This window comes from Nonomuraea sp. NPDC049624 (assembly GCF_040675255.1).
GTDB lineage: Bacteria > Actinomycetota > Actinomycetes > Streptosporangiales > Streptosporangiaceae > Nonomuraea.
Genome location: NZ_JBFAOR010000017.1, coordinates 1 through 110,946 on the forward strand (window position 1 = coordinate 1; position 110,946 = coordinate 110,946).

General features: G+C 72.3%; 109 protein-coding genes and 1 pseudogene (1 of these 110 only partly in view). 55 read left to right on the forward strand and 55 right to left on the reverse strand.

Annotated elements, in window-relative coordinates; genetic code table 11:
- Positions 1-837: cation diffusion facilitator family transporter (locus tag AB0J76_RS44295; protein WP_364393390.1), on the forward strand; the 837-nt coding region annotated here is incomplete at its 5' end.
- A gap of 49 nt (positions 838-886) precedes the next feature.
- Here the strand turns inward: AB0J76_RS44295 and AB0J76_RS44300 are convergent.
- On the reverse strand, positions 887-1,201 hold the full coding sequence (locus tag AB0J76_RS44300) for a DUF305 domain-containing protein (protein ID WP_352327539.1): 315 nt from the start codon (positions 1,199-1,201) through the stop codon (positions 887-889).
- A 441-nt stretch (positions 1,202-1,642) separates the two neighbouring features.
- Here AB0J76_RS44300 and AB0J76_RS44305 point away from each other — a divergent pair, with 441 nt between their 5' ends.
- The 4 genes from AB0J76_RS44305 (at position 1,643) to AB0J76_RS44320 (ending at position 5,352) form a co-directional block, all read left to right on the forward strand.
- The gene (locus tag AB0J76_RS44305; RefSeq protein ID WP_352327538.1) at positions 1,643-1,927 is read left to right on the forward strand and encodes a hypothetical protein; all 285 of its coding nucleotides are present in this window, start codon (positions 1,643-1,645) and stop codon (positions 1,925-1,927) included.
- Positions 1,928-2,122: 195 nt separating this feature from the next.
- The gene (locus AB0J76_RS44310) at positions 2,123-3,376 is read left to right on the forward strand and encodes a trypsin-like peptidase domain-containing protein (RefSeq protein WP_352327537.1); all 1,254 of its coding nucleotides are present in this window, start codon (positions 2,123-2,125) and stop codon (positions 3,374-3,376) included.
- Positions 3,377-3,554: 178 nt separating this feature from the next.
- Positions 3,555-3,971 (forward strand): RNA-binding S4 domain-containing protein, encoded by a 417-nt coding sequence (locus AB0J76_RS44315; RefSeq protein WP_352327536.1) that lies wholly within the window; start codon positions 3,555-3,557, stop codon positions 3,969-3,971.
- Positions 3,972-4,182: 211 nt separating this feature from the next.
- Positions 4,183-5,352: an RNA ligase RtcB family protein gene (locus AB0J76_RS44320; RefSeq protein ID WP_352327535.1), complete on the forward strand. Its 1,170-nt coding sequence runs from the start codon at positions 4,183-4,185 to the stop codon at positions 5,350-5,352.
- Between the two features lie 87 nt (positions 5,353-5,439).
- Here AB0J76_RS44320 and AB0J76_RS44325 read toward each other — a convergent pair whose 3' ends face one another.
- Positions 5,440-5,907 (reverse strand): hypothetical protein, encoded by a 468-nt coding sequence (locus tag AB0J76_RS44325; protein WP_352327534.1) that lies wholly within the window; start codon positions 5,905-5,907, stop codon positions 5,440-5,442.
- A 134-nt stretch (positions 5,908-6,041) separates the two neighbouring features.
- On the reverse strand, positions 6,042-6,584 hold the full coding sequence (locus AB0J76_RS44330) for a hypothetical protein (protein ID WP_352327533.1): 543 nt from the start codon (positions 6,582-6,584) through the stop codon (positions 6,042-6,044).
- A 136-nt stretch (positions 6,585-6,720) separates the two neighbouring features.
- Between AB0J76_RS44330 and AB0J76_RS44335 the strand changes: the two genes are divergently transcribed.
- Positions 6,721-7,458 carry a DUF305 domain-containing protein gene (locus AB0J76_RS44335; protein WP_352327532.1) on the forward strand — a complete coding sequence of 246 codons (738 nt, stop codon included), beginning with the start codon at positions 6,721-6,723 and terminating at the stop codon, positions 7,456-7,458.
- A 115-nt stretch (positions 7,459-7,573) separates the two neighbouring features.
- On the opposite strand, the gene AB0J76_RS44340 is transcribed toward AB0J76_RS44335, so the two are convergent.
- Positions 7,574-7,912, reverse strand: coding sequence for a sterol carrier protein domain-containing protein (locus tag AB0J76_RS44340; protein WP_352327531.1), 339 nt, complete (start codon positions 7,910-7,912; stop codon positions 7,574-7,576).
- On the opposite strand from AB0J76_RS44340, the gene AB0J76_RS44345 reads away from it, so the two are divergent.
- Complete coding sequence (locus tag AB0J76_RS44345; RefSeq protein WP_352327530.1) at positions 7,885-8,685, forward strand: response regulator transcription factor; 801 nt, start codon at positions 7,885-7,887, stop codon at positions 8,683-8,685. The two genes, AB0J76_RS44340 and AB0J76_RS44345, sit on opposite strands and share 28 nt — an antisense overlap.
- 19 nt (positions 8,686-8,704) lie before the next feature.
- On the opposite strand, the gene AB0J76_RS44350 is transcribed toward AB0J76_RS44345, so the two are convergent.
- Positions 8,705-9,217, reverse strand: a complete 513-nt coding sequence (locus tag AB0J76_RS44350; protein WP_352327529.1) for an RICIN domain-containing protein — start codon at positions 9,215-9,217, stop codon at positions 8,705-8,707.
- Between the two features lie 163 nt (positions 9,218-9,380).
- Entirely contained in the window at positions 9,381-10,559 is a 1,179-nt protein-coding gene (locus tag AB0J76_RS44355; protein WP_352327528.1) for an ROK family transcriptional regulator, read from the reverse strand.
- A 141-nt stretch (positions 10,560-10,700) separates the two neighbouring features.
- Here AB0J76_RS44355 and AB0J76_RS44360 point away from each other — a divergent pair, with 141 nt between their 5' ends.
- From AB0J76_RS44360 to AB0J76_RS44370, 3 genes are all read left to right on the forward strand, one after another.
- Positions 10,701-11,945, forward strand: a complete 1,245-nt coding sequence (locus AB0J76_RS44360; RefSeq protein WP_364393401.1) for a Gfo/Idh/MocA family oxidoreductase — start codon at positions 10,701-10,703, stop codon at positions 11,943-11,945.
- Complete coding sequence (locus AB0J76_RS44365; protein WP_352323109.1) at positions 11,942-13,549, forward strand: beta-N-acetylhexosaminidase; 1,608 nt, start codon at positions 11,942-11,944, stop codon at positions 13,547-13,549. The genes AB0J76_RS44360 and AB0J76_RS44365 overlap by 4 nt, the downstream gene beginning before the upstream one ends.
- A gap of 215 nt (positions 13,550-13,764) precedes the next feature.
- Positions 13,765-16,140 carry a hypothetical protein gene (locus tag AB0J76_RS44370; protein ID WP_352323110.1) on the forward strand — a complete coding sequence of 792 codons (2,376 nt, stop codon included), beginning with the start codon at positions 13,765-13,767 and terminating at the stop codon, positions 16,138-16,140.
- An 80-nt stretch (positions 16,141-16,220) separates the two neighbouring features.
- Here the strand turns inward: AB0J76_RS44370 and AB0J76_RS44375 are convergent, their stop codons facing one another.
- Positions 16,221-17,387, reverse strand: coding sequence for an erythromycin esterase family protein (locus tag AB0J76_RS44375; protein ID WP_352323111.1), 1,167 nt, complete (start codon positions 17,385-17,387; stop codon positions 16,221-16,223).
- A gap of 154 nt (positions 17,388-17,541) precedes the next feature.
- Here AB0J76_RS44375 and AB0J76_RS44380 point away from each other — a divergent pair, with 154 nt between their 5' ends.
- Complete coding sequence (locus AB0J76_RS44380) at positions 17,542-17,961, forward strand: DNA-binding protein (protein ID WP_352323112.1); 420 nt, start codon at positions 17,542-17,544, stop codon at positions 17,959-17,961.
- Positions 17,962-17,976: 15 nt separating this feature from the next.
- Here the strand turns inward: AB0J76_RS44380 and AB0J76_RS44385 are convergent, their stop codons facing one another.
- The 7 genes from AB0J76_RS44385 to AB0J76_RS44415 form a co-directional block, all read right to left on the reverse strand.
- Complete coding sequence (locus AB0J76_RS44385; protein ID WP_352323113.1) at positions 17,977-19,023, reverse strand: VWA domain-containing protein; 1,047 nt, start codon at positions 19,021-19,023, stop codon at positions 17,977-17,979.
- Positions 19,024-19,974 (reverse strand): VWA domain-containing protein, encoded by a 951-nt coding sequence (locus tag AB0J76_RS44390; protein ID WP_352323114.1) that lies wholly within the window; start codon positions 19,972-19,974, stop codon positions 19,024-19,026.
- Positions 19,971-20,855, reverse strand: a complete 885-nt coding sequence (locus AB0J76_RS44395; RefSeq protein ID WP_352323115.1) for a DUF58 domain-containing protein — start codon at positions 20,853-20,855, stop codon at positions 19,971-19,973. The genes AB0J76_RS44390 and AB0J76_RS44395 overlap by 4 nt, the downstream gene beginning before the upstream one ends.
- 6 nt (positions 20,856-20,861) lie before the next feature.
- Complete coding sequence (locus AB0J76_RS44400) at positions 20,862-21,839, reverse strand: MoxR family ATPase (protein WP_352323116.1); 978 nt, start codon at positions 21,837-21,839, stop codon at positions 20,862-20,864.
- Positions 21,840-21,874: 35 nt separating this feature from the next.
- Positions 21,875-22,690, reverse strand: coding sequence for a trypsin-like peptidase domain-containing protein (locus tag AB0J76_RS44405; protein ID WP_352323117.1), 816 nt, complete (start codon positions 22,688-22,690; stop codon positions 21,875-21,877).
- Between the two features lie 289 nt (positions 22,691-22,979).
- Complete coding sequence (locus tag AB0J76_RS44410) at positions 22,980-23,288, reverse strand: putative quinol monooxygenase (RefSeq protein ID WP_352323118.1); 309 nt, start codon at positions 23,286-23,288, stop codon at positions 22,980-22,982.
- A gap of 14 nt (positions 23,289-23,302) precedes the next feature.
- Complete coding sequence (locus AB0J76_RS44415; protein ID WP_352323119.1) at positions 23,303-24,364, reverse strand: aldo/keto reductase; 1,062 nt, start codon at positions 24,362-24,364, stop codon at positions 23,303-23,305.
- A gap of 152 nt (positions 24,365-24,516) precedes the next feature.
- On the opposite strand from AB0J76_RS44415, the gene AB0J76_RS44420 reads away from it, so the two are divergent.
- Positions 24,517-25,380 carry a helix-turn-helix transcriptional regulator gene (locus tag AB0J76_RS44420; protein ID WP_352323120.1) on the forward strand — a complete coding sequence of 288 codons (864 nt, stop codon included), beginning with the start codon at positions 24,517-24,519 and terminating at the stop codon, positions 25,378-25,380.
- 19 nt (positions 25,381-25,399) lie between these two features.
- Here the strand turns inward: AB0J76_RS44420 and AB0J76_RS44425 are convergent, their stop codons facing one another.
- Both AB0J76_RS44425 and AB0J76_RS44430 read right to left on the reverse strand, forming a co-directional pair.
- Positions 25,400-25,714 (reverse strand): hypothetical protein, encoded by a 315-nt coding sequence (locus tag AB0J76_RS44425; protein ID WP_352323121.1) that lies wholly within the window; start codon positions 25,712-25,714, stop codon positions 25,400-25,402.
- 192 nt (positions 25,715-25,906) lie between these two features.
- Entirely contained in the window at positions 25,907-26,203 is a 297-nt protein-coding gene (locus tag AB0J76_RS44430) for a hypothetical protein (protein ID WP_352323122.1), read from the reverse strand.
- A 454-nt stretch (positions 26,204-26,657) separates the two neighbouring features.
- On the opposite strand from AB0J76_RS44430, the gene AB0J76_RS44435 reads away from it, so the two are divergent.
- The 4 genes from AB0J76_RS44435 (at position 26,658) to AB0J76_RS44450 (ending at position 29,964) form a co-directional block, all read left to right on the forward strand.
- A complete protein-coding gene (locus tag AB0J76_RS44435; RefSeq protein ID WP_352323123.1) occupies positions 26,658-27,782 on the forward strand; it encodes a hypothetical protein in 1,125 nt (374 codons plus the stop codon).
- 53 nt (positions 27,783-27,835) lie between these two features.
- Positions 27,836-28,444: a hypothetical protein gene (locus AB0J76_RS44440; RefSeq protein WP_352323124.1), complete on the forward strand. Its 609-nt coding sequence runs from the start codon at positions 27,836-27,838 to the stop codon at positions 28,442-28,444.
- On the forward strand, positions 28,441-28,650 hold the full coding sequence (locus AB0J76_RS44445) for a hypothetical protein (RefSeq protein ID WP_352323125.1): 210 nt from the start codon (positions 28,441-28,443) through the stop codon (positions 28,648-28,650). The genes AB0J76_RS44440 and AB0J76_RS44445 overlap by 4 nt, the downstream gene beginning before the upstream one ends.
- 102 nt (positions 28,651-28,752) lie before the next feature.
- On the forward strand, positions 28,753-29,964 hold the full coding sequence (locus tag AB0J76_RS44450) for a PP2C family protein-serine/threonine phosphatase (protein ID WP_352323126.1): 1,212 nt from the start codon (positions 28,753-28,755) through the stop codon (positions 29,962-29,964).
- A gap of 5 nt (positions 29,965-29,969) precedes the next feature.
- Here the strand turns inward: AB0J76_RS44450 and AB0J76_RS44455 are convergent, their stop codons facing one another.
- The 3 genes from AB0J76_RS44455 to AB0J76_RS44465 are packed head-to-tail and all read right to left on the reverse strand — an operon-like array spanning position 29,970 to position 33,596.
- Positions 29,970-30,695, reverse strand: a complete 726-nt coding sequence (locus AB0J76_RS44455) for an ATP-binding cassette domain-containing protein (RefSeq protein ID WP_352323142.1) — start codon at positions 30,693-30,695, stop codon at positions 29,970-29,972.
- The gene (locus AB0J76_RS44460) at positions 30,658-31,782 is read right to left on the reverse strand and encodes an ABC transporter ATP-binding protein (RefSeq protein ID WP_352323127.1); all 1,125 of its coding nucleotides are present in this window, start codon (positions 31,780-31,782) and stop codon (positions 30,658-30,660) included. Before AB0J76_RS44460 ends, AB0J76_RS44455 begins: the two co-directional genes overlap by 38 nt.
- A complete protein-coding gene (locus AB0J76_RS44465; RefSeq protein WP_352323128.1) occupies positions 31,782-33,596 on the reverse strand; it encodes an ABC transporter ATP-binding protein in 1,815 nt (604 codons plus the stop codon). The genes AB0J76_RS44460 and AB0J76_RS44465 overlap by 1 nt, the downstream gene beginning before the upstream one ends.
- A gap of 143 nt (positions 33,597-33,739) precedes the next feature.
- Between AB0J76_RS44465 and AB0J76_RS44470 the strand changes: the two genes are divergently transcribed.
- Positions 33,740-34,939: a hypothetical protein gene (locus AB0J76_RS44470; protein WP_352323129.1), complete on the forward strand. Its 1,200-nt coding sequence runs from the start codon at positions 33,740-33,742 to the stop codon at positions 34,937-34,939.
- 22 nt (positions 34,940-34,961) lie between these two features.
- On the opposite strand, the gene AB0J76_RS44475 is transcribed toward AB0J76_RS44470, so the two are convergent.
- Positions 34,962-35,768 carry a hypothetical protein gene (locus tag AB0J76_RS44475; protein ID WP_352323130.1) on the reverse strand — a complete coding sequence of 269 codons (807 nt, stop codon included), beginning with the start codon at positions 35,766-35,768 and terminating at the stop codon, positions 34,962-34,964.
- A gap of 115 nt (positions 35,769-35,883) precedes the next feature.
- Positions 35,884-37,986 carry a sensor histidine kinase gene (locus tag AB0J76_RS44480; protein ID WP_352323131.1) on the reverse strand — a complete coding sequence of 701 codons (2,103 nt, stop codon included), beginning with the start codon at positions 37,984-37,986 and terminating at the stop codon, positions 35,884-35,886.
- A gap of 163 nt (positions 37,987-38,149) precedes the next feature.
- Here AB0J76_RS44480 and AB0J76_RS44485 point away from each other — a divergent pair, with 163 nt between their 5' ends.
- Positions 38,150-38,425 (forward strand): sulfurtransferase TusA family protein, encoded by a 276-nt coding sequence (locus AB0J76_RS44485; RefSeq protein ID WP_352323132.1) that lies wholly within the window; start codon positions 38,150-38,152, stop codon positions 38,423-38,425.
- A 16-nt stretch (positions 38,426-38,441) separates the two neighbouring features.
- Here AB0J76_RS44485 and AB0J76_RS44490 read toward each other — a convergent pair whose 3' ends face one another.
- Positions 38,442-39,413, reverse strand: a complete 972-nt coding sequence (locus AB0J76_RS44490) for a helix-turn-helix domain-containing protein (RefSeq protein WP_352323133.1) — start codon at positions 39,411-39,413, stop codon at positions 38,442-38,444.
- Between the two features lie 72 nt (positions 39,414-39,485).
- Here AB0J76_RS44490 and AB0J76_RS44495 point away from each other — a divergent pair, with 72 nt between their 5' ends.
- Positions 39,486-40,682, forward strand: coding sequence for an MFS transporter (locus AB0J76_RS44495; protein WP_352323134.1), 1,197 nt, complete (start codon positions 39,486-39,488; stop codon positions 40,680-40,682).
- A gap of 271 nt (positions 40,683-40,953) precedes the next feature.
- Positions 40,954-41,742, forward strand: coding sequence for an alpha/beta hydrolase (locus AB0J76_RS44500; protein WP_352323135.1), 789 nt, complete (start codon positions 40,954-40,956; stop codon positions 41,740-41,742).
- Positions 41,743-41,793: 51 nt separating this feature from the next.
- On the opposite strand, the gene AB0J76_RS44505 is transcribed toward AB0J76_RS44500, so the two are convergent.
- A complete protein-coding gene (locus tag AB0J76_RS44505; RefSeq protein WP_352323136.1) occupies positions 41,794-42,540 on the reverse strand; it encodes an SRPBCC domain-containing protein in 747 nt (248 codons plus the stop codon).
- 330 nt (positions 42,541-42,870) lie between these two features.
- On the opposite strand from AB0J76_RS44505, the gene AB0J76_RS44510 reads away from it, so the two are divergent.
- The 6 genes from AB0J76_RS44510 to AB0J76_RS44535 all read left to right on the forward strand — a co-directional run bounded on the left by AB0J76_RS44510 (position 42,871) and on the right by AB0J76_RS44535 (position 49,538).
- Positions 42,871-44,040: a histidine kinase gene (locus AB0J76_RS44510; protein ID WP_352323137.1), complete on the forward strand. Its 1,170-nt coding sequence runs from the start codon at positions 42,871-42,873 to the stop codon at positions 44,038-44,040.
- Complete coding sequence (locus tag AB0J76_RS44515; RefSeq protein WP_352323138.1) at positions 44,037-44,693, forward strand: response regulator transcription factor; 657 nt, start codon at positions 44,037-44,039, stop codon at positions 44,691-44,693. Before AB0J76_RS44510 ends, AB0J76_RS44515 begins: the two co-directional genes overlap by 4 nt.
- 29 nt (positions 44,694-44,722) lie before the next feature.
- The gene (locus AB0J76_RS44520; RefSeq protein ID WP_352323139.1) at positions 44,723-45,040 is read left to right on the forward strand and encodes a DUF3140 domain-containing protein; all 318 of its coding nucleotides are present in this window, start codon (positions 44,723-44,725) and stop codon (positions 45,038-45,040) included.
- Positions 45,041-45,122: 82 nt separating this feature from the next.
- Positions 45,123-45,335: a hypothetical protein gene (locus tag AB0J76_RS44525; protein ID WP_352323140.1), complete on the forward strand. Its 213-nt coding sequence runs from the start codon at positions 45,123-45,125 to the stop codon at positions 45,333-45,335.
- Between the two features lie 86 nt (positions 45,336-45,421).
- A complete protein-coding gene (locus AB0J76_RS44530; RefSeq protein ID WP_364393420.1) occupies positions 45,422-48,349 on the forward strand; it encodes a BTAD domain-containing putative transcriptional regulator in 2,928 nt (975 codons plus the stop codon).
- 172 nt (positions 48,350-48,521) lie between these two features.
- Positions 48,522-49,538, forward strand: a complete 1,017-nt coding sequence (locus AB0J76_RS44535) for an acyl-CoA desaturase (protein ID WP_352328125.1) — start codon at positions 48,522-48,524, stop codon at positions 49,536-49,538.
- A gap of 3 nt (positions 49,539-49,541) precedes the next feature.
- Here AB0J76_RS44535 and AB0J76_RS44540 read toward each other — a convergent pair whose 3' ends face one another.
- The gene (locus AB0J76_RS44540) at positions 49,542-49,757 is read right to left on the reverse strand and encodes a hypothetical protein (protein WP_352328126.1); all 216 of its coding nucleotides are present in this window, start codon (positions 49,755-49,757) and stop codon (positions 49,542-49,544) included.
- Between the two features lie 47 nt (positions 49,758-49,804).
- Between AB0J76_RS44540 and AB0J76_RS44545 the strand changes: the two genes are divergently transcribed.
- The 4 genes from AB0J76_RS44545 (at position 49,805) to AB0J76_RS44560 (ending at position 53,691) form a co-directional block, all read left to right on the forward strand.
- A complete protein-coding gene (locus tag AB0J76_RS44545; protein WP_352328127.1) occupies positions 49,805-50,926 on the forward strand; it encodes a sensor histidine kinase in 1,122 nt (373 codons plus the stop codon).
- On the forward strand, positions 50,923-51,591 hold the full coding sequence (locus AB0J76_RS44550; protein ID WP_352328128.1) for a response regulator transcription factor: 669 nt from the start codon (positions 50,923-50,925) through the stop codon (positions 51,589-51,591). The genes AB0J76_RS44545 and AB0J76_RS44550 overlap by 4 nt, the downstream gene beginning before the upstream one ends.
- A 97-nt stretch (positions 51,592-51,688) precedes the next feature.
- Positions 51,689-52,939: a cytochrome ubiquinol oxidase subunit I gene (locus AB0J76_RS44555; RefSeq protein WP_352328129.1), complete on the forward strand. Its 1,251-nt coding sequence runs from the start codon at positions 51,689-51,691 to the stop codon at positions 52,937-52,939.
- 11 nt (positions 52,940-52,950) lie between these two features.
- On the forward strand, positions 52,951-53,691 hold the full coding sequence (locus AB0J76_RS44560; RefSeq protein WP_352328130.1) for a cytochrome d ubiquinol oxidase subunit II: 741 nt from the start codon (positions 52,951-52,953) through the stop codon (positions 53,689-53,691).
- A 68-nt stretch (positions 53,692-53,759) separates the two neighbouring features.
- On the opposite strand, the gene AB0J76_RS44565 is transcribed toward AB0J76_RS44560, so the two are convergent.
- Genes AB0J76_RS44565 through AB0J76_RS44575 form a run of 3 tightly spaced genes read right to left on the reverse strand, consistent with a single transcriptional unit; the run spans position 53,760 to position 57,042 of the window.
- Positions 53,760-55,511 carry a 5'-nucleotidase C-terminal domain-containing protein gene (locus AB0J76_RS44565; protein WP_352328131.1) on the reverse strand — a complete coding sequence of 584 codons (1,752 nt, stop codon included), beginning with the start codon at positions 55,509-55,511 and terminating at the stop codon, positions 53,760-53,762.
- Positions 55,512-55,536: 25 nt separating this feature from the next.
- Positions 55,537-56,310 (reverse strand): alpha/beta hydrolase, encoded by a 774-nt coding sequence (locus tag AB0J76_RS44570; protein ID WP_352328132.1) that lies wholly within the window; start codon positions 56,308-56,310, stop codon positions 55,537-55,539.
- A 9-nt stretch (positions 56,311-56,319) separates the two neighbouring features.
- On the reverse strand, positions 56,320-57,042 hold the full coding sequence (locus AB0J76_RS44575; protein WP_352328133.1) for an SDR family oxidoreductase: 723 nt from the start codon (positions 57,040-57,042) through the stop codon (positions 56,320-56,322).
- A 67-nt stretch (positions 57,043-57,109) separates the two neighbouring features.
- Here AB0J76_RS44575 and AB0J76_RS44580 point away from each other — a divergent pair, with 67 nt between their 5' ends.
- A complete protein-coding gene (locus AB0J76_RS44580) occupies positions 57,110-57,739 on the forward strand; it encodes a TetR/AcrR family transcriptional regulator (RefSeq protein ID WP_364393427.1) in 630 nt (209 codons plus the stop codon).
- A gap of 29 nt (positions 57,740-57,768) precedes the next feature.
- Here the strand turns inward: AB0J76_RS44580 and AB0J76_RS44585 are convergent, their stop codons facing one another.
- Complete coding sequence (locus AB0J76_RS44585) at positions 57,769-59,433, reverse strand: alpha-amylase family protein (protein ID WP_352324950.1); 1,665 nt, start codon at positions 59,431-59,433, stop codon at positions 57,769-57,771.
- Positions 59,434-59,595: 162 nt separating this feature from the next.
- On the opposite strand from AB0J76_RS44585, the gene AB0J76_RS44590 reads away from it, so the two are divergent.
- Positions 59,596-60,057, forward strand: a complete 462-nt coding sequence (locus AB0J76_RS44590) for a MarR family transcriptional regulator (protein ID WP_352324951.1) — start codon at positions 59,596-59,598, stop codon at positions 60,055-60,057.
- Between the two features lie 13 nt (positions 60,058-60,070).
- Here AB0J76_RS44590 and AB0J76_RS44595 read toward each other — a convergent pair whose 3' ends face one another.
- Positions 60,071-61,183: an FAD-dependent oxidoreductase gene (locus AB0J76_RS44595; protein ID WP_352324953.1), complete on the reverse strand. Its 1,113-nt coding sequence runs from the start codon at positions 61,181-61,183 to the stop codon at positions 60,071-60,073.
- Between the two features lie 166 nt (positions 61,184-61,349).
- Between AB0J76_RS44595 and AB0J76_RS44600 the strand changes: the two genes are divergently transcribed.
- The 3 genes from AB0J76_RS44600 (at position 61,350) to AB0J76_RS44610 (ending at position 64,250) form a co-directional block, all read left to right on the forward strand.
- Complete coding sequence (locus AB0J76_RS44600; protein WP_352324954.1) at positions 61,350-61,757, forward strand: SgcJ/EcaC family oxidoreductase; 408 nt, start codon at positions 61,350-61,352, stop codon at positions 61,755-61,757.
- Positions 61,758-61,792: 35 nt separating this feature from the next.
- Complete coding sequence (locus tag AB0J76_RS44605; RefSeq protein WP_352324955.1) at positions 61,793-62,770, forward strand: sigma-70 family RNA polymerase sigma factor; 978 nt, start codon at positions 61,793-61,795, stop codon at positions 62,768-62,770.
- A 61-nt stretch (positions 62,771-62,831) separates the two neighbouring features.
- Positions 62,832-64,250 (forward strand): MFS transporter, encoded by a 1,419-nt coding sequence (locus AB0J76_RS44610; protein ID WP_352324956.1) that lies wholly within the window; start codon positions 62,832-62,834, stop codon positions 64,248-64,250.
- Here the strand turns inward: AB0J76_RS44610 and AB0J76_RS44615 are convergent.
- Positions 64,216-65,199: an aldo/keto reductase gene (locus AB0J76_RS44615; RefSeq protein ID WP_352324958.1), complete on the reverse strand. Its 984-nt coding sequence runs from the start codon at positions 65,197-65,199 to the stop codon at positions 64,216-64,218. The genes AB0J76_RS44610 and AB0J76_RS44615 overlap by 35 nt on opposite strands.
- A 62-nt stretch (positions 65,200-65,261) precedes the next feature.
- Here AB0J76_RS44615 and AB0J76_RS44620 point away from each other — a divergent pair, with 62 nt between their 5' ends.
- Complete coding sequence (locus AB0J76_RS44620; RefSeq protein ID WP_352324959.1) at positions 65,262-66,140, forward strand: LysR family transcriptional regulator; 879 nt, start codon at positions 65,262-65,264, stop codon at positions 66,138-66,140.
- Here the strand turns inward: AB0J76_RS44620 and AB0J76_RS44625 are convergent.
- Positions 66,094-66,333 carry a hypothetical protein gene (locus AB0J76_RS44625; protein ID WP_352324960.1) on the reverse strand — a complete coding sequence of 80 codons (240 nt, stop codon included), beginning with the start codon at positions 66,331-66,333 and terminating at the stop codon, positions 66,094-66,096. The genes AB0J76_RS44620 and AB0J76_RS44625 overlap by 47 nt on opposite strands.
- 142 nt (positions 66,334-66,475) lie before the next feature.
- On the opposite strand from AB0J76_RS44625, the gene AB0J76_RS44630 reads away from it, so the two are divergent.
- Positions 66,476-66,676, forward strand: a complete 201-nt coding sequence (locus tag AB0J76_RS44630) for an EF-hand domain-containing protein (protein ID WP_352324961.1) — start codon at positions 66,476-66,478, stop codon at positions 66,674-66,676.
- A gap of 63 nt (positions 66,677-66,739) precedes the next feature.
- Positions 66,740-67,924, forward strand: a complete 1,185-nt coding sequence (locus tag AB0J76_RS44635) for a helix-turn-helix domain-containing protein (protein WP_352324962.1) — start codon at positions 66,740-66,742, stop codon at positions 67,922-67,924.
- Positions 67,925-67,960: 36 nt separating this feature from the next.
- Here the strand turns inward: AB0J76_RS44635 and AB0J76_RS44640 are convergent, their stop codons facing one another.
- Both AB0J76_RS44640 and AB0J76_RS44645 read right to left on the reverse strand, forming a co-directional pair.
- A complete protein-coding gene (locus AB0J76_RS44640) occupies positions 67,961-69,247 on the reverse strand; it encodes a hypothetical protein (protein ID WP_352324963.1) in 1,287 nt (428 codons plus the stop codon).
- Between the two features lie 140 nt (positions 69,248-69,387).
- Complete coding sequence (locus tag AB0J76_RS44645; protein ID WP_352324964.1) at positions 69,388-69,531, reverse strand: hypothetical protein; 144 nt, start codon at positions 69,529-69,531, stop codon at positions 69,388-69,390.
- A 158-nt stretch (positions 69,532-69,689) separates the two neighbouring features.
- Here AB0J76_RS44645 and AB0J76_RS44650 point away from each other — a divergent pair, with 158 nt between their 5' ends.
- Positions 69,690-70,940, forward strand: coding sequence for an MFS transporter (locus AB0J76_RS44650; RefSeq protein ID WP_352324965.1), 1,251 nt, complete (start codon positions 69,690-69,692; stop codon positions 70,938-70,940).
- On the opposite strand, the gene AB0J76_RS44655 is transcribed toward AB0J76_RS44650, so the two are convergent.
- The 3 genes from AB0J76_RS44655 to AB0J76_RS44665 are packed head-to-tail and all read right to left on the reverse strand — an operon-like array spanning position 70,932 to position 73,301.
- The gene (locus AB0J76_RS44655) at positions 70,932-71,411 is read right to left on the reverse strand and encodes a hypothetical protein (RefSeq protein WP_352324967.1); all 480 of its coding nucleotides are present in this window, start codon (positions 71,409-71,411) and stop codon (positions 70,932-70,934) included. The two genes, AB0J76_RS44650 and AB0J76_RS44655, sit on opposite strands and share 9 nt — an antisense overlap.
- A 57-nt stretch (positions 71,412-71,468) precedes the next feature.
- Positions 71,469-72,623 carry an FAD-dependent oxidoreductase gene (locus AB0J76_RS44660; protein ID WP_352324968.1) on the reverse strand — a complete coding sequence of 385 codons (1,155 nt, stop codon included), beginning with the start codon at positions 72,621-72,623 and terminating at the stop codon, positions 71,469-71,471.
- A gap of 39 nt (positions 72,624-72,662) precedes the next feature.
- Positions 72,663-73,301: a hypothetical protein gene (locus AB0J76_RS44665; RefSeq protein WP_352324969.1), complete on the reverse strand. Its 639-nt coding sequence runs from the start codon at positions 73,299-73,301 to the stop codon at positions 72,663-72,665.
- Between the two features lie 84 nt (positions 73,302-73,385).
- On the opposite strand from AB0J76_RS44665, the gene AB0J76_RS44670 reads away from it, so the two are divergent.
- The 7 genes from AB0J76_RS44670 (at position 73,386) to AB0J76_RS44700 (ending at position 79,959) form a co-directional block, all read left to right on the forward strand.
- Positions 73,386-74,015: a helix-turn-helix domain-containing protein gene (locus AB0J76_RS44670; protein WP_352324970.1), complete on the forward strand. Its 630-nt coding sequence runs from the start codon at positions 73,386-73,388 to the stop codon at positions 74,013-74,015.
- Between the two features lie 77 nt (positions 74,016-74,092).
- Positions 74,093-75,262 carry a homogentisate 1,2-dioxygenase domain-containing protein gene (locus AB0J76_RS44675; protein WP_352324972.1) on the forward strand — a complete coding sequence of 390 codons (1,170 nt, stop codon included), beginning with the start codon at positions 74,093-74,095 and terminating at the stop codon, positions 75,260-75,262.
- Entirely contained in the window at positions 75,244-76,017 is a 774-nt protein-coding gene (locus AB0J76_RS44680) for a hypothetical protein (RefSeq protein WP_352324973.1), read from the forward strand. Before AB0J76_RS44675 ends, AB0J76_RS44680 begins: the two co-directional genes overlap by 19 nt.
- Positions 76,014-77,117, forward strand: coding sequence for a fumarylacetoacetase (gene fahA / locus AB0J76_RS44685; protein ID WP_352324974.1), 1,104 nt, complete (start codon positions 76,014-76,016; stop codon positions 77,115-77,117). The genes AB0J76_RS44680 and fahA overlap by 4 nt, the downstream gene beginning before the upstream one ends.
- A 78-nt stretch (positions 77,118-77,195) precedes the next feature.
- Entirely contained in the window at positions 77,196-78,347 is a 1,152-nt protein-coding gene (locus AB0J76_RS44690; RefSeq protein WP_352324975.1) for an Ig-like domain-containing protein, read from the forward strand.
- A gap of 90 nt (positions 78,348-78,437) precedes the next feature.
- On the forward strand, positions 78,438-78,869 hold the full coding sequence (locus AB0J76_RS44695) for an NfeD family protein (RefSeq protein WP_352324976.1): 432 nt from the start codon (positions 78,438-78,440) through the stop codon (positions 78,867-78,869).
- Between the two features lie 4 nt (positions 78,870-78,873).
- Complete coding sequence (locus AB0J76_RS44700; protein WP_352324977.1) at positions 78,874-79,959, forward strand: SPFH domain-containing protein; 1,086 nt, start codon at positions 78,874-78,876, stop codon at positions 79,957-79,959.
- A gap of 46 nt (positions 79,960-80,005) precedes the next feature.
- On the opposite strand, the gene AB0J76_RS44705 is transcribed toward AB0J76_RS44700, so the two are convergent.
- The 5 genes from AB0J76_RS44705 to AB0J76_RS44725 form a co-directional block, all read right to left on the reverse strand.
- Positions 80,006-81,175: a Gfo/Idh/MocA family oxidoreductase gene (locus tag AB0J76_RS44705; RefSeq protein ID WP_352325037.1), complete on the reverse strand. Its 1,170-nt coding sequence runs from the start codon at positions 81,173-81,175 to the stop codon at positions 80,006-80,008.
- 26 nt (positions 81,176-81,201) lie between these two features.
- The gene (locus AB0J76_RS44710; protein WP_352325036.1) at positions 81,202-82,824 is read right to left on the reverse strand and encodes a hypothetical protein; all 1,623 of its coding nucleotides are present in this window, start codon (positions 82,822-82,824) and stop codon (positions 81,202-81,204) included.
- 16 nt (positions 82,825-82,840) lie between these two features.
- Positions 82,841-83,707: a carbohydrate ABC transporter permease gene (locus AB0J76_RS44715; RefSeq protein WP_352325035.1), complete on the reverse strand. Its 867-nt coding sequence runs from the start codon at positions 83,705-83,707 to the stop codon at positions 82,841-82,843.
- 11 nt (positions 83,708-83,718) lie between these two features.
- A complete protein-coding gene (locus tag AB0J76_RS44720) occupies positions 83,719-84,630 on the reverse strand; it encodes an ABC transporter permease subunit (RefSeq protein ID WP_352325034.1) in 912 nt (303 codons plus the stop codon).
- Between the two features lie 151 nt (positions 84,631-84,781).
- Entirely contained in the window at positions 84,782-85,915 is a 1,134-nt protein-coding gene (locus AB0J76_RS44725) for an ROK family protein (RefSeq protein WP_352325033.1), read from the reverse strand.
- A 170-nt stretch (positions 85,916-86,085) separates the two neighbouring features.
- Between AB0J76_RS44725 and tdh the strand changes: the two genes are divergently transcribed.
- From tdh to AB0J76_RS44750, 5 genes and pseudogenes are all read left to right on the forward strand, one after another.
- Positions 86,086-87,114, forward strand: coding sequence for an L-threonine 3-dehydrogenase (gene tdh, locus AB0J76_RS44730; protein WP_352325032.1), 1,029 nt, complete (start codon positions 86,086-86,088; stop codon positions 87,112-87,114).
- Entirely contained in the window at positions 87,114-88,286 is a 1,173-nt protein-coding gene (locus tag AB0J76_RS44735; RefSeq protein WP_352325031.1) for a glycine C-acetyltransferase, read from the forward strand. The genes tdh and AB0J76_RS44735 overlap by 1 nt, the downstream gene beginning before the upstream one ends.
- Before the next feature lie 13 nt (positions 88,287-88,299).
- Positions 88,300-89,202 carry a LysR family transcriptional regulator gene (locus tag AB0J76_RS44740; RefSeq protein WP_352325030.1) on the forward strand — a complete coding sequence of 301 codons (903 nt, stop codon included), beginning with the start codon at positions 88,300-88,302 and terminating at the stop codon, positions 89,200-89,202.
- A gap of 165 nt (positions 89,203-89,367) precedes the next feature.
- Positions 89,368-89,877, forward strand: a pseudogene (locus tag AB0J76_RS44745) (MFS transporter); the annotation flags it as partial.
- 82 nt (positions 89,878-89,959) lie between these two features.
- Positions 89,960-90,430 (forward strand): hypothetical protein, encoded by a 471-nt coding sequence (locus AB0J76_RS44750; protein WP_352325039.1) that lies wholly within the window; start codon positions 89,960-89,962, stop codon positions 90,428-90,430.
- 36 nt (positions 90,431-90,466) lie between these two features.
- Here the strand turns inward: AB0J76_RS44750 and AB0J76_RS44755 are convergent, their stop codons facing one another.
- The 6 genes from AB0J76_RS44755 to lhgO form a co-directional block, all read right to left on the reverse strand.
- Entirely contained in the window at positions 90,467-92,074 is a 1,608-nt protein-coding gene (locus AB0J76_RS44755; RefSeq protein ID WP_352325029.1) for a YfjP family GTPase, read from the reverse strand.
- Entirely contained in the window at positions 92,071-93,861 is a 1,791-nt protein-coding gene (locus AB0J76_RS44760) for an ABC transporter (RefSeq protein ID WP_352325028.1), read from the reverse strand. Before AB0J76_RS44760 ends, AB0J76_RS44755 begins: the two co-directional genes overlap by 4 nt.
- A 109-nt stretch (positions 93,862-93,970) precedes the next feature.
- Positions 93,971-94,630: a response regulator transcription factor gene (locus AB0J76_RS44765; RefSeq protein ID WP_352325038.1), complete on the reverse strand. Its 660-nt coding sequence runs from the start codon at positions 94,628-94,630 to the stop codon at positions 93,971-93,973.
- A gap of 83 nt (positions 94,631-94,713) precedes the next feature.
- Positions 94,714-96,126 (reverse strand): HAMP domain-containing sensor histidine kinase, encoded by a 1,413-nt coding sequence (locus tag AB0J76_RS44770; protein WP_352325027.1) that lies wholly within the window; start codon positions 96,124-96,126, stop codon positions 94,714-94,716.
- The gene (locus AB0J76_RS44775) at positions 96,126-96,821 is read right to left on the reverse strand and encodes a response regulator transcription factor (RefSeq protein ID WP_364393449.1); all 696 of its coding nucleotides are present in this window, start codon (positions 96,819-96,821) and stop codon (positions 96,126-96,128) included. Before AB0J76_RS44775 ends, AB0J76_RS44770 begins: the two co-directional genes overlap by 1 nt.
- 14 nt (positions 96,822-96,835) lie before the next feature.
- Positions 96,836-98,026, reverse strand: a complete 1,191-nt coding sequence (lhgO, locus tag AB0J76_RS44780; RefSeq protein WP_352325025.1) for an L-2-hydroxyglutarate oxidase — start codon at positions 98,024-98,026, stop codon at positions 96,836-96,838.
- A gap of 73 nt (positions 98,027-98,099) precedes the next feature.
- Here lhgO and AB0J76_RS44785 point away from each other — a divergent pair, with 73 nt between their 5' ends.
- On the forward strand, positions 98,100-98,471 hold the full coding sequence (locus AB0J76_RS44785) for a hypothetical protein (protein WP_352325024.1): 372 nt from the start codon (positions 98,100-98,102) through the stop codon (positions 98,469-98,471).
- 4 nt (positions 98,472-98,475) lie between these two features.
- Here AB0J76_RS44785 and AB0J76_RS44790 read toward each other — a convergent pair whose 3' ends face one another.
- Positions 98,476-99,474 (reverse strand): hypothetical protein, encoded by a 999-nt coding sequence (locus AB0J76_RS44790; RefSeq protein ID WP_352325023.1) that lies wholly within the window; start codon positions 99,472-99,474, stop codon positions 98,476-98,478.
- Positions 99,475-99,509: 35 nt separating this feature from the next.
- Positions 99,510-100,781: an MATE family efflux transporter gene (locus tag AB0J76_RS44795; RefSeq protein WP_352325022.1), complete on the reverse strand. Its 1,272-nt coding sequence runs from the start codon at positions 100,779-100,781 to the stop codon at positions 99,510-99,512.
- Positions 100,782-100,851: 70 nt separating this feature from the next.
- Here AB0J76_RS44795 and AB0J76_RS44800 point away from each other — a divergent pair, with 70 nt between their 5' ends.
- Positions 100,852-101,820: an aldo/keto reductase gene (locus AB0J76_RS44800; protein WP_352325021.1), complete on the forward strand. Its 969-nt coding sequence runs from the start codon at positions 100,852-100,854 to the stop codon at positions 101,818-101,820.
- A gap of 164 nt (positions 101,821-101,984) precedes the next feature.
- On the opposite strand, the gene thpR is transcribed toward AB0J76_RS44800, so the two are convergent.
- The 4 genes from thpR to AB0J76_RS44820 all read right to left on the reverse strand — a co-directional run bounded on the left by thpR (position 101,985) and on the right by AB0J76_RS44820 (position 105,807).
- Positions 101,985-102,542 carry an RNA 2',3'-cyclic phosphodiesterase gene (thpR, locus tag AB0J76_RS44805; protein ID WP_364393456.1) on the reverse strand — a complete coding sequence of 186 codons (558 nt, stop codon included), beginning with the start codon at positions 102,540-102,542 and terminating at the stop codon, positions 101,985-101,987.
- Between the two features lie 55 nt (positions 102,543-102,597).
- Positions 102,598-103,839 (reverse strand): MFS transporter, encoded by a 1,242-nt coding sequence (locus AB0J76_RS44810; RefSeq protein WP_352320924.1) that lies wholly within the window; start codon positions 103,837-103,839, stop codon positions 102,598-102,600.
- A gap of 23 nt (positions 103,840-103,862) precedes the next feature.
- Positions 103,863-104,309, reverse strand: a complete 447-nt coding sequence (locus AB0J76_RS44815; protein ID WP_352320922.1) for a MarR family transcriptional regulator — start codon at positions 104,307-104,309, stop codon at positions 103,863-103,865.
- Between the two features lie 124 nt (positions 104,310-104,433).
- Positions 104,434-105,807, reverse strand: coding sequence for an NCS2 family permease (locus AB0J76_RS44820; RefSeq protein ID WP_352320920.1), 1,374 nt, complete (start codon positions 105,805-105,807; stop codon positions 104,434-104,436).
- A 154-nt stretch (positions 105,808-105,961) separates the two neighbouring features.
- Here AB0J76_RS44820 and AB0J76_RS44825 point away from each other — a divergent pair, with 154 nt between their 5' ends.
- Both AB0J76_RS44825 and AB0J76_RS44830 read left to right on the forward strand, forming a co-directional pair.
- Positions 105,962-106,174 (forward strand): DUF2530 domain-containing protein, encoded by a 213-nt coding sequence (locus tag AB0J76_RS44825; protein WP_352320918.1) that lies wholly within the window; start codon positions 105,962-105,964, stop codon positions 106,172-106,174.
- A gap of 92 nt (positions 106,175-106,266) precedes the next feature.
- The gene (locus tag AB0J76_RS44830; protein ID WP_352320916.1) at positions 106,267-107,727 is read left to right on the forward strand and encodes an alpha/beta fold hydrolase; all 1,461 of its coding nucleotides are present in this window, start codon (positions 106,267-106,269) and stop codon (positions 107,725-107,727) included.
- Between the two features lie 48 nt (positions 107,728-107,775).
- On the opposite strand, the gene AB0J76_RS44835 is transcribed toward AB0J76_RS44830, so the two are convergent.
- Positions 107,776-110,808, reverse strand: coding sequence for a hypothetical protein (locus AB0J76_RS44835; protein ID WP_352320915.1), 3,033 nt, complete (start codon positions 110,806-110,808; stop codon positions 107,776-107,778).
- A gap of 88 nt (positions 110,809-110,896) precedes the next feature.
- A protein-coding gene (locus AB0J76_RS44840; RefSeq protein WP_352320914.1) for a DUF3027 domain-containing protein crosses the window boundary here: on the reverse strand, positions 110,897-110,946 show its final stretch. Its footprint extends 751 nt past the window's final position; 50 of the gene's 801 nt are visible here — the last part of the coding sequence; its start codon lies off the right edge, out of view; its stop codon occupies positions 110,897-110,899.

Below are 110,946 nucleotides of genomic sequence, written 5' to 3' on the forward strand. Positions count from 1 at the left end.
TTCGTCCTGATCGGTGGGTTCTTCCTGGTCGAGCTGGTCTACGGGCTGATCTCGGGGTCGCTGGCCCTGATGTCGGACGCCGGGCACATGGCCGCGGACGTGGTCACGCTCGGCGCGGCGCTGGTCGCCACCAGGATCGCCGCCCGCCCCGACACCACCGGCCGGCGCAGCTACGGCTCCTACCGGGCCGAGGTGTTCGCCTCGCTGCTGGCCGTGATCCTCATGCTGGGCGTCGCCGTCTACGTGGTCGCCGAGGCGATCGGCAGGATCGGCGGGCCAGCCGAGGTGTCCTCCGGGCCGATGCTCGTGGTGGGCGCGCTCGGGCTGGTGGTCAACCTGATCGCCCTGGTCCTGCTGCGGTCCGGAGCCAGTGAGAGCCTGAACGTCAAGGGCGCGTACCTGGAGGTGGTGGCCGACACGGCGGGGTCGGTCGGCGTCATCGCGGCGGGGTGGCTGATCACGGCGACCGGCCAGACGTTCTGGGACACGGTCATCGCGCTGGCCATCGGGGTGTTCGTCGCCGTGCGTGCGATCTCGCTCGGCCGGCAGGTGTTCGCGGTGCTCGGCCAGCACGTGCCCGAGGGCATGGACGCCTCCGTCGTGGCGGCCGACCTGGCGGCCATCGAGGGCGTGCGCGACGTGCACGACCTGCACCTGTGGACGCTGACCTCCGGCATGCACGTCGCCACCGCCCACCTCGTCACGGGCGACCAGAGCGACAACCACGCCGTCCTCGATCAGGCCCGGGACCTGCTGCGCACCCGTCACGGCGTCGCGCACGCGACCCTGCAGGTGGAGCCGGACGGACACACCGGCTGCGACGAGGTCGGCTGGTAGCCGGCGGTTCAGGGCGAAACCGCTCGCAAGGACGGCGACGGCGACCGGTCTAGGGCGACGTGGTCCCGGCCGCGCCGCGGGCGGCGAGCATGCCGCGCATCAGCTCGATCTCCGCCTTCTGGGCGGCGAGTATCGAGCTCGCCATGCGCCTCACCTGCGGCTGGCCGCTTCCCTGCGCCGCCTGAGCCATCTGCACGCCGCCCTGGTGATGCGGGATCATCAGGCGCAGGAAGAGGGTCTCCGCCTCCTTGCCGCTCGCCTGTTCCAGCTGCTTGAGCTGCTCGCGGGTGGCCATGCCGGGCATCTGGGCGGACTGCGGTCCCATGCCGGGCATGTTCTGGTGGCCCTGCCGCATCCAGGCCATGCGGGGTTCCAGCGACGCCTGGGGCAGGCCCCACAGGTCCGGCGTCGGACGAGGCGAGAACGGCGAGTCCTTCGGGTTCGCGGGGGACGAGGTTCCTGGCCGTGCGGTCCAGGATCTGCTGCTCGACCTTTCCGCTGGGCAGGTGGATGCGGTAAAGGCGAATGTTCCCCGGCGAGGAGGCGGGGTTGGCGGGGCCGTAAGCGCTGCCGAGCAGCTGGTAGGCGTGGTCGGCGTGCGGGGCCACCCCCTGGAACGGCAGCCCGAGGGCGTAGCCGGATGCCGGGCTCGCGGCCCACTCGGTCCACACCATGGTGTCGCCGCCCGCGGTGTGTTGCACGCCCAGGGCGCCGCCGTGCCCGAAGCCCAGCAGGTTCATCGCTCCGGTGAGGGCGCCGTCCAGGGACAGGCGGTTCAGGCACAGATCGCCGCGACGCGTCGGCGGTGGCGCGCCCGCTCGCACTCGCCGCGGCCCTCGCGGTGGCCGTCCCGCCCACCGCCAGACGGCTCACCCTCGAACAACTCCTGGCGCGCCGGGACGCCACCACCATCACCGCCGACGCCACCGCCCTCCTGCGCGCCCTGCCCGAGCACACCCCCGACCAGATCACGCGGACCCTGCGCCAGGCCAGGATCGATCCCGGCACCAGTGTCGGCGAGCTCACCCTGCTGCAGCGCCACCTCCTGCTCACCTCCCTCGGCGACGCGCTCCCGACCCCGCGCCCTTGAGACGACCTCTCGTACGCCGGTTCGGGCGGCGTGGTTCGACAGCGCGTAAAAAATGGTTTTCTGGGAGCCACACCCGCCCCGACCTGGATCGATAAGGCCGCCATGAGGAGCGGGCCCGGTTCCGGATCAAGGGCTTAGCCGGGTCTTACGCCGGAGTTGGCACCGTGAGGCAGCAGAACTTGAGGGAGATGACAGATGAACGCGCACGAGCCTCACGAGCAGGACCCTGGAACACAGGGAAACGGCGGGTGGAGCCAGTTCGGCACCACGCCGCCGACCGCCGGAGGCTTCCCCCGCCGCGACCCGATCGTCACGGAGCAGCCGCCGCCCCCGCCTCCGCCGGCGCCGACCTTGAAGGCGCGTTTCACCGCCGGCCAGAAGGCGGTGGCCGGGCTCGCGCTGGCGGCGATGGCGATCGTCGGTGGGGTGGCCGGCGCCGTCGCGGCGACCTCCTTCCGGCCCGCGCCCGTCGCCACCACCAGCCACGTGCCCAGCCCCGTCCTCAAGCCGGCCTCCGGATCGCTCACCGTGTCGGACGTGGCGGCCAGGGTTCAGCCGACCGTCGTGATGATCCAGGGGCAGAGCGGCGAGGGCTCGGGCGTCGTGCTGTCGGCGGACGGCCTCATCCTCACCAACAACCACGTGGTCGAGGGCGCGAGCCAGGGCGGCGGGCAGATGAGCGTGAAGTTCAGCGACGGCAAGACGGCCAAGGCGAGCATCGTCGGCACCGATCCGGCCACCGACCTGGCCGTCATCAGGGCCGCGGGCGTGTCCGGGCTGACCAAGGCGACGCTCGGCGACAGCGACGCGCTCAAGGTCGGCGAAGCCGTACTGGCCATCGGCAGCCCCCTCGGCCTGGACGGATCCGTGACGGCGGGGATCGTCAGCGCGCTTGACCGTACCCTCACCACCGGCCCTGACCAGCGGCAGCAGCTCCCGCCCGGCTGGGGACAGGAGCAGAGCCCCCAAAGCGCCGGCACGACGATCGGCGGCGCCATCCAGACCGACGCCTCGATCAACCCCGGCAACTCCGGCGGCGCGCTGGTCAACGCGAAGGGCGAGCTGGTCGGCATCAACACCGCCATCGCCTCGAACGCCGCCGGCGGCGGTGTGGGCTTCGCCATCCCGGTCAACACCGCCAAGCACGTCTCCGACCAGCTCATCGCCACCGGCAAGGTCCGTCACGCGGTCCTCGGGGTGAGCGTCACCGACGCGACCGGCGACGTGCCCGGCGCCCTGATCAGCCAGGTCATAGCAGGAAGCCCGGCGGAGAAGGCCGGACTGAAGCAGGGCGACCTGATCACGAAGATCGGCGACACCCCGGTCGACGCGGGCGAGACCGTCGTCGGACAGGTCAGAGGCTCCAAGCCGGGCCAGCAGCTCAGAATCACCTACCTGAGGGACGGCCAGGCGCGCGAGGTCAACGTCACCCTCCAGGAGAAGACCTGACCCGACGTCCACGCCGGGGCCTCTCCCCCAAGGCAGGAAAGGCGGATCCTCATGGCAGTCCTCCGCGGGAGCGCTCACGACAGCCTGCGCATTCATCAGGGCTCCGACTTTCTCGTCACCGAGGTGGAGGACGGATGGCGGACGACAGCCGGTGCGGGGTTCTCAGTACAGTGTCGGGGTGGTGGGTGAGCAGCTGAGTGTGCGGGTGGACAGCTGGATCTGGTCGGTACGGCTCACCAAGACCCGTTCGGTCGCGGCCGACGCCTGCCGGGGCGGGCACGTCCGGGTCAACGGGGTGCGGGTCAAGCCTGCGCACGCCGTACGGGTCGGAGACGAGATCCGGCTGCGGCACGACGGCCGCGAACGCATCGTGGTGGTCTCCCGTGTCATCACCAAGCGCGTCGGCGCCGCCGTGGCCGCCGAGTGCTACGTCGACAAGAGCCCTCCGCCACCTCCCCGCGAGGAGACCGTGACGGTGGCCGTCCGGGCTCGTGGCGCGGGGCGTCCCACCAAACGCGAGCGCCGCAGCATCGACAGGCTGCTCGCGCGCCCGGTGGTGGAGGAGCGGCGGGGCGGCCGGGCTCGCCCGGACTGACCGGGCACGTCCCGCCGCACCCGACGCGCGGAGGCGGCGCCGGGCCGAAAATCGGTTGCCTGGGGCGGCGGGGGTTCGAGAACGTGGTCCCCATGAGGCTCTGACGGAAGACACCCCGCCCTTCGAGATGCCGCGACGCCGGTTCGCGTCGTGCTGCCGCCTGTCCATGCCCTCTCCAGGGAACAGCCCTTCTGCAGGGAAGAGAACGTCTTTGTCTCAGCAGCACCCGGCCCCGTCCGCTCCGGTCACCGGGGCCACCGTCACCGTGTTCGCCTCCCCCACCAGCTGGATCGAGTCCGACGCCGTCGCGCAGTGCCGTCAGGTGGCCGCCCTCGACGGCATGACGCACGTCGCCGCCATGCCTGACCTGCACCCCGGCAAGGGCGCGCCCGTCGGGGCCGCCATGGCGTCGGCCGTCCTTTACCCGTTCCTGGTGGGCTCCGACATCGGGTGCGGCATCGCCGTGTTCCCGGTCAGGCTGAAGCGCGCCGTGCCCGAGAAGCTCGCCGCCCGCTTCCCCGACCTCGATCGTGCGCTGGATCCCGTACGTGATGCCGACGATCCCGCCTGGGCCGTCATGAAGGGCGACATCCCCGCCGGTCACGTCGAGGGCCTCGGGACGGTCGGCCGCGGCAATCACTTCGTCGAGCTGGCCCGGATCGGGACGGTCTTCGAACCGGGCCACGCCGCTCGGCTCGGCCTCGACGCCGGTGACCTGGTTCTCGTCGTCCACAGCGGTTCACGGGGGCTGGGCGAGCGGATCCTGCGTGAGCACACCGAGGTCCACGGCGCGGGCCCGGCCCCCGATCCCTGCGCCTACCTGGCCAGGCACGACGAGGCCGTACGGTGGGGATCGCTCAACCGGCGGCTGCTGGCCGCCCGGGTTGCCCACGCGCTGGGGTTCGAGCCTGCCGAGCCGATCCTCGACCAGTGCCACAACTCGGTCGAACTCCGCGACGGCGGCTACCTGCACCGCAAGGGTGCGGCGCCGGGCGACGGCCGCGACGTGCTCATCGCCGGCACCCGCGGCACCCCGTCCTACCTCGTGGCCGCGCACGCCGGTCCGGACGCCGGCCACTCCGTGGCGCACGGCGCGGGCCGCAAGATGTCGCGCGCGGACGCCCTGCGCCGCGGCCGGGCCAAGCACACCGTCGAGGAACTGCGCCGCACGCCGGTGGGGTCGGTGGTGGTGTGCGGCGACCGCCAGCTCCTCTTCGAGGAGGCGCCCACGGCCTACAAGCGCATCGAGCAGGTGATCAACGACCTCGTCGACCACGGTCTGGCCACGCCCGTGGCCACCACGATCCCCCTGGTCACCTACAAGACCCCCGATCTCGGGCCGGCCTCCCGAAAGGACCGCCGCAGGCGGGGGCGGCCGTGACCGTCGTCCACCCGCCGGCTGCCGCACCGCCTGGAAGGCGGCGCCCCTGTGAGCAGGTCCGGCTGCGGGAGTGGCGTTCAGGAGGCGTCAGACGCCGGATGTGCGTCCCGTGCAGCGCAGCGTTTCGCCCTTCTTCACGAACGTGGCGTCCACGGCCAGGTAGAGCTTCTTCTTGGCCGGGACCTTGAGGTCGACGACGATGTCGTAGGAGACGTCGTCGAATGCCTTCTTCTCGTGAAGTGTCTCCTCGTGGACCTTTCCGTCCTTGCCGCGGCGTTCGACCATCAGGTTGAGGTGTGCGGTCTTCAGGCGGACCGGCGCCTCGGTGTTCCAGCGGTAGATGATGTCGGAAACGCGGTGGTAGCCGCCGGTCGTCCGGTACTTGATCTCGAATCGCGCCTTCTCGCCATCGCTCATCGTGCAGCTCGACCTGACGCTGTGCGCCGGAGCGGCCGTGGTGGCCGGGGTGGTGGCGTGCGCGGTGGAGGTCAGCAGGGCGAGGCTCAGGCCGGCCCCGGCGAGCGAGGCCGCGGCGTTTCCGAGGATGTGCGTCATGTGCGCGACTCCCTTCAGGTGGCTCGGATCTCTGGTCGAGGGTGACGGCGGCGGTGTTGAGGATCGGTTGAGCATCGGTTCAGGCGAGCGGACAGAAAGGGATCGGTCCCGCGGCGACCTGATGAAATGCGGGGCTAGCGGCCGATCAGGGTCGCGCCGGGGAGTGACTGCTTGACCGCCTCCGGCGTGCCCACCACGACCGTCAGTTTTTCCTTGGTCTTCTTTGCCGCCGCGTTTCCGTAAAGCTGCACCTTTCCGAGGTTTTTTGCCTGGACGGTGACGAACATCCGGGTGGGGGTGCACCACAGGGTCACGGTGCTCTCCGAACTGGTGCCGACCATGGGTTCCTTCGGCCCGGCGAAGCCCTCTTCCGCGGTGACGACGTTGCCCTCGGACTTCGTCAGATCCTGGCTCATGTTGAAGAGCACGCTGGAGGACCCCTGGTCGGCGAGCCCGCACACGCCCTTGTCGTTGATCCAGGGGACCATGTCGTACTCCGCGACCTGGATCCGCGCCAGCACCTTGTCCGCCCCCTCCGGCACGCCTGATTTGGCGGCCGCGGCCGGCAATGACGCCAGCGGCCAGTGGCTCGGATCCTTGAGCACCCAGTCCTTCGGCTCGTTCGTCGAACAGCCCGTCAGCAATAAGAACGCGACTATCACGATTTTTCCGCGCATAGGTGGATCATCCTAAAGGTCGAAAATCCTCCACGTACGGGCGTACGCGGTGACATTTCAGGGGCGGGTTACCGTTGGAGTAGGTGTCGAATCGGCGTTGGGGGTACGCATGAAGCGACGCTCCGCAATGACAGCGATGGCCGCCGGGGCATTCCTGGCCGCCGTCACCACCGCGTCGGGGGCCGCCACGGCTGCCATGGCATCTTCGCCGATGCCGTCCCCGAGCCCGAGCCCGGCGGGCACCCAGCCCACGTGCCTCGGCATGGGGCAGATGCACGCCGTGACCAGCGAGTACGACTACCTGTCGCAGATGGTCCCGCATCACGAGGAGGCCATCGCCGCAGCCCGTCAGCTGCAGCGGTCCAGCAGGCCGGAGATGCGGCGGCTCGGGCAGTCGATCGTCACGACGCAGACCGCCGAGGTCGGCACGATGAAGGGCTGGCTGCGGCAGTGGTACCCGCAGAGCCCGGCGCCGAGCCCGGGCGCGACCACGATGCCCGACCTGTCGGGGCTTTCGGGGAATCAGCTCGACAAGGCGTTCCTGCAGCACATGATCCCGCACCACATGATGGCGATCATGACGTCGGAGCAGCTCCTCGTGCACGGCGAGGCGGTGCATCCCGAGGTCGCCGCCTTCGCCCGCAAGGTGCGCGACGACCAGCGGGCCGAGGTCGCCACGATGCGGCGGTACCTGGTCCAGTGGTTCGGGGAGCAGAGCATGCCCTGCATCCCAAACATGCCCGACATGACGCCAGGGCCACACATGTCCGAGACACCAGAGCCGCCCCCGTCCGAGCCACCAGAGCCACCCACGTCCGAGATGACACCAGAGCCGCACATGTCCGACATGACACCCACCACCGAAACGTCCTGACGACATCCCGGCCGCTCGGCCGGTGCGGGGAAGGAACGGCGCGGGCCGCGAAGAAGGCGAGGATCGCCCAGCCCGAGGGGATCGCCCAGCCCGAGGGTTGAAAGGGCACGGGCCGTCAGAAGGCCGGGAACGCCCAGCCCGACGGGTGGAAGGGCGCGCGTTCGCCGCGGAAGGCGAGCGAGGCTGCGGTGACCGCGCCCGGCCGCAGTTCCTCGACCCGGCCCGCCGCGGCCAGCGACGCCAGCGTGGTGCCGCCCAGATAGGCCGCCCCCAGCTCGGCGGAGGTGAGCCGCAGGTCGGGCTGGGCCCGGGTGCGTTCGCAGGTGACGGAGTCGCCGTCGGCCAGCAGGCGGTGGCGCCCGGCGTTCCAGGGGCAGAACGTGTCCTGAACCTCCAGCACCAGGTCCAGGGGGGTCGAGTAGCGGCGTGCCGCCAGCGCCCGGTCGACGTCCACCAGGCGGACCCGCCGCGGCGGCCGGGCACGCCGCGAGCGGCGACCTGTTCTCCCGCCACCAGTTGCTCTGCCTGCTCGCCGTCGCGCAGGGCGACCCGGAGCGGGCCGACCTGCTGCTGGAGCGGGCGCTGGCCGATCCGGCGCTCACCCGGATCTACAGCAGCGACGCCCGGCCGGTCCTGGTCGCCGGCGCCCTGGTGCAGCGGATGCGGCTGGCCCGGGGCGCGCCCCGCGAGCGGGTCGCGGCGCGGCAGGCCGAGCTCGCCGCGGTCGATGCGACGCTCGGCGTGGACGGGCCGTTCGACCGGGCCTGGCAGATCATGCTGCGCGCGCTGGTCGAGGACGCCGGCTGGGACGAGGTGGCGGCTGCCTGGCGGGACCTCGGGCAGCCGTACGAGCTGGCGCTGAGCCTGTTCCACGGCGCGCGGGCCGCGCTGGCGGCGGGCGACCGGCCCGGCGGAACGGCCCGCCTCGGGGAGGCCGCGCGGCTGGCCGACGAGCTGGGCGCCGCGCCGCTCGCCAGGGAGATCGCCCTGCTCGGACGGCCCCGACCGGCGCAGGACGGGCTCACCGAGCGCGAGCGCGACGTGCTCGTCCTGATCGCCGACGGGTTGAGCAACCGGCAGATCGCCGCCCGGCTGCACATCTCGCCCAGCACGACGGGCGTGCACGTCTCCCACATCCTGGCGAAACTGGGCGCGGCCACCCGTACCGAGGCGGCGGCCATCGCGTTCCGCGAGGGGCTGGCGAGATCCTCCACGACCCGCCCGTGACCCGAGCGCGGCCCGGGGGTCAGGTCAGGGTGTCCTCGACCTTGATCTGGCCGCCCTGGATCACCCACTTCTGGTTGGGGTGGTTCAGGCACGTCCACAACCGCACCACGGTGTTGTTGGCGCGGCTGTTGGTGGCGTCCAGGCAGACCTCGCGACCGGTGCCGACGGTGTCCTCGACCTTGATCTGGCCGCCTCGGATCACCCACTTCTGGTTGGGATGGTTCAGGCACGTCCACAGGCGCACGTTGGTGTTGTCGGCGCGGCTGTTGGTGGCGTCCAGGCAGACCTCCCGGCCGGTGCCGACGGTGTCCTCGACCTTGATCTGACCGCCCTGGATCACCCACTTCTGGTTCGGGTGGTTCAGGCACGTCCACAGACGCACCACAGTGTTGTCGGCGCGGCTGTTGGTGGCGTCCAGGCACACCGGCGGGCCGGCCTGGGCGGCGTGGGCCGTCGAGGCGGGGGCGACGGCGGCGGCCACCAGGGCGACGGCGGAAACGGCCATCAGACGGGCGACGGGGCTGGCGGGCATGGATTACCTCCACTGATGCGGTGACGACCATGAACAACGCATACAGAAAGTAATCCTATGACTGCGTAAAGTGATCTGGCGGAAAGGTGACGCATCACTGGCCGGTGTCGAAGGCCTCCGAACTGCCCGGGAGGTCAGAGGTCCACCGCCGAGGCGGTCGCCGTCAGCTCGGCCGCGTCCGCTGCGGAGCGGCGGGGCTGGAGATGGAACCCTCCGGGGAGAAGAACCGGTCGTCCACGTGGTCCAGCGCCAGGCAGGCTCCGCCCAGGGCGACGCACTCCTCGCCGAGCGTCGAGGGCCGGATGTCGGGGACGCGTACACAGTGAGGTTCGAGCGCCCGGCGCAGCGCGGGCAGCAGGACGTCGGCCGAGCGGGAGAAGCCGCCGCCGAGCACGACCAGTTCGGGGTCGAGCGTCAGCACCATCGCGGCGGTGCCGAGCGCGAGATGGCGGGCGTACGCCTCGACCGCGGCCCGCGCCTCCGGGTCGCCGGTTCGGGCCGCGCCGAAGACCTGGCGGGCGGCCTCCTCGGGCGCGGCCCCCTTGGCCGCCGGGCCGCTCTCCAGCCGGCCGGCCATGGTGCTCCAGCCCGTGATCTCCATGAGCCCGACCTCGCCGGTGGCCCCGCTGAACCCGTGGTGCAGGCGCCCGTCGATGATCAGCGCAGCGCCGGTCCGGCGGCCGACGTGCAGGTAGACGAGGTGCTGGACGCCCGCGGCCACCCCGAGCCGCTGCTCGGCGAGGGCGGCCAGCTTGCTGTCGTTCTCGATGGTGATCGGGCAGGCCAGCCGCTGCCCGAGGTGACCGACGAGGTCGACGCCGGGCCAGTCGGGCAGGTCGTTGACCCTGGTGACGAGCCCTTCGCGGTTGACGACGCCGGTGCTGCCCGCGGTGACGCCCCACAGGTCGGACGCGCTCAGCCCGGCGGCGACGAGCGCGGCGTCCACGGCCCGCCACACCGCCTCCAGCCGATCCCGCTGGGCGGTGTGCCGATCGACGGCGACCCGCCCGCTGGCCACGATCCGGCCGGCCAGATCGGTGATCACCGCCAGCACCTTGTGCACGCCCACGTCGATGCCGAGCACGTGACCCGCGTCGGTGCGGAACCGGTAGCGCTTGGCGGGCCGGCCCATGGCGCCCGGCGCGGGCGGCACCTCGGCGATCCAGCCGCGCTGCTCCAGATCCGTGACGACGTCCCCGACGGAGGCCCGCGACAATCCGGTGCGGGCGGACAGCTCGGTGAGCGTCAGTGGCTCGCGCGCCTCACGCAGGGCACGGATGCTGCTCAGGGAGTTCAGCTGGCGTAGCCGCTGAAGGTCGCCACCACTGACCTGCACGGTCACACTCCTCACTATCGCTGGTCTCTGAACTATATCCCTCTGGCCCATCCCCACTTCCAGCTGCATGTGCTGCGCGAGAAGAGGGTTGACGGCAAGGTCATTTCCGTGACTATCTATGGAGACCTTCATAAAGGAGTTTGCGAAATGACAGTGACCATCGCCATCGTCGGGGCCGGATCCCGCGGCCAGATCTACGCCAGGGCCGCCGCCGCGGACGGCCGGGCACGCATCGTGGCAGTGGCCGACCCGGACCCGGCCCGCCGGGCCAAGGTGGCCGCCGAACACGGCCTGCCGGACAGCGCCTGCTTCACCGGATGGGACGAACTGGCCGCCGTGCCGAAGCTCGCGGACGCCGTGGTCATCGCGACCCAGGACCGGCTGCACGTCGAGCCGGCCGTGGCCTTCGCCGACCTCGGCTACGCCATCTTGCTGGAGAAGCCGATGGCGCCGACGGAGCCGGAAGCCCGCCGCATCGTCGAGGCGGTCGAGCGCAACGGCGTGGTGTTCGCGGTCTGTCACGTGCTCCGCTACACGGCCTACACCAGGGCGTTCAAGGAGCTCCTGGACAGCGGCCGGCTGGGCACGATCTCCAGCGTGCAGCACCTGGAGCCGGTGGGCTGGTGGCACATGGCCCACTCCTTCGTGCGGGGCGCCTGGCGGAACGCGGCCGAATCGGGGCCGATGCTGCTGACCAAGTCCTGTCATGACATCGACTGGTTGCTCCACATCCTCGGCGAGCAGCCGGTCGCGGTGTCGTCCTTCGGCTCGCTGACCCACTTCCGGCCGGAGAACCGGCCCGCGGGCGCGAGCACGCGGTGCGTGAGCTGCGCCGTCGAGCCGGACTGCGCCTACTCCGCCAAGCGTCTCTACCTGAGCTGCCTCGGCGACGCGCGCCGGGAGTTCTGGCCGCTCGGCGCCGTCACGTCCGACGCCACCGTGGCGGGCGTCACGCACGCGCTGGAGACCGGCCCGTACGGCCGCTGCGTCTACGACTGCGACAACGACGTGGTCGACCAGCAGGTCGTCACGCTGGAGTTCGCGAAGGGCACGACCGTGTCGTTCACCATGACGGCGTTCACGCCGCTGGAGCACCGCAGGACCCGGATCTTCGGCACCCGCGGGTACGCCGAGGGCGACGGGCGCGAGATCAGGGTCGTCGACTTCGTGACCGGCGCCGAGGAGCGGATCGACACCGAGACGACGGCGGGCGCGTCGCTCGCCGACGGCCACGGCGGCGGCGACGGGGGCCTGACCAAAGCGTTCATCGACGCCGTCGCCGCCGGTGACCAGGCGCCGCTGGGCGCCGGCCCGGCCGAGGCCCTGGCCGGGCACCTGGTGGTCTGGGCCGCCGAGCGCGCTCGCGAGACCCGGACCGTGCAGGCCCTGTGAACGCGACGATCCCGGCGCCCGCCCGCCGCACGCCCGGCGAAGGCCGGTTCGCCTTCACCGCCACGACCCCGCTGTCGGCCGACCCGGCGCTGGCCAGGGCCGCCGAATGGCTTCGCGGAGCCCTCACCCCGGCCACCGGCCTGCCGCTCCCGGAGGGGCCCGGCGGGGTGGAGATCCGGCTCGTCGCGGGCCTCGGGCCCGAGGAGTACCGGCTCACCGCCACGACCGAGTCGGTGCTGATCGAGGCGAGCAGCCCGGCCGGCGCCTTCTACGGGGCGCAGACGCTGCGCCAGCTGCTCGACCCCGCCGCCTTCCGGGCCGGACGCACCAGCGACAGGGCGTGGAGCATCCCCGCGACGGAGATCGCCGACGCTCCGGAACACGGCTGGCGCGGCTGCCTCATCGACGTGGCCAGGCACTTCCTGCCGAAGAACGACCTGCTGCGGTACATCGACCTGCTGGCCGCGCACAAGCTCAACGTCCTGCACCTGCACCTGACCGACGACCAGGGCTGGCGGCTGGAGATCAGGAAGTACCCCAGGCTCACGGAGGTCGGCGCCTGGCGGCGCGAGTCGCCGGTGGGCGCCGCGCGGCACCGGCGGTTCGACGGCCGCCCGCACGGCGGCTTCTACAGCCAGGACGACATCCGCGAGATCGTTTCCTACGCCGCCGACCGGTTCGTCACGGTCGTGCCGGAGATCGACCTGCCCGGCCACACACAGGCCGCCATCGCCGCCTACCCCGAGCTCGGCAACCTCGACGACCGCCTGCCGGTCCGCACCGAGTGGGGGGTCGGCGAGAACGTGCTCAACGTCGCCGACGGCACGATCGCCTTCTTCACCGACGTCCTGGACGAGGTCCTGGAGCTCTTCCCCGGCCAGTACGTCTGCGTCGGCGGCGACGAGGTGCCGAAGACCCAGTGGAACGAGAGCGTCCCGGCCAAGGAGCGCATCCGGGAGCTCGGCCTGCACGACGCCGACGAGCTGCAGACCTGGCTCATGCGCCACTTCACCGACTACCTGCTGGCCCGCGGGCGCAAGCCGCTCGGCTGGGACGAGCTGCTGGAGGGCGGCCTGCCGCCCGGCGTCACCGTCGCGGCCTGGCGCGGTGACAAGTGCGCGGTGCTGGCCGTGCGGGCCGGTCACGACGTGGTCGTCTCGCCGTTCAGCGAGACCTACCTGGACTTCCGCCAGTCCGACGGCGACCAGGAGCCGGTGCCGATCGGCAGCGTGACGTCCCTGCGCGCGGTCCACGCCTTCGACCCCGTCCCCGGCGGCCTGGGCGAAGGGGAGCGCGGCAGGATCCTCGGCGCGCAGGCCGCCCTGTGGACCGAGCACATCGACTCCCCCAGGCTGCTCGACTACATGGCCTTCCCGCGGCTGGCCGCCTTCGCCGAGGCGATGTGGAGCGGCGAGCGCGACTTCGAGGACTTCCTGGCGCGGCTCGCCGTGCACGAAAGACGTCTCGACGCGCTGGGTGTGGAGTACCGGCCGGCGGCCGGCCCGCACCCCTGGCAACGACGTCCCGACGCCCCCGGTCATCCCCGGACCAGGGCGGAGATCGACGCCCAGCTCGCCCGCTGGACGTCGAACCTGCGTCTCTGAACTGGCCGCCGACCGGCGGGCCGGGCCGGGACCAGGCCGGACGTGCTGCCACCGCGTCCCGGAATCCCTGTAGTCATTCCTGGTTGATCATTTGCTATGTCGATCGAGCTGTTCACAAGTGCGCATGGTTACCTTCGGTATTCGTGAAGATACGATCTGGCCCTGCGGGGCCGGGAAACAGCTCATGTGGCCCTAAACGTGCGGCCATCTCCACCATGCTCCTTCTGAGCGCGGTGTCTGTCGCGCTGCAACCTGCCCGTCCGGCAGCCGCGCAACCGGTTCCGCTGGTCGAGGAGGACTTCACCGGGGCCACCGCGATCCCGCAGTTCATCGGCGTGGGATCGGCCTGCCTGACCGGCGCGCCGGCGGCTCCGCCCGCCGGGCCCGGCGACCATCCGCTCGGGGGCTGCCCCGCCAACGCGGCGGGTCCCGTCCCGCCGACCGGAGCAGCCCCGTACGGCTACCTCCAGCTCACCAGCGCCGACCTCGACCAGACGGCGGCCGCCCTCTACAACGAGCCGATCCCGGCCGAAGAGGGCCTGGACGTGACGTTCGAGCAGTGGCAGTACGGCAACACCACGGCGGTGCCCGCAGACGGCATCTCCTTCTTCCTGATCAACGGGGAAGCCTCGCTGGACCGTCCGGGCGCGTTCGGCGGCAGCCTCGGCTACGCCCAGAAGCTGCCCGACGACGACCCGGCGAACCCGTTCGAACCGGGCGTCAACCAGGGGTACATCGGCGTCGGCCTGGACGTCCTCGGCAACTACTTCGGGGACTGGGAGCAGCGCGGCCGCACCTGCGCCGAGCGCTCACCGGCCGGCACCGGGTTCCGCGTCCCGGCTCCCGGGCCGAACATGGTGACGGTGCGCGGGCCCGGCAACGGCACCGCGGGCTACTGCTTCCTGACCGCCACCACCAGCAACTTCACCACGACCGGGCCGTGGCCCTCGACGCTGCCGGGCGACCTGCAGGGGCCCACGCGGACCGTGCCCAACGACCCGCGGGCGGCCCAGGCCGTGCTGGAGGAGTCGAAGCGCACGGTCAACGTCCGGATCACGCCGGCGCCGAACCCCGAGGTCACCGTCTCGATCGACTTCAACGACGGCAACGGGATGCAGGAGGTGCTGTCCCTGCCCGCGCCGCAGCCGGTCCCGGAGACCTACAAGTTCGGGTTCGGTGCGTCCACCGGTCTGTTCAGCGATGTGCACCTGATCCGGAACGTGGTCGTCCGTCCGGTGGCCGAGCGGCCCGAGCTGTCGCTCAGGAAGCGCGTCGCCGAGGACGCCGACCTGCCCGACCCGGTGCCGGTGGGCACGGAGGTGCCCTACGAGTACGTGGTCACCAACACCGGCAACATGAACATCACGGACCTGATGGTGGACGACGACGTCGTCGATGAGGTCGTCTGCCCGCAGACCACCTTGAACGTGGGCGAGCGGGTCATCTGCCGCGGCTCGTACACGGTCACGGAGGAGGACGCCGAGCGCGGCTCGGTCACCAACACCGCCACCGCGATGGGCCGGGCCGACGGTGAGGAGGTCAGCTCGCCGCCGTCCGAGGTCACCATCGGCGTCACGGACGAGCGCGGGATGCTGGAGCTCGACAAGCGCGTGGACGACTCCCGCACGTACCGTCCCGGCGACCGGGTCACCTACCGCTACGTCGTGCGGAACACGTTCGACGAGATCGTGACCGACCTGCGGATCGACGACAACCGGGTGTCGGACATCGTCTGCGAGACCACCACGCTGGAGCCCGGGGAGTCCACGCTCTGCACGGGCACCTACACGGTCACCGAGGAGGACGCCGCGCACGGCTCGGTCACCAACACCGCCACCGCGGTGGGCCTGATCGACGACACGGAGGTGAGCTCGCCGCCGTCGGAGGCCACCATCGACGTCATGGGTGAGCGCGGGACGCTCCTGCTGGAGAAGACCGTGGACGACACCCGCACGTACCGGCCGGGCGAGCGGGTCACCTACCGCTACGAGGTCAGGAACAACTCCGCCGAGACGGTGGAGAACCTCCGGATCGACGACAACCGGGTGACGAACATCGTCTGCCGGACCACCACTCTGGAGCCGGGCGAGACCACCACGTGCACGGGGGTCTTCGTCGTGCCGAACCGTCCTTCCGGCAAGGACTGCCGGAAGGGCTGCCGCTTCACCATCGCCAACACCGCCGTGGCGCGGGCGGACGGCCTGACCTCCGCTCCGGCGACGGCGACCATCCGGGTCGTGCAGAAGTCGCAGCACCCGCGGCCGCCGTGCCGGCCGGGCAAGAAGAACCACCACTGCCGTCCGGGCAAGAAGCCGCACCACCACCACGGCCACGGCCGTCACCACGGTCACGACCACGGGTACGACCACGGCTACGACCACCAGTGCCCGCCCGGCAAGATGCCGTACGACGGCAGGACCGCCGAATCGGGATGCGTCCCGGAGCACGCGGACAAGGACGAGCGGGACATGGGCCGCTCCATGGACGAGTCCTACGAGCCTCGGCCTGAGGACATGATGGACGACCCGTACATGGAACGTTCCTACCGGGAAATGGGCGACATGCCGATGCCCTGGGAGACCTCCGAGTAGGTCACCCGTCTTCCCATCCGCGTCAACCTGATGGTCCCTCCCCGCGGGGAGGGACCATCGTGCTGTCCGCCCTCGGACGGTCACCCCCAGGCGCCGACCTCCTTGAGGAAGACGACGCCGTCGATCCTGCCGAGATGGGACGGGTCCAGCGGGAAGTAGGCGAAATCCGGCGACACGCGCCGCGCCGGGTCGGCGACCGCCTGGGCCAGGCGGCGGGCGTCGATCACCGAGCGGTGCCACGGGAGCCCGGACAACACGCCCTCGACGGTGTCCGGGGGCGGGGTGTCGTCGCCGGTCGTGCCGAAGGCGGAGGCCAGGTAGGCGTACCGGTCGCCCAGGTGGGCGGCGGCGATCGCGCCCGCGCTCCACCACTCCAGCCGCTGGTCGCCGAACGGCATGAACGTCTTGTCGCGCTGGAGGTGCAGGTTGGAGGAGAAGACCAGGGCCGGGCCGTGCTCGGCGACGGCACGCAGGTTGGCGGCCATCATCGCGTCCCGCAGGGCCGACAGGCGGGTCCAGCGCGCCGGGGAGGCGTCGGCCATCCAGTGGTGGTAGCGCAGCAGGCCGGTGGCGGTGCGCGCGTACAGGTGCGCGCGTTCCCTGTCCCGGGCGCCGAGTTGCGGCGACTGCGTGTCGAGCAGCGCCGCCAGGTCGTCGGCGATCACCCGGAGCCGCTGGGCGTCGGCCGACTGGCCGATCGACTTCGCCGGGTCCATGGCCGTGGCCTCGTCGGACCACCGGTCGTCCTGGCCCAGCAGCGTGTCGAGGGTCTCCCTGGTCGCCACCGCGGCGGGGAGCGGGCCGTCGAGCAGGTCGTACAGGCCGGTGAGCGCCTCGCGCGGGCTCGCCGCCCAGTACTCCAGCGGGCCGTCGATGCCGAAGAAGCGCAGCTTCTCGTCGTGCTCCTCGTTGTGGGCGCGCATCCAGCGGACGAGCTCGCGGTTGGCCGGCAGGGCGCCGAAACCGTGACTGAAGCCGCGGTCCATGACGTCGTCGAGGGTGCCGGCGCCGGTCGTGACGTAGTCGTCCACCAGGAGGCCCTTGAGGCAGTCGCTCTCGATGGCGAACGACCGGTAGCCCTCGTTCTCGACGAGGTGCCGGAAGATCTCGTTGCGCAGCTCGCCCAGTTCCCCCACGAAGTGCCGGGCCTCGCCGAGGCCGAGCAGCAGCGGCCTGGCGGGGAGCGTCCCCAGGAACGCCGAGACACCCGCGCCGTCGACCGGCCAGGCGATTTCCTTGATGTCCATGCCTTCAACGCTATCGTTGAACTTTCGATGGAAGTTTTTCTCTTCGTTACCTGCATATCACCCTTGTAACCTTCAATCGGCACATCACGTCTTGAACGAACTGTTCAAAACGAACTGTTGACACCGATTGGTTCAGTGCGGCATCGTTGCCTCCATGTCGATCGATCACCCCTTCTCCCCGCCGGACCCCGAGCAGGCGCGCGCCCAGCGGGTGCACGCGTCCCTGTTCCGGATCGCCGAGCGGCACGCCGCCACCGGCGAGCAGCGGCTCAGGCAGGCGCACCCGTCCGTCATCGGGCCGCACGAGGCCGTCAGGCTGGTGTCGTTCCTGCTCAGCGGGGCCGCACAGCTCGACGACGGCGAGCCGGAGGTCGACCAGGCCGACATCACCGCGGCGTTGAGCCTCGTCCCGCTGGTCCGCGGCGAGCTGGACGCGCTGGAGGCCGGGCTGCTGGCGATGGCCCGTGGGCGCGGCATGACCTGGCAGGAGATCGCCTTCGGCCTCGGCCTCGGCACCGCGCAGGCCGCCCGGCAACGCCACGAACGGCTCGCCGAACGGACGGCTCTCGACTAGGCCGCCCGCCAGGGGTCAGGCGCGGCGCGGGCGGTTCCACCAGAGGGAGAGCGACAGCGCCGCGACCACGAGCAGGCCGCCGGCCCCGGCGAAGGCGGCGGCCGTGTCCACCCGCTCGCGGACGACCGTGAAGGTGCCCGGCAGGGCGTCGAGGGCGGTCGCGAGCTGGCCGGCGTTCTCGGCCCGGTGGTAGGAGCCGCCGGTCGTACGGGCGATCTGCCGGAGTGCGGGCTCGTCGATGACCCGGGGGTTGCGGCTCCGGTCGAAGCCGCCGCCGAACCCGCCGCCCCAGTCGCCGAAGCCGCGGCCGTCGAACTGCGAGTTGTCGCACACCATCGGCACCACCTTCGTGGTGCCGAAGCCGATGGTGAACACGCGTACGCGGCGCAACGCCGCCTCCTGGGCGGCGCGCTGCGGGTCGACGCCCTGGGTGTTGGCGCCGTCGGTGAGCACGACGATCGCGGCGCCGGCGTACCCGGAGGCCGCGGCGGGCGGCGTGGCGGCGGTGGCGGCGACGGAGGGGTCCACCTCGGCGATCGCGTCGATCGAGGTCAGCATGGCCTGGCCGATCGCGGTGCCGCGGGCGACGGTTAGCCCGTCCAGGGCCTTGATCAGGGCGTCGGTGTCGTCGGTGGGCGGGATGAGCAGGCCCGCGGTGCCGGCGAAGGTGACCAGGCCGATGCGCGGCCCGCCACGCTGCGACTCGATGAAGCCGGCTGCGGCCTTCCTGGCGGCGGTGAGGCGGTTGGGATCGACGTCGGTGGAGCACATGGAGCCGGAGGTGTCGAGCGCGAGCAGGATCGTCGCCGACCGCATCGGCACCGGCACCGACGCCTGCGGCCGCGCCGCCCCGGCCGCGAGCAGCGCCAGCCCGGCGACGAAGAGCGCCACGGGGATGCGCCGCGTCCAGCGCGTACGCCCGGGAAGCGCGGCCCGTACGAGCGCGATCGAGGTGACGCGCACGACGGCCCGCCGCCGCCGGCGGCCCGCCCACCAGCGGAACGCGAAGATCAACGGGATGACCAGCGCCGACAGCAGCGCCCACGGCCAGGACAACGACATTCAGATCACCCGCCCGGACCGGAACACGGTGACCGCCGCGCCCGCGGCGAGCAGCACGAGGGCGAGCCCGATCAGCCCGCCGGCGAGCGGCAGCGGCTCGTCGGAGACGGTGAGCCGCAGGTCGATCGTGTCGGCGATGCCGTCGAGCCGGGCGGCGTCGGCGGCCGGGTGGTAGGCGCCGCCGGTGGTCCGCGCGATCGTGGTGAGGGTGTCCTCGTCGAGCGAGGTCTGCAGGTGGTAGCCGTCGACCTGCACCGCCGCCCCGGCCGCGGTGCCGACCCCCACGGTGTGGACGCGCACGCCCGCCTTCTGGGCCGCGGCGGCGGCCCGTTCGACGTCGCCGCCCCGGTTCTGGCCGTCGGAGAACATCACGATCGTGGCCGACGGCCAGTAGCCGAGGTCGGGCGGCGTCCCGTCGCGGCCGATCACCACCGGCCGGCCGGTGATGGCCGTCAGGGAGGCCGTGATGGCCGCGCCGAGCGAGGTGCCGCCGGTGATCCTCAGGCGGTCGATGGCCCTGAGCGCGACGGAATGGTCCGCGTCGGGCCGCGCGGTGGTGAGCGCGCCGCGTTCGAACGCGACGACCCCGACGTCCACGCTGTCGGGCTGCGCCGCCACGAACGCGCGGGCCGCCCGCTGCGCGGCGGCCAGCCTGGTCGGCGCGACGTCGCCGGCGCCCATGCTGTTGGAGACGTCGACGGCGAGGATCACGGTGCCCGCGGTCCGCGGCACCGGCACCATCGCCGCCGGTCCCGCGGCGGCGACCGCGAGCACGCCGACGGCCGCGATCGTCAGGCCGGTCCCGAGGTACGCGCCGCGCCCGCCCGGCCCGGCGACCCCGGCCGCGGCCAGCGCCGACCTCCGGCGGCGCGCCGAGACGACGGCCGCCCAGGCCAGCGCCACCGTGACGAGCAGCCCGGCGACCAGCGACAACGGGGACGACAGTGTCATGGCCGCCGCTCCCCCGTGCGGGCGGCGATCTCGACGAGCGCGTCGGTCAGGTCACGGTCGGTGCCGACGCGATGGACCGGCACCCCCGCCCGGCGCATGCCCGCCGCGAGCCGGGCGTCGCGGGCGTCCACGGCCTCGCGGAAGCGGACCCGCAGCAGCGGGTCGGCGGAGTCGACGACGAGCTGCTCGCCGGTCTCGGCGTCCTCGACGACGATCAGCCCGGCCTCGGGCAGCACGTCGTCGGCCGCGTCCACGATGCGCAGGGCGACGACCTCGTGCCGCCGGGCCAGGCGCTGGAGCGAGCGTTCCCAGTCGCCCTCGCCGATGAAGTCCGACACGACGACGACGAGCGCGCGGCGGCGGGCCAGCCGTCCGGCCGCGTCGAGCATGAGGGCCAGGTCGGTGGTGGCGCCGGCGCGCGGGGCTGCGGTGCGCTCCAGCTCGGCGCCGATCCGCAGCGCGTGCCGCCGGGACGTGCCCGGCGGCACGACCCGCGCCATCCCGGTGTCGAACAGCAGCGCGCCGACCCGGTCGCCGCCCCGCCCGAACAGCCGGGCCAGGACGAGCGCCAGCTCGGCCAGGACGTCGTGCTTGCCGCGGCCCGGCCGCCCGGCCGTCATCGAGGCCGACCGGTCGAGCACCAGCCACACCGTCAGCTCACGGTCCTCGGTGAACACGCGCAGGTGGGGTTCGTCCAGGCGGGCGGTGACGTTCCAGTCGATGTGCCGGGCGTCGTCGCCGTCGGCGTAGCGGCGCAGGCCGGTGAAGTCGACGCCGGAGCCGCGGTGCGCGGTGCGGTGGGCGCCCTGGAGGCGGCCGTCCAGCCGGCGGACGACCTTCCACTCCAGGCGCAGCAGGAGTCTCTCGGGGGCGGTGGCCATGACGGCTCAGCGGTTCCGCAGGACGACGTCGGGCGTCCGGACGGCCCCGAGCACCCTGCTGATGATCGTGTCGGCGTCGACGTCGTCCGCCAGGGCCTCGTAGGACAGCACGAGCCGGTGGCGCAGCACGTCGAGCGCGAGCTCGGACAGGTCGTCCGGCAGGACGTAGTCGCGGCCGCGCAGGAACGCCAGCGCGCGGGCGCCCGTGACGAGCGCGATGGACGCACGCGGGCTGGCCCCGTACGTGACGTACCGCTCCAGCTCCCCCAGCCCGGCCGTGCCCGGCGAACGGGTCACGGCGACCAGGCGCACGGCGTAGTCGACGATCGACGGATCGACGTACACCTGCCGGGCGCGGGCCCGCATCTCCATCAGCTCGGCGGTCGTGACCGTCGGCTGCGGTGGGTCCGGCGGACGCAGCGCGCGTTCGACGATCGCCTGCTCCTCGTTCTGGGCCGGATAGCCGACGACCACCTTCATCATGAACCGGTCCACCTGCGCCTCGGGCAGCGGGTACGTGCCCTCCGACTCGATCGGGTTCTCCGTCGCCATCACCAGGAACGGCTCCGGCACCCGGAACGTCTCGCGGCCGATCGTCACCTGGTGCTCCTGCATCACCTCCAGCAGGGCGCTCTGCACCTTGGCGGGGGCGCGGTTGATCTCGTCGGCGAGCAGCAGGTTCGTGAACACCGGGCCGAGCTCCGTCCTGAACTCGCCGGAGTGCTGGTGGTAGACCCGCGTGCCGACGAGGTCGGCGGGGACCAGGTCAGGGGTGAACTGCACGCGCTGGAAGCCGCCGCTGATCGCCGCGGCCAGCGACCGGACGGCCAGGGTCTTGGCCAGGCCCGGCACGCCTTCCACCAGCAGGTGGCCGTCGGCGATCAGGGCGACGGCCATGCGTTCGAGCAGGACGTCCTGGCCGACGATGGTGCGTTTGACCTCGAAGAGAACCTGTTCGAGCGGATGAGCCTGGGCCGGGGGCATGATGTCCCTTCTGTAGGCGCTGTGGGCGGTGCCGGTCAGATCTGGGGTCCGTCGCCTGGTGGGCCGTCGCCGTCGTCGCCGCCCAGGGCCGCGCCGATCGGCACCGCGAACGCGATGCCCGCGAACGCGTCGTCGCCGCCGGGGTCGGCGATCGAGACGACGATCCCGACGACCAGCCCGCGGGCGTCCAGCAGGGGGCCGCCGGAGCTGCCCGGGTTGACGGAGGCGTCGAACTGGATCAGCCCGTTCAGGCCGGCGTCCTTGCCGGTCCGGCCGGTGGTCCGGTCGAGGCCCGACACCACCCCGGTGGAGACGCTGTAGGTCAGGCCCAGCGGGTTGCCGATCGCCACGACCGGCGCCCCCACGGCCACGGCGCCGCCGAGCGTGGCGGGCACGACGATCTCCGGCAGCTTCACCGGCTTGAGCACGGCGACGTCCCGCTTGCGGTTCGCGGCGGCGACGACGGCCTTCGCCCTGGTCCCGTCCGCGAACGTGAGGTTGATGTCCTTCGCGGCCTTGACCACGTGGTGGGCCGTCAGGACCGTCCCGTCCTCGGCCGCGATGACCCCCGTGCCGAGCGACTCGCCCGCCTGGATGACCACGACCGACGGCCCGACCCTGCGGAAGACGTCCGGCACCGTGAGCGTCGCGGCGGGCGTCGGCGTGGCGGCCGGCCGTCCTGCCGCCCTCTCCCCGCTGCCGCTGCCGCCCAGCCAGTACGCCAGCACCGCCACGACGACCAGCACCCCGCCCCCGACGGCGACCCGCCGAACCCTCCCGGCCCTGGCCCGACCGGCTTCCCGAGCCCCGGCCGCACCGTCCTCCTGCGGCACGCGCTCCATACCGCTCATACTCAGCAATCGCACCGAAAACTGCCATAAAGACGGACGCACCACTTGCCGCCCCCGGACGGGACGGGGCCGAGCCGCACCCCATACGGCAGGACCGATTCCTCACCGCGGGGCCCCCGCATTGGCCTCTTGCGGACACCCCCGGCCTGATCGGGTACGTCATCGTCGCCGGCGGCTGCACCGGATCGGGCAGCGGCACCTACGGCACGATCACCATCCCGTCCGGCAGCTACTTCTGCCAGACGGTGACGCACAGCCCGGGGATCGACCACGTCAACGGGCAGCGCTGCTAGACCTCTCCGCCCGCGCCGGCGGCGGCCACGAGCGTGCGCACCACCATCGGCTCGGCCAGGACGAGGGCCAGCACCTGCGCCGCATGGCGGTGATGCGGCGTGGTCAGGTGCCGCGCCCGCGCCCCGGCGCCGGCCCACTCCTCGACCACGACCATGCTCGCCGGATGGTTCGGGTCGCCGTAGGCGCGGTAGGCCAGGCAGCCGGGCTCGTCCAGGGACGGTTCGATCATCGCTTCCAGCGCGGTCCGCAGCCGGTCCTCCTGCCCGGCCGCGGCCACGTACTGGGCCAGCACGATGAGGGACATCTCCGGCGCCGTCCTCACGCGAGGGGCTGGGCGGGGCCTGCGCCGGCGCCGGAGGCGGTGATCGCGGCGGCGATCTCCGCCAGGTCGGCCGGCGTCAGGTCCACCGCGCCGGCGCCGATCCAGCCGTCCACCTGCTCCGGCCGGCGGGCGCCGACGATGGCTCCGGTGACGCCCGGCCAGGCCAGGACCCACGCGATGGCCACCTCGGCGACGCCGACGCCGTGCCGGGCGGCGACCGGGCGCAGCGCCTCCGCCAGCCGCAGGTTGGCCGCGAGGCCCGTGGTGAAGTCGTGGTGGGCGGTGCGCCAGTCGCCGGCGGGCAGGCTCGCGACGCGCTCGGCCGAGAACGTCCCGGTGAGCAGGCCCGACTGCAGCGGCGAGTACGCGATCACGCCGGTGCCGTGGGCGTGCGCCCACGCGATCTCGGCCGCCGCCGACCGGTTGATCGCCGAGAACGGCGGCTGGACGACGTCCACGTGGGCGATGCGCTCCGCGGCCGCCAGCTCCTGCGGCGAGTGGTTGGACAGGCCGATCGCGCGGACCTTGCCCTCGGCCTTCAGGTCGGCCATGACCTGCCAGTACTCCTCCAGCGGCGTGGCGTTGGGCGACACCGCGCCGAAGCCGCCGCCGGCGTACTCCAGCGACTCGCCGGTGTCGGGGTAGTGCACCTGGTAAAGGTCGATGCGCTCGACGTTCAGGCGGCGCAGCGAGTCCTCCAGCTCGCGCCGGACGCTGGCCGGTTTCATGATCCGGCGCGGGGCGGCCTGCGGGTCCTCGGGGTCCCAGACCAGGCCCACCTTGGTGAAGACGTACGGGCGGTCGGCCTCGGACAGGTCGGCGATGGCCTTGCCGACCAGTTCCTCGGAGTGGCCGAGCCCGTACACGGCCGCGGTGTCGATCCAGTTGACGCCGCCGGCGACGGCGTGCCGGATCGCGGCGATCGACTCGGCGTCGTCGGTCGTGCCCCAGCCGAACTTCCAGCCGGCCCCCGACACCGCCCAGGAGCCGAAGCCCAGGCGGGTGATGTCCATGCCGGTGCTGCCCAGAGGGCGGGTGGGCAGGTGGGTGGTGCTCATGTCGCGTTGCTCCCTGTGGGTGACCGGGCATCCCCTGTGGACGTCCGGTGCAGCTCACTCTGGCGCGCCGTCCGCGGCCCACCCAGTGCCCGCCGCTGCCTAGGCACGGCATGACCAGGCTGGCGACGACGCCGGGCGGCGATACTGGTCCCATGGCACTGGACAGACGCGCAGAACTGGGCGAATTCCTCCGATCCCGCCGGGCCCGGCTGCGTCCCGAGGAGCTCGGCCTGCCCGAGTACGGCAGCCGCAGACGCGTCCCCGGCCTGCGCAGGGAGGAGCTGGCCCAGCTCGCCGGGGTGAGCGTGGACCACTACGTCCGGCTGGAGCAGGGCCGTACCCTGCACTTCTCCGAAGCGGTGCTGGACGCCGTCGCCCGCGCCCTGCGCCTGGACGACGTCGAGCGCGCGCACCTCCACCGCCTGGCCCGCCCCTGGAACGACAGCGACCACGCGCAGGCCGCGCCCCCGCTGCAACGCGTCCGGCCCGGCCTCCAGCGCCTGCTGGACGCGTCGGCCGACGTGCCGGCCTACGTCGTCGGGCGCAACACCGACGTCCTGGCCTGGAACCACCTGGCGGCGGCGCTGATCACCGACTTCGGCGCGCTGCCGCCCGAGCAGCGCAACCTGGCCCGCCTGGTGTTCCTGGACGAAGGCATGCGCGACCTGTACGCCGACTGGCCCGCCAAGGCCGCCGACGTGGCCGCCTACCTGCGCCTGGACGCCGGCCGCCACCCCGCCGACACCCGGACGTCGGCCCTGGTCGACGAGCTGTCGGCGGCCAGTCCGGAGTTCCGTGAGCTCTGGGCCGAACACCGGCTCAAGGACAAGACCCACGGACGCTACGTCTACCTGCACCCGGTGGTCGGCAGGCTGGACCTCGGCTTCGAGACCCTCCGCCTGCCCGACGACCCCGACCAGGCGCTGATCGCCCACACCACCGAGGAGGGCTCCCCCTCCCAGACCGCTCTGCGCCTGCTGTCCGCCTGGACCCGCCGGGCCCACGCCGCCCCCTGACCCACGGCGGGTGCGCCCGCTAGGAGCCGTCCTGCTCCAGCAGGCGGTCGAGCCTGATGGCCAGATCGAGGGTCTCGCAGCGCAGCAGGTCGAGCCGCCGTCGGATCTTCGACCGGATCGCCTGGAAGTGCTCGTCGCTCTGCCCGCGCAGGCCGAGCAGTTCGTCGGTCAGGGCCGTGACGTCGTGGCCCGACTCGCTGCGGGTCTCGGCGAGGTCGGCCCGCATCTCGGCGATGCCGAGCACCGCCTCGGAGCAGTCGGCCTCGGCGCACAGTGTCGCCTCCAGCGCCTGGACCCGAAGCCTGATGTCCAGGATCTCCGCCTCTACATCCACTTACTCCTACCTTTGCCGGTAGTCGGTAGGGAACCGGCCCGGTGGTGGAGGGCGGCCGGGTCCCACTTGCTGTAAGCACATGGTGGCAACCCGTGTATACCCGACACGACCGCCGGCAAGCAACGGGTGCGGGTCCGCGGAGGGCTCAGCCCGGGCCGGGTGGCGGCCTCAGGCCGGGCCTGGCGTGGCAGGTCAGTTGTTTCTCGGGTCCGGGCCGTAGGCCGGCATCCCCTGCGGGCAGCCGGGCACCGGGCCCTTGCAGCAGCGCGGCCGGCCGGCGGTGAAGTGGTCGTTCATGTGGCGGCGCAGGGCCGCCAGCTCGTCGCCGAGCGCGGCGAAGTCCTGGCGCATCTCCGTCCGGATGTCGGCGATGTCGGCCTGCATCCGGGTGATGCCGGTCATGGTCGCCGTGCTGTCGCCGCCGGGCCTGCCCGCCTTGAGCTTCCGCAGGCGCAGCAACAACTTGAGTATCTGTGTCTCTAGGTCCACACGTTCCCGCCTTCGCGCAGCTGGACAGGGGCCTGCGCCGGACGAGCGGGCGGGCGCCCCGGAGTACGAAAACGGTGACACATCGGCCGCCCGCGTGGGGATGATCTTGATTTCGCCGGGTGGGTTTCCATTACACCGGCGCCCAAGTTTCTTTTCTGCCGGCGGATATTGGCCGCCGAAAGTGACGGACCGAAACAGGCCAGGCCGGAGGAAGGAGGACAGTGACGGCGGCCCGCCACGACGGGGCCGAACCGGCCCGCGGCACCGGCCCGCGCCCGCCCCGGCCACGGGCGCGGGCGGCGGCCCGTCCGCTGGAAAAATCTTCTGGCGCATATCACGGCAAATCCGCAGATCAGGGACCGGCAACCCTGCGAATTTCCCTCCGCGGCCACGCCGGATCAAGCATCCTGAGCATGTCATCACGCTCCCCCACCCCCCGTTGTAAGGAGCCTCCGTGACCCGGTTCGCCGTCGACCACTCACGCCACGCGCTCATCGCCACCTGGGGTACGGGGATCGGCGACATCGCCACCACCGTGGCGGAACAGGTGCCTTCGAGCCCCGACGTGCTCCGCCTGGCCACCAGCCTCACGGAGCTGTCCTACGCCTGCTGGCGCTGCTACACCCACCCGTCCAGCGCCGCCGACCAGCACGGTCCCAACAGCGTCGGCTGGCAGCGGCAGGCCGAGCGCGACGCGTTCGCCTCGGTCATCCCGGCCCTGCTGGCGCCCGTCCGGCCGGCCAACGGCGCGCTGACCCTCTACTCCACGCGGGTGGAGGAGGTCGCCCACCGCGTCGGCCGTACGCTGCACACGATCAACCACGCCCCGCTGGCCGGCAGCGTGGCCACCGACGTCACCGCCGAGCTGGCCGCCATCGAGAACGCCGAGCTCGGCGACCTGACCGCGCGCGCCCAGCAGGCCGTCATGCTCAGCCGCGAGGACGCCTCGCCCCTCCAGGTCGCCCAGGCCGACAGCCTGCTGCACCAGCATCCGTTCGGCACGGAGGCGCTGTTCACCAAGATCGACCCCACCGCGGCCGCGATCGCGGCGGCCCACTGGCTCTACGCCGCCGCCACCATCAGCGCCCGGCACACCGGCCTGCATCCGATGCAGACCATCTCCGAGGTCGACAACATCAAGGCCCCGGCCCAGGAGAGCCTCACCGAGGTGATCTCCGCGATGAGCGGCGGCGGCTCGCCCAGGGCCGCGGTCATGCCGATGATCCGCAACGCGCTGCACGTCGCCGAGGGCCACCTCTACGGCGTGACCGAGGCCAAGCACCGCATCGGCGCGGCCGAGGAGCTGATCGCCCAGGCCCGCACCGACCATCCCGAGCTCGGCCTCGGCCCCAGCACGGTCTACCTGCCCATCACCCCGCTCAACCCCGCCCGCCCGGCCCTCGACCTGCTGGAGAACCTCCTCTACGGCATCCGCAGCTGCTGGCTGACCTTCTCCCAGCACGCCGACACCCCGACCGGCCGGGAGCCCGGCCGGCCGCGCCGCCACCACCGCCACACGGAGGTCTTCCTGGCCGAGGTGCGGAAGAGGGCGGCGTCGGACCGTTCCCGGCTGCTGTAGCCGGTCCGTGCCGCCCAGTGGGCCGGGGCCACATGATCACGGTACGCTCGGGCATGTCGGAAAACGCCGTCGAGCGGCCTCCCTTACCGGCGCTCACCCGGGCCCTGGTCGGCCCGCCCGGCAAGGTGCTGCTTCCGCTGGTCGCCGTGGTGGGGCTGATCGTGCTCAACTACACGAGCGTGCCGGGCGGAGGTTCGTTCACGCTGCTGCTGGCGGGGCTCGCGCTCTTCGTCGGCACCGCGGTCGTCTGGGTCGCCCGGTTCGCGGTGGGCCTGCTGCGCTCCGACGGACGTCCCGGGCTGCGCCGCCACTGGGTCCGCTGGACGGCCGCGCCGCTGATGGGCGTGATCGTGACCGCGCTGGTGCTCACCGGGGCGCCGTTCAACGCCCGGTTCGCGCTGTCGGAGCCGGGGCTGGAGCAGTTCGCCCGGACGGTCGCCGCGGACACCGGGGCCGTCAGGCGCGAAGAGCAGTGGGTGGGCCTCTTCCCGCTGACGTCGATCGAACGGGTGCCGGGCGGCGCGCGGTTCCTGGCGAGTGACACCGGCTTCATCGACCGGTACGGCTTCGCGTGGCTCCCCGGCGGCGCGCCGGCGGAGGAGTCCCACTCGGAGTACACGCACCTCGAAGGCCCCTGGTACGTATGGGAGAGCCGGTTTTGAAGATCCCTGGACCGGTCGGCGGATGGGTGTCCGCGGTCGCCGCGCTGCTGGTGTTCCCCCTCTTCGTAGGCGGGAGCATGTTCTGGTTGTCGCTGGTCGGCGCGCAGGCGGCCATGATCGTCGCGGTGGTGAAGGCGTACCAGGACGCGGCGCGGTGGCGGGCGCCTGAGGCGGAGCGCGCGGAAGGACCGCCTGCCGCCGGGTGAGGCCGTCCCGGCCCGCACGGAGGTGTCGGCGGCGGTGGACGGGGCAGGAACCGCCCCTCGAATGGGTAGGTCCCCGGGCAGACCTCCAGGAAGGGTGTGCCGATGCGGCGGAGTGGCGGAGAGCTGATGCTGGGCGGCATGCTGTCCGCCAACCATCTGACCGCGATGGAGGACCTGCCGCACGTCGTCGCCGGGCACGCCGCGCTGGTGGGTTTCACCGAGACCGCGATCTACGTCACCGACCTGCAGCAGCAGGAGCTCATCCCGCTCCCTGAGCAGCGGGACGCGTCCGGCGAGCCGCTGGCGGTCCTGCGCATCGACGGCACGCTGGCCGGGGTCGCGTTCCGCAACGCCGAGGTCGTGCACGTGCCGGGCGGACCCGACGGCACGGCCAGGCGGTTGTGGCTGCCGCTCCTCGACGGCACCGAGCGGGTCGGCGTGCTCGGGGTGACGGTGCCGCAGGACGACGAGGTCGCCGAGTGGCGGGCCCAGCAGCTCGCGTCGCTGGTCGCGCTGCTGGTGATCAGCAAGCGGCCGCACAGCGACTCCTACTCGCGGCTGATCCGCGCCCGGCCGATGACGCTGTCGGCCGAGGTGCTGGTGCCGCTGCTGCCCCCGGGGACGTTCGCCAACGACGACGTGGTGGTCAGCGCCGGGCTCGAACCGGCCTACGAGGTGGGCGGGGACGCCTTCGACTACGCCATCGACGGCGAGGCGCTGCACGTGTCGATCTTCGACTCGATGGGCCACGACACCTCCGCCGGGCTGACGGCGACCATCGCGGTCGGGGCCAGCCGGAACAACCGGCGGCAGGGCGCCGATCTCGTCAGCACGGGCGAGGCGATCGACGCGGCCATCGCCGAGCAGTTCACCGGCCGCTTCGCCACCGGCATCCTGGCCTGCCTCGACCTGCACACCGGCTGGCTGACCTGGGTGAACCGGGGGCACCATCCGCCGCTGGTGATCCGCGAGGGCCAGCAGGAGGCCACGCTGTCCAGCGAGCCCGACCCGCCGATGGGCTTCCTGCTGCGGCCGTACACCGGGGAGCTGCGCTACCAGCTCCAGCCCGGCGACCGGCTGCTGTTCTACACCGACGGGATCATCGAGGCGCAGAGCCCGGACGGCGAGCTGTTCGGCCTGGAGCGCTTCATCGACTTCATCCTCCGGCACGAGGCCGACGGCCTGTCGGCGCCCGAGACGCTGCGCCGGCTGGTGCAGGCCATCCTGGAGCACCAGCACGGCCGGCTCCAGGACGACGCGACCGTGCTGATGGTGGAGTGGCGCAGCAGCAGGCAGCAGCGGCTCGTCATGTGAGCCCGTCAGGTCTCGCCGACGGCGACGAACCCGGTGTCGGGCCGGTAGTCGGGCGACTGGTGGCGGAAGTAGGTGTTGTAGACCTGGCAGTAGCGGCCGCCGCGGGCCAGCAGCGAGGCGTGGTCGCCCTCCTCCACGATCCGGCCGTGGTCGAGCACGATGATGCGGTCGACGTGCTCGATCGTGGACAGCCGGTGGGCGATCACGATCGAGGTGCGGCCGGCCAGCACCACGTCGAGCCCCTCCTGGATCTGGGCCTCGGTCAGCGGGTCGACGCTGGCCGTGGCCTCGTCGAGGACGACGATCGCCGGGTCCTGGATGAGCAGGCGGGCCAGCGCGACGAGCTGCCGCTGGCCCATGGACAGGGCCCGCCCGTGCTCGCCCACGTCAGTGGCCAGGCCGTGGGGCAGCGCCTCGATCCAGTCGCCGCCGCCGACCGCGGCCGCCGCGGCCAGCACCTCGTCGTCGCCCGCGTCGGGCCGCGGGTAGCGGATGTTGTCGGCGACCGTGCCGCTGAACAGGAACGGCGCCTGCGGCACCGCGCCGATCTGCCGCCGGTACGCGCCGAGGTCGAGCGAGCGGATGTCGTGGCCGTCGATCAGCAGGCGGCCTTCCTGGAACTCGTAGAAGCGGGTGATCAGCTTGCCCAGCGTGGACTTGCCGGCGCCGGTGTGGCCGACCAGCGCGACGGTCTCACCCGCCTCGACGACCAGGTCGAAGCGGCGGAGCACGGGGTGGGCCGCGTCGTAGCCGAAGGTGACGTCGTCGAACTCGATGCGCCCGGCCAGCCTGCCCGGGTCGGCCGAGCCGGTCTGCACGACCCGGGGCGGGGCGTCGATCAGGGCGAAGACCCGCTCGGAGGCCGACAGGCCCTGCTGGAACTGCGACCAGAAGGCGGCGATGGAGGTCAGCGGCATCCAGAACAGCGACACGCCCTGCAGGAACAGGTACCAGTCGCCCGCCGACCAGCACCGCGGTGCCGCCAAGCTGGACCAGCGCGACCGTCGCGAGCCCCGCCACGAGGAACAGCAGGGGGAAGATGGCCGAGAAGACGAAGCCCTGCCGCAGCGTCACCCGGTAGCTCTGCTCGTTGACCGGCCGGAACTCGTCGTAGACCTGCTGCTCCTGACGGAAGTTCTTGGCCACGGCGATGCCGCCCATGGTCTCCTGCAGGTTGGCGTTGACCCGGCTCAGCGACCGCTGGGCCCGCCGCGTGCTGGACCGGGCCAGCCGCCGGAACAGCAGCGCCATGCCCATCACGACCGGCGCCACCAGCAGGGTCAGCAGCGCCAGCTCGACGCTGCGCAGGAACAGCAGGACGGTGACGAACCCCACCATCAGCACCTGGCTGATCAGATCCATCGTCAGGGTGGAGACCGTGGCGAAGTCGTCGGTGTCGGAGGTGACGCGGCTGACGATGCGGCCCGACGGGGTCTCGTCGTAGAACGACAGGTCGCGTTCGAGCACGGCGTCGAAGGCGTCTTCGCGCAGGCGCAGCACGACGTCGCCGGTGACCCGCGCGCTGTACCACTGGCGGACGAAGTTGAAGGCCCAGCTCAGCGCGCCGGCGAGCAGGATGCCGACGACGAGCAGCGGGCCGACGCCGGCGATCGTGCCGTCCTGGATGGCGTCGACGCCCTTGCTGGCCAGCAGCGGCAGGGCCGCCTGCGCCGCCGAGACCAGCACGATCATGGCCGCCACCAGGAACATCGCGCCCAGCTTGGGGCGGAAGTAGGCGAGGATCCGGCGCGTCAGGTCACGGTCGGAGTAGGTGCGGTCGTAGTCCTCGGCGTCGAGGCCGTCCATGATGAAGCCCATCAGTGGACCCTTTCCTGCTCGTCGAGCGCGCCCTGATCGACCGGGACCTCGTCGTAGTGGGAGAAGATGCGGCGGTAGAGGGGGCTGCCGGCGATCAGCTCGTCGTGGGTGCCGAAGCCGGCCACCTGGCCGCGCCGCAGCAGCAGGACCTTGTCGGCCCAGCGGATCTGGGAGAGCCGGTGGGTGATCAGCAGGGTCGTGCGCCCTTCCTGGATGCGCTCGATGGCCTGCTGGATGCGGTCTTCGGTGGCGGAGTCGATGGCGCTGGTGGAGTCGTCGAGGACGAGGATCGCCGGGTCGGTCAGCAGCGCCCGCGCGATGGCCAGCCGCTGGCGCTGGCCGCCGGACAGCGTGAGGCCGCGCTCGCCGATGACGGTGTCGTAGCCGTCGTCGAGCTCGGCCACGAACTCGGCCGCCTGCGCGTCCTCGGCCGCCCTGACCACGGCCGCGCGGTCGGCCCGCTGGCCAAGGCCGAAGGCGATGTTCTCGGCCACGGACCGCGAGAACAGCACGACGTCCTGCTCGATGGTGGAGATCTGGGAGCGCAGCGAGTCGAGGTCCCAGTCGCGGACGTCGACCCCGTCGACCAGGATCCGGCCCGAGGTGACGTCGTAGATGCGGGGCACCAGCTTCGTCAGCGAGCTCTTGCCCGCCCCGGTCTCGCCGACGATCGCCACCGTCTCGCCCGGCCGCACGGTGAACGTCACCCCCCGCAGGACGGGCTCGCCCTCGCCGTAGCCGAACGTGACGTCGTCGAAGACGATCTCGCCTCCGATCGGCGCGACGTGGCCGGCGGCCGGCTGCGCCAGCTCGGTCTCGGCGTTGACGATGTCGAGGATCCGGCGGGAGGACACGATGCCGATCTGCACCAGCGAGAACGTGAAGATCGAGATCTGGGTCGGGAAGCCGAGCATGCCCATCAGCCCCATGAAGGCCACCAGGTCGCCGATCGTGATGGCGCCGGCGGCGTGGAGGAGGAGCGCGTGCCACAACGCCCCCGCCATGGCGCACGCGAACAGCAACGTGGGCAGGTAGCGAGCCTGGACGAGGCCGTTGCGCACGAACGAGTCGCGGTAGCGCCGGGCGTTGGCACGGAAGCGCAGCCGCTCCTGCGCCTCCTGCGCGGTCACCTTGATCACCTCGATGCCGCGCACCGCCTGGCTCAGCCCGGCGTTGAGGTCGCCGAACTCGTCGCGCATGCGGGTGGCCACCGGGTTGAGCTGCCCCATGTAGTGGCGCAGCGCGAACCCGAACGCCACCGCGAACACCACGGGCACCAGCAGCAGCCGCGGGTCGATCGCGGCGATGAAGACCAGGGGCACCAGGCCGGTGAGCCCGGAGTCGACGATCAGGTCGACGCCCGGACTGATCATGATGGAGAGCTGGCGGATGTCGTTGGCCGCCCGCGCCATCAGGTCGCCCACCCGCTGCCGGTTGTGGAAGGTCTGGCTCTTGCCGAGCAGGCCGGCGTAGAGCTCGTCGCGGGCGTCGCGTTCGAGCCGCTTGGCCAGGGTCTCGCTGCTCAGCCGGGCGACGAGGTCGAACGCACCGCGGGCCGACACCACCGCCAGCAGCGCCAGGGCGACCAGCCCGAGTGCGGCGGCGGGCGTGCCCCGGCCGCCCAGCACCGCGTCGAAGGCCGAGCCGGTGAGCTGGGGGACCAGCGCGTTGAGCACCACCATCACCAGCGAGCCGCCGAGGAAGCCCGTCAGGGGGAGCGGATGGCGGCGCAGGTGGGACCAGAGCCAGCGGACCGGCCCGCGCCGGTCGTAGCGCGGGCCTTCGACGGAGAACTCCGAACTGCCGCTGGTCACGGTGAAACCCCTTGGCCGAGAGCGGGCGGACATCGGACCTGTTTGTATCACCGGCCACCGACAGAATCCGAAGGGGTTTTCCGGCCGCCCGTGAAGGCAAAGAGCGGGCAGCGTCACGCAACGAGACAGTAATCTTACCCACCGTGGACTCTTTCCTCCATCAAGCGGACCTGCTGCCGCTCGTGACCCTCCAGCCGCCGGTGCGCCTCCTCCCGGCCGACGACCTCGCGGCCGTGGTCCGGGCGACGCCGGTCGTCCACGAGCTGCTGCGCCTGGCCCGCGCCGCCGGTGAGCCGGGGGCGGCGGGGCCGGGGCAGGGGCGGCTGTGGGGCGTGGCCGAGGACAGCCGGCTCGTCGACGTGCGCGACGGGGCCGCCACGACCGGCCCGGCGGTCGAGACCCTGACGTCGGGGCCGGCCGACGACGTGCTGGACACGTGGGGCGACATCCTCTACTCGCTGTTCTCCCCCGAGGCCGACGCCGCGGCGCTCGACGCGGGCACGAGCACCCTGCTGATGCTGCTCAGCCACCGCGACGCCCTGCCGGTGGCGCAGATCCCCGAGCTGACCGACGAGGCGGCCGACGAGCTGGCCTGGTTGGGGCTGATCCGGCGCGACGGCTCGTCGGTGTCGCTGACCCCGCTCGGCACCTGGAGCGCGCTCGACCTCTTCAAGACCCTCATCGGCCAGGACATCCCGGTCCACGGCGGCACGGCCGGCGCCGACGCCCCCACGCTGCTGCGGGCCCTGCGCACCTACGACGACGACGAACGCGCCGAGGAGGTGCGCGTCTGGCTGGGCGGGCGGGATCCGGCGCGGGCCGCCGAGGAGATCGCCGACGTCCTGCTCGACGTCAGCCCGCTGAGCCGGGCCGTCGGCCTGACCGTGTTGCTGGAGGACCTCGGCCGGCCGGGCCGGGAGATCGCCGACGCGTTGCGCGCGGTGCCCCGGCTGGGGGCGCTCATCCGGGCCCGGGAGAAGGAGGACCACGACGTGCCGCCCGCGCCCGTCGACGTGGCCTGGGTGTACGCCGACATGACCGTGGCCGCGATGGAGATCGGCGGGCCGGCCGAGTCGATACTCCAGCTCTCCGGCAACCTCGACGTCGACGACGTGCTCAGCATGCTCGGCATGATGACGTGCAGCGACCACCCCTACACGACGCCGATGTTGCGCTTCCTCATCGAGCACCATCCGACGCCCCGGGTGGCCTCGGCCGCGCGCGTGGCGTTGCAGCGGTGGCGCGGGGTGCACGTACGGCCGCCGGGCGAGCGCGGACGCCTGCCCAGGAAGCCCCGCAAACCGGGCAAGACGGCAGGCGCCCAGAAGCGCCGGCGGCGCTGACCGCGCCCGTCCCGGGCGGGGCTCAGGGCCTGCGGGTCAGCCTGAGGGCGGCGCCGACGCGCTCGGCCCACTGCCAGGGGGCGTCCGTGCCGCCGGGCAGGGCGTTGTAGTACTCCCAGCCGCTCACCCCGCCCATCCCGGGATGCCGGTGCAGCAGTTCGGCGACGGTGGCGGCCAGGCGGTCGATCTCGACGTGGCCGACGCCACCGTTGTCGGGGCTGGTGACCGCCCCGGCCACCAGCTTGCCCGCCGGCACCACTCCCCCGGCGAGCACGGCGTCGTAGTCGCACGGGTCGGCCAGGCTGCGCGGGCCGCCGTACATCGGCAGGTTGAGCCAGGCGAGGTCGGCGCCCTGCTCGCGGAAGACCTGGTCGTGGTCCACGGCGGCGGACGGGGTGAGCGCGAGCAGGAAGGCCGGGCCGAAGTCGGCGCGCAGCCGGTCGATCAGGCGTCCGAGGGCGGGCGGCGGCACGGGCTCGGTCAGGTGGAGGTCCACGCCGTCGAGGCGGCGGCGGGTGAGCAGGCGGCGCAGCGGCGGGTAGCAGGTCTCGAAGTCGTGGTCGAGGCGGTCGAGACCGTCGATCATGGCCAGGGCGCGGGCGCCGTACACCTGGGTGACCTGGACGTCGTCCCACATCTGGGCCAGGTCGGGGCAGTCGGGCGGGGCGCCGTTGAGCCGGACGTCGCCGTCCGCGCCGATCTCCACGGTGGCGACGACCAGGTGGGTCAGGCCGGTACGCCGTTCGATCAGGGGCAGCGGGGAGACGTAGAGGCCGCCGTCGCAGTGGGTCCGGTAGTACATCACCAGGCGGGGTGTGTGCTGGGGCAAGGCACGTCCTCCGTGAGGAATGAGGTGACACTTCACCATGTTCCACACCAAGGGTGAGATCAAAACTACTCTCGGTTGATTTTGCCTGGCGCGCCCCAGCACCGGGCAGGGGCGCTCAGCGGCCCGCGCGCGGCGGCCTGACCGGCTCCTTCGCGGCCGAGCCCAGGGGCAGCATGACCTCGACCCGCGTCCCGGCCCCCGGCCCGCTGTTGACGACGCAGATGCCGCCGAGCTCGGCCGCCCGCTCCCGCATCGAGCCGAGGCCCACCCCCGCGCTGTACGCGGCGGGCAGCCCGCGGCCGTCGTCGGCGACCACCACGCGCAGCACCGAGTCCCGCTGGAGCACGATGCTGGCGCGGGAGGCCCTGGCGTGCCGCCGGATGTTGGTCAGCGCCTCCTGGACGATCCGGTAGACGGCCACCTCGACGGCGGCGGGCAGGTCGGTCAGGCTGCCCTCGACCTCCACCTCGATCGCGGTGTCCGGGGAGGACTGGCCGGCCAGCTCGCGGACGGCCCTGGCCAGGCCGAGGTCGTCGAGCGCGGGCGGGCGCAGGCCGTACACCAGCTCGCGGATGTCGTCGGTGACCGCGCCCATGCCGGTGTGCAGCTCGCGCAGCAGCTCGTCGGCGGCGTCGGGGGACTTCTTCAGGCTCGTCCTGGCCATGTTGATGGTCATGGCCATGGCCGAGAGGGTCTGGCCGAGGCCGTCGTGCAGGTCGCGGCGCAGGCGGCGGCGTTCCTCCTCCCTGGCCGTCAGGATGCGTTCCCTGGAACGCTGCAGGTCGGCGGCCATGCGCACGGCGTGCGCCACGTCGGCGGCGTACGGCGTGAGCGTGGTGAGCACGCGCTCGTTGTGGGCGGCGGGGAAGCGGCGCGGGCCGGGCGGCCCGACGAACAGGCGACCGACGCGCTCGCCGTGCCACACCAGCGGCACCTGGCGGGGCTCCGCGCCCACCCGGCCGCTCTCGACGTAACGCGGCTCGCCGTCGGCGACCTCCACGGCCACGCCCTCGACCGCGAGCCCGTCGCGCAGCACGCTCACCACGGAGGTCAGCGCCTTGGCCGGGTCGCCGCGCCGGACTGCCTGGGTCAGGCGCTCGGCCAGCACGGCGGGGTCGCCGACGCTGCCGTACAGCAGGTGGTCGACGGCGCGTTGCAGCACGTGCCGCAGCGGCTGGAAGAACGCGCCGGCGAACAGCGCGGCGGCGATGCCGGCGATCTCGTCGTAGCCGGAGACCACGAGGCTGGACAGCGCGCCCGCGCCGAAGTAGACCGCGCTCACCACGGCCACCAGCCCGGCCGCGACGAAGGCCCGGCTGATCACCGTGTCGATGCCGTAGAGCCGGTAGCGGGTCACCGAGAACGCGACGGCGACCGGGATGAGCGCCGCCCACACGACGCTCGGCCACAGGAGCGCCGGCACGAACGCGGCCAGGATCAGGAACACGACATAGCCGGCGAACGCGAACAGCGGCCAGCCGATCTGCCGCCTGCCCACCGGATCGGCCCGGCGCAGCCGCAGCGCCAGGGAGAGCGCCGTCAGCGCCATGGCGACGTAGATGCCGGTCCAGGCGACGGCGGAGACGGCCTCCATGTACGGCCCGAGCGCGCGGATCTGCAGCGGGTTGGGGATGACGGCGGGGTAGGGGTAGCTGCCGGGGGGCGGGTCGGGCCGGAACACCGAGCGGGCCAGGTCGAGCCCGAGCGAGAACGCGCCCAGCAGCAGCACCCACCGCCAGCGCGGCGAGGGCAGCCGCCCGTCGGGCGAGTAGAGCGGCAGCAGCATGGTGAGCGCCAGGCCGCACACCGCCCACCCGACCTGGGCGGGGAAGCGCACGAGCCCGGCCGCGACGAGCTCGCCGTCGGCGGCCAGCCGGAACATCAGCGCGCTGGACAGGTCGCTGACGGCTGCGGCGATGCCGCCCGCGACCATCAGCCACGCCATGTTCAGCCGGGGCCGGTGGAAGATCAGGAACGCGCCGACCGCGGGGAAGGTCAGGGCGGCGGCCGTCTGGGGCGAGGCGGTCCGGAGCGGGGTCCACGCCTCCGGCAGCCGGGCGTAGACGAGCAGCGCGGCGACCGTGAGAACCGGCGAGGCCACCGCCAGGACGACGGCCGTGACGCGCGCGAGCCGCACACCCCGGCCCGCGGAGCCGCGCCCGGTGCCGCGGCTCTCCGCCGGCCCGGCCTCTTCGGCGATCTCGGTGAACCCGGTCATCTCATCACCGCCTTCCCCAACACTTGAACAGGATTATGACCTTTTTACTGGGATAATCCGCCCGTTGTGTCCGGGCCGTTACCGTCCGACGCCTGCTCCGGCCCCTCACGGGGCCAGGACAGGCCTCAACCTACTCGACGGCGGCGCGTGGTTTCCTATACGCATGCCCGAACCTGATCTCGTGATCGACGGCGGCGACAAGATGTGCGTGCAACTGCTCATCGAGCTGCGCGGGCACGTGCTGCGCGCCGGTCCCGGCGCCGTGATCCACCTGATCGCCACCGACCCCGCCGCGCCCGTCGACCTGCCCGCCTGGTGCCACCTGACCGGCCACTCCTACCTCGGGCCGGTGCCCGGCGCCGGGCGCCCGACGTACGCGGTGCGCGTCGCGGACGCCGCCAAGGAGACCGAGCCCACCCGTCCCTGGCACGCGGCCTGACGGCGGTCGCCGCCCGTCAGCGGAAGGAGCGCCGGTAGGCGGCCGGAGTGGTGCGCAGCGCGGTGTGGAAACGGCGGCGGAGGTTGACGGCCGAGGAGAGGCCGACGCGGGCGGCGATGGTCTCGACCGGCAGGTCGGTCTCCTCCAGCAGCGCGCGGGTGGCGGCCAGCCGGCGTTCCAGCAGCCAGCGGGCGGGCGGCACGCCGAGCTGGTCGGCGAACTGCCGGGTCAGGGTACGCGCGGAGACCCCCGAGTAGGCGGCCATGTCCTCGACGGTGACGTGGTCGGGCAGGCGGCCGAGCAGCCATTCCAGCAGCGGGGCCAGGGAGTCCGGCATGGGCCCCGCGGTGGGCAGCGGCGGATACTGGCGCTGGCAGCCCTCGCGATGCGGCCCGGCGGCGAGCTGACGGCCGATGCGCATGGCGTGGGCCGCGCCGTGGTCCTGGAGCACCTGGTGCAGGCAGAGGTCGAGGGTGGCGGCCGAGGCTCCGGCGGTGGCGACGTCGCCGTGGTCCACGTAGATGACGGTGTCGTCGGGGATGACGCGCGGGTGACGGGCGGCCAGCTCCCCGGACAGCTCCCAGTGGACGGACGCGCGGCGGCCGTCCAGCAGGCCCAGGGCGGCGGGGATGAAGATGCCCGCGCAGACGGCGACGATCCGCGCCCCGCGGGAATGGGCCCGGGACACCGCGTCGAGCACGGCCGGCGAGGGGACCAGGGTCCAGCCCGCGACGATCACGGTGTCGGCCTCGTCCATGGCGTCCAGACCGCTGTCCACCTGCATGGGGACGCCCAGGGTGGTGGAGAGCGAGCCCGGCCGCTCGGCGCACAGGGTGAAGCTGTAGTGCTGGGGGATGTCGGGGCCCTGGTAGCCGAAGACGGCCGAGGCCGAGGTGACGGGGTAGAGCTCCTGGTTGGGGGCGACCAGGGCGACCACGCGGTGCGGGCTGACGGGGGCCGGAGGCGTCTCCGGGCAGTCCAGGGGCATGGCGCAAATGTACCCAATGATGTCATTTGGGACACCGGTGCTTTGATCTGGAGAAATCCAGAATTGGGGCTCATGTGGACGAGGAGTTTCGCCCTCTACTTCGGGGCCCGCACGATCTCGCTGCTCGGCGACGCGATGATGCCCGTCGCCTCGGCGCTGGCGATCGGCAAAGTTTACGGGATCGCCGGCGTCGGCTTCGTGCTCGCGCTCTGGACCGCGTCGGCCGTGCTGGTCATGTTGTTCGGCGGGGTCGTCGCCGACCGGATCGGGCCCCGGCGGCTGATGATCGGCGCGGACGTGGTCAGGGTGGTCACCCAGGCCGTCGTGGCCGTCGCCTTCCTCGACGGGGCCCCGCCGTTCGTCCTGCTGCTGGCGATGGCGTTCCTGTCGGGCATGGCCGCCGGGGTGTTCGAGCCGTGCGTCAACGGCATGGTCCCGCTGGTCGCCGAGGACACGCAGCGGGCCAACGCGACCTTGAAGATCGCCGAGGCGGTCACCCAGCTCGCCGGGCCCGCGCTGGCCGGGGTCCTGATCGTGGCCACCGGGCCGGTCTTCGTCTACACCGTGGACGCCGCGACGTTCCTGGTCAGCGCGGTGTGCCTGGTGCTGGTGCGGGTCGCCGTGCCCAGGCCGGAGCCGTCCGACGTGCTGAGCGACCTGCGCAGGGGCTGGGAGGAGTTCAAGGCCAGGAGCTGGATGTGGTCGGTCATCCTGGTCTGGGTGTTCTGGGGGGTGCTGGTGGTGGGGCCGTCCGTGCCGCTGTCGTCCCAGGTCATCGGGGCCGACTACGGGTGGGTGATGGCGGCGCTCGGCCTCGGGACCGTGCTGGGCGGGCTGGTGGCGATCCGGCTGAAGCCGCGCAGGCCGCTGGCGGCGGGGGCGGTGGCGCTGATCGGGTACGTGCCCGTGCCGCTGTCGGTCGCGCTCGGGGCGCCGCTGCCGCTGCTGATGGCCGGGCACCTGGCCGGGGGGTGCGCGATGGCGTTCTGGTCGGTGATGTGGTCGACGACCGTGCAGACCCAGGTCGCGCCGGACGTGCTGAACCGGGTCAACGCCTACCAGGTGGCCGGGTCGGTCGCGGGCATGGCGGTCGGGCAGGCGCTGGCCGGACCGGTGACCGCGCTGGTCGAGCCGCGCGCCTTCATGCTGGTGTCCGCCCTGGTGACGGTCGGCGTGGTGACCGCGCTGCTGGTGATCGGGCCGGTGCGGCGGCTCGGCCGCAGGTCGCAGGCGTCCGGGAGCGGGCAGGTCACGGTCCCGGCGACGTGACCGATGCCGGGGTGGTGCCCACGGCACGTGCCGCGGCCGGGGCGGGCGGCTGGCAGACCGTCCGCCCCCGTCTGCGGCACGTGCCGTCCCCTCCTCTTCGCGGCACGCGACGTGGGAGCCGCCCCAGCGTCCCCCGCGCTCAGGACGACTCCACCAGACAAGAGCGCAGAGGTACCCGTATCAGTACGTCCTCCCGCAAAGTTTTCTTGACAATTTTATTTGTCGGTAGCTACCGTGGGCACCACGAAACGGGAGGAACACCATGAGCAGCATGATCAACTCCGCGGACGGCACCCCCATCGCGTACGAACGCGCAGGCCAGGGCCCGGCGGTCATCCTCGTGGACGGCGCACTCAGCTTCCGCGGCTCCAGCATCAACGGCGGCCTGGCCGAAGCGCTCGCCCCCGACTTCACGGTCTACACCTACGACCGGCGCGGACGGGGCGAGAGCGGCGACACCGGGCCGTACGCCATCGAACGGGAGGTCGAGGACCTGGCCGCGCTCGTCAAGGAGGCCGGCGGCCCGGTCCGCCTGTACGGCACCTCGTCCGGCGCCGCCCTCGCCCTGGCGGCGGTGCAGAACGGCCTGCCGGTCGAGCGCCTGGCCCTGTACGAGCCGCCGTTCGTCGTGGACGGCACCCGCGCCCCGGTCAAGGACGACTACCCGCGACGGCTGGCGGCGCTGGTGGCCGCGGGCCGCCGGGCCGAGGCGGTCAGGATGTTCATGCGCGAGGGGGTCGGCCTGCCGGCGGTCGTGGTGGCGATGATGCGGTTCATGCCGGCGTGGGCCAGGCTCAAGGCGGTGGCGCACACCCTGCCGTACGACACCGCGCTCGTCTTCCCGTACCAGGGGGGCCTGCCGTACCCGGAGGGGGCGTGGGCGTCGGTGACCGTCCCGACGCTCGTCGCCGACGGCGGGAAGAGCCCGGCGTGGATGCGCAATTCCGTGGCCGCGCTGGCGAAGGCGCTGCCCGCGGCCGACCACCGCACGCTCGACGGGCAGACCCACATCGTCAAGCCGGAGGCCCTGGCGCCGGTGCTCCGGGAGTTCTTCGCCTGAGGGCCGCGGGTCAGACGGCCGCCGTGGAGTTCCTCGCCTCAGGGCCGGCGGTCAGGGGGAGACGGTGGCGAGCCAGTGGGTCCAGGCGGCTTCCAGGGCCTCGCCGTCCACCGGCGCGTAGGCGTGGTGCTCCACCACCGCCATGCCGCGTCCCTGGACGAACATGTACAGGCCGTCGTCCGTACGGACCGCCACGAACGTGCCCGGAGCGGTCACCCACTCCACGACGCCCGGCTCCGGCGAACGCCCCTCGATCGCGACCGTCACCTTCTCCCCCGCCACCGGACGGCCCGCGACGCCGAGCGCGGCCCCGAGCGCGGCCCAGAACCGCTCCTCCGACGCGCACGGGCCGGCCAGGAACAGGTTGTGGGCAGAGATCCTGCCGGGGAAGTGCCTGAGGTAGACGGCCAGCTTGTACAGGTACTGCAGGTCGCCGCGCTCAAGGTCGTCGTACTCCGACTCCCAGTCGTCGCCGAGGAAGCCGCTGTGGACGAAGCGGAGCACCGTGCTGCCCGAGCCGCGGGCCTCCAGCAGGTACTCGAAGGCCATGAAGGTGCCGTCGGGGTTCTCCACGCCCCGGTGGGCCAGGCGCCTGCCCGGCTCCCAGGCGGTCACCACCGACTCGGTGGCGACGTCTTCGCCGAAGGTCTGCGCGCCCCGGCCGCCCACGCGCGGTTCCAGTTCGGTGCGGCCCATGAACCACGAGTCGATGCCCGGCCCTTCCGCGATGGCCTGCCAGACGACGTCGGGGGCGGCGTCCAGCGGGATCTCGTGGCGGATCTCGAACTCGTGCGGCATGGCGGTCTCCCTGTCACGGCCCGGCGCGGTGTGCGGCCGACGATCGCACCGACAATATCGATTGTCAAGCCGACTCCTGTTGTCGGCCCGCGCGCCGTGGCAGGTGGGGCGCGGCAGCGAGGGGCATCCCTCTTGAGAGCGAGGCGCGGGATCGCCCGTCCCGGCGATCCCATCCGGAGCGGAAAACCGCAGGATGAGTGCATCGCCCCGCCCTTTGAGGAGAACCCCCGATGAACACCCGCGCCGCGTTCGTGGCCGCCCCGCTGCGCCGCCGGGGCCAGGACGGCGCCCGGCCCTCGCTCGTCCATGCGTGAGGAAGAATGGGACCCTGTGTCCGATCTGACGCTTGTCGACGTCTTCCGTCGCCGGCTTCGAGCGCTCCCCCACCTCTGGGTGGACGGGGCGCTCGCCCTGTTGATCGCCCTCGTCCAGGTCTGGCCGCTGATCTCCAGCCATGACTCGCAGGGCGGCAGATGGGACTGGTGGGGGTACGTGATCGCGATCGGCGCCTCGCTCCCCGTCGTCTGGCGGCGCCGGTGGCCGGTGACCATGCTGATCGCCAGCCTGGTCGTGGGCGCGCTCTACGACTTCGCCGACAACGTCGCCCGCCAGCCCATCTGGTACGGCGCCCTGGTCGCCTTCTACACGGTCGCCGCGTACTCACCCCGCCTGCCCAGGGTCGTCATGCTCGTCGTGACCCTCGTCGGCGGCCTGGCCTCCGTCGGCTCGTGGGAGACCGCGATGCGCGGGGTCGCCCTGTTCACCGCCGCCTACGCCATCGGCCGCGCGGCGGCCACGTCCCGCGCCCACGCCGCCGAGCTGGCCGAGCGCGCGGCCCGGCTCGAAAGGGAGCGTCAGTTGGAAGCCGAGCGCGCGGCCGAACGCGAGCGGGCCAGGATCGCCCGCGACATGCACGACATCCTGGCCCACGCGGTCAGCCTCATGGTGGTCCAGGCCGAGGCGGGGCCCGTCGTGGTGCGCAGCAACCCGGCCAGGGCCGAGGCCGCCTTCGACGCCATCGCCGCCGCCGGCCGGGACGCGATGGTGCAGCTGCGCCGCATGCTCGGCGTACTGAAGGAGGACGAGCCGCAGGCGCCGCGGGCGCCGCAGCCGACGCTCGCGGAGCTGCCCGCGCTGGCCGGCCAGGTGGCGGGCACCGGCCTGGACGTGAGCTTCGCCGAGTCCGGCGAGCCCCGCCCGATCGGCCCCGACAGCGCGCTGGCCGCCTACCGGATCACGCAGGAAGCGCTCACCAACATCGTCAAGCACTCCGGCGCCGACCGCGCCGAGATCCGGCTCACCTGGGAGGACGACCACCTGATGATCGACGTCACGGACAACGGACGCGGCGGCGGCCCCGCGCTGCCCTCGGGCGGCAACGGCCTGATCGGCATGCGCGAACGGGCCGCGGCCTGCGGCGGCAGCGCGACCGCCGGCCCGAGCGCGGACGGGCCCGGCTTCGCCGTGTCGGCGCGGCTGCCGCTGGGGGCCGGCCAGTGAGCGTGCGCGTCGTGGTGGCCGACGACCAGGAGCTGGTCAGGGGCGGGTTCGCGATGATCCTCGACGCCCAGCCCGACATCTCGGTGGTGGCCGAGGCGGGCGACGGGGTCGAGGCCGTGGCCGCCGTACGGGCCCACGAGCCGGACGTGCTGCTGCTCGACATCCGCATGCCCAGGATGGACGGCATCGAGGCGGCCAGGATCGTGTGCGCCGAGACTGCCTGCCGGGTGCTGATGCTGACCACGTTCGACCTGGACGACTACGTGTTCGACGCGCTGCGCGCGGGCGCGAGCGGGTTCCTGCTGAAGGACGTGCGACGCGACGACCTGGTGACCGCGGTGCGCGTGGTGGCCGCCGGCGAGTCGCTGCTGGCGCCCACGGTGACCAGGAGGCTGATCGCCGAGTTCACCTCCCGCCCCGCGACGACCGCCGCCCCCGCGCGCACGCTGGAGTCGCTGACCGCCAGGGAGCGCGAGACGTTGCAGCTGATCGCGCGCGGCCTGTCCAACGCGGAGATAGCCGAGGCCATGGTGGTCAGCGAGCACACCGTGAAGACGCACGTCAGCAACGTGCTGAGCAAACTGGGGCTGCGGGACCGCGTGCAGGCGGTGATCGCGGCCTACGAGTCGGGGCTGACCGTTCCCGGGGCGTAACGCGAGGGTTGGGCGGGTAGGCGGCCCATATGACTGAGGGTTTCGACACGGACACGCTCTGGAACGAGTTCCACCGGGCGGTCAACATGAACTCGGAGGAGCTGCGCGGCTACCTGCTCGCCGACGCCTCGGACGAGGAGGGCTTCCCTCCCGACCCCGACATGGGCATCGACGAGCTGGGCAGGGGCGTGCTGCACGTCCTGAGCAAGCGGAAGGGCGACCTGACCAAGGCCGACCTCGACGTGATGCGTCAGGTCGTCGAGCTGGTCGAGACCATGGGCGACCGGACGGACGACGACTCGCGCCGCGAGCTCATGTCCGTCGGGCACGACCCGCTCAGGGCATAACGCCCCGAATTCAACAAATGGTGGATGTGGGGCGACGCAAAGTGATGAAATGTGCGAAGCCGACTTCGTCCGAGGAGATCCGTTGAGAGACAACCTCGACCTCGCCGCGAGCGCCCAGCAGCTGGCCGACGCCGCCCCGACGGGATCGATCGACCGTGCCGCCGCCTCGTCCGTGGCCATCACACTGGCCACGACGCGTGACATCGCCGACGCGCGGCAGGCCCTCGACGGGTTGACCCCGGAGGAGGTGCGTCAGGCGGCGCTCACCCTCTTCGACCGGCTCTCGGAGAGCTGAGCCCACTGCGCCGGCCTGCTCGAACCGGGTGAAGGCGGGCGTCCCGCCGGGAACCCGGCATGGCTGCATGCCCGTACGGTGGGGGCATGCGGATCGGGGTCTTGGGGCCGCTCCAGGTGGCTGGGGCCGAGGTCGGCGGCGCCCGGGTGCGGGCCCTGCTCGTCCGTCTGGCGCTCGACCCGGGCCGGGTGGTGACCGCCGACCGGCTGATCGACGACCTGTGGCCCGGCGAGCCGCCCGCCCATCCGGCCGCGGCACTCCAGTCGCTGGTGTCGCGGGCCCGCAGGCAGGCGCCGGGGCTGATCTCCTCGCACCCGGCCGGCTACCTGCTCGACGTGCCGCCCGAAGAGGTGGACGCGTCGGAGTTCGAGCGGCTGGTGCGGGCCGGTGATCCGCGCGGCGCGCTGGCTCTGTGGCGCGGGCCCGCCCTGGCGGACGCGGCCGGGCTGGCGTTCGCCGCCGCGCCCGCGGCCCGGCTGGAGGAACTGCGCCTGACGGCCCTGGCCGCCGCGATCGCCGCCGACCTGGCGGCCGAGTCCGCCCTCACCCCTGAGTCCGCCCTCTCCCCCGAGTCGGTGCCCGCCGCCCTCGCCGCCGAGCAGGCGCGGGGCGGACGTGACGGCGGCCCGGGGGTCGTGGCCGAGCTGGAGGAGCTGGTCGCGGCGCACCGGCTGCGGGAGCCGTTCCACGCCCTGCTCATGCGGGCGCTGGTGGCGCGCGGGCGGCGCGGCGAGGCGCTGGAGGTCTTCGCGCGGATCAGGGCCGACCTGGCCGACGAGCTGGGCGTCGATCCCGGCCCCGAGCTGCGCGCGGCCCATATGGCGGCGTTGCGCGACCCGGCTCCCGCGCCGAGGGGCAACCTGCCCGCCCGGCTCACCGGGTTCGTCGGCCGGACCGGCGACGTCGCCCGGCTGCACGCCCTGCTGGGCGGCCGGGACGAGCGGCTGGTCACGCTGGTCGGGCCCGGCGGCGTGGGCAAGACCCGCCTGGCGCTGGAGGCGGCCCGCGGCCTCGACGTGCCCGACGGCGTGTGGCTGGTCGAGCTGGCCTCCGCCACCGGGGTGCGGGCCGCGGTCGAGAGCGTGCTGCGGACGACCGACGTGGTCCGCGCGCTGCGCGGCACGTCGCCGCTCATCGTGCTGGACAACTGCGAGCACGTCGTGGAGGAGGCCGCCACGGTCGCGCGGTGGCTGCTGTCGGAGGTCGCCGGGCTGCGTGTCCTGGCCACCAGCAGGGAGCCGCTCGACATCCCCGGCGAGGTGCTGCATCCCGTCCTGCCGCTGCCCGAGGCCGCGGAGCTGTTCCTGGCGCGGGCCGCGGCGGCCAGGCCCGGCCTGGAGGTGAGCGCGGCCGACGCCGAGCGCGTCTGCCGGGAGCTCGACGGCATCCCGCTGGCGATCGAGCTGGCCGCCGCCCGGCTGCGCACGATGCCGGTGTCCGTGCTGGTCCGGCAGCTCGGCGACCGGCTGGCCTTCCGCGGGGGGCGTACGTCCGAGCCGCGTCACCGTACGTTGCGCGACGTCGTCGACTGGAGCTGGAACCTGCTGTCGGCGTCCGAGCGCGAGCTGCTGCGCGGGCTGACGGTCTTCTCCGGCGGCGCGACGTACGATGCCGTCGCGCAGGTGTGCGGCGGCGACCCGGACGACCTCGCCTCGCTGGTGGACAAGTCGCTCGTCTCGGTCTCCGGCGACCGCTACTCGATGCTGGCCACCATCAGGCAGTACGCCGCCGCGGACCTGCCCGGCCTCCGGCAGGCCCACGCCCGCTACTACACCCGGCTGGCCGAGACCGCCGACCCCCTCCTGCGTACCGGCGAGCAGCTCGCCTGGCTGGAGGTGCTGGACGCCGAGCAGGACAACCTCGACGCCGCGCTGCGCCACTCCGACGACCCGCTCCGGCTGATCCTGCCCCGGTTCTGGCCCTGGATCATGCGCGGACGGCGGCGCGAGATGAGCGAGCGGGCGGCGGCCGTGCTGCGCCGGGTCGGGGACGTGCCGCCGCCGGGGCGCGAGCTGGCGCACGGGCTGTGCCGGGTGCTCACGGGCGGCGAGCCGACCCAGGCGGTGCTCGACTCCGACCATCCCGCCGCGCTGAACTTCTGGGCCATGAGCGGCGCGCAACGCCCGCCCGCCGACGTCGTCGAGCTCACCGAGGACGTCGTCGAGCGCCTGCGCGACTCCCCCGACCTGTGGACGCGCTCGGCCGCGCTGCTGGTCGGCGGCATCGTCCGGTTCGAGTACGGCCCGGTCGCCGGCGCGCAGGACCTGCTCGGCCCGGCGCTCGACGGCTTCCGCCGCACCGGCGACCGCTGGGGTCAGTGGGCCTGCCTCTACTGGTTGTCGCTGGTCGCCGAGAACCGCGGTGACTTCGCCGCCGCGCTCGCCCGTGCCGAGGAGCCCGGCCGCCTGGCCGCGGAGCTGTCGGGGCTGGACGCGCCGTTCGGCCCGATGACGTTCCTGCTCCGGCTCGGGCAGCTCAAGGCGCGGACGGGCGACCACGAGGGGGCCGCCGCCACGCTGGCGGAGGCGTGGCGGTCGGCGTTGCGGGCCGAGGACGCGGTGACCCAGGCCAGGGTCCTGCACGCCCGCGCCGAACTGGCCCGGCGCACCGGCGACCGGCCGGGGGCGGCCCGGCTGCTCGACCGCGCGCTGACCCTCGACAACGGGGACGGGCCCGCGCAGTTCAGGGCGTTCATGCGGGTCGAGCTGGCCCGCGTGGCGGAGCCGGGGCCGCCGCTGCGCACGGCGCTGGAGCTGATGGAGACCTGCGGCGACCGGACGGCCCGCGCGACCGTGCTGGAAGGCGTGGCCGAGCACCTGCCGCCCCGGCCGGCGGCCGAGTTGCTGGGCGCGGCCCGCGCGCTGCGCGGCGTCGCCGGCTCCGCCGATCCCGCCCTGGCGGCGCTGGACGGACGATGCCGCTCCGCCCTCGGCCCCGACGCCTTCCACGAGGCTCTGACCAGCGGAGCGGCGCTGCCGAACCCGGAGCGGCACGCACTGTCGCTGCTCGGCTGAGCCCGTCGCGTACGCGGCACCCGGCGCCGGGCCATATGGTCAGGGAAGAGGCCACGGAAACCGACGACGAACCCCTTCTCCGCCGCTCCCCGGACGACCATGGAAAACCTTCCGGTTTCGCAGCGGATACGCCAGGGTTGTGGCAACTTTCCACCACAATGTGAGGAGATCTGTGGCCAGTCCAAGTGTGGTCGACACCCGGGGCAGTGACTTCGCCCGACTAGCCCGCCGCATCTCTGACGCCGGTCTCCTCGACCGGCGTCCGGTCTATTACGCGGTGCGGCTGACCGTCGTGGTCGCCGCGTACCTCGGCTGCTGGGCGTTGTTCGCCTGGGTGGGCGACTCGTGGTGGCAACTGCTCGTCGCGGTCGCGCTGGCCGTGGTCTTCGCGCAGATCGGCTTCGTCTCCCACGACCTCGGCCACCGCCAGGTGTTCAGGACGCGGCGGCCGAGCGACGTGACCGGTCTCCTGCTGGGGAACCTCGGCATCGGCCTGGGCTGGGGATGGTGGACCAGCAAGCACAACCGCCACCACGCCAACCCCAACCACGAGGACCACGACCCGGACGTCTCACCCGCGGTCATCGTCTGGTCGGACGACCAGGTGGCGCGGAGCGCGGGCCTGCCGCGGACCGTCGCGAAGTACCAGGCGTTCCTGTTCTTCCCGCTGCTCACGCTCGAGGCCTGGCACCTGCACATCGCCAGCTTCAAGGCGCTGCTCGCGCCGGCGGCCAAGCGGCCGTGGGCCGAGCTGGCGCTGCTGACCACGCACTTCGTGCTCTACTTCGGCGCGGTCTTCGCCGTGCTGCCGTTCGGCAAGGCGCTGGTGTTCCTGGCCGTGCATCAGGGGCTGTTCGGCCTCTACCTGGGCTCCACGTTCGCGCCCAACCACAAGGGCATGCCCGTCCTGACCAAGGACGACAAGCTGGACTTCCTCCGCAAGCAGGTGCTGACCTCCCGCAACGTCAGGGGCGGCCTGTTCACCGACGTGGCGCTCGGCCAGCTCAACTACCAGATCGAGCACCACCTGTTCCCGAACATGCCCGCGCCCAACCTGCGCAAGGCGCAGCCCATCGTCGAGAGCTACTGCGCCGAGGTCGGCGTCAGCTACCTGCAGACCGGGCTCGTCGCCTCCTACGGCCAGGCCCTGCGCCACCTGCACGAGGTGGGCGCTCCGCTGCGCCGCTGAGCCTCAGCCCTCCTCCTCGACCCGCCTCTCCAGATCCGCCCGGCGTCGTTCGAGGTCGGCGATCAGCTCGGACTGCTCGTCGGCCTGGGCGATCATGGCCGAGGTCTCGATCTGGTCGGTCGCGCCCATGGTGCCCACCTGGTCGCGCAGGTCCTGGTTCTCCGCCTTCAGCCGGGCCAGGTCCTCTTCGACCTGCCGGAGCTCATCCTTGGTACTCATCTCGGTCAACTACCCCATGACTCGCACGACCATACAAAATGGAGCACATGCGTAGATTGTCGGCGAGCACCGCGGTGTCCCTCGTGGTGGTCGCCGTCGCGCTCGCCGGCACCCTGGTCGCCGGGCTCAGGAGCGAGCAGTCTCCCAGCGTGCTCGACGTGGTGCTGCCGATCGTGTCGTGCGGCGCGCTGATGTTGCGGCGGCGCCTTCCCGTCACGTCGCTGATCGTGGTCGTCGTGGCGGTGTCCGCCTACTACCCGCTCGCCCGGTTCGACGGACCGCTGGTCGTGCTGGTGTTCGTGGCCCTCTACACCGCCGCCGACCAGGGACGGCTGGCCGCCGCGATCGCCACCGGCGCCGCCGTGCTGCTGGCGATGGGGTTCGGCGAGGCCCACGGGTCCAGGCACGTGGACGACGGCACGTTCGGCGCGATCACCGGCTGGGTGGTGGCCGCCATCGCGTTCGGCGGGGTCACCAGGAACCGCCGGGCGTACCTGCTGGAGGCGCAGCGGCGCGCGCTGGACGCCGAGCACTCCAAGGAGGAGGAGGCCAGGCGGCGCGAGAGCGAGGAACGGCTGCGCATCGCCAGGGAGCTGCACGACGTGCTCGGGCACAACATCTCCATGATCAACGTGCAGGCGTCGGCCGCGCTGCACGGGCTGGCCAGGCGTCCCGAGAAGGCCGAGGCCGCGCTGCGGACCATCAAGGAGACCAGCAAGGAGACGCTGCGCGAGCTGCGCACCACGCTGGGCGTGCTGCGCCAGGTGGACGAGGACGCGCCCACCAGGCCCGCGGACAGCCTCGCGCGGCTGCCGGAGCTGGTCGCGGCGTCGGGGCTGGAGGTGGCCGTCGAGCCGTCCGGGCCGCTGGACGCCGTGCCGACCGAGGTCGACCTGGCCGCCGCCCGCATCATCAGGGAGTCGCTGACCAACGTCGCCCGCCATTCCGGCACGACGAAGGCCACCCTCTCGGTCAGCAACTCCGCAGGGAACATCCTGATCCGGGTCGAGGACGACGGCCCGGGCGCCACGTACACCGAAGGCAGCGGCTTCGGCCTGCAGGGCATGCGCGAGCGCGCCGCCGCGCTCGGCGGCGACCTGGAGGCCGGCCCGCGCCCCGAGGGCGGCTTCCGCGTCGCCGCCCGCCTGCCACTGAACGGAGACCGATGATCCGCGTCCTGCTCGCCGACGACCAGACCCTGGTCCGCGCCGGTTTCCGGTCGATTCTCTCCGACGAGGACGACATCGAGGTCGTCGGCGAGGCCGGCACCGGCGTGGCGGCCGTGGCGGGCGCCCACGAGCACCGGCCCGACGTGGTGCTCATGGACATCCGCATGCCCGAGCTCGACGGCCTGGAGGCCACCCGGCGCATCGCCGGCGACCCGCGGCTCGACGGCGTCAAGGTCATCATCCTGACCACCTTCGACCTGGACGACTACGTCTACGGCGCGCTGCGCGCGGGCGCGGGCGGCTTCCTGGTCAAGGACACCGAGCCGGCCGAGCTGATCCACGCGATCCGGGTCGTGGCCAGGGGCGACGCGCTGATCTCGCCGTCGGTGACCCGGCGGCTGATCGCGGAGTTCGCCGGCCGGGTCAAGCGGCCGGAGCCGGGCCCAGAGCTCAACGCGCTCACCGAGCGCGAGCGGGAGGTCATGGGCCTGGTGGCGGCCGGGCTGTCCAACGACGAGATCGCCGCCCGGCTCGTGCTCAGCCCTGCCACGGCGAAGACGCACGTCAGCCGCATCATGACCAAGCTGGGCGTGCGCGACAGGGCCCAGCTCGTGGTGGTCGCCTACGAGGCCGGGATGATCACGCCGGGCTGGCTTACAACCTGAGTCGTACGACTTCAGCGATCTTCGGCCCTGGGTTGTACGCCCGATTGCAGACCCGGGCATGACGCGCCGGAGCAGGCCGTGACGCCAAGCTCTCGGCATGGACACCGTCGACCTCGCCCGGCTGCAGTTCGCGTTCACCGCGGGCGCGCACTTCCTCTTCGTCGCGCTGACGCTCGGCCTGGCGACGCTGGTGGCCGTCGTCCAGACCCGGGCCACGTTCAGCGGCGACCCCGTCCACCTGCGGATGACGAGGTTCTGGGGGCAGCTCTACATCATCAACTACGCCATGGGCATCGTCACCGGGCTGGTCATGGAGTTCCAGCTCGGCCTGTCGTGGAGCGGGCTGACCGACTACGCGGGCAACGTCTTCGGCGCCTCGCTGGCGATCGAGACGCTGGTGGCCTTCTTCGTCGAGGCCACGTTCCTGGGCCTGTGGATCTTCGGCTGGAACCGGCTGAACCGCTGGGCGCACCTGGCGCTGATCTGGGTCGTCACGCTCACCGCGTACGCGTCGGCGTTCTGGATCATGATCTCCAACGGCTTCCTGCAGAACCCGGTGGGCCACGCCGTCGAGGGCGGCAGGCTGCGGCTCACCGACTTCGGGGCGCTGATCGCCAACCCGGCCGCGCAGATCGCGTTCGGGCACGTCATGGGCGGCGCGATGATCGTCGGCGGGTTCTTCATGGCCGGGGTGAGCGCCTACCACCTGCGTAGGCGCACGGCCGAGCACGACCTGTTCAGGAAGTCGCTGCGGATCGGCGTCGGCGTCGCGCTGCCGGCCTCGTTCTTCACGGTGACGTTCGGCGGGCTCGGGTTCCAGACCCTCCAGCCGTCCAAGGCGGCGGCCTGGACGGGGAAGGCCGAGCGGCTGGCCGCGGTGCAGGCGGACATGGCGGCCAGGTTCGGGCCGGGCGACTACCTGCCGCCGACCGGCTGGGTGCAGGCGGCGGGCATCACGATGATGATCCTCTGGGTGGTGATGACCGTCGTGGCGGGGCTGAGCCTGCTGCTGATGTTCTTCCGGCCGGTCGTTCGGGGCTTCCGGGCCTGGCACTGGCTGCTGACGCTGATGATCCCCGTGCCGTTCGTCACCATGCTCGCCGGGTGGACCTTCCGCGAGCTGGGGCGCCAGCCGTGGGTGGTCTACGGGCTGCTGCGCACGTCCGAGGCCATGTCGCCGGTGACTGCGGGCGAGATGCGGCTGTCGCTGACGGCGTTCGTGTCGGTGTTCACGGCGCTGATCGCGGTCAACTACTGGCTGCTGGCCCGGGCGGCCAGGCGCGGGCCGGGCGCGGTCGCGCTCGGCGCCCTTCCGGCCGAGGCCCCCGTCCCCGTCCCGGCGTTCTGAAGGAGCCGATCATGGAGATCTTCGTCCTGGCCTTCTTCGCCCTCGGCTACCTCGTGCTCGGCGGGGCCGACATCGGGGTCGGCATGGCGCTGCCCTACCTCGGGCGGTCGGCGGGCGAGCGGCGCGAGGTGATCGCCGCCATCGCGCCGTTCTTCCTCGGCAACGAGGTGTGGCTGGTGGCCTCGGCCGGCGTGCTCGCGGGGCTCTTCCCCGACCTGGAGGGCCACCTCCTGAGCGGCAACTACGCGGTGGTCGTCGCGCTGCTCGTCTCGTGGGTGGTCAGGGACATGGGCCTGTGGCTGCGCGGGCGGGTGCCCGGCGCGCGCTGGCAGGCGTTCTGGGACGGCGGCATCGTGGCCGGGAGCTGGGGGCTGGCGCTGAGCTGGGGGCTGCTGCTCGCCGAGGTGCTGCTCGGCATCCAGGGGCCGCTCGTGCTGCTGGCCGCGCTGGTGGTGGCGGCGCTGTTCGCGGTGCACGGGCTGGCGTTCGCGGCGCTGCGGCTGCGCGGATCGTTGCGGGAGCGGGCCGGGGTGTTGTCCGGCGAGGCGGGCGAGGGCCGCACGTACGCGCTGACGGCCGGCGCGCTGCTGGTGGTGGGGGTGCTGGCCGGGCTGCGGCTGCCACTGGTGGCGGGGTCGTCGGGGGCGCTGCTGACGCCGGTGATCCTCGCCCTGATCCCGCTGCTGGTCGCCTCGCAGGGGTGGGTGTGGTGGACGTTCCGGCACCGGGTGACCGGGCCGTCGTACCTGTGAGTGCCTGTGGGCCCGTCGTGCCTGTGACCAGGCGGGTGACCGTCGTGGGGCACCCGCCTGGCGCCGGGTCAGAACAGCGGAGCGCCGTCGCGGGTCAGCCGCCAGTTGGCGGAGGCGAAGTCGGCGGGGTTGATCGTGCCCTTGGCGGTGGCGTGCTCGATCAGCGCCTGGCGGATCTCCACCTGCGCGTTGTACAGCACGGGAGCGGTGGTGACGTGCGGGAAGCCGCCGCCGCCCGACTGGCGGTAGTTGTTGATCGCGACCACGAACTCCTTGCCGGCCGGGATCGGCGCGCCCTCGAAGGTGAGGTTGGCGATGCGCTGCCCGGCGGGCTTGGCCACGTCGATGTCGTAGGAGACGCCCGAGAGCTGGTCGTAGTTGTAGTCCGGGGTGTTGCCGGCGTTGGTCAGCTTGGTGACGTCCACCGGGTCGCCCGGGTTGAGCTGGTTGAAGTACCGGGCCGAGTACTCCAGGTAGTCCTTGATCTGGGCGCCGGTCAGCTTGATCGCCAGCAGCGTGTTGTCGTAGACGTAGAGCCCGGCCACGTCCCTGACCCGCACGTCACCGGCGGGGAAGACGGCGGTGCGGCTGAACGGCGCGGCGATCGACAACACCGGCAGGGTGTTGCCCGGCAGCGCGGCCTTCACGGTCTCGGTCTGCACCTGCTGGATGTAGTCGAGGATCGGCGTGTCCTTGTACGGCGACTCGGCCGCCGACAGCTCCTCGGCCGACTTGGCGACGACCTTGTTGACGTAGCCGACCGTGGTGTCGTGCTGCGGCTTGAGCAGCGAGACGATCTTCGGGTCCTCCGTCACCGTGTTGGTGTTGAGCGTGGCCGAGCTCTTGCCGGTGACGACCCACTTGCCGTGCTGCTTGGTGAGGGTGAAGTCGAGCCGCGACAGGCGCTGGCCCCACTTGCCCGGTTCGGTGAGCAGCACCTGCCGCCCGGTGGCCTTGTTGGTCACGAAGCGCTGGGCGACCTCGTTGTGCGCGTGCCCGAACAGCACCGCGTCGATGCCCGGCACCTGCTCGGCGACCATCGCCGAGGCGTTCTCCACGGGCAGGTCGGTGCCGTAGGAGGACATGCCGCTGTCGCCCGCGTGCGCGGTCACCACGACCACGTCCGCGCCGAGGCCGCGGATGACCGGCACCCACTTCCTGGCCGACTCGACCAGGTCGGTGAAGCGCAGTTTGCCCTCGACGTTCGCCTTGTCCCAGATGGCCACGCCGGGGTTGGTCAGGCCGAGCACGCCGACCTTGATCGGCTTGTCGCCCTTCACCTTCATGGTCTTGATCACGAACGGCCGGTACGCCGGCAGCCCGCTCCCGGCGTGCACGGCGTTCGCGCCCAGCACCGGCGCCCGCATCTGCCTGATCCAGGTGGCCAGCAGCGGCAGACCGTAGTTGAACTCGTGGTTCCCGAGGGTGACGGCGTCGTAGCCGATGGCGTTCATGGCCTTGGCCATCGGGTGGGTCTGCCCGGTCTCGGTGATCGGCTCGACCTTGGCGTAGTAGTAGGCCAGGGGCGTGCCCTGGATCGTGTCACCCGAGTCGAACAGCAGCGTGTGGTCCGCCCCGCGCTCGGCCCTGACCTTGTTGACCAGCGACGACACCTGGGCCAGGCCGATGGTGTTGCCCTGCTTGTCGGCGTAGGCGGCGTCCTTGAAGTAGTCCCAGTTGAGGGCGTTGCTGTGGATGTCCGACGTCCCCATCACGGTGACGGTGACGCTCTTGTCCCCGCTCGCGTGGGCGGGGAGCGCCACCAGGGCCAGCGCGGTCAGCGCGGCGGCCCCGGTGGCGGCGAGCTTCTTGGTCTGCATGTGCCTGGAGGGTAACCAGGACAAATTACTCGTTGGTTACGAAATCGCGGATCAAGGCTGTCACCTCTTCGGGACGTTCGTGTAGCACCACATGCCCGCTGTCCAGCTCGGCGTAACGGCTGCCGGGCAGCGCGGCGTGCAGGGCACGGGCGTGCCCGACCGGGACAAGGTGGTCCTGCGTGCAGCCGATCACCAGCGTGGGCGCGGTGATGCTCGGGAGCAGGTCCCTGATGTCGGTCCTGAGGTCCAGCTCGATCTGGCGTACCGTGCCGGGGGGCGGGTCGCCGGCCATCACGGCCTTCAGGCCGTCCTCGCCCAGGCCGCTCACGAAGGCCGGGCTGAAGCCGACCAGCGGGCCGTACGCCGCGAAGCTCTCGGGGTCGGTGGCCGCCAGCCGGGCCCAGGTGCGCAGGCCGAGCCGGAGCCGGGGGTCGCCGGCGTGCGTCCAGCCCGCGATCAGCACCAGCCGCCTGACCCGCTCGGGATACCGGGCGGCGACCCCCGCCGCCACCACCGCGCCCAGCGAGAAGCCGACCAGGTCGGACGGGCCGCCCTCCGGGAAGGTCGCCGCGACCTGCTCGATCAGCAGGTCGAGGGTGAGGTCGCCGCCGGGGTCGGCGGTCTGGCCGCTGCCCGCGTAGTCGGGGGTGATCACCGTGCGGATGTCGGTGAAGTTCTGGACGAGGTGGCCGTAGTTGGTGGCGGCGTCGCCGCCGGTGCCGTGCACCATGACCAGGCCGGGGCCGCTGCCCGCCCGGTCGAAGTGCACGTGTCCGCCGTCGTGGACGACTGTGGGCATGGGGGTCTCCTAGAGGTTTCCGCCGCCGGTGGCGTCGAGGGTGGTGCCGGTGATGAAGCTCGCCGCGGGCGAGGCGGCGAACGCGACCACGTCCGCGATCTCGCCGGGCTCGCCGATGCGGTTGAGCGCGTGCCTGCTCGCCGCGTACGCACGGGCCTCGGGGTCGGTCAGCCAGCCCGCGTTGACGTCGGTGTCGATGATGCCGGGCGCGACGTTGTTGACCGTGATGCCGCGCGGTCCCAGCTCCTTGGCCAGGGCCAGCGTGAACACCTGCACGGCGCCCTTGGTCATCGCGTACGCGATGCCCTCCGGATAGGCGATGCGGGCCGCGCCGGAGGTGATGTTCACGATGCGGCCGCCGTCGGGGATCAGCGGCAGCACCTGCCGGGTGAGGAAGAACAGGCCCTTGACGTTGACCGCGAACAGCCGGTCGTAGCCCTCCTCCGTCTCCTGCGCGAGCGGCTTGGACAGGCCGATGCCGGCGTTGTTGACCAGCACGTCGAGCACGTCGGTCTCCTCGGCCACCCGGCGGGCGAGCCGCTCGACCTCCTCGGGCACCCCCAGGTCGGCCCGCACGGCCACCGCGTTCGCCCCGATCAGCCCGACGACCTCCTCGGCCGCGGCGGCGTCCCTGGCGTAGTTCACGATCACGCGGAACCCGTCCTTGGCCAGGCGCAGCGCGATGGCCCGGCCGATGCCCCTTCCGGCGCCCGTCACCAGGGCAGTCCTCATCGCTCGAATCCTTTCTTTAGCGATCGATACAGAAACCATAACATAGCGATCGCTATAGAATGAGTGCATGGCGAGGCAGCGGGCATTCGACAGGGACACGGCACTGGAGAGCGCGCTGCGCGCGTTCTGGGAGCACGGTTACGAGGCGACCTCGATCGCGGCGCTGACCACCGCCATGGGCATCAGGCCCCCCAGCCTGTACGCCGCCTTCGGCGACAAGCGGCGGCTGTTCGAGGAGGCGGTGCGCCGCTACCAGCTGACCCACGGCGCGTTCACCACCAGGGCGCTCGCCGAGGAGCCCACCGGCCGCCGGGCCGTCGAACGCGTGCTGCGCGAGTCGGCCGCCGTGTACACGAACGCCGACCACCCGCCCGGCTGCCTGATCATCAGCGCCGCGGTCAACTGCGGGCCGGAGTCCGCCGACGTGAAGGAGTTGCTGCGAGGGTTCAGGGAGGCGGCGAAGGCGGCGATCAGGAAGCGCGTGGACGACGACGTGGCGGCCGGCCGACTGCCCCCCGGCACCGACGCCGAAGCCCTGGCCACCTTCTTCGCGTCGGTGATCCAGGGCATGTCCACGCAGTCCCGCGACGGCGCCTCCTACGCCGACCTGCTGAGCGTCGCTGAACTCGCCATGGCGGCCTACCCGCCGCCCCTCCCGGACGGCCGCGCGAAGGCCGCGCGGCCGCCCGGCTCATGAAGGCTCTGGGGCGTCCGCCTCATGACGGCTCATTGCGACATGACGCCCGCGTCCTCCGGGGGCAGTTCGGGGGGCGAGGCGCGCAGCCAGCGGCAGCCGTGCGGTCCCAGCGCGAGCTTGGCCGTGCCGTCGGCCGACACCTTGATCGTGCCGTCCACCAGCAGGTCGGTGAGGTCGCAGTTCTCCAGGCCGTCCAGCCGCAGCTCGACGTCCCTGGCCGTGTCGCACAGGTTGTGGGCGACCACGACCGTCGCGCCGTCGGCGTCGCAGCGGTGCGAGAAGACCGCGTCGTCGCCGGTGTCCAGCACCGTGTACTGCCCCCACGCCAGCTCGGGGCATTCGCGGTACCGCTCGATGAGGAGCTGGAACCAGCGCAGCAACGAGTCGGTGTCGCGTTTCTGGTCGGCCACGTTGACCCGGTCGGGGGCGAAGGAGCCCTCGGGGATCTCGCGGACCGTCTCCCCGTTCTGGCTGAAGCCGCCGTCCTCGGACCACTGCATGGGGATGCGGACGGCCATCCGCCCCTCCTCGTCCAGGTTCTCCCCCATGCCGATCTCCTCGCCGTAGAAGATCACGGGGGTGCCGGGAAGGGAGAACAGCAGGCTGTAGGCCATCTTGATGCGCCGCAGGTCGCCGCCGAACATCGTGGGCAGCCGCCGCCGCAGCCCGCGGCCGAAGATCTGCATGTCCTTACGGGGGCCGAACGCCTCGAAGATCTCCTGGCGTTCCTCTTCGGTGAGCTTGTCGAGGGTGAGTTCGTCGTGGTTGCGGAGGAACATCGCCCACTGACAGTCCTTGGGGGCCCGGGGGCGTTCCTGCAGGGCGTCCATCAGGGGACGGGCGCTGTTGCGGGCGAAGGAGAGCCAGCTGTTCTGCATGCCGATGAAGTCGAAGCACATGGTGATCTGGTCACCGAGCCCTTCACCGAAGTACCGCAGTAACTCCTTGTAGGGCAGGTTGACCTCGCCCAGCAGGATCGAGCCGCCCTTGCGCCTGGTCATGAAGGCCCGCAGGTCGGCTAGGAACTCGTGCGGGTTGGCCAGCTTGGGGTTGACGTTCTCGATGAGGAACGGCACCGCGTCCACGCGGAAGCCCGACAGGCCGAGCTCCATCCAGAAGCCCAGGATGCGGGTGATCTCGTCCCTGACCTCGGGGTTGCCGACGTTCAGGTCCGGCTGGTGACGGTAGAAGCTGTGCAGGTAGTACTGGCCGCTGCCCTCGTCGTACTGCCAGATGGAGTCCTCCTTGTCGGGGAAGACCACCTGCTTCGGGTCGTCGGGCTCGGGGGTGTCGGACCAGACGTACCAGTCGCGCATCGGCGAGTCCTTGCTCTTGCGCGACTCCTTGAACCACGGGTGCTGGTCCGAGGTGTGGTTGACGACCAGGTCCGCGATCACCCGCAGGCCCCGGTCGTTGGCGGTCCGCATGAACTCCACGAAGTCGCCCAGGGTCCCCAGCCGGGGATCGATGCTGTAGAAGTCGGTGATGTCGTACCCGTCGTCCCGGTTGGGGGTGGGGAAGAACGGCATCAACCAGAGGCACGTCACGCCGAGACCCGCGAGATAGTCGATCTGCTGGGTCAAGCCGCGGAAGTCGCCCACGCCGTCGCCGTTACCGTCCTTGAACGTCTCCACGTCCAGGCAGTACACGACGGCGTTCTTCCACCAGACGTCAGAGGTGTACGTCAGTCGCATGGCGGCCCTGCTACCCACCCGGCCAGAAGAAATGTCCTATTGGTGATTTGCGTCCGGTTCTAATTCTGTGACCTCGGGCCACCGGGGGCATCGCCGAACCCAAGCAGCCGTGCGGATCCCGCCCGAATAGTTCGGTAGCCGAACCGATGTTAGGCTGATCTCATGGCCAAGCCCGAGGAGCAGCTGGGAGTCGTCTCCGCCCTGGTGCGCTCGACCTTCCTGGTCAACGCCGTCTACGCCGAATCGGCCCGCGCGTACGGGCTGACCTCCCAGCAGGGCCAGCTGCTGTGCGTGCTGATGGCCCAGCCGTACGGGATGAGCGAGCTGGGGGCGATGTTGCGCCTGGCCAAGTCCAGCCTCACCGAGCTGGTCGACCGCACCGCCCAGCGCGGCATGGTCCGCCGCGAGCCCAACCCCGCCGACCGGCGCGCCGTCCAGGTCACGCTGACCGAGGAGGGCGCCAAGCTCGCCGAGGAGTTCTACACCGAGGCGTGCCGGCGCATCGACGAGCTGCCGTCCGGGCTCGGCGAGGCCGAGCGCGCCACCCTCGCCGACCTGCTCTCCCGCCTGGTGCGGGACAACAACGCCCCCACGGTCTTCATCGAGCGCGCCGACACCCCCTGACCGCCGCCCGCGGTCACACCCCGGCCGGCGCCGGCTCGCCGGCGACCCCGAACAGTTCGGCGAACCGTCCGGTGAACAGGTCCCGGCCCTTGTAGTCGGCCACCGACCCGGCCGGCAACACGATCGGCCCGTCGGGCGAGGGCAGCTGGCCGACGCCGCCTTCGGCCCCCAGCGGCAGCAGCACGAACGGCAGCGGCGAGGGCCGGTAGACCGACGAGGGCCGCTCGCCGCGCAGCTGGGCGACGATGTTCGCGGCCACGACCTCGGCGTGCTGCATCGCGTTCCCGGCCATCTTGGCCTCGGCCAGGTCGGTGATGTCGCCGATCGCGTAGACGTGCTCGTGGCCCTCCACGTTGAGCCGTTCGGTCACCCGTACGTGGCCGCCGGGCGTGCGCGCGTCGCCGAGGTCACCGTCGAGGTAGCCGGTCCGGACGCGCACGCCGTACGCGCGGAACCAGATGTCGGCCGACAGCTCCCCCGCCGTGGACCCGACGGTGAACGGCTCGGCCCGCCCCGGCTCGACGGGCGGCTCGGCGTCCAGCGTGGTGCCGAGCAGCAGCTCCACCCCCAGCTCGGCGAGCTGCCTGCGCAGGTCGGCGCGCACCTGCGGCTCGAAGGCCGGCAGCGGCTGCGTGCCGCGATCGATGACGGTGACCCGCTTGTCCGGCCACACCGCCTTGATCTCCCCGGCCAGCTCCAGCCCGACCGGCCCGGCCCCGGCGATCAGCACCCGCCCGGCCGCCGCCAGCTCCCCGTGGACGGCGTGGATGCGCTCCCGCGCCTGCCCGGCCAGGTCGTCCTCGAACTTGAACGGGAAGGGGTACCCCGACCCGGTGGCCAGCACGAGGTAGTCGGCCTCCACCCGTTCCCCGGACGCCAGCAGCACACCCCGCGAGTCCACCGAGACCGCCCGTTCCCGGATGATCCGGCCACGCTCCATCAACCGGTCGTAGGGGAAGAACAGCTTCCCGGCCCATTCCGGCCGGGCGAGGGCCCGCATGGACGCGGCGTTCTGGACGAAGGCGTCCTTGGGCTCGATGAGCACGACGTCCGCGTGCTCGTCCAGCGCCTTGGCGGCCGCCGCGCCGCCGTAACCACCACCGATGATCGCCACAGTACGGCTCATGGTGCACCTCTCCCGTCAGGACCACAGCTTGTTCGTATTACGAACCATAATAGTTCGTAACCCGAACCGCAACCGCCCGAAACTTCTCCGCCCGGACGCGATGAGTTCCGGCGCCCCCGCCGGTACGTATCCGTGAACCTGTCACCAGCGATGAGGAGAGACAGCCATGACCGAGACCCGACCGCACGACGTGGCCGCCATCAAGAGCGTCCTTGAGCGCCTCTACCAGGCATGGGCCGACGGCGACGCCGACGCCTTCGTCACCGACTACACCGAGGACGCCACCGCGATCATGCCCGGCAGCGTGCGCCGGTCGCGGGAGGAGGTGCGCCGGAAGATGGCCGAGGGCTTCGCGTCCTACCTCAAGGGCAGCACGACCGCCGACAGGCTGGAGAGCATCCGTTTCCTGGGCGAGAGCGCCGCGATCGCGGTGAGCGAGACCGGCGTGCTCTTCCCCGGCGAGACCGAGGTCCCCGCCGAGCGTATGGTGTACGCGACCTGGGTGCTGGAAAAGCGGGACGACGCCTGGCGGCTCGCCGCCTACCACAACAGCCCGGCCGTCGTGGCCGGCTGAGGCACCCACAGGCAGGCGGAAGGCAGGGCAGGGGCGTGGACGTGGTGACGCCGGGAGAAGTGGGCTTCGATCGCCGGATCGAGCCGTTCCGCAAGGAGCTGCTGGCGTACTGCTACCGGATGCTCGGCTCGCCCCACGACGCCGAGGACCTGGTCCAGGACACGTACCTGCGGGCGTGGCGGGCGCGGGAGCAGTACGACGGCACCCGAAGCTCCCTGCGCACCTGGCTCTACCGGATCGCGACCAACGCCTGCCTGACCGCCCTGGAGGTCCGGGGCCGCCGGCCGCTGCCGTCGGGGCTGGTGGCCGCGTCCGACCCGCTGGCGCCGCTCGTCCAGGGGGAGAACCTGGCCTGGCTCCAGCCCCTCCCGGACTCGATGCTGGACGCGGGCGACCCGGCCGGCGCCGTGGTCGAGCGCAGCGGCCTGCGCCTGGCGTTCGCCGCCGCCCTGCAACACCTGTCGGCGCGCCAGCGCGGCGCGCTGATCCTGCGGGACGTGCTGAGCTTCTCCGCCTCGGAGTCGGCGGAGATCCTCGGCACCACCGTCGTGTCGGTGAACAGTGCCCTGCAACGGGCCCGTGCCCGGGTGAAGGAGGCCGGCGTCCGGCCGGAACCGCTCGGCGAGCCGCCGCTGGCCGAACAGCGCGCCTGGGTCGACCGCTACATGCGGGCCTTCGAGCAGGCCGACGTCGAGGAGCTCAAACGGCTGCTCACCGAGGACGTCGTCATGGAGATGCCGCCGATGCTCAACTGGTTCGCCGGGCGCGGCAACTACGGCCTGTTCATGGACTGGGTCTTCGAGGCGGCCGGCACCGACTGGCGGCTGGAGGCGGTCACGGCCAACGGCCAGCCGGGGTTCGGCGCCTTCCGCCGCGCCGGCGACCGGTACGAGCCCCACACGCTCCAGCTCTTCACCGTCACCGCCGCGGGCATCAGCCGGAACTCGGTGTTCCAGGGGACCGAGATCTTCGCGGCCTTCGGTCTGGCGGCCGGGTTCGACGCGCCCCGATGACCCAGGTGGGCCTGCAAGTTTCTTCAAGACCGGGCGGAGGCGCACGGCCGATGCTGGGCGGGTGATTTCTCCCGTTTCTCCCCCGGTGACCGGCGTGCGCCGTGGCCCGATGCTCGCCGTGCTGCTCACCGGTCAGGTCATGGCCTCCATGGACGGCTCGATCGTGTCGGTCGCCGCGCAGACCATCCGCCAGGACCTGCACGCCGGCGGCACGGCGATCCAGCTCGTCGTGTCGGGCTACCTGCTGACCGTCGGCGTGCTCCTGGTCACCTGCGCGCGGATCGGCGACCTCGTCGGGCAGCGGCGCGCGTTCCTGCTCGGGCTGGGCTGGTTCACCGGCGCCTCGCTGCTGTGCGGGCTGGCCCCCGACGTGGGCGTGCTGGTGCTCGCGCGCGTCGCGCAGGCCGCCGGGGCGGCGCTGCTCACCCCGCAGATCTTCGCGCTCATCCAGACGCACTGGCAGGGCGAGGCCCGCCGCCGCGCGATCGGCCTGTACAGCATGGTGCTCGCCCTGGGCGTCGCGCTGGGGCAGGTCGTCGGCGGGCTGGTCGTCAGCGCCGACCTCCTGGGCCTGTCCTGGCGGCCGGTGTTCCTGATCAACATCCCGATCGGCGTGCTCGCGCTGGCCGTGGGGCCGCGCCTGCTGCCGCCCTCGCCCGTGGACGCGCGGGCGCGCCTCGACCCGGGCGGCGTGGCGATCCTCACCGCGGCCATGGCCGCGATCACCGTCCCGCTGATCTTCGGCCCCGACCTCGGCCGGCCGCTCTGGATGTGGATCTCGCTGGCCTGCGGCGCCGCGCTGTCGGCGGTGTTCGTCCGGCACGAGAGCAGAGCCCGGCACCCGCTGCTGGACCTGGCCTCGGTACGGCCGCGCGGGGTGCGGCCGGGGCTGGCGGCGTGCTGGATCGTCATGGGCTGCTACACCGTCTTCCTGCTCACCCTCACGCTGCACCTCCAGACCGCGCTGGGGTACTCGCCGCTGTGGGCGGGGCTGGCCTTCGTCCCGTACGCGCTGGGGTTCGGCGCGCTGAGCCTGAGCTGGACCCGGTATCCGCAGGGGTTGCAGCGGGTCCTGCCGGTCGCGGGGCCGGTCGCCTTCGCCGCCGGGGCGGGCCTGCTGGTGCTGCTGTGCCGGGACGAGTGGCGGCCGGACGTGGCCGTCCCGCTGCTGCTCCTGGCCGGGGCCGGGCACGCCGCCGGGTACAGCCCGCTGATCGCCCGCGTCACCACGCTGGTCGAGCCGCGGCTGGCGTCGGCGATCTCGGCGCTGAACGCCACCGGGCCGGTGCTGGCCGGGGTGACCGCCGTCGCCGGGCTCGGCAGCGTCTACTTCGCCGCGCCGTCCTCGGCCGACGGGCTGCTGCGGGTCGTCGGCGCGGTCGCCGCCCTGCTCGTGGGCGCGGCCCTGTGCGCCGGCCGGGCCACCCTGGGGAGCGGCCCGGCGTTCACAGGAGTGTCCCGCCGGAGACGTCGAACCTGACCAGCGCCTCGTCGATCCGGTTCAGGGTGTCCGGGTGCAGGGTGAGGTCGGCGGCGGCCAGGTTCTCCTCGATGTGGGCCGGGGTGCGGCTGCCCGGGATCGCCACCACGTGCTCGTCCTGGTGCAGCAGCCAGGACAGGGCCAGCTGGGCGGGGGTGATGCCGAGGCTGGCGGCCAGGGTGCGGACGGGGGCGTACCTGTCGTTGTTGCCGGCCAGGTTCTCCGCCGAGAACCGCGGCGCGTTGTGGCGGAAGTCGCCTTCCTCCAGCCGCTGGACCGTGCCCGTCAGGAAGCCGTTGCCCAGCGGGCTCCAGGCCACCAGGCCGACGCCGAGCTCGCGGGCCGCGGCCAGCAGGTCCGGCTCCACCGGCCGCCACATTGACCACTCGTTCTGCACGGCCGTCACCGGATGGACCGCGTGCGCGGCCCTCAGCTGGGCCGCCGTCACGTTGGACAGGCCGATGTGCCTGATCAGGCCGTCGCGCACCAGGTCCGCCATCGCGCCGACGGTCTCCTCCAGCGGGACGCCGGGGTCCGGGTAGTGCAGGTAGTACAGGTCGATCACGTCGGTGTCCAGGTTGCGCAGGCTGCGCTCGGCGTAGCGGCGGACCAGGCGCGGGTCGGCGTTCACGCGCAGCTCGTTGAACGCGTACCCGACCGGGTACGGGCGGCTGGGCTCGCCTTCGGGGATCGCCAGGCCGAACTTGGTGGCCACCACGACCTCGTCGCGGGGGCGTCCCTTGAGCGCGCGGCCGACCAGGCGCTCGTTGTGGCCGTCCACCCCGTAGGCGTCGCTGGTGTCGACGTGGGTGGCGCCGCCGTCGAGGGCGGCCCGCAACGCCTTCTCTGCACGGGTGTCGTCGATGTCGCCGTACACACCGGGCGAGAGCACCATCGCGCCGTAACCGAGCGCGGGGACCTGCAGTGTTCCGAGTTCGCGTGTCTTCATGACGATGATCGTGCCGCCGGCGGACGCCCGGCGTCCAAGACCCTTTGCTATAACCATCGGTTATGGACGTGCACCTGCGGGAGCTCCGCTACTTCGTCGCGGTGGCCGAGGAGCTGAACGTGACGCGCGCCGCCGAGCGGCTCTTCGTCTCGCAGCCGGCCCTGTCCAAGCAGCTCAGGGTGCTGGAGCGGCAGCTCGGCTTCGCGCTGCTGGACCGCGTGCACGGCGGCGTGACGCTGACCCGGCAGGGCGAGGCGCTGCTGCCGGTGGCCCGCGACCTGCTCGGACGCTGGGCCGCCGGCGTGGAGGCGGCCCGCGCCGCCGCCCCCGCCGGGACGCTGGTCATCGGCATGCAGACGGCCGTCGGCCGGGGGTTGCAGCAGGAGGCGCTGCGGCTGTTCCGGCAGGCCCGGCCGGGCTGGGAGGTGTCGCTCCGGCTCGTGGGCTGGGACGACCCGAGCGGCGGCCTGGCCGACGGCTCCTCCGACGTGGCGTTCATCTGGCTGCCGGTGCCGCCAGGGCTGGAGACGTACGTGCTGGTCACCGAGGAGCGGGGGGTGGCGATGCCCGCCGGGCACCGGCTGGCCGGCCTGGCCGAGGTCCCGTTCGCCGAGCTGCGGGACGAGCCGTTCATCGCGCTGCCCGCGGCGGCCGGCCCGCTGCGCGACTTCTGGCTCGCCCGCGACGCCCGGGACGACGACCCGGTCGTGGGCGTCACGGCGAACACGCCCGAGGAGGTGTTCGAGGCCGTGATCAGCGGTCTGGGCGTCGTCCTCGTGGCCGAGGGGAACGCGGCGCTCTACAAGCGTCCAGGCATGGTCTACCGCCCGGTGACGGGTCTCCAGCCGGGCCGGCTGGCCATCGCCTGGCGCCGCGGGGACGCCCGTCCCCACGTCACCGCCTTCGTCGAGGCCCTGAAACGGGCCGCCGCCACGGTCTGACGCGGCCCGGCCGGTCAGCCGAGCGAGCGCCGGTAGCCGCCAGCAGGCGTTCCCAGCCGGGCCGCCGGGCGGCGGGGTCCAGGCCGTCGAGGTGGTCCTGCGGGAGCAGCCCGCGGTAGGCGGCCTGCCAGGACCGTACGTGGATCTCGGCGATCGCCTGGGCGTCGGCCGGGGTCGCCTTCCGGATGCGCATCCATCCGTGCTATCACCCCGGGAGCCGCAAATCAGGGAAAGGCTCGCTTTTCCGGCGATCAGCCCGAATTCATCGGCACGTTTCGGGAAGTCGCCACTAAGGTCTGACCCGACGCACCGGTAACACAGGAAAGGCACCCCCTATGAGCGACCACGCCATCACCTTCGACCTCATCGACGTCGACAAGGACGGCCGCATCTCCGCCGTCGAACTCGTCCGCCTGATGGAGATCCTCGGCCAGCCCATCACGTTGGACGCGGCCCAGGAAGGCGTGCGGAAACTGGACAAGGACGGCGACGGCCTGATTGACGTGGACGAGTTCGGCGCATTCCTGCAGAAATGACAGAAACAAGCTCTTGCTAGGCAAACTCTTGTCGCCTGATCCACAATGGCGACAGGAGGGACGATGACCATCAAGAGTGACATCAGCGAAACCCGGCTCCCCGCGGACATCGTGAGAACGCTCAAGGCGGGCATCGGAAGGGTCTCGGCCGAGGTGACCGAGGAGATCCGGACCCGGATCCCCGAGTACGCCAGACCCGCCGACGAGATCTACATCAAAGTCGTGAAGATGGCGGTCGAGGAGGCCATCGACGGCTTCCTCGACCGCATCGAGAACCCGGCCGCCCCCTTCGACCCCGAGCCGTTCCGCATGATCGGCAGGGGCGAGGCGGCCGAGGGCCGCAACCTGGAGCCGCTGCAGACGGCCATGCGGCTCGGCGCCCGCGTCTGCTGGCGGCGGCTGACGGAGATCGCCGACCCGCTCGGCCTGACCCCGCAGACCCTGTACGACCTGGGCGAGGCCATCTTCGTCTGCCTCGACCAGCTCGCCGACGCCGCCGCCCAGGGCTTCGACGAGGCCAGGGCGCACGCCGCCGGCGAGCTCGAACGCCGCCGCAACCGGCTGCTCGACCTGCTCCTCAGCCGCCCGGCCGCCGCCCCCGAGGCCGTCGCCGACCTGGCCAGGGCCGCCGGGTGGCGGCTGCCGAGAACCGTGGCGGCCGTGGCGCTGGACGACCGGCACGGGACGTACCGGGCGCCCGTCCTGCCGCCGGACGTGCTCGGCGGGCTGGAGCGGCCCGCGCCGTGCCTGCTGGTGCCCGACCCGGACGGGCCGGGACAGGCGCAGCTGCTCGACCACGCGCTGCGCGGCCACCGTGCCGCGATCGGCCCGGCGGTGCCGCTGGCCGCGGCGGCGACGTCCCTGAGGTGGGCGCGCGAGGCGCTGGAGCTGTCCGGGCGCGGCGTGCTGCCGCGCGGGCTGCTGCGCTGCGCCGACCACATGGCCACGCTCGTGGTGTTCAAGGACGAGGAGCTGGTCGGCGCCATGGCGCAGGCACGTCTCGCGCCGCTGGCCCACCTGCGGCCGGCCCAGCAGGACCGGCTGGCCGAGACGCTGCTCGCCTGGTTGCGGCACGGCCGGGGCGCCGGCGAGGTGGCCGCCCGGCTGCACGTGCATCCGCAGACCGTGCGCTACCGGCTGCGGCAGCTCGAAGAGCTCTACGGCGACCAGCTCGCCGACCCCGACGTCCGGTTCGAGCTGGAGATCGCGCTCAGGGCCCGCCAGGCCCTCATCGCCGCCCGGCCGTGACCGGCCCGCCGCGCCAGGCCGGCGCGGCGGCTCGCGTCAGGCGGTGTGCAGGTAGACCTGGCCGAAGACCTCGGACAGGTTCTTGATGTCCGTGGCGACGTCGGCCTCGGGGCTGCTGTAGTCGTAGACGGTGGCCAGCCGCGGGCGCACGGTGCCGAGCTTCTTGAGCTGGTCCCAGGTGGGGTTGGCCGCCCACTTCTCGCCGTACACGCGGTTGACCTGGCCCTGCGCGTCCTGCCAGCGGCTCCACAGGACGACGGTCTCGGCGGCGTCGGCCTGGAGCGGGGCGGCGATGCGGTCGGTGATGGCCTGGGTGGCCTGCTCGGCGGTGAGCTTGGAGGTGCCGGCGGCGGTGAACCCGGCGTCCTCGGCGGCGATCTGGGCGTAGGCGTCCCAGGCGCGGGCGCGGACCTGGATCCACTGGTTGCGCTGGGCCTCGGCGGCGTCGATCTTCCAGGTGGCGTACTCGGTGGCCAGGTGGCCGGTGTCCAGGGTCAGCTGGTCGATCTGGCCGCCGGAGAGCCAGGCGCCGATGCGGGCGGGGTCGAGCAGCGGGTACTTCTTGGTCATCTCGGCCTTGCAGGCGTCGTTGGCGCCGCAGCCGAACAGCGGGACCACCGTGTGCGCCGCCAGCTTCTTGCCCGGCACGAGGTTGCGCAGCGCGGTCGTGGCCTCGGTGACGAACTTGTCCAGCTCCTCGGCCGTGGCGAAGGTCTGGTTGTAGCCGAGCTGCGAGGTGAACCTGATCCCGGCGACCCCCGGCCGCGCGGCCAGGGCGGCGACCTTCTTGGCGGCCTCGGCCAGCTTGCCGGCCTTGTAGTCGTCGGCCAGCTCGGTCTCGATCCAGGTCCGCAGGCCCGCCTCGACCGCGGTCTTCACGGCCTGGCCCGCCGGGCTCTCGGCGGCGGCCGTCTTGGCGGCGGCCGAGATCTCGTCGGGGTCGACGTGGCACTTCTGGCCGTCCGGGCACTGGTCGGGGGTGCCGCCGTCCTCGGCGCCGTCGACGTCCGGGGAGTCGACGTCGTGCATCTCGCCGTCGCCCTCGGAGTCGGTCGCGCACTCGTTGCCCGGCTCGGAGCAGTCGACCACGATCTCGCGCATCGGGCCGGAGTCGATCATGTTCTTGCCGTCGTTGTCCAGCCAGAACCGGGCGATGTCGGCGGCCTCCTCGGGGGTGGCCAGCCAGCGGCAGACGACGTACGCCGGGGTGTCGGCGGACATCAGGTCGTTGCAGCCCCGTGGATCGTCCTGCGACCAGGCGGGAACTCCGACGCCGAGCAACGACAGGGTCAGTCCGATGACGAAGATCTTCCGCAGTCGCATGACGCCTTTACTCCCATGGGGGGCGATCGTGGGCAAATAGCACACTATCTGGACGATCAACAACCTTCAATGAGATCCACGGCGGTCCTCACGCGCTTCTCGACGGGCAGTAGGCGTCCCAGTCGGGACGGCGAGGGGGATCATCCGTCTTCCTCCACCCAGTGCCAGCCCGAGCCGTCCGGGTTCTCCCGCACCACCCTCGTACGCCCCTGCACGACCCTGACCCACCCGGTAGGCGGCGCTTCCTCCCGGCGGGACGGGTGATCGACCTGCGTGTCAGGCATGCCTCGGAAACTACGCGGGAACCGGGCACGGTTCTTGCCCGGCGCCCGCACTTTTCCCGACCGGTCCTGTCACCGCCGTGACAAATATTGGGACGACAACCCGCCGCCACAAACGGCAGACTGGGACGGATTTGACCGTTTTCGAGGGGACCGGCCCAGTGCACAGCTACCTTCGCGACCTCGGGCTGCTCCGCGACCGCAAGTTCGCCCTGTTGTTGTCCGCGCGGACCATCTCCATGCTCGGCAGCGCCTTCGCGCCCGTGGCGCTCGCCTTCGGCATCCTCGAACTGCCCGGCGCGAGCGCCACGACGTTGTCGGTGGTGCTCACCGCCGAGTCGCTGCCCATGATCGTGTTCATGCTGATCGGCGGGGTGATCGCGGACCGGCTGCCGCGGCAGCGGGTGATGATGGCCGGCGAGCTGCTCATGGCGCTGGGTTACTTCGCGCTGGCGGCGATGATGCTGACCGGCTGGGCGCCGCTGCCCGTGATGAGCGTCGCGGCGGCGGCCTGCGGCGTGGGCACGGCGGTCATGTTCCCGGCGCTGACCGGCATCATCCCCGAGGTCGTGCCCGCCGACCGGCTGCAGGCCGGCAACGCGCTGCTCGGCCTCGGCGCGAACGCCTCGCGCGTGACCGGGGTGGTGCTGAGCGGCGCCACAGTGCTGTGGTTCGGCGGCGGCTGGGCCCTGCTGGTCAGCGGCGCGATGTTCGCGGTGGCCGGCGTGCTGATCGCGCTGCTGCGCCTGACCCCCGCCGAGCGCGCGGCGGCCGAGCGGCACTCGGTGCTGGCCGACCTGCGCCACGGGTGGCGGGAGTTCAGCTCGCGGCAGTGGATCTGGGTGGTGGTCGCCCAGTTCTCGGTGCTGGTGATGGCGATCCAGGCCGGGCACGGCGTGCTCGGGCCGCTGCTGGCCAAGGAGACGCTGGGCGGGCCGGCGGCCTGGTCGGCGTTCCTGGCCGGCGAGGCCGTCGGGACGATCGCCGGGGTGCTGGTGTCGTTGCGGCTGCGCCCGCGCCGGCCGATCCTGCTCGGCACGCTGCTGTGCCTGCCGACCGCGCTGCCGTACGTGCTGCTCGGGCTCGACGCGCCGCTGTGGGCGATCGTGGCGGGGGCGTTCGTGCTGGGCGTGTGCTTCGACGTCTTCGGCGTGTTGTGGCAGACGACGATGCAGCGCGAGATCCCGGCGGAGTCGTTGTCGCGGGTCAGCTCGTACGACGCGCTCGGGTCGCTGATGTTCGGGCCGATCGGGCTCATGCTGGCCGCGCCGGCGGCGGTGGCCTTCGGCACCGAGGGGGCGCTGCTCGGCTGCGCCGCCCTCGTCGTGCTGTCCACGCTCGCCGCGCTGGCCGCGCCGGGGGTGCGCAACCTGCGCGCCCCCGAACCGGAGCCGGAGCCGGTCTCACTCTGAGCGGAACCAGGCGTTGGCCCGCGGCTGGAACATCAGCGTGACGGCCCCGAGCACGGCCGTCACGTGCAGCACCCGGCTGATCGTGAAGAGCCAGGTCACCACGTCGGCCCCGGCGGCGGCCTCGGCGATCGAGCCGCCGTGCAGCAGCCACTGGATCGGCCCCACGACCAGCGACAACGTGCCGAAGACGCCGAGCCCGACGGCCAGCGTGAGCCTGGCCCAGTTCCGCCCCGTGCGCATCCGCAGCGTCAGGAAGACCGCCGCGGCGAACACGGCCACCCGCAGACCGGCGCCGGGCAGCAGGTCCAGGACGCCCGAGGTGCCCTCGTAGAGCTCCCTGCCGACGGCGAGCACGGTCTCGAACGCCCCCGCCGCGACGGCGGACATCCACAGCAGCGCGGCGGCGTGCACGACGGGCGGCGGCTGGGGGGTACGGGGCTCGGCGGTCTGCGAGGCGAGGGCGGCGGTCATGGCGGGCTCCCTGTCGTGTCGGCTACAGGGAAAGTCTGATCCGCGGGCCCGCGCCGATCATGCCCGTCGTCCCCCGAATCCCGGTGAGGCGGGCCCTACCCCGAGGTCTCCGCTCGTGCGCAGGCCGCGGGCGACCGCGCGCTCGTGGCCGAGCCCGAAGCGCGGCTCGGGGGCGCGCTCGCCGTCCAGGATCGAGGCCACGTACGCGGCCAGGGCCGGGGCGTGCTTGAACCCGTGGCCCGAGTCGCCGCCGAGCAGCCACACGCCGGGCGCGTGCTCGGCGATGATCCATTCGGCGTCGGGGGTGAGCGCGTACTGGCAGACCTGGCTGAACAGCACCGGCGCGGCCGCCAGCGACGGGAACCTGCGCCGCAGGTAGCCGCGGGCCTGCTCGACCGCGGACGGGTGCACCACCCGGCTGCCCCCCTCCGGCTCGTACGGCTCCCCTTCGGCGTCGGAGGTGGCCTTCATGCCGACCCCGTCCACGTCGCCGTGCCCGTAGGCCGAGGAGCCGTAGTCCATCCAGGCGGGCGTCTCGGGGGACGACCACGCGGCGGGCGCGGCGAAGTGCACCGTGTCCTGCCTGGTCACCGTGACCGGCACGGAGAACAGGCCGGGCAGCCAGGCGCCGCACGCCCACACGACCCGGTCGGCCCGCCGCACCTCGCCGTCCACCTCGACCGCGCTCAGCCCCGGCACGGGCGCCGCCCGTCCCCTGACCAGCCGGACGCCGGCCGCCAGGGCCAGCCGGGCGGTCACCTGCGTCGCCCGCCGCGCCCTGAGCACGCCCGCGTGCGGCTCGTGGAGCAGGAAGCTCAGGTCGTCGCCGCGGTAGTCGGGGAAGAACCGCCGGCCGTCCGCCGGGTCGAGCACCTCAACCGGGATGTCAAGATTTTTCAGTACTTGGGCGCTGGCGTGCTCCCACCCGTCCGGCCGGGCCGCGAACCACACGATGCCCGACTCCAGGAACAGATCCTCGCCGGCCCGCTCGCCCAGCAGCCGCCAGCCCTCCCGCGCCTCCCAGGCCAGCCGCGCATACCAGTCGTCGACGCCGTGCGCGCAGCGCAGGAGCCGCGTCTCCCCCGCGCTGGCCTGCCGGACGTGTCCGGGCTTGTGCTGTTCGACCAGGGTCACCTGCCAGCCGGTTTCGGCCAGCCGCAACGCCAGCGACGACCCCCATATACCGGCTCCGACCACAATGACCGATTTCATGGAACCACCGTGACCGCAGGAACCGCCCCGCGCAAGGGTTCAGACGATGATCAACCGGACCACGACGCCCGCGCAGTTGCCCGCCACGCAGACGCGCACCGGGACCTCGGAGATGCCGGCCGCCTGGGGCACCCCGCCCACGTGCCCGTCGGGGCCGATCGTCACGCCCACGGGCAGCTTGGCGTGGTCGGTCACGCTGAAGGTGGGGACGACGCCCGGGGGACCGCCGTTGATGCCGATCTCGCCGGCCAGCGGGACGCCGGCCCGGCCCGGGAAGGTCAGCTCGCGCGGCTCCCATGGAACGTTCCCGAGCACGACGAGGGTGATGAGCTGCTCCTCGCACGCGTGCCCGGCGCAGAGCCGGACCGGGGCGATGAACGTGCCCACGCGCGAGGGCGTGCCGGACAGCCGCCCGCTCGCGTCGACGCTGACCCCCACGGCGACGTAACCGGCGCGGAAGGTGACGCCCTTGGCGACCGGCAGCAGCCACTGGCTCACCGTGATGCCCTGGGTGAGGTAGAAGGTGTTCTCCACCAGCCGGTCGCCCTCCGCGCGCGGCGGCGGGTCGATCAGGGTCTCCCTCGCCATGTACGCGATCGGCGTGGTGAGCGACGGCACGGCCGGCGGCAGGGCGCAGAGAGCCAGCCCGGCGACCAGGAACAGCCACCTCTGCCGCATCTCCACCCCCCCGACGCCTCTCGTCCCTACGTACCCCTTCACCGTGCTCTTTCACTGGTCAGCGGTCACTCCATAATCAAAGTCATGGCCGCCGAATCCGCCCAGACGCTCGAACGCGGGCTGCGCCTGCTGCGACTTCTCGCCGACGGGAAGGGCGGGCGCACCCCGACCGAGCTGAGCACCGAGCTGTCGCTGAGCCGGCCGGTGGTCTACCGGCTGCTGACGACGCTGCTGAACGAGGGGTTCGTCCGCCGCGACGCCGAAGGCCGGGTGCATCTCGGGTTCGGGGTGCTGGTGCTGGCCCAGGCCGTGCAGCCGTTGCTGCGCGCGGCGGCGGTGCCGACCCTGCGGCGGCTGGCCGAGCAGGTGGGCGCGACGGCCCACCTGACCGTGGCCGAGGGCGACGACGGGCTGGCGGTGGCGGTGGTGGAGCCGTCCTGGACCGACCTGCACGTGGCCTACCGGGAGGGGTCGCGCCATCCATTGGCGAAAGGCGCGGCGGGCCGGGCGATCCTGGCCCTGCGCGAGGGGCGCGACGAATACCTCGTGACGGAGGGGCAGTTGCAGGTGGGGGCGCGGGGCATCGCCGCCCCCGTGACCGGGCTGCCGTGGCTGGAGGCTTCGGTGGGGGTGGTGACGTTCGGCCCGCTGGAGGAGGGGACGGGGCCGCGCGTGGTGGCGGCGGCCGCCGAGCTGGCCGCCGCGCTGGGTTGACATCTCCACACCGATGTCGGACGGTAGTCACACATAGAGGACACATGCGTCCGGTAAGCGGACAACATGGAGGGCGGATGCCGTACTACCGCGTCGTTGGGGAAGTGCCCCGCAAACGGCACACGCAGTTCAGGCGGCCGGACGGCGGCCTCTACGCCGAGGAGCTGATGGGCGAGGAGGGCTTCTCGTCCGACTCCTCGCTGCTCTACCACCGCCACCTGCCCACCGCGATCATCAAGGCCGAGGCGGTCGCGCCCGCGTCCGCGACGCGGCTGGAGCCCAACCTGCCGCTCTCCCCGCGCCATTTCCGCACGCAGGAGCTGTCCAGCGCCGGCGACCTGGTCGACGGCCGCATCCTGCTCGCCGGCAACGCCGACGTCCGGTTGTCGTACGCCACCAGCGACCGCCCCAGCGAGCTGTACCGCAACTCCATGGGCGACGAGTGCGTCTACGTGCAGCGCGGCTCCGTCCGCTTCGAGTCCACCTACGGCGTCATCGAGGCCGGCGAGGGCGACTACGTCGTCGTCCCGACCGGCACGATCCACCGCTGGGTGCCCGACGGGCAGGTCAACGTGCTGGCCATCGAGGCGTCCGGGCACATCAGGCCGCCCAAGCGCTACCTGTCGCAGTACGGGCAGTTCCTGGAGCACGCGCCGTACTGCGAACGCGACCTGCGCGCCCCCTCGCAGACCCTGCTCGTGGAGGGCGAGGAGGTGCCCGTCCTGGTCCGCACGCGCGGCGGCCTGACCAGGCTCGTCTACCGCAACCACCCCTTCGACGTGGTCGGCTGGGACGGCTACCTCTATCCGTACGCCTTCAACATCGATGACTTCGAGCCGATCGTGAAGAAGACGCACGCGCCGCCGCCGGTGCACCAGACGTTCGAGGGGCCCGGGTTCGTGGTCTGCTCGTTCTGCCCGCGGCCGCTCGACTACCACCCCGAGGCCATCCCGATCCCGTACAACCACCACAACGTGGACTCCGACGAGTTCATGTTCTACGTGGGCGGCGACTACACCGCGCGCAAGGGCTCGGGCATCGACGTCGGCTCGGTCTCGCTGCACCCGGCCGGCTTCACCCACGGCCCGCAGCCCGGCGCGGTCGAGGCGGTGATCGACGCGGTCGCCCGCGGCGTCACCACCACGAGCGAGATGGCCGTGATGGTCGACACCTTCCGCCCGCTCGACCTCGGGCCGGGCGCGCTGTCCTGTGAGGATCCCGGCTACGCATGGACCTGGGCACGATGAGTCTCTACGCCGAACTGGTCGACGACGCGGGCCTGTTCCCGCCGACGTCGCTGCACATGGACGAGGCGCTGGCCCGCAACCAGCGCGACCTGGAGCACGGCAACGGCGTGCTCACCCACCGCTTCCTCTGCCCGGCCAGCCGGCTCGACCGGCTGCGCGGGCACGCCTACCGGCCGCGGCGCATCGGGCTGATCGTGGACACGCCCGAGCTTCCCGACTTCGGCGACCTGCCGGTGGACTTCGTCGAGATCCCGCTCGGGGCCGACGAGTCCGTCGCCGGGCTGGCCCGGCGCCTCGGCCTGCCCGCGCACGTGCGGCTGTTCGTCGAGGTCCCGCCGGACCGGAAGGTCGCCGGCGTGCCCGACGGGGTGGGGCTGAAGGTGCGCTGCGGCGGGCTGAAGGCCGAGGCGTTCCCGTCGGTGGAGCACCTCGCGGCGTTCGTCCGGGGCTGCGTCGAGGCCGACGTCCCGTTCAAGGCCACGGCCGGGCTGCACCACGCGGTGCGGCACTTCGACCCGAGCCTCGGCGTCGACCGGCACGGCTTCCTCAACCTGCTGCTGTCGGTCTGCGAGGCTGTGGAGGGCCGCGACCCCGCGGCCGTGCTGCGCACCACTGACGTCGGCCACCTCGTACGGCTGGCCGGGGCCGTGACGGAGGAGACCGCGAAGCGGGCGCGGCGGCTGCTGGTGAGCTACGGCTCCTGCAGCACCGGCACGCCCATCGAGGACCTGCAGACGCTAGGAGTGATTCAGTGAGCTGGGGAGTGGACAACCTGCCCTACGGCGTGTTCTCCCGTCGGGGCGAATCGCCCAGAGTGGGCGTCAGGTACGGCGACAAGGTGCTCGACCTGGCCGCCGCGCTGCACGACGAGGTGTTCGCCGCCCCCTCGCTCAACCCGTTCATGGCGAGGGGCCGCTCGGCCTGGCACGACACCAGGACCCTCATCCAGAACAAGCTGACCGGCGACTCCTCGGTCACCGAGAGCCACCTGATCCCGCTCGACCAGGTGCGGCTGCACATGCCGTTCGAGGTGGCCGACTACGTCGACTTCTACTGCTCGCTCGACCACGCGAGCAACATCGGGCGCATCTTCCGTCCCGACGCCGAGCCGCTGCTGCCCAACTGGCGTCACCTGCCCGTCGGCTACCACGGCAGGTCGGGCACGGTCGTGGTGTCCGGCACGCCGGTCCGGCGTCCGCACGGCCAGCTCAGGGCCGGGGTCTACGGGCCGTGCGCCAAGCTCGACATCGAGGCAGAGCTGGGGTTCGTGGTCGGCGTGCCGTCGGAGCTGGGCTCGCCGGCCGGGGCGTTCGAGGACCACGTGTTCGGGGTGACGCTGGTCAACGACTGGAGCGCGCGCGACATCCAGGCGTGGGAGTACGTGCCGCTGGGGCCGTTCCTGGGCAAGTCGTTCGCGACCTCGGTCTCGCCGTGGGTCACGCCGCTGGAGGCGCTGCCCAGGATCCCGGGCCGCCCGCAGGACCCCGAGCCGCTCGACTACCTGCGCAGGCAGGGCGACTGGGGCCTGGACATCGCCGTCGAGGTCGTGCTCAACGGCGACGTGATCTCGCGTCCGCCGTACCCGAGCATGTACTGGACGCCCGACCAGATGCTCGCCCACATGACCGTGAACGGCGCCTCCCTGCGCACCGGAGACCTGTTCGCCAGCGGCACGATCTCCGGCCCCGAACGCGACGAGCGCGGCTCGCTCATCGAGCTGACCTGGAACGGCGCCGAACCGATCAAGCTGTCCGGCGGCGACACCCGAACCTTCCTCCAGGACGGCGACACGGTGACGATCCGGGCCACCGCGGGCGGCCTGACATTGGGCGAGGTGTCCGGAACCATCGGATAAGTAACTCAAGGTGCTTCGACCGTCACTCACCGCTAACCTGGGAACTCCCCTTCCCTCGGAAAGCCCTCGGAGAGTGACGTGCGGCGTGCCGCGATCCTGTGTGTCGCCTTCCTCCTGGCCTGCTGCGGCTGCGGTCCCGTCGGCGACTCCCCGGCCGCGCCCGCGGTCGTGCACGTCTTCCCCGCCTTCGACGCCAAGCGGGCCCGTCCCGACAAGGGGCTGGTCATCACGGCGCAGGGCGGCCGGCTGACCCAGGTCCTGGTCTACGAGGGAGGCGAGCACGTCCCGGGCCGGCTCGACGCCTCGCACACCAGGTGGCGCTCCGACTGGACGCTCAAGCCCGCGACCGAGTACACCGTCACCGCCACGGCCGCGGGCGAGAACGGCCCGTCCACGGTCTCCATGGGCCGTTTCCGCACCCGTGCCGCCGAGCACACGTTCGGGGTGGCCGCCACCGCGCCGCTGCCCGGCGAGACCGTCGGCGTGGGCATGCCGGTCGTCATCGACTTCGACACCCCGATCCAGGACAAGGCGGCCGTCGAGCGGTCGCTGGAGGTCACCACGAAGACCCCGGCCGAGGGCGCCTGGCGCTGGACCAGCGACACGCAGGTGGTCTACCGCACCCGCCGGTTCTGGGCGTCGGGGCAGCAGGTGATGGTCAGCGCCCACCTGGCCGGGGTGCGCCCGGCCCCCGGCGTCTACGGCACCCTCGACTCCACCTTCGCCTTCACCGTGGGCCGCAGGCAGACCAGCACGGTCGACGCCCGCACCCACCAGATGGTCGTGCGCCGCGACGGCAAGGTGGTGCAGCAGATGGCCATCAGCGCCGGCATGGCCACCACGCGCGAATACACCACCACCAGCGGCATGCACCTGACCATGGACAAGGGCAACCCGGTCCGCATGATCTCCCCCGGCCGCACCAAGGGCGACCCCGGCTATTACGACCTGCTGATCGAGCACGCCGTGCGCATCTCCAACAGCGGCGAGTACGTGCACGCGAAGGACAACGTCTGGGCCCAGGGCAGGGAAAACGTCAGCCACGGCTGCATCAACGCGCGCCCCGACCAGGCGGCCTGGTTCTACGCCGGTTCGCTGCGCGGCGACCCCGTGCTGATCACCGGCACCGCCCGCCAGCTGGAATGGGACAACGGGTGGGGTTTCTGGCAACTTCCGTGGGACAAGTGGGTGCTGGGAAGCGCCCTGGCGGCCCCGCCGGCCGGCCGGTGACGGGTGCCCTGCGGACGAACGGGGGATTACGGTGGTAAGGGGGAACCAGTCGCACACACAGGCCCGTTATAGGTTCAGGAGGGCCGGAGCATGGATGAATGGGTCATCTGGATAATCCTCGCAGTCGTCCTCGGTGTGGCCGAACTGTTCACTCTCACGGCGGCCCTCGGGCTCCTGGGCGTGGCCGCTCTCCTGACCGCCGTGACGGCCGCCGTCGGGCTGCCCGTCCCCTTGCAGATCCTCGTGTTCGCCCTGTCCTCCGCGGCGGGGATGGTGGTCATCCGGCCGCTCGCCGTCCGCCATCTTCAGCAGCCGCCGTTGCAGCGTTTCGGCGTGGAGGCGCTGGTCGGCAAGCCCGCGTACGTGGTCTCCGAGGTCACGGGCCGCGACGGGCGGGTCCGTATCGGGGGTGAGGAGTGGTCCGCACGCGCTTATGACGAGACCCTGGTGATCCCCACCGGGGCGACCGTCGACATCATCGAGATCGAGGGCGCCACGGCCCTCGTGTATCCACGGGAGTGACCGCATGGACCCGTTGCTGATAGCCGGACTGCTGATCATCCTTTTCGCCGCGTTCACCGTGCTCAAGGCCGTGCGGATCGTGCCACAGGCGCGGGCCCGCAACGTGGAGCGGCTCGGCCGCTACCACCGCACGCTCAAGCCGGGTCTCAACTTCGTCATCCCCTACGTCGACCGCGTCTACCCGATGATCGACCTGCGCGAGCAGGTGGTGACCTTCCGCCCGCAGCCGGTCATCACCGAGGACAACCTGGTTGTCGAGATCGACAACGTCCTGTACTTCCAGGTCACCGACCCGCGGGCGGCGGCGTACGAGATCGCCAACTACATCACGGCCATAGAGCAGCTCACCGTCACGACCATGCGTAACGTGATCGGCTCGATGGACCTGGAGAAGACGCTCACCTCGCGCGACACCATCAACAGCCAGCTGCGCGGCGTGCTCGACGAGGCCACCGGCAAGTGGGGCATCCGGGTCAACCGCGTCGAGGTCAAGGCCATCGACCCGCCCAAGACCATCAAGGACGCGATGGAGAAGCAGATGCGGGCCGAGCGCGACAAGCGGGCCGCGATCCTCAACGCCGAGGGCCAGCGCCAGTCGCAGATCCTCACGGCCGAGGGTGACAAGCAGAGCCGCATCCTGCGGGCCGAGGGCCAGCGCTCGGCCGCCATCCTGGAGGCCGAGGGCCAGTCGCGCGCCATCGACCAGGTCTTCCAGGCCGTCCACCGCAACGACCCCGACCCCAAGCTGCTGGCCTACCAGTACCTTCAGGTGCTGCCGCAGCTCGCCCAGGGCAGCGGCAACACGTTCTGGGTCATCCCGAGCGAGGTCACCTCGGCGTTGCAGGGCGTCTCGAAGGCGTTCACCGAGGCGCTGCCGAAGTCGGCCGCCACCCGCGAGGAGCAGCCCCGGCCGTCGGAGGAGCTGGACAGGGAGATCGCGGCGGCCTCGGAGGCGGCGGCCGAGGCGGTCGCCGACGCGCAGGAGGCCGAGAGCCCCAAGGGCCCCCGCCAGATCGCCCAGGCCGTCGACGAGCCGTCCCCGTTCCCCGACCTGGAGCGCGAGCGCGAGCCCAAGGACACCGGCCGCTGACGTCCGCCGGGGCCGCGCGGGCTCTCCCGCCCGGCCCCGGCGCCGTTCAGCGCTGGCCGTTGTCGAAGTACGCGGCCAGCTCCGGGTCCAGCGGCGGCACGTCGTACGGCATGCCGCCGTCGCGCAGCGACATCGTGGCCATGTACCCGGCGGCGACGCTCATCCGGGCCGCCACGGGTGAGGTGTCGGTCGCCCCGCCGTCCCTGACGAACCGGCAGAACTCGGCCATGATCTGCGGGTCGGCCCCGCCGTGCGAGCCCTGCGCGGCCGGCACCCGGTAGGCGATGTCGCAGTCGTCCCGGTAGGAGGTGGGGCCGGTGTTCCACACCTTGACCGTGTCCCCCGGGCCGTCGCCGAAGTTCTCCAGCCGGCCCTCGGTCCCGATGACCGTGTAGTTGCGCACGTAGTCGGGGCTGAAGTGGCACTGCTGGTAGGCGGCGATGACGCCGTTGTCCAGGCGCATGTTCATGACCGACACGTCCTCGACGTCGATCACGTGGTTCAGGTCGCGCCGCTGTGTGGGCGGCCACTCGAACTCCCGCAGCCAGCCCTCCGGGCGGGGCGTCCCGGGCTCGCGGCGCGGCAGGTCGCCGTAGACCATCAGGTCGCCGAGGGCGTTCACGCGGGTGGCGTAGCCGCCGGCCAGCCAGTGGATCACGTCGAGGTCGTGCGCCGCCTTCTGCAGCAGCAGGCCCGTGGTGCGGGTGCGGTCGGCGTGCCAGTCCTTGAAGTAGTAGTCGCCGCCGTAGGACACGAAGTGGCGTACCCACACGGTCTTGGGCTCGCCGATCACACCCTTGCGGATGATGTCCCGCATCAGGCGCACCACGCCCATGTGGCGCATGTTGTGCCCCACGTACAGGCGGCTGCCCGTCTCGCGGGCGGCCCGCAGGATGTTGTCGCAGCCCTCGACGGTGATGGCCATCGGCTTCTCCAGGTAGACGGCCTTGCCGGCCTGGAGAGCGTCGATGGCGATGCGCTCGTGCGTGTCGTCGGGGGTGTTGACGACGATCGCGTCGAGATCCGGCCGGTCGAGCAGCTCGCGGTACTCCCCGGTCAGGAACTCCGCCTCGAACCGCTCCGACTGCTTCTTGAGCACTGCCGGGTCGGAGTCGCACAGCGCCGCCACGACCGAGCCCCCGCCCGGCCGGTGGGCGGCCAGGGCGAGACTCGTCCGCAGGCCGAGCCCGATGACTCCGATGCGCAGGTCTTCCACAAGTGTCCTTTCAAACGGTAGAACGGTCAGCCCTTGGCGATGGAGGCCTCGTACTCGGCCCGCATCGCCTCGCCGCCCCTGCCCAGCCACTTCTTGACGAAGGCCGGCCAGTCCGACATCGACTTACGCCCGGTGACGATGTCGTCGACCATGTCCTTGCCCATGGTGCTCAGCTCGCCGTTCTTCTGGGTGTAGGTGTCGGAGAAGTGGCCGGTGGTGACGCGCTCCTGAAGCATAGGAGCGATCTTGGTCTCGAAGTCGTGGATGAGCTTGGTGCGCTCGGGCTGGCCGGGCAGGAACAGCGCGGACGGCGACCCGATCACGAACGAGAGCGGCTGCTGCGTGGTGGGCACCTCGGCCTTGCCCTTGTCGGTGAAGGCGAGGTCGCCGTCCTTCTTGGTGAAGTGGGTGCCCTCGACGCCGAAGTTGACGCGCTCGTACTCCTCCGTGCCGAACGGGGCGGCCAGGTAGTTGAGCACGCCGAGCAGGGTCTCGATGCGCTTGGCGTCCACCTTCTTGCTGATCGAGGTGAAGCCCACCGAGCCGAGCCCGGCGTTGTAGACCGGCTTGGACGACGGCGTCGCCGCGAACGGCACGATCGCGCCCAGGTTGTACTTCTGGGTCTTGGCGTCGTTGAGGAAGCCGGGGAACGACTCGACGTACGCGCCGATCTGGCCGTTGGCGACCTTGTCCTTGATGGTGGCCAGGGCGGGGTCGGGCCAGAACAGGTTGGCCTTGAAGCACTTGACCGCCAGCTCCAGCGCCGCCTGGTACTCGGGCGTCTCGAACTGGTGGATCAGCTTGCCGCCGGTCAGCTTCCAGGTGTTGGGGGCGCCGTACCAGTGGCTGAACATGTGCACGTGGTTGTAGTAGCTCGGTTCGAGCGGGTACTTGTTCTTCTTCACGTCGAGCAGCTGCTTGGCCTTGGCCAGGAAGTCGTCGGCGCTGGTGAACTCGGTGCCGCCGACCGGCTGCCAGTAGTCGGTGTTGACCAGGAAGACCTGGCCGAAGCGGCTGTAGGCGACCGCGACGCCGTACAGCTTCCCGTCGGTGACGGCGGACTTCCAGGTCACGTCGCCCAGGTTGGCCAGGTTCGGGTACTTCTTGATCGCGTCGCCGCTCAGGTACGACGTCAGGTCGTGGAACTTGGCCGCCAGCAGCTCGGGCACCCGCTGCAGGCCCTGGTTCGGCGGGAACCAGACCAGGTCGGGCAGGTCGTCGCTGGCGATGATGGCGTTGAACTTGTCGGGGTAGCCGTCGCCCACGACGATGTTCATGCTCCACTCGGAGCCCAGGGCCTTGCTCAGCTCCTGCAGGTAGGTGTTCTGGCCGGGGGCGGGCGGGGCGACGTCCCACGTCTGGGTGAGCGAGGTGATCTTCTGGCCGTCGCCCGGCGGGGTGGCGACCGACTTGACCAGCTCGCTCGGGTACTTCAGGTACGCGGGGTCCTGGCCGGCGTCGATCGGCAGGTCGGGCGTGGGGATCTTGGCGGCGGTGTACGTCGGCAGCGTCAGCTTCTTGGACAGATCCGCGCCGCCCTTCTTCACGCCTGCGGGGCCGCTCTCGCCGCCGCAGGCCGCGAGCCCGGCGACGGTGGCGCCGGCGAGCGCGAGTCCGAGGAATCCACGACGGGACATGATGGATGACATGGTTGCTCCCGGGTTCTCAGCCCTTGATGGCGCCGGTGAGGACGCCCTTGGTGAAGTACTTCTGGAGGAAGGGGTAGGCGAGCAGGATCGGCACGAGCGCGATGATGAGCACCGCCATCTGCACCGACGAGGCGGGCAGGTCACGCACGATCGCGACGTCGGAGCCCGTGGCCGAGGTGCCGCGGAAGATGAACTGCCGCAGCACGACCTGGATGGGGTGCTTGGTCTGGTCGTTGATGTAGAGGATCGCGGTGAAGAACGTGTTCCAGTACGAGACCGCGTAGAACAGGCCGACTACGGCGATCACCGCCTTGGACAGCGGGATCGCGATCCGCCACATCATCCGGAACTCGCCGCATCCGTCCATGCGGGCCGCCTCGAACAGCTCCTCGGGCAGGTTCTGGAAGAACGACCTGACCACGACCACGTTGAACGCGTTGACCAGCACCGGCACGATGAGCGACTGGTAGGTGTCGATCATGCCGAGTTCCTTGACCATGAGGTAGCTCGGGATCATGCCGGGCGTGAACAGGAACGTGGCCAGCACCATGAGCAGGATCGGCTTGCCGCCGAGCATGCCGCGCCGCGACAGCGCGTAGCCGAGGAAGACCGTGCAGATCAGGCTGAGCGCGGTGCCGGTGAGCGTGATGCCGATGCTGATCAGCACCGAGCGGGTGACCGCGCCGCCGGAGAGGATCAGCGAGTACGCCTCGAAGGTGGGGTGCGAGGGCCAGAGCACGTAGCTGCCGCCGTTGGCGATGCTCTCGGCGCGGCCCATCAGGCTCGTGCCGACGGCCAGCCCGAACGGGTACAGCACGGCCACGGTGATCGCGGTCAGCACGACGAACTTGAGCGTGCGCCCGGCGATGGTCGGGCGTTCCATCCACGGCGGCCTCATCGGTAGATCCCCTGCTCTCCGAAGCGGTGCGCGAGCTTGTTGGCCGCGTAGATGAGCGCCGCGCCGATGAGGCCCTTCATGAGGCCGGCGGCGGTGCTCATGCCCCAGTCGCCGTCACGGATGCCGTGGTAGTAGACATAGGTGTCGATGACCTCGGCTGCTCCGGCGCCCACGGCCTCCCGTTGCAGGACCATCTGCTCGAAGCCGACGGACAGGATGTCGCCCAGGCGCAGGATGAGCATCATGAGGATGACCGAGCGGATGCCGGGCAGCGTGACGTGCCACAGGCGGCGTTTCCAGTCGGCGCCGTCGATGGCGGCGGCCTCGTACTGGCTCATGTCGATCGCGGTGATCGCGGCCAGGAAGATGATCGTGCCCCAGCCGCAGTCCTTCCAGATGACCTGGGCCGTCACGAGCAGCTTGAACGTGTCCGCGTTCGACATCAGGTTGCCGATGGTGACGCCGTGCGAGTTCAGGAACGAGCTGACCGTGCCGGCGCCCCCGATGACCTGCTGGAACATCGCCACCACGACCACCCACGACAGGAAGTGCGGCAGGTAGACGACGGTCTGGATGAACCGCTTGACGCGGTGGCCGATCAGGGAGTTCAGCAGGAGCGCGAGCGCGATCGGGGCCGGGAAGTACAGGACGAGCTGGAGCGCCGTGATCTGCAGCGTGTTGCCGACCGCGCTCCAGAACTCCGGCTCCTCCAGCAGCATCACGAAGTTGTCCAGGCCCACCCAGGGGCTGCCGGCGATGCCGAGGAACGGCGCGTAGTCCTTGAAGGCGATGACGTTGCCGAGCAGCGGCACGTAGAAGAAGGCCACGAAGTACAGGACGCCGGGCAGGCACAGGGCCAGCAGCGTCCAGTCGCGCTTCAGCCGCTCAAGCAGGGTGACAGCGGCCACGCTCACCTCCAGTCGGGTCGGGATGGCTGGAGGCTAGTACCGATTTATGCAAATAACTAGGTTAAAGCGATCAGATCTGAGCATGCTTGCTGGATCGATGTCGCTCAGCGACATGGCTGTGACAGAACAGTGACCTAATTAGCCAAGTTGGCTACGTAAAGAGCAGGCGATCTGCCTGATCGAGGGCGAACCGGACAGCGCCCAGCGTGATGCACTCGCTGCCCAGCCCCGACGCCACCACCTCCGGCGGGTAGAGGCAGTACTCCTCGAACAGCTCGCGTACCGGCTCGACAAGCAGGTCTCCGGCCGAGGACAGGCTGCCGCCGATGACCACCATGTCCGGATCGAGCGGGTTGACCACCGTGACGAGCCCGGCGGCCAGGCCGCGCGCGAACTCCCTGACCGCCTGCCCCGCCCGCTCGTCGCCGGCGCGGGCCCTGGCGATCGCGAACTCGGCGCACTGCCGGCTGGAGCGCAGCTCCCCCGGCTCGACGGCCATCGCGTAGTCGAGGACGTGCCGGAAGGCGGTCCAGTTGTTGTTCGGCTGGGCCCCGATCTCGCCGCCGGCCGCGTGCGCGCCCCGGTACGGCCGGCCGCCGATGAGCAGGCCCATGCCGATGCGGTCGCCGGTGAACAGGTAGACGACGTCGTCACGGCCCTGGGCGGCGCCCCGCCAGTGCTCGGCCAGGACGGCCAGGCGCATGTCGTTCTCGACCAGCACCGGCGCGGGGATCCGGGCCGACAGCTCGCCCTGCAGGTCGAGGCCGGTCCAGTCGGACAGGGCGATGCTCTTGACGACCCGCCCGGAGCCGTCGACCGTGCCGGTGGTGCCCACGCCGACGACGGTGACGTCCGCCAGCGCCAGCCCGGCCTGGGCGGCGGTCTCCGCGGCGAGCCCGACGACCTGGTCGAGCCGCTCGGCGGCGGGCATGTCGCGGTGGTTGGGCGCGCGGCGGGTGACGGTGATCGTGCCGTTCAGGTCGGCCAGCATGGCGCGCAGGCTGGAACCGCCGATGCCGACGCCCAGCACGTGCCCCGCAGAGGCGCGGAACCTGAAGCGTTTGGCCGGGCGCCCCCGCTGGCGGTCGCCGGCCTCCTCCTCGCACTCCTCCGCCCAGCCCTCGGCGACGAGGTCGTCGACGATGACCTCGGCCGTCGGCCTGGACACCCGGGCGGACCTGGCCAGCTCCGACAGCGTGGCCACGTCGGCCTCGCGCAGCACGCGCAGGATGGCCGCCGAGTTGAGCTTGCGCAGAAGCGAGGCGTCGCCGCTCTGCTGTCGCACCGATACCTCCGAGTCGCCGGGCAGGTCATCTTCAAGCTTATTTCGTAATTGTGCCTGGTCCCCCTGCCGCGTGAAGCTGAGCTGTGGGGGCACTTAAGAATCCCTCGATGGACATGTTCCGAGGGGAGCGGGCACAGTGCGTTAGGTTCGGAACAGGGGGAAGTGAAGCGATGAAAGCGCTGGTCAAGCAGAAGGCCGAGCCCGGCCTTTGGCTGGTGGACGTGCCGGAGCCCGAGGTCAGGCCGGGCGAGGTGAAGATCCGGGTGCTGCGTACCGGCATCTGTGGCACCGACCTGCACATCCGCAAATATGACGACTGGGCGCGGCACACGCTGAAGCTCCCGCTCGTCGTCGGGCACGAGTTCTCCGGCCACGTGGTCGAGGTCGCGCCCGGCGTGGAGGACATCGCCGTCGGCGACCTGGTGAGCGGCGAGGGCCACATCGTCTGCGGCAAGTGCCGCAACTGCATGGCCGGACGCCGTCACCTGTGCCGCAACACGGTCGGCCTCGGCGTCAACAGGGACGGCGCGTTCGCCGAGTTCGTCACGCTGCCCGCCTCCAACGTCTGGGTGCACCGGGTTCCCGTTCATCCCGACGTGGCGGCCATCTTCGACCCGTTCGGCAACGCCGTGCACACCGCGCTGTCCTTCCCGCTGGTCGGCGAGGACGTGCTGATCACCGGCGCCGGCCCGATCGGGCTGATGGCGGCGGCCGTGGCCACGCACGTCGGCGCGCGCAACGTGATGATCACCGACGTCAGCGACGAGCGCCTCGACCTGGCCGGCAAGCTCGGCGTCTCGCTCGCGCTCAACGTCTCCAGGGCGACGATCGCCGAAGGCATGCGCCAGCTCCACCTGCGGGAGGGCTTCGACGTCGGGCTTGAGATGTCCGGTAACCCTGGGGCCATGCGTGACATGATCGCGAACATGACGCACGGAGGGAAGATCGCGATGCTCGGTCTTCCCGCCGAGGAGTTCGCCGTCGACTGGGCCACCGTGGTGACCTCGATGCTCACCATCAAGGGCGTTTACGGCCGGGAGATGTTCGAGACCTGGTACAACATGTCAGTCCTGCTGGAAAAGGGCCTCGACCTCTCCCCCGTGATCACCGATCGGTTCCCGTACCACGACTTCGACGCCGCCTTCGACACGGCCGCGAGCGGCCGTACGGGCAAGGTCATCCTCGATTGGAGCGCTTGATGTTCACGAACGTGCGCGAGCAGCTGCGTGCGACGCTCGACGAGATCACCGAGGCCGGGCTGCTCAAGCCCGAGCGGGTGATCACCACCCCGCAGAGCTCCCAGGTCGGCGTGGCCGGGCGCGAGGTGCTGAACTTCTGCGCCAACAACTACCTGGGCCTGGCCGACCACCCCGAGGTGGTCGAGGCGGCCAAGCAGGCGCTCGACCGCTGGGGCTTCGGCATGGCCTCCGTACGGTTCATCTGCGGCACCCAGGAGGTGCACAAGGAGCTCGAATCCCGCCTGTCGGACTTCCTGGGCATGGAGGACACCGTCCTCTACAGCTCGTGCTTCGACGCCAACGGCGGCGTGTTCGAGACCCTGCTCGACGCTCAGGACGCGGTCATCTCCGACGCCCTCAACCACGCGAGCATCATCGACGGCATCCGCCTGTCCAAGGCCCAGCGCTTCCGCTACGCCAACCGCGACATGGCCGAGCTGGAGGCCAGGCTCAAGGAGGCGTCCGACGCCCGGCGGCGGCTGATCGTCACCGACGGCGTCTTCTCCATGGACGGCTACCTCGCCCCGCTGCGCGAGATCTGCGACCTGGCCGACCGGTACGACGCCATGGTCATGGTGGACGACTCCCACGCCGTCGGCTTCGTCGGCCCCACCGGCCGCGGCACGCCCGAGCTGCACGGCGTCACCGACCGGGTCGACATCATCACCGGCACCCTCGGAAAGGCGCTCGGCGGGGCCAGCGGCGGCTACGTCTCGGCCCGCAAGGAGGTCTGCGAGCTGCTGCGCCAGCGGTCGCGGCCGTACCTGTTCTCCAACTCCCTGGCCCCGGTCATCGCCTCGGCCTCGCTGCGCATCCTCGACCTGCTGGAGACCTCCGGCGAGGCGCGCGAGCGGCTGCGCTCGAACACCGCGCGCTTCCGCAGCGAGATGACCAGGGCCGGGTTCGACATCCTGCCGGGCGAGCACCCGATCGTGCCCGTGATGATCGGCGACGCCGCCGAGGCGGGGGCCATGGCCGAACGCCTGCTCGACCTGGGCGTCTACGTGATCGGCTTCTCCTACCCGGTGGTGCCGCACGGCCAGGCCAGGATCCGGGTGCAGCTCTCGGCGGCCCACTCCACCGAGGACGTCGACCGGGCCGTGGCGGCTTTCGTCCAAGCACGCCAGGGTTGAGTATCCTCGCTGCGTGATTGACACGCGGCGGCTGCGCACACTGCGGGCGGTGGCCGACCACGGCACGGTCACCGCCGCCGCGGCGGCGCTCCACCTGACCCCGTCGGCGGTCTCCCAGCAGCTCGTGGCGCTGGAGCACGAGGTGGGCCACCGGCTGTTCACGCGGGACGGCCGGGGCGTGCGCCTCACCGCCGTGGGCAAGATCATGGTGGGGCACGCCAACGAGGTCCTGGCCCAGCTCGAACGCGCCGAGGCCGAGGTGGCCGCGTACACCACGGGCGAGGCCGGCGAGGTGACCGTGGCCTGCTTCGCCACCGCGATCAGCGCCGTGCTCTCCCCCGCCATCGCCGCCCTGCGCGCCACCGCGCCCGGCCTGCAGGTGCGGGTGCTCGACGCCGAGGGCGACCACAGCCTGGCCATGCTGCTCGACGGCGGGGCCGACCTGGCGGTGACGGTCGAGTACCGGGGCGGCCCCGACGCCGCCGACCGCCGGCTGTCGCGCATCCCGCTGTACGCCGAGCCGTTCGACCTGGTCCTGCCCGAGGGGCATCCGGAGGCGGGGTCGGCCACGCTGGTGTCGCTCGCCGCCGACACCTGGATCGGTCCTTATCCGGGCAACCCCGTGCACGACGTCATCACGTTCGCGTGCCAGCAGGTGGGGTTCACGCCCAACGTCGTCCACTGCTCCGACGACTTCCGGGCCGTGGTCGCGCTGGTGGGGGCGGGCGCGGGGGTGGCGCTCGTGCCGCGGCTGGCGCTGCGGGACATGGCGCTGGCCGGGGTCGTGGTGCGCCAGACGCCGGGCCCCGACCGCCGCGTCTTCGCCGCGACCCGCCGCGGGGCCGACGCGCACCCCCTGCTCCAGCCGCTGTTGTCGGCGTTGCGCACGGTCGCCGCCTCCCTCGCCTCCGACTGACCGCACCGCCGATCCCGGGCGTCGCCGGGGAGCGATCTTGCGGGTTAGCGTGGGCGGGTGGGAAGGGACATGCCGTATCGGGACCTGTTCCGGCTGCCCGGGGCCGGGGCGCAGGCCGTGTCCGGCTTCCTCGCCCAGCTCACCCAGCAGGTCGCGCCCGTGGGAATGGTGCTGGTCGTCCAGGACTCGACCGGGTCGCTGGCGCTCGCGGGCACCTGCGCGGCGGCGTTCTCGGTGGGCGCGGGCATGGGCAGGCCCGTCCAGGGGCGGCTCATGGACCGGCGCGGACCTCGGGTGGTGCTCGCGGCGACGGCGTTCCTGCACGTCGTCGCGTTGATCGCGCTCGTCGCGGCGGCGGCGGCCGGGTGGCCGGTGTGGACGTCCGTGGTGCTGGCCTGGGTCGCCGGGGCCGGGTTGCCGCCGATCTCGGTGAGCATGCGCGTCGAGTGGGGGCGGCGGGTGCCCGACGGCGCCCGTACGGCCGTCTACAGCCTGGTCTACCTGGTGCAGGAGCTGGCCATGCTGGCCGGGCCGCTGCTGTTCGGGCTGGTGATCGCGGTGGCCTCGGCGTCCCTGGCGCTGGGGGCGGTGGCGGTGGGGGCCGGGGTGGGCACGCTGGCGTTCTCGCGGGCGTTGCGGGCGGGCGGGGCGGCGTCCGTACGGGAGGGTGGGCGGGTCTTCGCGGACCGCCGGATGCCGGTGCTGCTGGCCGTGGTGCTGCTGCTCGGCGGGACCGTCGGGGCGTTGCAGGTGGGGGGTGCCCGCACTGTCGGCCGCCCGTGGCGTGCCCGCCGCCACCGGGGTGCTGGTGGCGGCGCTCTCGCTGGGCGGCATCGCCGGGGCCGCCGGGTACGCGGCCCGTACGTGGGCGTCCTCGCCGGCGGCGCGGCTGGTGGGGTTGATGCTGGCCCTCGGCGTCGTGCTGACGCCGCTCGCGGTGGTGGGGGCGTTGCCGGTGTTCTGGGTGGTGCTGTTCGCCGGGGGGCTGGTGCTGAATCCGGCGTTGACGACGTCGTCGCTGCTGGTGGACCGGTTCGCGCCGGGGGCACAGGGCGAGGCGTTCGGGTGGTTGTCCACGGCCGTGGGGGTGGGGGGCGCGGCCGGGTCGGGGGTGGCGGGGGTGGCCGGGCAGTGGTTCGGTGCGCCCGCGCCGTTCCTGGTGGGCGCGGCGTCCGCCCTGCTGGGCGCGCTGCTCGCGCTCCCCCTGCTCAGCCGGAGGCACGGGTGACGGCGGGCCTGCTCACGGGGACGCGGGTGACGGCGGTCAGGAGCGGGCTGTGGTGACGGCCTCGGTGAAGCGGGCGTAGCGGTCGAGCTCGGCCGTCACCGGGGCCAGCACGTAATTCCCGGCGACCTCGCCGATGGCGGCGCGCAGGGCGCGGGCCGTACGTCTGGCCCGGCGCCGCCCGCCCGCCCACGCGGCCAGCCTGGACAACAACGCGACCACCACCCCGGCCAGCGCGCCGCCCGCCAGCAGCACGGTCGGCCAGGGCACCGCGCCCACGGTCGGGAGCGGCGGCTGCGGCAGGCGCAGGTAGTCCATACCGAACAACACGCCCAGCCACAGGGCGCCCGCCACCATGACGGCGAAGACCAGCCACTGCAGCACGTTCACCATCCGCCACCACCGCGGCCTGCGGGTCGTGCCCGCCGTGGTGCGGCCCACGGCCCGGTCCACCGCGTCGGCCAGCTCCGGGGAGCGCGAGCGCGCGGCCTGCCGCACCGCCGCCGCCCACGGGCCGGGCAGGCCCGCGGCGGCCGCCTCGCCGACGTCCCTGATCGCCGTCTCGACCTGCGCCCGCTGTACGGCCGACGCCGCCGGCACCGACGTACGCCCCACGATCTCCTTGCCCGGCTTCCCCACCCCGATCCTGAGCCTGCGCAACGGGTCAGGACGGAACCTGCGCAACCAGCGGGTGACCGGCCAGCCAGTGGCGACCACGGCCCGGTGCCGGTGCCCCTTGGCCACGGCCTCCAGGACCAGCGGCACCCCGGCGGCCTGGGAGAGCGCGCCGGTGAGCCGCCGGTCCAGCCCGGCCGCCCGCCGGTCGCCGGGGTCCGGCCGCGAACCGTCCGCGGCCAGGTGACCGGCGGCGGCGGTGACGTCGGCGGCCAGGCGGGCGGCCCACGACTCGCGCTCGGCGACCCGGTCGGCGAGGAGCGAGCGCAGCTCCGGCAGGCCCGTCCCGGTCGTGGCGGAGACCGGCAGCACCGGCACGCCCGCCAGCCCGTCCTCCTCCAGGAGGCGGCGCAGGTCGGCCACGCAGCGGTCCACAGCCTGTGGAGGCAGGCGGTCCACCTGGTTGAGCACCACCAGCATCACGTCGCGGTGCCCGGCCAGCGGGCGCAGGTAGCGTTCGTGCAGCGCGGCGTCGGCGTACTTCTGCGGGTCCACGACCCAGACGAGCAGGTCCACCAGCGCCACCAGGCGGTCCACCTCGAGCCGGTGGGAGAGCCGGACGGAGTCGTGGTCGGGAAGGTCGAGGAGGACGAGCCCCGACATCCCGGGCGCCTCGGCGGCGGAGTGGCGGCGCGGGACGTCGAGCCAGTCCAGCAGCGGGCCGGCTCCCTCGCCGTCCCACAGGGCGGCCTGGGCGGTGGACGTCGTCGGCCTGGTGACGCCCACGGCGGCCAGGTCCTCGCCGGCCAGGGCGTTGTAGAGCGAGGACTTGCCGCTGCCGGTCGCGCCGGCGAGCGCGGCCACGGTGTGGTCGACGGAGAGGCTGCGGCGGGCGCCGGCCCGTTCGGCGACGGACCGCGCGGCGGACACGTCCTGCTCGGGGAGGCGTCCTTCGGCCAGCTCGGCGGCCTCCAGCAGGGCGGTCAGCCGGGAGTCGAGCGAGGGCCCCTCCTTGCGGCGCAGCAGCTTCACGGCCCCTCCGAGCGGTCGCGAGGGGGCAACTCGGCTGTGGGAGCCGGGGGAACGGGCAGCTCCGCCGTCGGGGCGGAGGCGGCGGGGAGTTCGGCGCGGTGGTCGTGAACGGCGCGGGCCGCCGCGCGCAGGGCCTCGGCCGTGCCCCTGGGCGGTTCGACGGTCTCCAGCCGGTCGGTGAAGCGGGCGGCCTCCTCCGCCAGCAGCACCCGCACCCGTTCGCGCAGGTCCTCGCGGGCCCGCGTGGTCAGCGAGCGCACGGCCTGGTCGCCGAAGACGGCCTCCAGCAGTTTCTGCGACAACACGCTCGTGCCGCCCGCGATGCCGACCTCGATCCCGGTGAGCCCGCCGGTCGAGGCGAACACGGCCAGCATGAGCAGCAGCCCCGCCCCGTTGACCCCGAACGAGGCCAGCCGGGCGGTGGTGCGTTTCTCCGCCCCCTCCTCGCGTACGAGGTCGAGGACGAACTCCTGCCAGCCGCGCACCGCCGCCTCGGCCCGTCGGGCGAGGTCGGGAGAGGCCCGGCCGAGCCGCGCGGCCTCCATCGCGCCGAGCCGGTCGAGCAGCCCGCCACCGCCCGGCGCGGCCGACCACCCTTCGAGCGCGCGTTCGGCGGCGCCGTCGGCCGCGCCCCTGATCAGTGACTCGACGCCGCTCTCCAGGGCGTCCTTGAGCTCGACGGCGGGGGCGCGGCCGGTGAAGAAGCCGACGATCCGGTCGCGCAGCCATCCCACCCGGCTCTCCAGGGAACGCATGAGGTCGCCGGTGCCGATGAAGTCCTGCCAGCGGGCCAGCACCTCGCCACGCAGCAGGGACCCGTCGCGCATGCCCTCGTCGAAGTCGGCCATGCCGCCCGCGTACGCGCCGGTCACGATCGTGCGCAGCCCGTCGAAGGCGGCCTGCTGGCGTTCGACGGCCGTGGCCAGCGCGGGGACGCGGGTGTCCAGGCTGTCCAGGGCCCCCGACAACGTCTGGCGGACGACCCGGGACCGCTCGGCGGCGTCGGCGGCCAGCCCCGTGAGCCAGGAGACGATGGGCCGCACCGACTCCTCCGGCAGCCGCGCCTTCTCGTCGGGCAGCGCGGCCTCGGGCACGGTGAACAGCCGGGTGCCCGGCAGGCCGTTCTCCACCAGGAGCCGGTCGAGGTCGCGCGAGACGGGCTCGACGGCCTCGGGCGCGATCCGGTCGAGGACGACGGCCAGGGCCGTGCTGCGTTCGCGGGCCGAGCGCAGGAAGCTCCAGGGCACCTCGTCGGCGTACCGGGCGGCGGTGGTGACGAACAGCCACAGGTCGGCGGCGGCGAGGAGCTGCGCGGCCAGCTCCCGGTTGGAGGTGACCACGGAGTCGATGTCGGGGGCGTCGAGCAGCGCCAGCCCGGCGCCCAGCGCGTCGGAGGCGACCACGCGCAGCGCGCCCGCGCCGCCGCCGGAGTCGCCGGTGGCGCGGGACAGGCCGGGCAGCACGTTCTGGCCGGTGAACCAGTCGCGGTCGGCCGGGTTGACGACGAGCGTGGGCACCAGCGTGGTGGGCCGCAGCACGCCTGGCTCGGCCACGTCGGCTCCCACCAGCGAGTTGACCAGCGTGGACTTGCCCGCCCCGGTGGACCCGCCGACGACGGCCAGCAGCGGCGCGTCGATCGCCCGCAGCCGCGGCAGCAGGTAGTCGTCGAGCTGCCCGGCCAGCTCGCGCAGGGCACGCCGGTCCGCCGCGGCCTCGCCGATCGCCAGCGGGAACAGCTCGCGATCGAGCGGGCGGCGCAACGACTCCAACGCCCCCAGCAGATCCATAGGTGCCAACCCCGCTTCCCGCGGTACGCCGCTCGACACCTCGCGCCCGCAGGTCCACGCTACGGTGAGCGCCCGGGGCGGTCCACCGGCCGGGGCCGCGCGGCGGGGATCAACCGGCGGGCGGCGGCTCCCTGAGCACGTACCCGACGCTGCGCAGCGTGTGGATCAGGCGGGGCTCGACGTCGTCCACCTTGCGCCGCAGGTAGGAGACGTACGACTCGACGACGCCGGCGTCGCCGCCGAAGTCGTAGTTCCACACGTGGTCGAGGATCTGCGCCTTCGACAACACGCGGCCGGCGTTGACCATGAAGTAGTGCAGCAGCTTGAACTCGGTCGGGGACAGCCGTACCTGGCGGCCGGCCCGCCAGACCTCGCGGGCGTCCTCGTCCAGCTCCAGATCGGCCACCTTCAGCCGGCTGACCGGCGCCCCCTCCGTCCTGGTACGGCGCAACACCGCCCGGATCCTGGCCTGCACCTCCTCCAGGCTGAACGGCTTGGTGACGTAGTCGTCGCCCACCCGGAGGCCGGCGATCTTGTCCTCGGTGGCGTCCCGGGCGGTGAGGAACAACACGGGCGCGTCGATGCGCCTGGCCACCTCGAACCCGTCCAGGTCGGGCAGCATGACGTCGAGCACCACCAGGTCGGGCGCGGCGCGTTCGGCGACCTCGACGGCCTGCTGCCCGTCGGCGGCGGTCAGCACCTCGAATCCGGAGAAGCGCAGGCTGGCGGAGAGCAGGTCCCTGATGCTGGGCTCGTCGTCCACCACCATGATCAACGCCTCGCGGACCTCGCGGAGCTCGGGTTTCGTCACGATTCCAGGGTGACCCAGGCAGCTGAGGGTTAGCTGAAGGCTCACTCCAAGGCGAGTGGGAGTTCGACCCGGAAGGTGGAGCCCTCCTCGGGCGAGCTGGTCAGCGTCACGGTCCCGCCGTGGGCCTGCACGAGCGCCTGCACGATGGCCAGGCCGAGCCCGCTGCCGCGGTCCTCGGAGGAGCGGCGGCGGCTGCGCGCGGAGTCGGCGCGGTAGAACCGTTCGAAGACCCGCTCGACCTGCTCGGGCGGCAGACCGGGGCCGCTGTCGACGACCTCGGTGAAGACCGTGTCGTCGGTCGCCCCGGCCCGGACGACGATGGGGGTGCCGGGCTCGGTGTGCACGATGGCGTTGGTCATGAGGTTGCTGGTGACCTGCCGCAGGCGCACCTCGTCGCCGGAGACGATGAGCGCCGCGCCGCCGACCACGTCCAGCTTCACCGTACGGTCGGGGGCGAGGATCCTGGCCTCGTGCACGGCGTCGGCGACCAGGGCCAGCATGTCCACCGGGCGCATCTGGAGCGGGCGCTGCTGGTCCACCCTGGCCAGCAGCAGCAGGTCGTCCACCAGCAGGCTCATGCGCCCGGCGGCCTTCTCCACGCGCTGCATCAGCTCGGCGGGGTCGGCGTCGGGGTTCTGGCGGGCGTACTCGGCGAAGCCGCGGATGGAGGTGAGCGGGGTGCGCAGCTCGTGGGAGGCGTCGCCGACGAACTGGCGCATGCGGTCCTCGGAGCGGCGGGCCGCCGCCTCCGACGCCGAGCGCGCGGCGAAGGCGGTCTCGATCTGCGCGAGCATGCCGTTGAGCGACCTGGCCAGGCGGCCCACCTCGGTGCGGGGGTCGGCGTCCGGCACCCGGCGGCCGAGCTCGCCGCCCGCGATGGCCTCGGCCGTGCGCTCGATCTGGCCGAGCGGACGCATGCTGCGGCGCACGATCGTGACGCCCGCGACCGCCAGGATGAGCAGGATGCCGCCGCCGCCGAGCAGCTCGATCAGCACGAGCCGCCGGGTGATGGCGTCCACCTCCTCCAGGTCCACCGCGACGACCAGCGTGCGCCGCTGGATCTCGCTCTGCAGCACCCGCCACTCGCCGTCGCCGCCGGCGGCGGGCGCGGTGTAGGCGTCCTCGCCGGGCGACTCGCGCAGCACGGGCTTGGGCTTGGCGTCCACGTCGCGGTCGCGCAACATCGGGACGAACGCCTCACCCGGCTCCTTGACCAGCGCGATCGCGTCGGACTCGATGAGGATCGGGCGGTCGGGGGTCTCCCTGTCCCGCCGCCAGTCGCTGACGACCTTCTTGTGCATGCGCACGCTGAGCAGGTTGAGCTGGCTGTCCACCCGGTCCATGAGGTAACCGTGCAGGACCGAGACGCTGACCAGGCCGACGAAGGTCATGCCGCAGCCCAGCAGGGCCAGCATCGCCGCGATCAGCTTGACCCTCAGCGGCAGGGCTCTCATCAGGGGCTCGGCGGCAGGCGCAGCACGTATCCGACGCCCCGCAGGGTGTGGATGAGCCGGGGGCTACGGTTGTCGATCTTCCGGCGCAGGACGGACACGTACGACTCCACGATGCCCACCTCGCCCCTGAAGTCGTAGTCCCAGACGTGGTCGAGGATCTGCGGCTTGGACAACACACGGCCGGCGTTGGTCATGAAGTAGCGCAGCAGCTTGAACTCGGTCGGCGAGAGCGAGACGGCGTTGCCGCCGCGCCAGACCTCGTGGCTCTCCTCGTCCAGCTCGATGTCGGCGAAGGTCAGCCTGGGCGGCGCGGCCTGCGCGTCCCCGCTCGTGCGCCGGAGCACCGCGTGGATCCTGGCCACGACCTCCTCCAGGCTGAACGGCTTGGTGACGTAGTCGTCGCCGCCGATCGTGAGCCCGCGGATCTTGTCCTCGGTCTCGTCGCGGGCGGTCAGGAACACGACGGGCGTGTGCAGGCCGCCGCTCCGCATCCGGCGGACGATCTCGAACCCGTCCAGGTCGGGCAGCATGACGTCGAGCACGACGAGGTCGGGCCGGTGCCGTTGCACGGCGTTGACGGCGTCGAGGCCGCTCTTGGCCGTGGTCACGTCGAAGCCGGCGAACCTCAGGCTCGCGGCGAGGAGTTCGAGGATGTTGGGGTCGTCCTCGACTATCAGCAGGCGTGATTCCATCATCTCCAAGGATGCCCTCATCGGGAGAGTGCTGGAACAATTCCGGCAATATGCCGGGCAATTGCCAGGCTTGACGTCGCCGCGGGCGAGGGCGCGTTGCGCACCAGGACCACGCTCCCGTGGACGTCCACCACGAAGTCGTCCACCAGCCGGCCGTCCCTGGCGACGGCCTGGGCGCGCACGCCGCCGCCGGTCCTGACGAGGTCGGCGGCGGTGAGCTCGGGCACGTACCGCCGGGCGGCCCGGACGAACGCGCTCTTGACGAGCGAGCCGTAGACCTCCTTGATCCCGGTACGCCAGTGGGCGCGAGCCATGCGAAGCGTCCCCGGCCAGCGCACAATTTGACCGAAATTTCGTACATCTCGCCATCTGTAGCCTTCGTAGGCCAGGGCCAGCACCGCGTTCGGCCCCACCAGCACCTCGTCGTCGATGTGCCTGGTCAGATGCACGCCCAGGAACGGGTACCGCGGGTCGGGCACCGGGTAGATCAGCCCGCGCACCAGCTCCCTGGCCGTCCCGGCCAGCGCGTAGTACTCGCCCCGGAACGGCACGATCCGCACGTCCCCCGCCGCCCCGGCCATCCTGGCGACCGCGTCCGTGCCGAGGCCGCCGCAGACCACCAGCCGGTCGAAGGTGAACCGCCGCCCCCCGGCCAGCACCTCGACGCCCCTCGACGTCTCGCGGATCGCCCGGACGGCGTGCGACAGGCGGACCGAGCCGCCCGCCCTGGCCACGTCGAGGGCGAGCGCGCGGGCGACGGCGGGGAAGTCGGCGATGGCGGTGTGCGGCGAGTGGATCGCGGCGACGCCGACCGCGTGCGGCTCGATCTCGCGCAGGCCGAGGCCGTCCAGCTCGGCGACGTCCGGCACGCCGTTGGCCCGCGCCCGCTCGGCCAGCGCGCGCAGCGGCGCCCGCTCGGCCCGCGTGCTCGCCACGACCAGCTTGCCGACCTCCCGGTAGGGCAGCTCGTGCTCGGCGCAGTACGCCTTGAGCAGCGCCACGCCCTCCCGGCACAGCCTGGCCTTGAGCGAGCCCGGCGGGTAGTAGATCCCGGCGTGCACGACGCCGCTGTTGTGCCCGGTCTGGTGGGCGCCGACGCGCGGCTCCTTGTCCAGCACGGTCACCTCGGCGCCGCGGGCGGCGGCCAGCTCCCGCGCCACGGCCAGTCCGACGATCCCGGCGCCGACGACACCGATCTTTTCCGTCACACACCTGATTTTCCTGGTAAAGGCCACCCTGCCGCCATACCTGGGCGAATCGAACATGAGTACGATGGCCTTCATGTACGTCCCGCCAGAGTGGCCCGCCGAGGTCCGCCCGCCCAGCGTCCCCGACTGGGAGACCTCGGCGGTGGCCTGGCTGCTCGACGCGGTGCCGCCCGACTACCGGGCCTACGAAGTGCTGCGGCGGCACCCGGTCGCCCTGGCCAGCATGGCCAGGCATCACGTCCGGTCGGCGGTGGAGGCCGCCCGCGCGGGCTATCGCGGCGCGGCCGTCGATCTCAAGGGCCACCTGCCGCCGCACGCCGTCGAGGCCGTGCTCGACGCCTACCGCGAGGAGGGGCCGCGGCTGGTGCGCCTGTCGCGCTCGATCGAGGTGGTCGAGCGCGCGCTGCGCGGCGACATGTTCACCGCGACCATGCGCCACCCCTGACGGCTCACCGGGTGCGGCGCGCGATGAAGGTGATCACCCCGGTCGCGCCCGCGGCCGCGGCCAGCCAGATCAGCACGTCTTTGGCGGTCAGGCCGCTCGGCTCGCCGGTGTCGGACGGCCGCGCGCTCTCCTGGGCCGCGACGGGCTTCGGCGTGGGGGTGCGCGTGGCCTGGGCGCGCTCGGGCAGCGGCACCCGGTAGACCGGGCTGTTCGGGCCCTCCGAGCCGACCAGCAGGGCCTTGCCGTCGGCGGTGTAGGCGATCGACTCGGCCTGCCGCAGCTCCGGCATCGGAACCCTGGCCAGCGTCTCCCCCGACGGGCGGTAGAGGGTGGCCGAGAAGTACGTGCGGATGACGTAGGAGGAGCCGTCGGGGGCGTAGGCGGCGTCCGTGGCCATGATCGGGGCCGCGGCGACCCGGCGCAGGATGTTGACCTTGTCGGTGCGGAGCTTCTTCGGCGCGGCGTAGACGGACCCGGAGAACTCCTTGGACACGACGTACAGGCGGCCGGTGCGCGGGTTGATCATGATGCCCTCGGCGTTGCGGCCGCCGCCGGCGTAGCGGAAGCGGTAGCGGGTGGCCGGCAGCGTGGCGTCCCGGAGCGTGCGCGGCTCGGCGACCTTGTAGATCGACACGTCGGGCCAGGCGCCGTCGAGGTTGTCGCCGATGTCGGCGAACCAGAGCGTGCCCTGCCCGGTGTCCGGGTCCCTGGTCGCGGCCATGGCCTCCCAGTCCCTGGCCTGCGCGCCGCGCAGGTTGAAGGTGGCCTTCGTCCGCCCGTCGGCGCCGACCGCGTAGAAGACGGGGGCGGCGGAGCTGTCGTTGTGGGTGTAGAAGACGTCGTCGTGCGTGGGCGACACGGCCAGGCCGCTCGACTCGGTGATGGCGCGGTCCTTGAACGTGAACAGCTTCTCCGGCCCGTCGTCGTCGGCCCACGCCGGAGCCGCCGACAGCGCGAACGTCGCCGCCACGGCGGCCAGGACCCGGAACACGACATCCCCCACCTCGCCATCATGCCCCACGGCCGCGCCCGGGAGGCTCAGGCCACCGCCTCGGCCGTGCCCACGCGGGCGCTGTGACGGCGGAACCCGGCCCCCTGGAGCACCACGAGCAGGCCGTTGGCCGCCGCCATGGCCGCCCAGAGCCCGGTGATGCCCCACGTCCGCGCCACCGGCACGGCCGCCGCCAGGAGCACGCCGTAGCCGAGGACGAAGTAGGCCAGGCTCGCGCCGGACCTCTTGAGCGCGGTCAGCCCCATGCCCTGCACCGCCTGCGCGGCGTCGGCCAGCGACGACACCAGCATCAGCGGCAGCAGCGCGAGGGCCCGCTCGCGTACGGCGGCGTCGCCGGTGAACAGCCCGAGCACGCGCTCGCCGAGCAGCAGCAGCACCAGGGCCGCGGCCAGCGTGCCGACGACGGCGAGCAGCGCGGCGGCGCGGTTGGCCCGCCGCGCCCCGGCCGGGTCGCCGGCGCGGGCCACCTCGGGCACCGACGCCTGCGCGACGGAGAGCGAGACCAGCATGATGAGGCCGGTGAGCGTGGTCAGCACCGCGTGCGCCGCGGTGTCGCGGGCGCCGGTCGCGCCCGCGGCGAACGTGACCACGCCGAGCACCCCGAACTTGATCAGCACGGTCGCCGCCAGCGGCACGCTGACCCTGGCCAGCCGGACGATCTCGGCCACCCTGGGCCGCCCCTGGCCGATCGGCCGCCCGAGCGCCCGGCGCAGCAGAAAGCTCGCCACGACCGCGGCCACCACCCCGGCGACCACCCAGGCCACGCCCACGCCGTCGAGGCCGAGCCGCGGCGCCAGCACCGCTGTCAGCGCGCTCAGCAGCACGCCGAAGGTCAGGCTGGGCCACAACACGTCGCGGCTGCGCCCGAGCGCCACCAGGATCGTGCTCGCGCCGCCGGTCGTGGCGAAGACCAGCAGGTAGGCGGCCAGGAACCAGGGCAGCAGACCCAGCTCGCCGACCACCTCGCCGGGCACCCCGCTCACCCGCGCGAGCGCGGGCACGCAGAGCACCGCGAGCGCCCCCAGCGTGCCCGTGACCAGGCTGAGCCAGCGCGCGTCCCGTACGACGGGCACCGCCGCGCCCGGATCGTCCCGGTACGGCGCCACAAACGGCCCGAGCCCCCGCAGCGCGCCCTGCACGGCGGCGGTGGCGGGGGTGAGCACCGCGCTCATCACCGCGAAGGCGGCCAGCGCGACCGTCTCGTGGTTGCCGAGCACGGACGTGACCACCAGCGTGCCCATCAGGCCGGTGACCATCGCCAGGAAGACCGGCAGCGCGGCGCGGAGCAGGACGATCACGAGGACCCCGCGCAGATCATGAACTCACCCTATGGCCTGGAGCGCGCTCCAGGTATTTAGTGTGGACCCCATGGACTATGTCAACCTCGGACGCAGCGGCCTCCAGGTGAGCCCGCTCTGCCTCGGCACGATGAACTTCGGCCCGCTGACCTCGGAGGAAGACTCCTTCGCGATCATGGACAAGGCCCACGAGCTGGGCATCAACTTCTTCGACACCGCGAACGTCTACGGCTGGAAGAGGGGCGAGGGCATCACGGAGAACATCCTGGGCCGCTGGTTCGCCCAGGGCGGCGGCCGGCGCGAGCGCACGGTCATCGCGACCAAGCTCTACGGCGACATGGGCGACTGGCCCAACGAGCGCCGCCTGTCGGCGCTGAACATCCGCCGGGCCTGCGACGCCTCGCTGAAGCGCATGCAGACCGACTACATCGACATCTACCAGGCCCACCACGTCGACCGGAACACGCCTTTCGAGGAGTTCTGGGAGGCCATGGAGGTCCTGCGGCAGCAGGGCAAGGTCATCTACGTCGGCTCGTCCAACTTCGCGGGCTGGCACATCGCCAAGGCCCAGGAGACGGCGGCGCGGCGCGGCACGTTCGGGCTGACCAGCGAGCAGAGCCACTACAACCTGCTCACCCGGGCGGTGGAGCTGGAGGTGCTGCCCGCCTGCGAGGACTACGGCATCGGCGTGATCCCGTGGAGCCCGCTGGCCGGCGGCCTGCTCGGCGGCGTGCTGCGCAAGATCGACAAGGGGCGGTCCGCCTCCGACACCATGGTTCGGGAGCTGGACAAGCACCGGGACAAGATCGAGGCGTACGAGAAGCTCTGCGACGAGCTGGGCGAGGACCCGGCGTACGTGGCGCTGGCCTGGCTGCTGCGGCAGCGCGCGGTGACCGCCCCGATCATCGGCCCGCGCACGCTGGAGCAGCTCGAAGGCAGCATGCGCACGCTGGAGATCGAGCTGGACGAGGCCACCCTGGCCCGCCTCGACGAGATCTTCCCCGGCCACCGCACCGCCCCGGAGGACTACGCCTGGTGACGCCGTGACCGGCCGGGCCCGGCACGACCACGGGCCCGGCCGCTCGGGGCGGCTCAGGTCAGCAGGCGGCTCAGGTCAGCAGGGCGCCGAGAAGGACGATCAGGAACAGCAGGCCGAGCACGAGGGGCAGCAGCCAGGGGCGAGGACGGTCCACGCCCTGGAGCCTAGCCCCGCTTCACCGGTGCGAGCGCCCAATCGCCGAGTGACTCGTACCTCACCTGGGGCCCGGTGTGGCTGCGGAACAGGTGCAGCCGCTCGGCCCGCCACGGCGACCCGGCGAACCCGGCCAGCGACTCCACCAGCTCTCGCAGGTCGGTGTCGGTCCGGGCCCTGGCCAGGGTGAGGTGGGCGTGGAACCGTTTCTCGTCGGTCTGCACGGCCCCCGCGCGGCGGCCGGCCGCGCGGGCCGAGTCGGCCAGCCGGGTCATGGGGTCGCCCGCGACCCCGGCCCAGAGCACCCTGGCCCGCCGCGCCGAGGAGAACGCCCCGGCCCCGGCGAGGGCCACGTCGAGCACCGTGTGCCGGTGGGCGGCCCGCTCCAGGCGCACCCGGAGGTCGGGCAGCGCCCGTTCGGGCACCTCGCCGTAGAAGGCCAGCGTGACGTGCCAGGTCGGGCGGCCGGCCCAGCGCAGCCCCGGCACCTGCCCGACGTACGGCGCCACGGCCCGCTCGACCTCGTCGAGCGCCTCCTCAGGCGGGACCACGGCCGCGAAGAGCCTCATGTCATGCGATTGTCCCCGGACGGGGACGGATCACGCCATCGTCATGCCCCCGGGGTCATGCCATCGCGAGCGCCGGCCTGGCCATCCGGTTGCCGATCAGCTTGGTCACCAGCACCGCGAGCCCGGTGCCCACCAGGACGAGCACGCCCGACAGCAGCACGCCGGTACGCGGCCCGCCCAGCTCCGACAGCCACCCGATCAGCGGCGCCCCGATGGGCGCGCCCCCGGTGAAGACCAGCATGTAGATGCCCATGACCCGGCCCCGCATCTCGGGGGACGTGGCGATCTGCACACTGGCGTTCGCGGCCGTGTTGATGGTGATCAACGCGATGCCGGTCGGGACGAGTAGCAGCAGATAGACCGGGTAGAAGGGGGCCAGCCCGGTCAGCACCTGGAACAGCCCGAACCCGATCGCCCCGGAGAAGAGCACCTTGCGCGAGAGTCTGGCCCGCCGCGCCGCCAGCAGCGCGCCGCCCAGCGCGCCCACCGCGAACATGCTGGAGGCCAGCCCGAACGACGACGCCCCCGCGCCGAACACCTCGCGGGCCATCAGCGCGATCGACATCGAGAACGACTGCGAGAACATCGACACGAAGGCGATCAGCAGTATCGGCATGAGGAGCTCCTCGCGCCGCAGCACGTACCGCAGGCCCTCCCTGAGCTGGCCCTTGGCCCTGGGCACCGGCTCGGACAGGTTGAGCTCGGACTTCCGCATGAAGACCAGGCTGGAGATCACCGCGCCGAAGGTGAGCGCGTTGATCAGGAAGATCGGTCCGGTGCCGCCCAGCACCGAGATCAGGATGCCGGCCAGCGCGGGGCCCACCACGCGGGCGAGGTTGAAGATGGAGCTGTTCAGGGCGATGGCGTTGGGCAGGTCCTGCCGTCCGACCATCTCGACCACGAACGCCTGCCTGGTCGGCACCTCGACGCAGGAGATCAGGCCGAGCAGGAACGCCATCACGAACACGTGCCAGACCTGCGCGGCGCCGGTCATGGTCAGCACGCCGATGGTGAGCGCGAGCACCGCCATCATCGACTGGGCGGCGATGAGGATGGGCCGCTTGGGGTACCGGTCGGCGAGCACGCCGCCGAAGAGCCCGAACAACAACATCGGCAGGAACTGCAGGGCGGTCGCCAGGCCGAGGGCCGCCGCGCTGCCCCCCACGCCGTGCGGGCCCTTGGTCAGGTCGAGCACCAGCCAGTCCTGGGCGGTGCGCTGCAGCCAGGTGCCGACGTTGGAGACGGCGCCACCTGCCGCGAACATGCGATAGTTGCGAACCTTGAGCGACCGGAACATCCCGGTCTTGGGTTGCTCAGGCTCTATATCTTGCTGAGCTTCTCCAGGATCGGCGCCGCCTGCCGCAGGATCGACCGCTCCTCCGGCGAGAGCTCCTTCAGCCGCTGTGTCAGCCACGCCTCCTTGCGGCGGCGTTCCTCCTTCAGCAACGTCTGGGCGGCCTCGGTCACGGTCACGGTCACCTGACGCCGGTCGGTCGGGTGCGGGGTGCGTGCGACCAGGCCGCGTTCCTCTAGCGCGGCGATCACGCGCGTCATCGAGGGCGGTTGCACCTTCTCTAGCTCGGCCAATTCGCCGGGGGTTATCCCGGAATGCCGTTCCACGGCGGCGAGCGTCGCGAACTGGGTGGGCGTCAGCGAGTGCGCCGCCGCCTGACGCCGGAGTCGCCTGGTCAGCCTTGCCATCGACACGCGCAGGGCTGAGGCCAGGCCCGCGTCGCTGCGCAGGTCCATCTTGGGCTGGGTGTTCATTAGCACGTCTCATTACCTTTGCTAACTATATGCGAAGGCAAGATATTTCCCTAGGTCAGGTTCGTCTCACTCCTTGATACCCCGAAGCCGCCCCACATGCGCGGGGCGGCTCCTGGTGTCGAGGTCAGAGACCGATCGCGGCCCGGATCGGGCCGATCGCGAAGTACAGGACGAACAGCGCGGTGACGCCCCACATGAGCGGGTGGACCTCGCGCGCCTTGCCCCGCACGACCTTGACCAGCACGTAGCTGATGAAGCCGGCGCCGATGCCGTTCGAGATGGAGTAGGTGAACGGCATGACGACGATGGTGAGGAAGGCCGGGATGGCGATCTCGTAGTCGTCCCAGTCGACGTCACGGATGGCGGTCATCATGAGGAAGCCGACGACGACCAGCGCGGGCGTGGCGGCCTCGTAGGGCACGACGGCGACCAGCGGCGCGAAGAAGATGGCGACCAGGAACAGCGCACCGGTGACCACGCTGGCCAGACCGGTCCGCGCGCCCTCCCCGACGCCGGCGGCCGACTCGATGTACGTGGTGTTCGAGGAGACCGAGCCGGCGCCGCCCGCCGCCGCGGCGATCGAGTCGACGAGCAGGATCTCCCTGGTCCGCGGCAGCGTGCCGTCGGCCTGGACCAGGCCCGCCTGGCGGCCGACGCCGACGATCGTGCCCATCGTGTCGAAGAAGTCGGTGATCAGCAGGGTGAACACGAACAGCACGGCCAGCAGCACGGAGATCCGGCCGAAGGCGCCGATCGGGTCGAACTCCGTGAACAGCGTCAGCGGGTTGTGGAAACCGAAGATCTTGTCGGCCGAGGGCAGGGCGGGGACGTTGAGCTGCCAGCCGCCGGCGTTCTTGGGCGAGGCCGCCCCCACCTTGGTCAGCGCCTGGACGACGATCGCCAGCACGGTCGAGCCGACGATGCCGATCAGGATCGCGCCCTTGACCTTCCGCGCCACCATGGCGGCCGTGGCCAGCAGGCCCACGATGAACACGAACACCGGCCAGGAGGTGAGCTGGCCGCCGATGCCCAGCTCCAGCGGCGTGCCCGCGGCCTTGCGCACGAAACCGGCGTCCACGAAGCCGATCAGCGCGATGAACAGGCCGATGCCGACGCTGATGGCGGTCTTGAGCTGGGCCGGGATGGCGCGGAACACCGCCGTCCGCAGGCCGGTCAGCACCAGGATCGCGATGATGACGCCTTCGAGGAAGACCAGGCCCATGGCCTCCTCCCAGGTCATCATCGTGGCGATGTTGAAGGTCACGAAGGCGTTCAGCCCGAGCCCGGCGGCCATCGCGAACGGCACCCGGCCGACCAGGCCCATGATGATCGTCAGGACGCCGGCCACGAACGCCGTGCCCGCGGCGACCAGCGGCACCTGCGGGGTCGTGCCGTCACCGATGACCTGGCCCTCGATGTCCTTGCCGTAGGCGAGGATGATCGGGTTCAGCACCACGATGTAGGCCATCGTGAAGAACGTGGCCAGGCCGCCGCGCACCTCACGGGAGATCGTCGAGCCTCGTTCAGAGATTGCGAAGAAACGGTCTATTGCATTACGCATGTCACTCACGCGCCGAAGAGTGACAGTAGTGGTGAGCTGGGAAAAGTGTCCGCAATCGGATCGAGACCCGATTGGAAGCTAGGCTGGACACGTGAAGCAGCAGTGGCGCCCCGATCCCGAGCCGATCAAGACCAACGACACGGCCGCCGTCGGGGCCGGCACCGCCCTGTGGGCCGTCGCCCTGATCGTCCTGCTGATCTTCCGCCCGGCCCCCGAGAACACGTGGTGGATCTGGACCTGCGTCACCGGGGTCGGCTTCGGCCTCTTCGGCATGTGGTTCGTCAGCCGCCCGCGCCGGGGTTGACATTCATCATCTTCCGGACATCTCCGAAGTCATCAGGAACCCATGTCTCCCTCCACTACCTGGGCGGACACCGTCCCGGCAGGCTGGTCAGCATGAAGAAGGCGATGTTGACGATCCTGCTGGGCGCCGCCGTCCTCGCCGGCTGCGGCACCACAGGTGAGCCCGCGAAGCAGACCGGGCCCGGCAAGGGCGCCGTCGCCTGGAGCCCGTGCACCGGGCTCACCGGGCCCGACGGCAAGCCGCTGCCCGAGGACGAGGCCGTCCAGTGCGGGGCCGTACAGGTGCCCCTGGACTACGGCGATCCCGGCGGCCGGAAGATCGATCTGGCGCTGATCCGCGTCAAGGCCACCGGCGACCCGCTCGGCTCGCTGGTCTTCAACTTCGGCGGGCCCGGGGCGTCCGGCGTGGACACGCTGGCCCAGGCCGCGAAGGCGTTCGGCAGCCTGGGCACCCGCTACGACCTGGTCAGCTTCGACCCCCGCGGCGTCGAGCGCAGCGCGGGCGTCAGGTGCGGCGGCCGGCTCGACGCCCTCCTCGCCGGGCCCACGGGGGCCGCCGGCGAGGCGATGTCGCAGCAGTTCGCCGCGGCCTGCGAGAAGGACTCGGGCGCGATCCTGCCCCACGTGGGCACCGTGAACGCCGCCCAGGACCTCGACCGCATCAGGACGGCCCTCGGCGAGCGGCGGCTCAACTACTTCGGCTTCTCCTACGGCACCCACCTCGGCGCCGTCTACGCCACCCGCTTCCCCGCGAACGTCGGCCGCTTCGTCCTCGACGGCGCCTTCGACCCCACGGTCAGCTTCGAGCAGCGCGCCGTCACCCAGGCCACCGGCTTCGCCCACGCCTTCGAGGCGTTCGCCGAGGACTGCGTGGCGCAGACCTGCGACCTCGGCAAGGACCCGGCCGCCGTGCGGAGCGCCGTCGAGAAGCTGCTCGTCGGGCTCAGGAGCAAGCCGCTCAAGGTCGGCGACCGGCAGCTCACCTACGGCCTGGCCCAGCTCGCCGTCATCACCCCGCTGTACGCCAAGTCCGCCTGGCCGGTGCTGGAGCAGGCCGCCGCGGCCGGCATCAAGGGCGACGGCGCCACCCTGCTCGCCCTGGCCGACGCCTACACCGGGCGGCGGCCCGACGGCACCTACTCCACCATGATGACCAGCCTCCAGGCCATCACCTGCGCCGACACCACCGAGCGCCCGACCGCCGCCGACATGGCCCGGGTCGACGCCAGGATCAAGAAGATCTTCCCCATCCTGTCGGCGGAGGGCACCGCCACCGTCTGCGGCCACTGGCCCACGCCCGGCGACGACGCGGCCAAACGCATCGACGCCACCGGCTCGGCGCCCATCGTGGTCATCGGCGGCAAGGGCGACCCGGCCACGCCGTACGAGTGGGCCACCGCGCTCAACGCCAAGCTGAAGACCGGCGTGCTCATGACGTACGAGGGCGAGGGGCACGGCGCCTACCTGAGCGGCGACAGGTGCGTGACGCGCACGGTGGACGCGTACCTGCTGAACGGAAAGGTGCCGGCGGCCGGCACCACCTGCGCGGCCTGACCGCGGCGGGCCGCCCCCGCGACCGGGAGGCGGCCCGCCGGTCGCAGGTCAGGACAGGTCGGCCTCGGCCAGCAGCAGGGGCACCGCCTCCGGGTCGCGCAGCAGCGCGGCCACGGCCAGCCGGTCGTTCCACTGGCCCGTGGCCCAGGCCAGGCCGCGGGCCAGCCCGTCGACGCCGGTGCAGTGGACCGCGCCCTCGAAGAACCGCCACGTGCAGGCGACGCCGTCGACCAGCAGCTTCTCGTGCTCGACGTACGTCTCGGGCGCGGTCGGGAGCAGCGAGCGCACCTGCGGCGGCACCGCGCGCACCTCGCCCTGCGAGGTCACCTCGCCGGTGGCCAGCTCACCGGCCAGCGGCAGGTCGAGCAGCTCCGACAGCGCCTCGGCCAGGTCGTAGGAGGCCAGCACCAGCGGCCGGTCGGTGACGAGCTGCAGCAGGTCGGGGGCCTCGACCACCACGGCGTCCTCGGCGGCGGCCACCACGATGTCGCCGCCGAGCACCGCGCGCACCCGCGAGGGCGGCTCGACCCGGGCCGGGTCGACGGCGGCCAGCGCGATCCACAACGCCCGCAGCTGCGCCCGGTCGACCTCGATCGCCGGGTCGGCCATCAGCTCCAGCAGTTCCTCGGGGCCGCCGTGGGCGGCCAGCAGCTCGGCGAGCGTGGTGCGCACGCCGAGCATCGACAGCGCCGCCTCGTCGAGCCCGGCCGGCGCGTCGGCGTAGAGGCCCTGCAGGAGCGGGTCGGCGCCGGGCAGCCGCAGCTCAAGCGGCTTGCGGCCGCCGAGCACCGGATGGTTGGCCAGCCACCACGCGGTGTAGGACGGCACCTCCACGCCCTCGACGCGCAGCGGGTGCAGCGCGGCCCGCAGCGGCGGCCGGGTCAGCAGCGGCAGCGCGGCCGCCCAGTCGGCCACCAGCTCAAGGTCGCGCACCGCCGCGAAGTCGGCCACCACCGGCGGCACCGCGAGGTCGGGCAGCAGGTCGAGCACGTGGTCGAGCCAGTCGGCCTCGCCGTCGAGGTCGTGGTCGCAGTCGTCGTGGTCGAGCAGCACGTCGGAGTCGTGGGCGACGGCGAACCCGTCGAGCACGCCCGCCGCCGCCAGCACCCGCGCCCCGTAGGTCTCCTCCAGCTCGGGCGCGGCCACGCCGAGGTGGGTGTCGGGGGCCAGCAGCCCGGCCAGGGCCCCGTCGGCGAGCATCAGCTCACCGGCCGCGTAGAGCTCGCCGTCGGCGCCGCGCAGCGCCAGCTCGGCCAGCCACGGCGCCTCGCCGGGAACCAGCCCGGACGCCGCCACCAGCGACAACACGGCCCGCGCGACCGGCTCGGGGTCGGCGCTGTCGAGCGACTGCGCGACGGCGGCCTTGGTCAGCGGGTCTTCGAGCACCGTGCGCGGGGTGGCCTCGGCGGCCCCCAGCCGCAGCAGCGCCGGATGGGCCGCCTCCGGATGCACGATGCGCAGCCCGAGCGGGGTGAGGTCGAGGTCGGCGCCGCCGTCGGTGAGGATCAGCGTGCCGCGCGGGCCGCGCACCACGCGGCCGTCGGTCAGCGGCACCGGCAGCGCGCCCAGCGACTCGGGGTCGTCGGCGGGCAGCACCGCGTACAGGGAGCGCCACCAGGACGGCTCACGCGCCTCCACGGCCTCCCCGGACAGCAGGTCGACCACGTCGGCCAGCTCCACCCGGCGCACGCCCAGGGCGACCATGGCCGGATGCCTGGCCGGCCACCCGGCGGGCAGCAGCCCCGGCACGAAGTCGGCCACGGTGTCGAGCAGCTCGGCGGTGGCCCCGGCCACGACGGCCGCCTCCCGGCCCGCGACCACCCAGCCGTCGCCCTCGGGCTCGCGCGCCGGATGCTCGACCCGCCACTCGGCGTCGGGCTCGTAGACCTCGGCCTCGGCGAAGGACGGGGTCTGGACCGCGGGCGCGGGCGCCGACAACGCGGGCAGCAGCGGCGCGTACGGCAGGCGCTGGAGCACGGCCCGCCGGACACGCGCGTCGAGCTCGCCCTTGCCCATGAGGGACGGCACCAGGTCGAGCAGCCTGGACGTGCGAGGCAGCTCGCCCAGCAGCCGGACGTAGGCGTCGGCCACCCGCTCGACCAGGAAGTCGGTGAGCGGCCCCTTGGCGACGTGCCGCCGGTCGGTGGCCATCGGGAAGGAGGCGATCAGCAGCGCGGGCAGGTCGATGGGCTCGTCGCTGGGCGTCGGGGCGTGCACGACGGGCGGCACGGCGGCGGGCAGCGGGCCGGGCTCGCCGGTGCCGGTGACGGGCACCGCCCAGCGCAGCGACCAGAAGGGCCGCGCCCGCTCCTCGGTGGGCCGGTCGGCGAACAGCCTGGCGACCTCGTCGGGGGTGAACTCGCCGGACTCCGACACGACGTGCCAGCCGTCGGCCACGACCGTGCGGGTGGCGCCGTCGAGGTCGATCTCGATGGCCTCCAGCGCGGGCAGGCCGAGCAGCAGCGCCGGGCTGGTCTCGGCCAGCATGCCGCGGACGGCGTCGACCGCGGCGGCGTCGCGCAGCGGCAGCCGGACGATCGTGTCGAACCCGGCGGGCACCTCCAGCGGCGGCGCGTCGAACGGCAGCCTGAGCAGCGGCACGTGGCCGGCCCGGTCGGCCAGCTCGCCCGCCAGCACGGGGATGCCCGCGACCAGCTCGGACGTGCCGGCCCGGGACCAGCGCACCGAGCCGCCGCCGCGCGAGCCGATGGCCGGCTCGTCGCAGACGGAGACGACGGCCGCGAAGCCCACGCCGAACCGGCCGGCCGCGCCGATCTCGTCGCGCTTGCCCGACACGCGCAACGTGGACAGGCCCTCCACGCCGGTCGCGTCGAGCGGGGCTCCGGTGTTGGCGGCCGTCAGCACGTCGCCGCGCAACGTCAGCCGCAACACCCCTGGCACCCCCGCGCGCAGCGCCGCGTCGGCGGCGTTCTGGGCGAGCTCGACGATCAGCCGGTCGCGGTAGCCGCCGAGCGCGAAGTCCTCCTCGGCGTTGGCGTCCTCGCGGAACCGGGCGGGCGAGGCCGTCCAGGCGGAGAGGACGGCGGCTCGCATCCGGTCAGTGCCAAAGGTGTCGGTCATCGATCACGATCCTGGTCGAGTGAAGAGGGGCCAGGGTAGGTTAGCCCCCCTGACCGACGAAACCGCCGTGCTCGCGCTCGTGCTCCGGTCAGGAGTGGCCGAGCTCCTCGGTGGCGGATCCGTCCACCGAGCCCTCTT

What these genes read in the sequence shown, in the direction of transcription:
- AB0J76_RS44490 (WP_352323133.1), bottom strand. Translation starts at nt 39,413, where the DNA reads ATGCCCCTGGACTGCCCGGAGACGCCTCCGGCCCCCGTCAGCCCGCAC.
- AB0J76_RS44585 (WP_352324950.1), bottom strand. Translation starts at nt 59,433, where the DNA reads ATGCGACTGACGTACACCTCTGACGTCTGGTGGAAGAACGCCGTCGTG.
- tdh (WP_352325032.1), top strand. Translation starts at nt 86,086, where the DNA reads ATGAAAGCGCTGGTCAAGCAGAAGGCCGAGCCCGGCCTTTGGCTGGTG.
- AB0J76_RS44460 (WP_352323127.1), bottom strand. Translation starts at nt 31,782, where the DNA reads ATGGGCTTCATCATGGACGGCCTCGACGCCGAGGACTACGACCGCACC.
- AB0J76_RS44450 (WP_352323126.1), top strand. Translation starts at nt 28,753, where the DNA reads ATGCGGCGGAGTGGCGGAGAGCTGATGCTGGGCGGCATGCTGTCCGCC.
- AB0J76_RS44495 (WP_352323134.1), top strand. Translation starts at nt 39,486, where the DNA reads ATGTGGACGAGGAGTTTCGCCCTCTACTTCGGGGCCCGCACGATCTCG.
- AB0J76_RS44810 (WP_352320924.1), bottom strand. Translation starts at nt 103,839, where the DNA reads ATGTTCCGGTCGCTCAAGGTTCGCAACTATCGCATGTTCGCGGCAGGT.
- AB0J76_RS44815 (WP_352320922.1), bottom strand. Translation starts at nt 104,309, where the DNA reads ATGAACACCCAGCCCAAGATGGACCTGCGCAGCGACGCGGGCCTGGCC.
- AB0J76_RS44775 (WP_364393449.1), bottom strand. Translation starts at nt 96,821, where the DNA reads ATGATGGAATCACGCCTGCTGATAGTCGAGGACGACCCCAACATCCTC.
- AB0J76_RS44360 (WP_364393401.1), top strand. Translation starts at nt 10,701, where the DNA reads ATGACAGTGACCATCGCCATCGTCGGGGCCGGATCCCGCGGCCAGATC.
- AB0J76_RS44630 (WP_352324961.1), top strand. Translation starts at nt 66,476, where the DNA reads ATGAGCGACCACGCCATCACCTTCGACCTCATCGACGTCGACAAGGAC.
- AB0J76_RS44440 (WP_352323124.1), top strand. Translation starts at nt 27,836, where the DNA reads ATGTCGGAAAACGCCGTCGAGCGGCCTCCCTTACCGGCGCTCACCCGG.
- AB0J76_RS44480 (WP_352323131.1), bottom strand. Translation starts at nt 37,986, where the DNA reads ATGACCGGGTTCACCGAGATCGCCGAAGAGGCCGGGCCGGCGGAGAGC.
- AB0J76_RS44710 (WP_352325036.1), bottom strand. Translation starts at nt 82,824, where the DNA reads ATGTCATCCATCATGTCCCGTCGTGGATTCCTCGGACTCGCGCTCGCC.
- AB0J76_RS44760 (WP_352325028.1), bottom strand. Translation starts at nt 93,861, where the DNA reads ATGGATCTGCTGGGGGCGTTGGAGTCGTTGCGCCGCCCGCTCGATCGC.
- AB0J76_RS44555 (WP_352328129.1), top strand. Translation starts at nt 51,689, where the DNA reads ATGGACACCGTCGACCTCGCCCGGCTGCAGTTCGCGTTCACCGCGGGC.
- AB0J76_RS44410 (WP_352323118.1), bottom strand. Translation starts at nt 23,288, where the DNA reads ATGTCCCTCATCGTGCTGGCCCAGTACGTGGCCGCGGCCGGGCAGGAG.
- AB0J76_RS44590 (WP_352324951.1), top strand. Translation starts at nt 59,596, where the DNA reads ATGGCCAAGCCCGAGGAGCAGCTGGGAGTCGTCTCCGCCCTGGTGCGC.
- AB0J76_RS44395 (WP_352323115.1), bottom strand. Translation starts at nt 20,855, where the DNA reads ATGGCCACCGCCCCCGAGAGACTCCTGCTGCGCCTGGAGTGGAAGGTC.
- AB0J76_RS44485 (WP_352323132.1), top strand. Translation starts at nt 38,150, where the DNA reads ATGCCCGAACCTGATCTCGTGATCGACGGCGGCGACAAGATGTGCGTG.
- AB0J76_RS44370 (WP_352323110.1), top strand. Translation starts at nt 13,765, where the DNA reads ATGCTCCTTCTGAGCGCGGTGTCTGTCGCGCTGCAACCTGCCCGTCCG.
- AB0J76_RS44785 (WP_352325024.1), top strand. Translation starts at nt 98,100, where the DNA reads ATGTACGTCCCGCCAGAGTGGCCCGCCGAGGTCCGCCCGCCCAGCGTC.
- thpR (WP_364393456.1), bottom strand. Translation starts at nt 102,542, where the DNA reads ATGAGGCTCTTCGCGGCCGTGGTCCCGCCTGAGGAGGCGCTCGACGAG.
- AB0J76_RS44660 (WP_352324968.1), bottom strand. Translation starts at nt 72,623, where the DNA reads ATGAAATCGGTCATTGTGGTCGGAGCCGGTATATGGGGGTCGTCGCTG.
- AB0J76_RS44575 (WP_352328133.1), bottom strand. Translation starts at nt 57,042, where the DNA reads ATGAGGACTGCCCTGGTGACGGGCGCCGGAAGGGGCATCGGCCGGGCC.
- AB0J76_RS44700 (WP_352324977.1), top strand. Translation starts at nt 78,874, where the DNA reads ATGGACCCGTTGCTGATAGCCGGACTGCTGATCATCCTTTTCGCCGCG.
- AB0J76_RS44385 (WP_352323113.1), bottom strand. Translation starts at nt 19,023, where the DNA reads ATGTCGTTGTCCTGGCCGTGGGCGCTGCTGTCGGCGCTGGTCATCCCG.
- AB0J76_RS44405 (WP_352323117.1), bottom strand. Translation starts at nt 22,690, where the DNA reads ATGAGCGGTATGGAGCGCGTGCCGCAGGAGGACGGTGCGGCCGGGGCT.
- AB0J76_RS44625 (WP_352324960.1), bottom strand. Translation starts at nt 66,333, where the DNA reads ATGCGCATCCGGAAGGCGACCCCGGCCGACGCCCAGGCGATCGCCGAG.
- AB0J76_RS44545 (WP_352328127.1), top strand. Translation starts at nt 49,805, where the DNA reads ATGCGTAGATTGTCGGCGAGCACCGCGGTGTCCCTCGTGGTGGTCGCC.
- AB0J76_RS44325 (WP_352327534.1), bottom strand. Translation starts at nt 5,907, where the DNA reads ATGACGCACATCCTCGGAAACGCCGCGGCCTCGCTCGCCGGGGCCGGC.
- AB0J76_RS44415 (WP_352323119.1), bottom strand. Translation starts at nt 24,364, where the DNA reads ATGAGCACCACCCACCTGCCCACCCGCCCTCTGGGCAGCACCGGCATG.
- AB0J76_RS44500 (WP_352323135.1), top strand. Translation starts at nt 40,954, where the DNA reads ATGATCAACTCCGCGGACGGCACCCCCATCGCGTACGAACGCGCAGGC.
- AB0J76_RS44655 (WP_352324967.1), bottom strand. Translation starts at nt 71,411, where the DNA reads ATGACCGCCGCCCTCGCCTCGCAGACCGCCGAGCCCCGTACCCCCCAG.
- AB0J76_RS44565 (WP_352328131.1), bottom strand. Translation starts at nt 55,511, where the DNA reads ATGCAGACCAAGAAGCTCGCCGCCACCGGGGCCGCCGCGCTGACCGCG.
- AB0J76_RS44520 (WP_352323139.1), top strand. Translation starts at nt 44,723, where the DNA reads ATGACTGAGGGTTTCGACACGGACACGCTCTGGAACGAGTTCCACCGG.
- AB0J76_RS44530 (WP_364393420.1), top strand. Translation starts at nt 45,422, where the DNA reads ATGCGGATCGGGGTCTTGGGGCCGCTCCAGGTGGCTGGGGCCGAGGTC.
- AB0J76_RS44560 (WP_352328130.1), top strand. Translation starts at nt 52,951, where the DNA reads ATGGAGATCTTCGTCCTGGCCTTCTTCGCCCTCGGCTACCTCGTGCTC.
- AB0J76_RS44830 (WP_352320916.1), top strand. Translation starts at nt 106,267, where the DNA reads ATGAAGAAGGCGATGTTGACGATCCTGCTGGGCGCCGCCGTCCTCGCC.
- AB0J76_RS44800 (WP_352325021.1), top strand. Translation starts at nt 100,852, where the DNA reads ATGGACTATGTCAACCTCGGACGCAGCGGCCTCCAGGTGAGCCCGCTC.
- AB0J76_RS44570 (WP_352328132.1), bottom strand. Translation starts at nt 56,310, where the DNA reads ATGCCCACAGTCGTCCACGACGGCGGACACGTGCACTTCGACCGGGCG.
- AB0J76_RS44670 (WP_352324970.1), top strand. Translation starts at nt 73,386, where the DNA reads ATGGCCGCCGAATCCGCCCAGACGCTCGAACGCGGGCTGCGCCTGCTG.
- AB0J76_RS44420 (WP_352323120.1), top strand. Translation starts at nt 24,517, where the DNA reads ATGGCACTGGACAGACGCGCAGAACTGGGCGAATTCCTCCGATCCCGC.
- AB0J76_RS44715 (WP_352325035.1), bottom strand. Translation starts at nt 83,707, where the DNA reads ATGGAACGCCCGACCATCGCCGGGCGCACGCTCAAGTTCGTCGTGCTG.
- AB0J76_RS44350 (WP_352327529.1), bottom strand. Translation starts at nt 9,217, where the DNA reads ATGCCCGCCAGCCCCGTCGCCCGTCTGATGGCCGTTTCCGCCGTCGCC.
- AB0J76_RS44300 (WP_352327539.1), bottom strand. Translation starts at nt 1,201, where the DNA reads ATGGCCTGGATGCGGCAGGGCCACCAGAACATGCCCGGCATGGGACCG.
- AB0J76_RS44615 (WP_352324958.1), bottom strand. Translation starts at nt 65,199, where the DNA reads ATGAAGACACGCGAACTCGGAACACTGCAGGTCCCCGCGCTCGGTTAC.
- AB0J76_RS44335 (WP_352327532.1), top strand. Translation starts at nt 6,721, where the DNA reads ATGGCCGCCGGGGCATTCCTGGCCGCCGTCACCACCGCGTCGGGGGCC.
- AB0J76_RS44835 (WP_352320915.1), bottom strand. Translation starts at nt 110,808, where the DNA reads ATGACCGACACCTTTGGCACTGACCGGATGCGAGCCGCCGTCCTCTCC.
- AB0J76_RS44390 (WP_352323114.1), bottom strand. Translation starts at nt 19,974, where the DNA reads ATGACACTGTCGTCCCCGTTGTCGCTGGTCGCCGGGCTGCTCGTCACG.
- AB0J76_RS44595 (WP_352324953.1), bottom strand. Translation starts at nt 61,183, where the DNA reads ATGAGCCGTACTGTGGCGATCATCGGTGGTGGTTACGGCGGCGCGGCG.
- AB0J76_RS44645 (WP_352324964.1), bottom strand. Translation starts at nt 69,531, where the DNA reads ATGCCTGACACGCAGGTCGATCACCCGTCCCGCCGGGAGGAAGCGCCG.
- AB0J76_RS44765 (WP_352325038.1), bottom strand. Translation starts at nt 94,630, where the DNA reads ATGGTGGTGGACGACGAGCCCAGCATCAGGGACCTGCTCTCCGCCAGC.
- AB0J76_RS44550 (WP_352328128.1), top strand. Translation starts at nt 50,923, where the DNA reads ATGATCCGCGTCCTGCTCGCCGACGACCAGACCCTGGTCCGCGCCGGT.
- AB0J76_RS44770 (WP_352325027.1), bottom strand. Translation starts at nt 96,126, where the DNA reads ATGAGAGCCCTGCCGCTGAGGGTCAAGCTGATCGCGGCGATGCTGGCC.
- AB0J76_RS44640 (WP_352324963.1), bottom strand. Translation starts at nt 69,247, where the DNA reads ATGCGACTGCGGAAGATCTTCGTCATCGGACTGACCCTGTCGTTGCTC.
- AB0J76_RS44665 (WP_352324969.1), bottom strand. Translation starts at nt 73,301, where the DNA reads ATGCGGCAGAGGTGGCTGTTCCTGGTCGCCGGGCTGGCTCTCTGCGCC.
- AB0J76_RS44635 (WP_352324962.1), top strand. Translation starts at nt 66,740, where the DNA reads ATGACCATCAAGAGTGACATCAGCGAAACCCGGCTCCCCGCGGACATC.
- AB0J76_RS44375 (WP_352323111.1), bottom strand. Translation starts at nt 17,387, where the DNA reads ATGGACATCAAGGAAATCGCCTGGCCGGTCGACGGCGCGGGTGTCTCG.
- AB0J76_RS44680 (WP_352324973.1), top strand. Translation starts at nt 75,244, where the DNA reads ATGGACCTGGGCACGATGAGTCTCTACGCCGAACTGGTCGACGACGCG.
- AB0J76_RS44620 (WP_352324959.1), top strand. Translation starts at nt 65,262, where the DNA reads ATGGACGTGCACCTGCGGGAGCTCCGCTACTTCGTCGCGGTGGCCGAG.
- AB0J76_RS44400 (WP_352323116.1), bottom strand. Translation starts at nt 21,839, where the DNA reads ATGCCCCCGGCCCAGGCTCATCCGCTCGAACAGGTTCTCTTCGAGGTC.
- AB0J76_RS44330 (WP_352327533.1), bottom strand. Translation starts at nt 6,584, where the DNA reads ATGCGCGGAAAAATCGTGATAGTCGCGTTCTTATTGCTGACGGGCTGT.
- AB0J76_RS44675 (WP_352324972.1), top strand. Translation starts at nt 74,093, where the DNA reads ATGCCGTACTACCGCGTCGTTGGGGAAGTGCCCCGCAAACGGCACACG.
- AB0J76_RS44735 (WP_352325031.1), top strand. Translation starts at nt 87,114, where the DNA reads ATGTTCACGAACGTGCGCGAGCAGCTGCGTGCGACGCTCGACGAGATC.
- AB0J76_RS44380 (WP_352323112.1), top strand. Translation starts at nt 17,542, where the DNA reads ATGTCGATCGATCACCCCTTCTCCCCGCCGGACCCCGAGCAGGCGCGC.
- AB0J76_RS44540 (WP_352328126.1), bottom strand. Translation starts at nt 49,757, where the DNA reads ATGAGTACCAAGGATGAGCTCCGGCAGGTCGAAGAGGACCTGGCCCGG.
- AB0J76_RS44310 (WP_352327537.1), top strand. Translation starts at nt 2,123, where the DNA reads ATGAACGCGCACGAGCCTCACGAGCAGGACCCTGGAACACAGGGAAAC.
- AB0J76_RS44505 (WP_352323136.1), bottom strand. Translation starts at nt 42,540, where the DNA reads ATGCCGCACGAGTTCGAGATCCGCCACGAGATCCCGCTGGACGCCGCC.
- AB0J76_RS44695 (WP_352324976.1), top strand. Translation starts at nt 78,438, where the DNA reads ATGGATGAATGGGTCATCTGGATAATCCTCGCAGTCGTCCTCGGTGTG.
- AB0J76_RS44580 (WP_364393427.1), top strand. Translation starts at nt 57,110, where the DNA reads ATGGCGAGGCAGCGGGCATTCGACAGGGACACGGCACTGGAGAGCGCG.
- AB0J76_RS44600 (WP_352324954.1), top strand. Translation starts at nt 61,350, where the DNA reads ATGACCGAGACCCGACCGCACGACGTGGCCGCCATCAAGAGCGTCCTT.